Annotated in this window: 100 protein-coding genes, 1 tRNA gene and 3 pseudogenes (1 of these 104 running past the window's edge); 60 read left to right on the top strand and 44 right to left on the bottom strand. The window is 36.7% G+C overall.

Annotated features, from left to right (window positions below; translation table 11 throughout):
• The first annotated feature begins 217 nt into the window (after positions 1-217).
• Positions 218-2,038, top strand: a complete 1,821-nt coding sequence (locus H4J73_RS06670) for an acyl-CoA dehydrogenase C-terminal domain-containing protein (RefSeq protein WP_182181425.1) — start codon at positions 218-220, stop codon at positions 2,036-2,038.
• 159 nt (positions 2,039-2,197) lie between these two features.
• Here H4J73_RS06670 and H4J73_RS06665 read toward each other — a convergent pair whose 3' ends face one another.
• From H4J73_RS06665 to fadE, 3 genes are all read right to left on the bottom strand, one after another.
• A complete protein-coding gene (locus H4J73_RS06665) occupies positions 2,198-3,565 on the bottom strand; it encodes an aldehyde dehydrogenase family protein (RefSeq protein ID WP_182181424.1) in 1,368 nt (455 codons plus the stop codon).
• 125 nt (positions 3,566-3,690) lie between these two features.
• The gene (locus H4J73_RS06660) at positions 3,691-4,359 is read right to left on the bottom strand and encodes a TetR/AcrR family transcriptional regulator (RefSeq protein WP_182181423.1); all 669 of its coding nucleotides are present in this window, start codon (positions 4,357-4,359) and stop codon (positions 3,691-3,693) included.
• A gap of 247 nt (positions 4,360-4,606) precedes the next feature.
• Positions 4,607-7,036 carry an acyl-CoA dehydrogenase FadE gene (fadE, locus tag H4J73_RS06655; RefSeq protein ID WP_182223811.1) on the bottom strand — a complete coding sequence of 810 codons (2,430 nt, stop codon included), beginning with the start codon at positions 7,034-7,036 and terminating at the stop codon, positions 4,607-4,609.
• Between the two features lie 157 nt (positions 7,037-7,193).
• Between fadE and H4J73_RS06650 the strand changes: the two genes are divergently transcribed.
• Positions 7,194-8,012, top strand: a complete 819-nt coding sequence (locus H4J73_RS06650; protein WP_182181421.1) for a class II glutamine amidotransferase — start codon at positions 7,194-7,196, stop codon at positions 8,010-8,012.
• On the opposite strand, the gene H4J73_RS06645 is transcribed toward H4J73_RS06650, so the two are convergent.
• From H4J73_RS06645 to purM, 3 genes are read right to left on the bottom strand one after another with little or no spacing between them, the layout of a single operon-like run.
• A complete protein-coding gene (locus H4J73_RS06645) occupies positions 7,990-8,730 on the bottom strand; it encodes a DUF3108 domain-containing protein (protein ID WP_182181420.1) in 741 nt (246 codons plus the stop codon). The genes H4J73_RS06650 and H4J73_RS06645 overlap by 23 nt on opposite strands.
• 34 nt (positions 8,731-8,764) lie before the next feature.
• Positions 8,765-9,436 (bottom strand): phosphoribosylglycinamide formyltransferase, encoded by a 672-nt coding sequence (gene purN, locus H4J73_RS06640; protein WP_182181419.1) that lies wholly within the window; start codon positions 9,434-9,436, stop codon positions 8,765-8,767.
• 4 nt (positions 9,437-9,440) lie between these two features.
• The gene (gene purM / locus H4J73_RS06635; protein WP_182181418.1) at positions 9,441-10,487 is read right to left on the bottom strand and encodes a phosphoribosylformylglycinamidine cyclo-ligase; all 1,047 of its coding nucleotides are present in this window, start codon (positions 10,485-10,487) and stop codon (positions 9,441-9,443) included.
• A 159-nt stretch (positions 10,488-10,646) separates the two neighbouring features.
• Here purM and H4J73_RS06630 point away from each other — a divergent pair, with 159 nt between their 5' ends.
• Complete coding sequence (locus H4J73_RS06630; RefSeq protein WP_182181417.1) at positions 10,647-11,819, top strand: DUF2066 domain-containing protein; 1,173 nt, start codon at positions 10,647-10,649, stop codon at positions 11,817-11,819.
• Positions 11,819-12,535: a DnaA regulatory inactivator Hda gene (gene hda / locus H4J73_RS06625; protein ID WP_182181416.1), complete on the top strand. Its 717-nt coding sequence runs from the start codon at positions 11,819-11,821 to the stop codon at positions 12,533-12,535. Before H4J73_RS06630 ends, hda begins: the two co-directional genes overlap by 1 nt.
• Here hda and H4J73_RS06620 read toward each other — a convergent pair.
• From H4J73_RS06620 to H4J73_RS06600, 5 genes are all read right to left on the bottom strand, one after another.
• Positions 12,527-14,380, bottom strand: coding sequence for a hypothetical protein (locus H4J73_RS06620; RefSeq protein ID WP_182181415.1), 1,854 nt, complete (start codon positions 14,378-14,380; stop codon positions 12,527-12,529). The genes hda and H4J73_RS06620 overlap by 9 nt on opposite strands.
• Before the next feature lie 53 nt (positions 14,381-14,433).
• Positions 14,434-14,832, bottom strand: a complete 399-nt coding sequence (locus H4J73_RS06615) for a DUF2069 domain-containing protein (protein WP_182181414.1) — start codon at positions 14,830-14,832, stop codon at positions 14,434-14,436.
• Positions 14,833-14,886: 54 nt separating this feature from the next.
• Positions 14,887-15,225 (bottom strand): arsenate reductase (glutaredoxin), encoded by a 339-nt coding sequence (gene arsC, locus H4J73_RS06610; protein ID WP_182181413.1) that lies wholly within the window; start codon positions 15,223-15,225, stop codon positions 14,887-14,889.
• A gap of 100 nt (positions 15,226-15,325) precedes the next feature.
• The gene (locus H4J73_RS06605; protein WP_259366727.1) at positions 15,326-16,795 is read right to left on the bottom strand and encodes a M48 family metalloprotease; all 1,470 of its coding nucleotides are present in this window, start codon (positions 16,793-16,795) and stop codon (positions 15,326-15,328) included.
• A 5-nt stretch (positions 16,796-16,800) separates the two neighbouring features.
• Positions 16,801-17,436, bottom strand: coding sequence for a hypothetical protein (locus tag H4J73_RS06600; protein WP_182181412.1), 636 nt, complete (start codon positions 17,434-17,436; stop codon positions 16,801-16,803).
• Between the two features lie 152 nt (positions 17,437-17,588).
• Between H4J73_RS06600 and H4J73_RS06595 the strand changes: the two genes are divergently transcribed.
• Together H4J73_RS06595 and H4J73_RS06590 are read left to right on the top strand one after the other, a co-directional pair.
• Positions 17,589-17,834 carry a sulfurtransferase TusA family protein gene (locus H4J73_RS06595; protein ID WP_182181411.1) on the top strand — a complete coding sequence of 82 codons (246 nt, stop codon included), beginning with the start codon at positions 17,589-17,591 and terminating at the stop codon, positions 17,832-17,834.
• A 22-nt stretch (positions 17,835-17,856) separates the two neighbouring features.
• Positions 17,857-18,930: an AI-2E family transporter gene (locus H4J73_RS06590; RefSeq protein WP_182181410.1), complete on the top strand. Its 1,074-nt coding sequence runs from the start codon at positions 17,857-17,859 to the stop codon at positions 18,928-18,930.
• On the opposite strand, the gene H4J73_RS06585 is transcribed toward H4J73_RS06590, so the two are convergent.
• The 4 genes from H4J73_RS06585 to H4J73_RS06570 form a co-directional block, all read right to left on the bottom strand.
• Positions 18,927-19,532, bottom strand: coding sequence for an AAA family ATPase (locus H4J73_RS06585; protein ID WP_182181409.1), 606 nt, complete (start codon positions 19,530-19,532; stop codon positions 18,927-18,929). The genes H4J73_RS06590 and H4J73_RS06585 overlap by 4 nt on opposite strands.
• A gap of 42 nt (positions 19,533-19,574) precedes the next feature.
• Positions 19,575-20,084 carry a M48 family metallopeptidase gene (locus tag H4J73_RS06580; RefSeq protein WP_182181408.1) on the bottom strand — a complete coding sequence of 170 codons (510 nt, stop codon included), beginning with the start codon at positions 20,082-20,084 and terminating at the stop codon, positions 19,575-19,577.
• A gap of 67 nt (positions 20,085-20,151) precedes the next feature.
• The gene (bcp, locus tag H4J73_RS06575; RefSeq protein ID WP_182223810.1) at positions 20,152-20,625 is read right to left on the bottom strand and encodes a thioredoxin-dependent thiol peroxidase; all 474 of its coding nucleotides are present in this window, start codon (positions 20,623-20,625) and stop codon (positions 20,152-20,154) included.
• Between the two features lie 23 nt (positions 20,626-20,648).
• Complete coding sequence (locus H4J73_RS06570) at positions 20,649-21,176, bottom strand: glycine cleavage system protein R (protein WP_182181406.1); 528 nt, start codon at positions 21,174-21,176, stop codon at positions 20,649-20,651.
• Between the two features lie 343 nt (positions 21,177-21,519).
• Between H4J73_RS06570 and bamC the strand changes: the two genes are divergently transcribed.
• Positions 21,520-22,605 carry an outer membrane protein assembly factor BamC gene (gene bamC, locus H4J73_RS06565; protein ID WP_182181405.1) on the top strand — a complete coding sequence of 362 codons (1,086 nt, stop codon included), beginning with the start codon at positions 21,520-21,522 and terminating at the stop codon, positions 22,603-22,605.
• A gap of 146 nt (positions 22,606-22,751) precedes the next feature.
• On the opposite strand, the gene H4J73_RS06560 is transcribed toward bamC, so the two are convergent.
• The 7 genes from H4J73_RS06560 to H4J73_RS06530 form a co-directional block, all read right to left on the bottom strand.
• Entirely contained in the window at positions 22,752-23,018 is a 267-nt protein-coding gene (locus H4J73_RS06560; RefSeq protein WP_182181404.1) for a hypothetical protein, read from the bottom strand.
• Complete coding sequence (locus tag H4J73_RS06555) at positions 23,011-23,703, bottom strand: M15 family metallopeptidase (RefSeq protein ID WP_182181403.1); 693 nt, start codon at positions 23,701-23,703, stop codon at positions 23,011-23,013. Before H4J73_RS06555 ends, H4J73_RS06560 begins: the two co-directional genes overlap by 8 nt.
• A 5-nt stretch (positions 23,704-23,708) precedes the next feature.
• Entirely contained in the window at positions 23,709-24,872 is a 1,164-nt protein-coding gene (gene dapE, locus H4J73_RS06550; RefSeq protein WP_182181402.1) for a succinyl-diaminopimelate desuccinylase, read from the bottom strand.
• A complete protein-coding gene (locus H4J73_RS06545) occupies positions 24,869-25,216 on the bottom strand; it encodes a Spx/MgsR family RNA polymerase-binding regulatory protein (protein WP_182181401.1) in 348 nt (115 codons plus the stop codon). The genes dapE and H4J73_RS06545 overlap by 4 nt, the downstream gene beginning before the upstream one ends.
• Before the next feature lie 14 nt (positions 25,217-25,230).
• A complete protein-coding gene (locus tag H4J73_RS06540; protein WP_182181400.1) occupies positions 25,231-25,611 on the bottom strand; it encodes an ACT domain-containing protein in 381 nt (126 codons plus the stop codon).
• Positions 25,612-26,142: 531 nt separating this feature from the next.
• Positions 26,143-28,257, bottom strand: coding sequence for a phosphate acetyltransferase (pta, locus tag H4J73_RS06535; RefSeq protein WP_182181399.1), 2,115 nt, complete (start codon positions 28,255-28,257; stop codon positions 26,143-26,145).
• Positions 28,258-28,261: 4 nt separating this feature from the next.
• Complete coding sequence (locus tag H4J73_RS06530) at positions 28,262-29,476, bottom strand: acetate kinase (protein WP_182181398.1); 1,215 nt, start codon at positions 29,474-29,476, stop codon at positions 28,262-28,264.
• A gap of 191 nt (positions 29,477-29,667) precedes the next feature.
• Here H4J73_RS06530 and yfbV point away from each other — a divergent pair, with 191 nt between their 5' ends.
• Positions 29,668-30,099: a terminus macrodomain insulation protein YfbV gene (gene yfbV / locus H4J73_RS06525; protein WP_182181397.1), complete on the top strand. Its 432-nt coding sequence runs from the start codon at positions 29,668-29,670 to the stop codon at positions 30,097-30,099.
• Between the two features lie 22 nt (positions 30,100-30,121).
• Here yfbV and rlmA read toward each other — a convergent pair whose 3' ends face one another.
• Positions 30,122-30,937: a 23S rRNA (guanine(745)-N(1))-methyltransferase gene (rlmA, locus tag H4J73_RS06520; protein WP_182223809.1), complete on the bottom strand. Its 816-nt coding sequence runs from the start codon at positions 30,935-30,937 to the stop codon at positions 30,122-30,124.
• Positions 30,938-30,953: 16 nt separating this feature from the next.
• On the bottom strand, positions 30,954-31,760 hold the full coding sequence (xthA, locus tag H4J73_RS06515) for an exodeoxyribonuclease III (protein WP_182181395.1): 807 nt from the start codon (positions 31,758-31,760) through the stop codon (positions 30,954-30,956).
• A 205-nt stretch (positions 31,761-31,965) separates the two neighbouring features.
• On the opposite strand from xthA, the gene H4J73_RS06510 reads away from it, so the two are divergent.
• The gene (locus H4J73_RS06510; protein WP_182181394.1) at positions 31,966-32,511 is read left to right on the top strand and encodes a VC2046/SO_2500 family protein; all 546 of its coding nucleotides are present in this window, start codon (positions 31,966-31,968) and stop codon (positions 32,509-32,511) included.
• Positions 32,512-32,513: 2 nt separating this feature from the next.
• Here the strand turns inward: H4J73_RS06510 and H4J73_RS06505 are convergent, their stop codons facing one another.
• Together H4J73_RS06505 and H4J73_RS06500 are read right to left on the bottom strand one after the other, a co-directional pair.
• On the bottom strand, positions 32,514-33,023 hold the full coding sequence (locus H4J73_RS06505; protein ID WP_182181450.1) for a YchJ family protein: 510 nt from the start codon (positions 33,021-33,023) through the stop codon (positions 32,514-32,516).
• A gap of 95 nt (positions 33,024-33,118) precedes the next feature.
• Positions 33,119-33,610 carry a hypothetical protein gene (locus tag H4J73_RS06500; protein WP_182181393.1) on the bottom strand — a complete coding sequence of 164 codons (492 nt, stop codon included), beginning with the start codon at positions 33,608-33,610 and terminating at the stop codon, positions 33,119-33,121.
• Positions 33,611-34,141: 531 nt separating this feature from the next.
• On the opposite strand from H4J73_RS06500, the gene H4J73_RS06495 reads away from it, so the two are divergent.
• The 7 genes from H4J73_RS06495 to H4J73_RS06465 are packed head-to-tail and all read left to right on the top strand — an operon-like array spanning position 34,142 to position 39,289.
• Positions 34,142-34,801, top strand: coding sequence for a response regulator transcription factor (locus H4J73_RS06495; RefSeq protein ID WP_182181392.1), 660 nt, complete (start codon positions 34,142-34,144; stop codon positions 34,799-34,801).
• Positions 34,801-36,207 carry an ATP-binding protein gene (locus H4J73_RS06490; RefSeq protein ID WP_182181391.1) on the top strand — a complete coding sequence of 469 codons (1,407 nt, stop codon included), beginning with the start codon at positions 34,801-34,803 and terminating at the stop codon, positions 36,205-36,207. The genes H4J73_RS06495 and H4J73_RS06490 overlap by 1 nt, the downstream gene beginning before the upstream one ends.
• 47 nt (positions 36,208-36,254) lie before the next feature.
• Positions 36,255-36,614: a cupredoxin domain-containing protein gene (locus H4J73_RS06485; RefSeq protein WP_182181390.1), complete on the top strand. Its 360-nt coding sequence runs from the start codon at positions 36,255-36,257 to the stop codon at positions 36,612-36,614.
• Positions 36,614-37,411, top strand: a complete 798-nt coding sequence (locus tag H4J73_RS06480) for a hypothetical protein (RefSeq protein WP_182181389.1) — start codon at positions 36,614-36,616, stop codon at positions 37,409-37,411. The genes H4J73_RS06485 and H4J73_RS06480 overlap by 1 nt, the downstream gene beginning before the upstream one ends.
• Positions 37,408-38,112 carry a hypothetical protein gene (locus H4J73_RS06475; protein ID WP_182181388.1) on the top strand — a complete coding sequence of 235 codons (705 nt, stop codon included), beginning with the start codon at positions 37,408-37,410 and terminating at the stop codon, positions 38,110-38,112. Before H4J73_RS06480 ends, H4J73_RS06475 begins: the two co-directional genes overlap by 4 nt.
• Entirely contained in the window at positions 38,112-38,855 is a 744-nt protein-coding gene (locus H4J73_RS06470) for a DUF1461 domain-containing protein (RefSeq protein ID WP_182224908.1), read from the top strand. The genes H4J73_RS06475 and H4J73_RS06470 overlap by 1 nt, the downstream gene beginning before the upstream one ends.
• 41 nt (positions 38,856-38,896) lie before the next feature.
• The gene (locus H4J73_RS06465; protein ID WP_182181386.1) at positions 38,897-39,289 is read left to right on the top strand and encodes an OsmC family protein; all 393 of its coding nucleotides are present in this window, start codon (positions 38,897-38,899) and stop codon (positions 39,287-39,289) included.
• 51 nt (positions 39,290-39,340) lie between these two features.
• Here the strand turns inward: H4J73_RS06465 and H4J73_RS06460 are convergent, their stop codons facing one another.
• From H4J73_RS06460 to H4J73_RS06435, 6 genes are all read right to left on the bottom strand, one after another.
• A complete protein-coding gene (locus tag H4J73_RS06460) occupies positions 39,341-39,745 on the bottom strand; it encodes a lysozyme inhibitor LprI family protein (RefSeq protein WP_259366728.1) in 405 nt (134 codons plus the stop codon).
• Between the two features lie 72 nt (positions 39,746-39,817).
• Positions 39,818-40,120: a YciI family protein gene (locus tag H4J73_RS06455; protein ID WP_182181384.1), complete on the bottom strand. Its 303-nt coding sequence runs from the start codon at positions 40,118-40,120 to the stop codon at positions 39,818-39,820.
• Between the two features lie 28 nt (positions 40,121-40,148).
• The gene (locus H4J73_RS06450) at positions 40,149-40,739 is read right to left on the bottom strand and encodes a septation protein A (RefSeq protein WP_182181383.1); all 591 of its coding nucleotides are present in this window, start codon (positions 40,737-40,739) and stop codon (positions 40,149-40,151) included.
• A gap of 162 nt (positions 40,740-40,901) precedes the next feature.
• Positions 40,902-42,134: a Xaa-Pro peptidase family protein gene (locus tag H4J73_RS06445; protein WP_182181449.1), complete on the bottom strand. Its 1,233-nt coding sequence runs from the start codon at positions 42,132-42,134 to the stop codon at positions 40,902-40,904.
• A 133-nt stretch (positions 42,135-42,267) separates the two neighbouring features.
• Positions 42,268-42,405, bottom strand: a complete 138-nt coding sequence (locus H4J73_RS06440; protein ID WP_182181382.1) for a hypothetical protein — start codon at positions 42,403-42,405, stop codon at positions 42,268-42,270.
• Positions 42,406-42,431: 26 nt separating this feature from the next.
• The gene (locus H4J73_RS06435; protein WP_182181381.1) at positions 42,432-42,800 is read right to left on the bottom strand and encodes a hypothetical protein; all 369 of its coding nucleotides are present in this window, start codon (positions 42,798-42,800) and stop codon (positions 42,432-42,434) included.
• A gap of 495 nt (positions 42,801-43,295) precedes the next feature.
• Between H4J73_RS06435 and H4J73_RS06430 the strand changes: the two genes are divergently transcribed.
• The 16 genes from H4J73_RS06430 to H4J73_RS06355 all read left to right on the top strand — a co-directional run bounded on the left by H4J73_RS06430 (position 43,296) and on the right by H4J73_RS06355 (position 61,612).
• Positions 43,296-43,571, top strand: a complete 276-nt coding sequence (locus tag H4J73_RS06430) for a lipid asymmetry maintenance protein MlaB (protein WP_182181380.1) — start codon at positions 43,296-43,298, stop codon at positions 43,569-43,571.
• 77 nt (positions 43,572-43,648) lie between these two features.
• Positions 43,649-44,011, top strand: a complete 363-nt coding sequence (locus H4J73_RS06425) for a response regulator (RefSeq protein ID WP_182181379.1) — start codon at positions 43,649-43,651, stop codon at positions 44,009-44,011.
• A 5-nt stretch (positions 44,012-44,016) separates the two neighbouring features.
• The gene (locus tag H4J73_RS06420; RefSeq protein ID WP_182181378.1) at positions 44,017-46,134 is read left to right on the top strand and encodes a chemotaxis protein CheA; all 2,118 of its coding nucleotides are present in this window, start codon (positions 44,017-44,019) and stop codon (positions 46,132-46,134) included.
• Entirely contained in the window at positions 46,134-46,658 is a 525-nt protein-coding gene (locus H4J73_RS06415) for a chemotaxis protein CheW (RefSeq protein WP_182181377.1), read from the top strand. Before H4J73_RS06420 ends, H4J73_RS06415 begins: the two co-directional genes overlap by 1 nt.
• 15 nt (positions 46,659-46,673) lie before the next feature.
• Positions 46,674-47,150: a chemotaxis protein CheW gene (locus tag H4J73_RS06410; protein ID WP_182181376.1), complete on the top strand. Its 477-nt coding sequence runs from the start codon at positions 46,674-46,676 to the stop codon at positions 47,148-47,150.
• Positions 47,151-47,263: 113 nt separating this feature from the next.
• Positions 47,264-49,924, top strand: a complete 2,661-nt coding sequence (locus H4J73_RS06405) for a methyl-accepting chemotaxis protein (RefSeq protein WP_182223808.1) — start codon at positions 47,264-47,266, stop codon at positions 49,922-49,924.
• Positions 49,925-49,939: 15 nt separating this feature from the next.
• Complete coding sequence (locus H4J73_RS06400) at positions 49,940-50,782, top strand: protein-glutamate O-methyltransferase CheR (protein ID WP_182181374.1); 843 nt, start codon at positions 49,940-49,942, stop codon at positions 50,780-50,782.
• A 27-nt stretch (positions 50,783-50,809) separates the two neighbouring features.
• Positions 50,810-51,475, top strand: coding sequence for a chemoreceptor glutamine deamidase CheD (gene cheD, locus H4J73_RS06395; RefSeq protein ID WP_182181373.1), 666 nt, complete (start codon positions 50,810-50,812; stop codon positions 51,473-51,475).
• A gap of 31 nt (positions 51,476-51,506) precedes the next feature.
• Complete coding sequence (locus H4J73_RS06390) at positions 51,507-52,592, top strand: chemotaxis response regulator protein-glutamate methylesterase (RefSeq protein WP_182181372.1); 1,086 nt, start codon at positions 51,507-51,509, stop codon at positions 52,590-52,592.
• Positions 52,582-53,769, top strand: coding sequence for a methyl-accepting chemotaxis protein (locus H4J73_RS06385; RefSeq protein WP_182181371.1), 1,188 nt, complete (start codon positions 52,582-52,584; stop codon positions 53,767-53,769). The genes H4J73_RS06390 and H4J73_RS06385 overlap by 11 nt, the downstream gene beginning before the upstream one ends.
• Before the next feature lie 22 nt (positions 53,770-53,791).
• The gene (locus H4J73_RS06380; protein ID WP_182181370.1) at positions 53,792-54,100 is read left to right on the top strand and encodes an STAS domain-containing protein; all 309 of its coding nucleotides are present in this window, start codon (positions 53,792-53,794) and stop codon (positions 54,098-54,100) included.
• An 11-nt stretch (positions 54,101-54,111) separates the two neighbouring features.
• Positions 54,112-55,839: a fused response regulator/phosphatase gene (locus H4J73_RS06375; RefSeq protein WP_310649664.1), complete on the top strand. Its 1,728-nt coding sequence runs from the start codon at positions 54,112-54,114 to the stop codon at positions 55,837-55,839.
• A gap of 213 nt (positions 55,840-56,052) precedes the next feature.
• Entirely contained in the window at positions 56,053-56,211 is a 159-nt protein-coding gene (locus H4J73_RS06370) for a hypothetical protein (RefSeq protein WP_182181368.1), read from the top strand.
• Between the two features lie 54 nt (positions 56,212-56,265).
• Complete coding sequence (locus tag H4J73_RS06365; protein ID WP_182181367.1) at positions 56,266-57,426, top strand: response regulator; 1,161 nt, start codon at positions 56,266-56,268, stop codon at positions 57,424-57,426.
• The gene (locus H4J73_RS06360; RefSeq protein ID WP_182181366.1) at positions 57,426-60,008 is read left to right on the top strand and encodes a PAS domain S-box protein; all 2,583 of its coding nucleotides are present in this window, start codon (positions 57,426-57,428) and stop codon (positions 60,006-60,008) included. The genes H4J73_RS06365 and H4J73_RS06360 overlap by 1 nt, the downstream gene beginning before the upstream one ends.
• A 290-nt stretch (positions 60,009-60,298) precedes the next feature.
• The gene (locus tag H4J73_RS06355) at positions 60,299-61,612 is read left to right on the top strand and encodes a diguanylate cyclase (RefSeq protein WP_182181365.1); all 1,314 of its coding nucleotides are present in this window, start codon (positions 60,299-60,301) and stop codon (positions 61,610-61,612) included.
• Between the two features lie 88 nt (positions 61,613-61,700).
• On the opposite strand, the gene yfaE is transcribed toward H4J73_RS06355, so the two are convergent.
• The 4 genes from yfaE to H4J73_RS06335 all read right to left on the bottom strand — a co-directional run bounded on the left by yfaE (position 61,701) and on the right by H4J73_RS06335 (position 67,160).
• Complete coding sequence (gene yfaE, locus H4J73_RS06350) at positions 61,701-62,012, bottom strand: class I ribonucleotide reductase maintenance protein YfaE (protein WP_182181364.1); 312 nt, start codon at positions 62,010-62,012, stop codon at positions 61,701-61,703.
• 83 nt (positions 62,013-62,095) lie between these two features.
• Positions 62,096-63,226, bottom strand: coding sequence for a class Ia ribonucleoside-diphosphate reductase subunit beta (gene nrdB, locus H4J73_RS06345; RefSeq protein WP_182181363.1), 1,131 nt, complete (start codon positions 63,224-63,226; stop codon positions 62,096-62,098).
• Between the two features lie 135 nt (positions 63,227-63,361).
• On the bottom strand, positions 63,362-65,632 hold the full coding sequence (gene nrdA / locus H4J73_RS06340) for a class 1a ribonucleoside-diphosphate reductase subunit alpha (protein ID WP_182181362.1): 2,271 nt from the start codon (positions 65,630-65,632) through the stop codon (positions 63,362-63,364).
• A 616-nt stretch (positions 65,633-66,248) separates the two neighbouring features.
• Positions 66,249-67,160 (bottom strand): LysR family transcriptional regulator, encoded by a 912-nt coding sequence (locus H4J73_RS06335; RefSeq protein WP_182181361.1) that lies wholly within the window; start codon positions 67,158-67,160, stop codon positions 66,249-66,251.
• 185 nt (positions 67,161-67,345) lie between these two features.
• On the opposite strand from H4J73_RS06335, the gene H4J73_RS06330 reads away from it, so the two are divergent.
• From H4J73_RS06330 to H4J73_RS06320, 3 genes are all read left to right on the top strand, one after another.
• Positions 67,346-68,032, top strand: coding sequence for a type 1 glutamine amidotransferase domain-containing protein (locus tag H4J73_RS06330; RefSeq protein WP_182223807.1), 687 nt, complete (start codon positions 67,346-67,348; stop codon positions 68,030-68,032).
• Positions 68,033-68,108: 76 nt separating this feature from the next.
• On the top strand, positions 68,109-69,266 hold the full coding sequence (locus tag H4J73_RS06325; protein WP_182181359.1) for an iron-containing alcohol dehydrogenase: 1,158 nt from the start codon (positions 68,109-68,111) through the stop codon (positions 69,264-69,266).
• Positions 69,267-69,398: 132 nt separating this feature from the next.
• Entirely contained in the window at positions 69,399-70,442 is a 1,044-nt protein-coding gene (locus H4J73_RS06320) for an NADP-dependent oxidoreductase (protein WP_182181358.1), read from the top strand.
• 146 nt (positions 70,443-70,588) lie between these two features.
• On the opposite strand, the gene H4J73_RS06315 is transcribed toward H4J73_RS06320, so the two are convergent.
• Positions 70,589-71,248, bottom strand: coding sequence for an HAD family hydrolase (locus H4J73_RS06315; RefSeq protein ID WP_182181357.1), 660 nt, complete (start codon positions 71,246-71,248; stop codon positions 70,589-70,591).
• A 16-nt stretch (positions 71,249-71,264) separates the two neighbouring features.
• Positions 71,265-71,987, bottom strand: coding sequence for a bifunctional 2-polyprenyl-6-hydroxyphenol methylase/3-demethylubiquinol 3-O-methyltransferase UbiG (gene ubiG, locus H4J73_RS06310; RefSeq protein WP_182223806.1), 723 nt, complete (start codon positions 71,985-71,987; stop codon positions 71,265-71,267).
• A gap of 453 nt (positions 71,988-72,440) precedes the next feature.
• On the opposite strand from ubiG, the gene H4J73_RS06305 reads away from it, so the two are divergent.
• The 12 genes from H4J73_RS06305 (at position 72,441) to H4J73_RS06250 (ending at position 86,933) form a co-directional block, all read left to right on the top strand.
• Positions 72,441-74,780, top strand: a complete 2,340-nt coding sequence (locus H4J73_RS06305) for a S8 family serine peptidase (RefSeq protein ID WP_182181355.1) — start codon at positions 72,441-72,443, stop codon at positions 74,778-74,780.
• A 202-nt stretch (positions 74,781-74,982) separates the two neighbouring features.
• Positions 74,983-75,537: a DUF962 domain-containing protein gene (locus H4J73_RS06300; RefSeq protein ID WP_182181354.1), complete on the top strand. Its 555-nt coding sequence runs from the start codon at positions 74,983-74,985 to the stop codon at positions 75,535-75,537.
• A gap of 202 nt (positions 75,538-75,739) precedes the next feature.
• Positions 75,740-78,442 carry a DNA topoisomerase (ATP-hydrolyzing) subunit A gene (gene gyrA, locus H4J73_RS06295; protein ID WP_182181353.1) on the top strand — a complete coding sequence of 901 codons (2,703 nt, stop codon included), beginning with the start codon at positions 75,740-75,742 and terminating at the stop codon, positions 78,440-78,442.
• Between the two features lie 322 nt (positions 78,443-78,764).
• Positions 78,765-79,853, top strand: coding sequence for a 3-phosphoserine/phosphohydroxythreonine transaminase (gene serC, locus H4J73_RS06290; protein ID WP_182181352.1), 1,089 nt, complete (start codon positions 78,765-78,767; stop codon positions 79,851-79,853).
• 56 nt (positions 79,854-79,909) lie between these two features.
• On the top strand, positions 79,910-81,253 hold the full coding sequence (gene aroA / locus H4J73_RS06285; RefSeq protein ID WP_182223805.1) for a 3-phosphoshikimate 1-carboxyvinyltransferase: 1,344 nt from the start codon (positions 79,910-79,912) through the stop codon (positions 81,251-81,253).
• A gap of 47 nt (positions 81,254-81,300) precedes the next feature.
• Positions 81,301-81,981: a (d)CMP kinase gene (cmk, locus tag H4J73_RS06280; RefSeq protein ID WP_182181350.1), complete on the top strand. Its 681-nt coding sequence runs from the start codon at positions 81,301-81,303 to the stop codon at positions 81,979-81,981.
• Positions 81,982-82,103: 122 nt separating this feature from the next.
• A complete protein-coding gene (gene rpsA, locus H4J73_RS06275; protein WP_182181349.1) occupies positions 82,104-83,765 on the top strand; it encodes a 30S ribosomal protein S1 in 1,662 nt (553 codons plus the stop codon).
• 84 nt (positions 83,766-83,849) lie between these two features.
• Positions 83,850-84,155 carry an integration host factor subunit beta gene (gene ihfB / locus H4J73_RS06270; RefSeq protein ID WP_310649663.1) on the top strand — a complete coding sequence of 102 codons (306 nt, stop codon included), beginning with the start codon at positions 83,850-83,852 and terminating at the stop codon, positions 84,153-84,155.
• A gap of 80 nt (positions 84,156-84,235) precedes the next feature.
• Positions 84,236-84,478 (top strand): lipopolysaccharide assembly protein LapA domain-containing protein, encoded by a 243-nt coding sequence (locus H4J73_RS06265; protein WP_182181347.1) that lies wholly within the window; start codon positions 84,236-84,238, stop codon positions 84,476-84,478.
• Positions 84,479-84,484: 6 nt separating this feature from the next.
• Positions 84,485-85,654, top strand: coding sequence for a lipopolysaccharide assembly protein LapB (gene lapB / locus H4J73_RS06260; RefSeq protein ID WP_182181346.1), 1,170 nt, complete (start codon positions 84,485-84,487; stop codon positions 85,652-85,654).
• 143 nt (positions 85,655-85,797) lie between these two features.
• Positions 85,798-86,499, top strand: a complete 702-nt coding sequence (gene pyrF / locus H4J73_RS06255; protein WP_182223804.1) for an orotidine-5'-phosphate decarboxylase — start codon at positions 85,798-85,800, stop codon at positions 86,497-86,499.
• A gap of 128 nt (positions 86,500-86,627) precedes the next feature.
• Positions 86,628-86,933, top strand: coding sequence for a helix-hairpin-helix domain-containing protein (locus H4J73_RS06250; protein WP_182181344.1), 306 nt, complete (start codon positions 86,628-86,630; stop codon positions 86,931-86,933).
• Positions 86,934-87,021: 88 nt separating this feature from the next.
• On the opposite strand, the gene H4J73_RS06245 is transcribed toward H4J73_RS06250, so the two are convergent.
• Both H4J73_RS06245 and yhbY read right to left on the bottom strand, forming a co-directional pair.
• Positions 87,022-87,372, bottom strand: a complete 351-nt coding sequence (locus H4J73_RS06245; RefSeq protein WP_182181343.1) for a rhodanese-like domain-containing protein — start codon at positions 87,370-87,372, stop codon at positions 87,022-87,024.
• 183 nt (positions 87,373-87,555) lie between these two features.
• On the bottom strand, positions 87,556-87,852 hold the full coding sequence (yhbY, locus tag H4J73_RS06240; RefSeq protein WP_182181342.1) for a ribosome assembly RNA-binding protein YhbY: 297 nt from the start codon (positions 87,850-87,852) through the stop codon (positions 87,556-87,558).
• 117 nt (positions 87,853-87,969) lie between these two features.
• On the opposite strand from yhbY, the gene rlmE reads away from it, so the two are divergent.
• The 9 genes and pseudogenes from rlmE to H4J73_RS20935 all read left to right on the top strand — a co-directional run.
• The gene (gene rlmE, locus H4J73_RS06235) at positions 87,970-88,596 is read left to right on the top strand and encodes a 23S rRNA (uridine(2552)-2'-O)-methyltransferase RlmE (RefSeq protein WP_182181341.1); all 627 of its coding nucleotides are present in this window, start codon (positions 87,970-87,972) and stop codon (positions 88,594-88,596) included.
• Positions 88,597-88,728: 132 nt separating this feature from the next.
• Positions 88,729-90,669 (top strand): ATP-dependent zinc metalloprotease FtsH, encoded by a 1,941-nt coding sequence (gene ftsH, locus H4J73_RS06230; RefSeq protein WP_182181340.1) that lies wholly within the window; start codon positions 88,729-88,731, stop codon positions 90,667-90,669.
• A gap of 182 nt (positions 90,670-90,851) precedes the next feature.
• Positions 90,852-91,634, top strand: a complete 783-nt coding sequence (folP, locus tag H4J73_RS06225) for a dihydropteroate synthase (protein WP_182181448.1) — start codon at positions 90,852-90,854, stop codon at positions 91,632-91,634.
• A gap of 42 nt (positions 91,635-91,676) precedes the next feature.
• Positions 91,677-93,014 (top strand): phosphoglucosamine mutase, encoded by a 1,338-nt coding sequence (gene glmM, locus H4J73_RS06220; protein WP_182223803.1) that lies wholly within the window; start codon positions 91,677-91,679, stop codon positions 93,012-93,014.
• Between the two features lie 115 nt (positions 93,015-93,129).
• Positions 93,130-93,900, top strand: coding sequence for a triose-phosphate isomerase (gene tpiA / locus H4J73_RS06215; RefSeq protein ID WP_182181338.1), 771 nt, complete (start codon positions 93,130-93,132; stop codon positions 93,898-93,900).
• Positions 93,901-93,904: 4 nt separating this feature from the next.
• The gene (secG, locus tag H4J73_RS06210) at positions 93,905-94,300 is read left to right on the top strand and encodes a preprotein translocase subunit SecG (RefSeq protein ID WP_182181447.1); all 396 of its coding nucleotides are present in this window, start codon (positions 93,905-93,907) and stop codon (positions 94,298-94,300) included.
• 264 nt (positions 94,301-94,564) lie between these two features.
• A tRNA-Leu gene (locus H4J73_RS06205) sits at positions 94,565-94,649 on the top strand.
• 736 nt (positions 94,650-95,385) lie between these two features.
• Positions 95,386-95,598: pseudogene (locus tag H4J73_RS20940) on the top strand (transposase); the annotation flags it as partial.
• 194 nt (positions 95,599-95,792) lie between these two features.
• A pseudogene (locus tag H4J73_RS20935) lies at positions 95,793-96,315 on the top strand (integrase core domain-containing protein); the annotation flags it as partial.
• 234 nt (positions 96,316-96,549) lie between these two features.
• On the opposite strand, the gene H4J73_RS06195 reads toward H4J73_RS20935, so the two are convergent.
• Positions 96,550-97,296 (bottom strand): LuxR family transcriptional regulator, encoded by a 747-nt coding sequence (locus H4J73_RS06195; RefSeq protein WP_182223802.1) that lies wholly within the window; start codon positions 97,294-97,296, stop codon positions 96,550-96,552.
• 275 nt (positions 97,297-97,571) lie between these two features.
• Here H4J73_RS06195 and H4J73_RS06190 point away from each other — a divergent pair.
• Positions 97,572-97,981: pseudogene (locus H4J73_RS06190) on the top strand (transposase); the annotation flags it as partial.
• A gap of 131 nt (positions 97,982-98,112) precedes the next feature.
• Here the strand turns inward: H4J73_RS06190 and H4J73_RS06185 are convergent.
• Genes H4J73_RS06185 through H4J73_RS06175 form a run of 3 tightly spaced genes read right to left on the bottom strand, consistent with a single transcriptional unit; the run spans position 98,113 to position 102,546 of the window.
• Complete coding sequence (locus tag H4J73_RS06185) at positions 98,113-100,542, bottom strand: ABC transporter permease (protein ID WP_182223801.1); 2,430 nt, start codon at positions 100,540-100,542, stop codon at positions 98,113-98,115.
• Position 100,543: 1 nt separating this feature from the next.
• The gene (locus H4J73_RS06180) at positions 100,544-101,257 is read right to left on the bottom strand and encodes an ABC transporter ATP-binding protein (protein WP_182223800.1); all 714 of its coding nucleotides are present in this window, start codon (positions 101,255-101,257) and stop codon (positions 100,544-100,546) included.
• Positions 101,258-101,295: 38 nt separating this feature from the next.
• Positions 101,296-102,546, bottom strand: coding sequence for an efflux RND transporter periplasmic adaptor subunit (locus H4J73_RS06175; RefSeq protein ID WP_182223799.1), 1,251 nt, complete (start codon positions 102,544-102,546; stop codon positions 101,296-101,298).
• Positions 102,547-103,095: 549 nt separating this feature from the next.
• On the opposite strand from H4J73_RS06175, the gene H4J73_RS06170 reads away from it, so the two are divergent.
• The 3 genes in view from H4J73_RS06170 to H4J73_RS06160 are tightly spaced (at most 48 nt apart) and all read left to right on the top strand, a layout consistent with a single transcriptional unit that may run on beyond the window.
• Positions 103,096-103,836, top strand: coding sequence for a nicotianamine synthase family protein (locus tag H4J73_RS06170; protein ID WP_182223798.1), 741 nt, complete (start codon positions 103,096-103,098; stop codon positions 103,834-103,836).
• Positions 103,837-103,859: 23 nt separating this feature from the next.
• Complete coding sequence (locus H4J73_RS06165) at positions 103,860-104,441, top strand: GNAT family N-acetyltransferase (RefSeq protein ID WP_182223797.1); 582 nt, start codon at positions 103,860-103,862, stop codon at positions 104,439-104,441.
• Between the two features lie 48 nt (positions 104,442-104,489).
• Positions 104,490-104,679, top strand: partial view of a TenA family transcriptional regulator gene (locus H4J73_RS06160; RefSeq protein ID WP_220460655.1) — the start only. The gene runs 479 nt beyond the window's last position; 190 of the gene's 669 nt are visible here — the first part of the coding sequence; it begins with the start codon at positions 104,490-104,492; its stop codon lies beyond the right edge, outside the window.

The following is a 104,679-nucleotide window of genomic DNA, read 5'->3' as shown; positions in this document are numbered from 1 at the left end:
TTCAAAACTTCAAAACTTCAAAACTTCAAAACTTCAAAACTTCAAAACTAATTTTCTTACGTTATTTTGTTCAATAAATTCCGTTATCTTCTACACTTAAGCCCTATTTCTTAATATATAAGTCTTTATTAGTAAAAAAACAGTGGTATGACCAGTTGTTTTTCTGTTATATTCGAAAGAAGTTAAATAAATAGTTTAAAAAGCATTGGAGAGATACATGCTCAGTTATAAAGCACCGCTCACAGACATGAAATTTTTATTTGAAGATGTCTTTAATTATTATGACCACTATAAGCAGTATCCAGAATTTGAAGAAGCGACACCTGACTTGGTTGATGCGATATTCCAAGAGTGTGCAAAATTCTGTGAAAATGAATTGTTACCTATTAATCAAAGTGGCGACAAAGAAGGTTGTACTTTTGATAATGGTAAAGTAACGACACCTAAAGGCTTTAAAGAAGCTTATAAGAAATATGTTGAAGGTGGATGGCAGAGTTTGTCTCATCCCATTGAACATGGCGGACAAGGCCTTCCTGCTTCTTTAGGCATGGTAAAATCAGAGATGATGGGCACGGCAAACTGGTCGTGGGCTATGTATCCTGGTTTAAGCCATGGTGCAATGGATACCGTGCAACTTCATGGTACAAAACAACAGAAAGAAATATATTTAACTAAACTTACCGAAGGTACTTGGACAGGCACTATGTGTTTAACTGAACCACAATGTGGTACAGATTTAGGCCAAGTAAAAACCAAAGCTGAGCCAAACGATGATGGTACGTTTAACATCACTGGCACCAAAATATTTATTTCAGCGGGTGAACACGACTTAACTGAAAATATAGTTCATATTGTTTTAGCAAGATTACCTAATGCACCAAAAGGTACTCGTGGTATCTCATTGTTTATCGTACCTAAAATGCAGGTTGATGAGCAGGGTAATGTTGGTGAAAGTAATAATGTTGTTTGTGGGTCAATTGAAGAAAAAATGGGTATTAAAGGTTCAGCTACTGCTGTCTTAAACTTTGATAACGCCAAAGGTGTTCTCATAGGTGAAGAAAATAAAGGTTTATTATGTATGTTTACCTTTATGAATACAGCACGTGTTGGTACAGCGTTACAAGGTATTTGTGCCGCTGAACTTGCGTACCAAAATTCTTTGATTTACGCAAAAGAACGTTTGTCTATGCGTTCATTAACCGGTACTAAGAACCCTGAACTAGTTGCTGACCCTATTATTGTTCACCCTGATGTTCGTAAAATGCTGATGACGCAAAAAGCGATCACTGAAGGTGGCCGTGCAATGATTTATTATACGGCGAAATTGGTTGATGACATTCAAATGTTAAAAGATGATAAGCAACGCCGAAAAGCAGATAATCGCTTAGGTTTTATTACGCCAATTTTAAAAGCATTTTTAACAGAATTAGGTTCTGAAAGTGCTAATCATGGTTTACAAATATTTGGCGGTCATGGCTTCATTAAAGAGTGGGGCATGGAGCAAATTGTTCGTGATACACGTATTTCTACTTTATATGAAGGAACAACGGGTATTCAGGCGCTTGATTTACTTGGTCGTAAAATATTATTGAACCGTGGTAAGTATTTAAAACATTTTACTATGGAAATTCTAAGCTTTTGTAAAGACAAGAGTATGATTTCGAGTAATCCTCATAAGCGTCAAATGAATAAGTTTATTTGGCCATTGAGTAAAGCGGTGGCTAGCTGGCAGAAAAACACCGTAAGTTTAGCCATTAAGGCAAAGAAAAACCGTGATGTGATAGGCTCTGCATCGGTTGATTATTTAATGTTTTCTGGTTACGTTGTAATGGCATACTTCTGGGCTCAAATGGCGCAAGCGGCTTATGAAAAGCTCGCTACAGATGTTGAAAATAGAGACTTCTACCGTGCAAAAATTAAAACGGCAGAGTTTTACTTTGAGCGTATGTTACCAAGAACTAAATCGTTATCTGTAACAATGATGGCTGATCCTAAAACGTTAATGCAATTAGATGAAGAGTTATTATCGTTTTTGTAAAACTTAGCTTTTGATCATATAGTCAATAAAAAACCTTTTACAGTATTCTGTAAAAGGTTTTTATCTTTTGGATGAAATATAAATATCTCCTAGGCTAGCAATAAAAATTTATCAATTTTTTGGCAACATCATTCTCCGAGGAAATATTAAGATGGATCTTTATCGGATAAAACGCAAAAATTTAAGTTTCCATTGGGAATAAGGGGCAAAACGTACTGGTAAATCTTTTAGAAACGGTCTTTTTAGCACCGATTTTAAATGACTAAAGTTATCAAACCCTGCTTTACCACTGTATTGTCCTATGCCGCTAGGGCCAGTACCACCAAAGGGTAAGTCAGGTACTGCATTGAACATAATAACATCATTAATACACTGACTACCTGAACTTATTTCATTTATCCATTGCGCTATTTGAACATTGTTACGGCTGAAAATATAAGCAGAAAGTGGTTTTTCTCTTTGTTTAACAAATGATTTTGCTTCATCAAAATCTGCAATAGTGACGATAGGTAAAATAGCGCCAAATATCTCTTCTGTCATTAAAGGACTATCTAAAGAGGGGTTAATAATGATAGTTGGTGCAATATAGCAACTTTCAATGTCGCTTTCACCACCCGCAATTACTTCGCCATCAGTGAAGTAAGAAGCAATACGCTGGCAATGACGTTGATTAATAATGCGGCCATAACTTTTGCTGGTTTTAGGGTTTTCACCAAACATTGATATTATTTGTTCTTTTAAGGCAAGTGTTAACGGTTCAAGCAGACTTTCTTTTACTAATAAATAATCAGGAGCAATACAGGTTTGTCCTGCATTCATCCATTTACCCCAAGCTATGCGCTGTGCTGTTATTTTTAAATCGGCACTTTCGTCGACATAAACGGGGCTTTTTCCGCCAAGCTCTAATGTTACAGGGGTTAAGTTTTTTGCTGCTGCGGCCATCACAATACGAGCCACTTGACCATTACCGGTATACATAATGTGATCGAAAGGTAAGGTGAGTAGCTCGGTTGTTTCTGTTACCCCTCCTTCAACCACACTGACTGCTTTATTGTCCAAATATTGAGGAACGAGCTTGCTGATAAGTGCGGACATCGCAGGAGCAAGTTCTGATGGTTTGAGCACGGCACAATTACCAGCAGCAATAACGGCAATTAAAGGAGCAAGTACTAATTGAAGTGGATAATTCCATGCGCCAATAATTAATACTGTACCTTGTGGCTCTGGTTTAATAAAAGACTTGCCAGGTTGTGTAACTATAGGAGTACTAACACGTGTGGGCTTTGCCCAACTATTGAGGTGCTTGCAGACATGATCAACATCACTCGTTACATACGATATTTCAGTGATCCATGCTTCGAGTGTTGGTTTTGCCAGATCCTCTTGCAACGCTTTTAATAGTTCGTCTTCATTTTCAATAACAAGTTTTTTTATTGCTTGTAATTGTTGTTTACGCCATGAAATATCCCGAGTGATATTTGTATCAAAATACTGATGATGTTTCGTGATAATTGCATTGTAAGCCATGGGTAACCTTAATGTTGATAATGGGTCTTATAGTTTTATTGGTACGACCAGATAAAACTAATTTACATCAATATCTACCTTTGTACAAAGCTAATCAAAGAGTTTCTCGCTAAGTGAAAAATTGCTTAGCCTTTCAAGTTCATTATATTGCCAATAACCCGGGTTACCGTCGCATGAATGTTTTGAAATGCTAATGTTTCCGATGGTATGGCGACGTTGCGATATTGAAGCTGTGTGAAGACCGTTAGCATAATATCAGCATCAATTTGAGCATCGCGCACATTAAAAAATTCACATAAACGAATAAATTGTGCGAGTAATGTTTCTCGATGCATTTCAGCTAAGGCATGTAATTGTGGGCTAACTTGGACTTCAGAGAATAGTAATTGTTGTACGGTAAGTTCTACGGGAGAGTTAATAATACTTTTTACTAATTGTTGAGTGATCATCTCTGAAAGTTTTTCACGTAAATTTTCTTTTTCACTTAATTTACGTAAAGTTGTTTTATTTATACCCGATAATAAATCAATAGCGGGCTGCCAAGCTAAACTTGTTTTCGCTGTTATTTGTGAAGAACACAGTGTAAATGCTTGATGAACTAATTCTTGTATATCTTTAAAATAATAGGTTGTAAGTGAGAGTTGAATATTTGCATTGTTAGCAATAGCACGATGTGTAGTGCCTTTTATGCCATTTTTTGCTAACACTTCAGTTGCTGATTGTAATATTAGTAAACGAGTTTGCTCACCTTTACTCCGTCGTTTTACTGTGGGGCTTTCCTTAGTCAAAAACATATTATTTAAGTCGTATAATTCTAATTAACATAAATTTAACTTATTTTTAGGGAAAATTCAATCTACTAACGAAGAATATCGTAATATGGGTGTTATCAATAGGGAGAATAAAAGTAAAAAATAAATAGTAGGGGGTATTAATAAAAAAGGCCCAATAGAAAATTGGGCTCATTTATACGGTATAAAAATAATGATTACCTACATTTAGGCCATTATGGTCACATCAAGGTTAACCCCTGATCATAACTTAAAGACTCAATGTCTTTGCTCTAAGCTCTTTTGAATCAAAATCATCAACATCAATAGCTGCTTTTCTACCTAATTCAGCTTTGCATAATAACGCTGCTTCTACTTTATTAATTGCATTAGCGTCTAAGCCTTTTTGGGCAACTTCATTAAGTTTGTAAAAAGGTAGATCAACGCCTATAGCCTGACAAACCTTTTTAAAGACAGGCTCACACGCAATAATGTCTTCTAACGTTTGCTCAAGCTGCCCTAAAACATTTTCTGGTTCTCGAGTTAAATATTGACCTTGTCCTAAACGCTCACGCGCTTTACAGGGGGTTTGTAATATTTGTGCAACTTTGTGGTCGGTTATATCAGAGGGTTTATTTAACCAAGTCCCTATTGGGAAAATCATCGCTCTAAGGAAAGTAGCGACTATTTTACTGGGGAAATTACTGATTAACGCATCAATAGCTTGTTGTGTTTCATATAAGCTATCTTCAACAGCCCATTGTAGTAAAGGTAAGTCTTCTTGCTGACGGCCTTCGTCGTTATAACGCTTTAAGCTTGCTGACGACAAGTATAAATGGCTGAGAACATCACCTAAACGTGCTGAAATTCTTTCTTTTCGTTTTAAGTCTCCACCTAATGTCAGCATTGAGATGTCTGATAACATCGCTAAGTTACTACTAAAGCGAGTAAGGAGTTGATAGTAACGAGAAGTTTGATCACTAAAAGGTGTTCTCAGTAACCGTGCACCCGTGATTGAAAACCATATACTGCGGACCACATTGCTAATGGCGAAGCCGATATGGCCAAATAAGGCATGATCAAATTCTTTTAGTGCTATTTCATCATCTGTTTGATTTGCTGCTTCTAATTCAGCTAATACGTAAGGGTGACAACGGATAGCTCCTTGGCCATAAATAATTAAGCTACGTGTTAAAATATTTGCACCTTCAACGGTTATTGCAATTGGCGCACCTTGATAACCGCGAGCAAGATAATTGCCTTCACCCATGCAAATACCTTTACCCCCATGAATGTCCATTGCATCATTAACACAAACGCGCATTTTTTCTGTTAAATGGTATTTGGCGATTGCAGAGATAACAGAAGGCTTCTCACCTAAATCGATCGCCCCCGTAGACATGGTTGTTACTGCATCCATTAAATAAGCATTACCACCAATTCGAGCAAGGGGTTCTTCAATGCCCTCCATTTTACCAATCGGTAATTTAAATTGACGACGAATGCGACTGTAAGCACCTGTAGCAAGTGCTATTGACTTGATCCCGCCTGCACTATTAGACGGTAATGTAATAGCACGACCAACAGATAAGCACTCCATCAACATACGCCAGCCTTGACCTGCCATTTCAGCGCCACCGATAATAAAGTCAAGTGGGACAAAGACACCGTTACCTTGAGTAGGACCATTTTGAAAAGGGATATTTAATGGGAAATGTCGACGACCACAAATAATACCGTCAAGGTCTGTCGGGATCAATGCACAAGTAATACCTAAGTCGACCGTATCGCCAAGTAAATTACCAGGGTCTTTAAGCTTAAAAGCTAAGCCAAGTACCGTAGCAATAGGAGCTAACGTTATATAGCGTTTGTCCCAAGTTAATCTCATACCAAGTACTTCTTTACCTTCAAACTCACCGTGACAGACAATACCTTCATCTGGTATTGCACCAGCATCTGAACCTGCTTCTGGACTTGTCAGTGCAAAACAAGGAATTTCATCACCAACCGCTAAACGAGGAAGGTAGTAGTCTTGTTGTTCTTTTGTTCCGTATAGTTGCAATAATTCACCAGGGCCTAAAGAGTTAGGTACCCCAACAGTACTTGCTAAAACGGCACTGACACCTGATAGTTTTTGTAAAACTCGAGATTGTGCATAGGCACAGAATTCTAAACCACCATATTTCTTTTTGATAATCATCGCAAAGAACTTATTATCTTTTAAAAACTGCCAAACTTCAGGTGATAAATCAGCATCTACATGGGTAGTTTGCCAATCATTAGTCATTTTACAAATTTCTTCTACCGGACCATTTAAAAAACTTTGCTCTTCAACACTTAACCGTGGTGTTTCATAATTATGAAGTTTTTTCCAATCAGGATTGCCACGAAACAGTTCGGCCTCAAACCAAGTGGTACCAGCATCTATGGCTTCTTGCTCCGTTTTAGACATTTGCGGCATAATAGATCTAAACATTTTGAGCAGAGGCTGACTAATATACTGCTTTCTAAAGTCAGAGATATTGAGGGGAAGGGCAATAAGTGCAAATATTATCCAACTGAAAAATGACAGTGCGTCAAATATAGTGCCAAGCGCCATTAATGCTGCAAAACTTAAAGTAAACGTTGAGAGCGCAGCACGGGTGTATGCCATAAAACCCGTTAAGATAATGGCATAAATGAACCAAGTAAATTGTTCCATTAATTTTCCTTTTTTGAAATAAAAACCTCACGATAAAAATAAAGAGGTCTGACCATTATTTTAGCTTAAATCTATGTTCGATAAATTACAAATATATTTATCGTTGTTCCCTTATTTATAGGATAATAACCGCAATTATCTATTCGGAAATTAATTTATGTGTGAACTATTGGCCATGAGTGCGAACGTACCCACTGATATTTGTTTTAGCTTTAGCGGGTTAATGCAGCGTGGTGGTAACACAGGGCCCCATAAAGATGGCTGGGGAATTACTTTCTATGAAGGGAAAGGTTGCCGTAGTTTTAAAGATCCATTACCAAGTGCGCAATCGCCTATTGCTCAATTAGTAACAAACTACCCGATAAAAAGTGAAGCGGTTATTTGTCATATTCGTCAAGCTAACTCAGGGGGGATTTCCTTGGAGAATACGCATCCATTTACTCGTCAAATGTGGGGGAAACATTGGACTTATGCGCATAATGGCCAGTTAAAAAATGTTAAAGAGGAACTTCCTGTTAAGTTGCATATCCCTGTTGGCGCAACTGACAGCGAACACGCTTTTTGTTGGATTTTAGATCAACTTCATTTCAAATTTGCTGTTCAAGAACCACCTGCAGTGGAATTGTTTCAGTATATTGCTCAGCTAAGTGTGAGAATAAATATACTGGGTGTTTTTAATGTCAATATTACGAATGGCGAGTATCTATTTGCTTATTGTGCCAATCACTTACATTGGATAACTCGAAGAGCTCCTTTTGGTAAAGCGAGCTTAATTGATGCAGAAGTGGTCATTAATTTCACAGAAGAAACTACAGAAAGTGATGTTGTCAGTGTTATTGCTACGCAACCATTAACCAATAATGAAACATGGCACAAGATGACAAAAGGTCAATGGCATTTATTTTGTTTAGGTGAGTCTATTGCTTCAGGACAAGAGCTATTGAGTACTGAAGTTAATGCACTTCAAGGGAAGTAAGTTGTGCATCAAATTGTTCAACATCAGATTTTATTTGTTGTATTTTAACCAGCAAGTAATTTAGTTCTGGAGCGAACCATGCGTAAGTCACTTTTTTCTTTTCAATAACTTCCCTTTTCAATCGTATGGCTTTTACCATACCAAAGGGAAGCATTAATTCATCTTCGCCATCGTACTGATAAACATAATTCTTTATTTTCCCTGAATGGTTGATCACGGGATAAACAAAAAGTTTTTGTTCGGGATGTTGAATTAAGTTTAAGCGGTTTTGTAAGTGATAACTGAGTTTGTCTTGAATATTACTAGGTAAATCAACAGATAGCTTTGTATTTTCTTTTAGGTTTATAGCGAGGCTGTCAGCAATGTTGTATTGCCAAACGTAGTTTTTATCAGGCCCTGTACCTTCTCGTTGAAAGTCATATTGCACAGGAGTGACTTTATGAAGGTCTATATTTACTAAGGAGACTTCTTGACGGTTATCTGAAAATATTAACCACTCAATATCTGTTTTATAGCTGTATTTAGCTTGTTGTGGCGATATATATTCTAGTGTTCTCGAAGCGGAGCCAACAATATCAGCTGAGCGTATAAGGTTATATTTGGCAGTAAAAGGCTGAATAACATATTGTTCTGTATTTATATTAGTTGTATCGTTTGCGAAAACTAAACTGCTTCCAGCAACTAATACTAGAGCAATACCACATAATTTATTCAGCATTTATTTACCTATAACTCATCATTTAATATTTTATTTAATCACTCGCATAACCAGAAGCAGGCAGTGCATTACCTTCAAAAAGTACAGTGTCATTGTGCATAGAAATGCGCTGATTACAACACCATTTTACCACTAAAGGATAAATTCTATGTTCTTGTTCGTGAACTCTAAGTGCCAGGTCATCAGCGGTATCACCTTCAAAAATTGGTACTTTTGCTTGTAATATTACGGGACCACCATCGAGTTCTTCTGTAACATAATGCACACTAACACCATGCTCATTATCTCCGGCATCAATGGCACGTTGGTGCGTATGTAAACCTTGGTATTTAGGTAATAAAGATGGGTGGATGTTGATTAACTTACCCTGGTAATGCTGTACAAACTGTGGTGTTAATATTCTCATAAAACCAGCTAAAACAACAATGTCAGCCTGATATAAATCAATTTTCTTGATTAATGATTGGTCGTAAATTTCTCTACTGTCAAAGTCTTTATGAGAAAGCACACAATGGTCTATGCCTGAATTTTCAGCGCGAGTTAAGCCATAAGCATCTGCTTTATTTGAAATAACCCCAACAACTTTTCCTGGGTAATCAGCAGATTTACAGGCGTCTATAATCGCCTGTAAATTTGTGCCGCCACCAGAAATTAGCACAACAATATTACTTGATAAATTGCTGGCTTGTATGTTCTTTGATGGCATAAAATTAACCTTTATTGATCACTACTTGTTCAGCGCCAGTTTGCATATCAGCAATTTCGCCAATGTGCCATGCGTTTTCACCATGAGCGGATAAAATTTCAATACTTTTTGCAAGATCATCTGCAGGAACTACGATAATCATACCAACACCACAGTTGAAGGTACGGTACATTTCGTGCGTCGTAATATTACCTTTCTCTTGTAGCCAATTGAAAATTTCAGGCCACTGCCAGCTGTTACCGTCAATAATAGCTTGTGCACTTTCTGGAAGTACACGCGGAATATTCTCCCAAAAGCCACCACCTGTAATATGTGATAAAGCATGTATATCAACTTCTTTATGCAATTCTAAAACAGATTTCACATAAATCTTGGTTGGTTCAATCAAATGGTCACCAATTGATTTACCATTTAGTAACTCATTTGTATCTGTTTTGTTTACTTCTAATACTTTACGAATTAATGAGAAACCATTTGAATGTGCACCAGAAGAGGCTAAAGCAATTAATTGGTCGCCTGAAGCTACTTTTGTGCCATCAATTAAACGTGACTTTTCAGCGATACCCACACAAAAACCGGCAATGTCGTAATCACCTTTGTGATACATACCTGGCATTTCAGCTGTTTCACCACCAACCAAAGCACAGTTTGATAAAACACAGCCATCAGCAATGCCAGCAACAACTGCTGACGCAACATCAACATCAAGCTTGTCTGTTGCATAATAATCTAAGAAGAATAAAGGCTCAGCACCTTGAACAATGAGATCATTTACACACATAGCCACTAAATCGATACCAACCGTGTCATGTTTCTTTAAATCAATAGCCAAGCGTAATTTTGTACCTACACCATCTGTTCCCGCAACCATTACAGGTTCTTTATAACCAGTTGGTATTCGGCATACAGATCCAAAACCACCTAAACCACTCATCACTTCAGGACGAGTTGTACGTTTTACCGCACCTTTAATGTTTTCTACTAGGGCGTTACCTGCATCTATATCAACGCCAGCATCTTTATAGCTTAGAGACTGTTTTTGTTCGCTCACGGGGGAAACCTCAATTAATTAGCATAAGAACTTTAATGGCGCATTCTACCAGCGCAATGGCGTGGTGAAAATCTTTATAATAAATTATTTTTTATTAGTATTTAAATTGATTAACACTATGATAAGATCTTACATATAAAAATGGTCAACTTAAATAATATGTTTAGATATTTCATTGTATTAGTTGTTGCTTTAAGTCTTTTCTTTGCTTCAGTGCAGGCTCCGGCTGTCGAAGTTAAAAACTTATACAACGCAAAGGTTATAGTAAGCTCACAAACCAACTCAGAGCAGAAGCGTGCATTGAAACTAGCAATGGGTGCTGTTGTGCTAAAAGTTGGTGGTCAACAAGCATTATTATCAAACTCAGCCATAAAAGAAGGCCTGAGAAATTACAATCGATATGTTGTTAAATATCGTTATCAACGTAACGCCGATAAGACTGAACTTTTAGTTACCTTTGATGAAAGTAAAATTAATCAGCTGTTTGAACAAGCAAGTGCACCAATATGGGGAAGTTTACGGCCTCAAATCTTATTATGGCTCGTGGAAGAGAATGGTTTGCAGCGAACGACCATATCTAATGCAACGCATTCATCTTTTTCTGAGAATACCGCTTCACCAATAACTTACAATTTACCTATAACAGTCGAACAATTTTCTACACTTAGAGGCCTACCTATTTTAATGCCGTTAATGGATTTAACGGATGTCAATAATATTTCAACTTTTGATGTGTGGGGGCGCTTTGCCGCACAAGTCCAAGCAGGCTCACAACGTTATAATCCAGAATCTATTATTATTATTCGTTTATCAAACAGTAGTTTATTGCCAAAAAAAGACAATTTTGGGCAAGTTGACGATTGTCTACTGTGCCCCAAAGAGACACAGCAATATGCATTAGATTGGAGTTTTATTGCCGATGCCCAGGGTTACAATCGTGATCAAATTGGTGCACAAATCTTTGGTGATATTAGCTATGGCAATTCCCCTGATGAATTATTACAAAAAGCACTTTCGCTTATTAGTGATAAAATTTATCAAAAATACGCTCTAAATAGTGATGTTGATCATAATTATATTATTGATGTTGCCAATATTTCATCATTGCAAACTTTCATTGAAGTTGAACGATTCCTTGAACAATTATCATCTGTTAAGTCAGTTAAGTTACTCAATGCTTCAGGTGAAAATCGTCGTTTTGAATTAGCATTAAAGAGTTCAGGGCAAGCATTTATTGCTTCATTAAAACTGAATAAGCAATTAGATCGTTTTGTTGACCCACTTGCAGAAAAAGTGATTGATGCGATACCTGTTTTTTATTGGAAACCATAGTGAAAGTCACTTCTCAATTAACCTTGTCCGTTCAACTGCCCGATGATGAAACCTTTTCAAGTTTTCAAAGTATTGCTAATTACTCTGCAACTGAACAGTTAAAGTCATTTATCAAAGCTGGCAACCACGTTGTTGAATCAGCGCATGTTAATAGTTTTTATTTATTTGGCATGTCTGGAGTAGGTAAATCACACTTGTTACATGCCAGTTGTACTTTTGCTGAAAAATTGGGGTTGTCATCGTTTTGTTTATCGTTTTCTGAATTAAAACAGTTGTCAGTTGAAGTGTTAGACGGGTTAGAAAATATCGATCTAATTTGCCTCGACGATGTGCAATTAATTGCAGGTGATAAACTTTGGCAACGGGCAGTTTTTGATTTGTTTAATCGCGTTATCGAGCAGAACAAGCGTTTAATCATTACGGGTGACCAGAGTGTGTCACAATTGAAGCTAGGTTTAGCGGACCTCGTTTCGCGATTGTCATGGGGAATGACAGAGCAAATAAAGCCCCTCGATGACGAAGAAAAATTAATCGCGTTAAAGTTTAGGGCGCAGCAACGCGGTTTATTATTAACAGATGAAGTTGCTAAGTATTTACTTAGTCACTTATCACGTGAAATGAGTCACTTGATCTTAGCCCTAGGGGAGCTTGACGAAGCTTCAATAAGAGAACAGCGTAAAATCACTATTCCATTCATTAAAGCTATCTTATTTTAAAGGGCTGGGTTTTTCATAAAACTCATGTTGAATAAAGCGTCTTTCTGTTTTCTGAGCTGAAACTTTTTTCAGTGCTGACAGCTCTTTTGTAAATGGGCTAATGGTTAGATTATCATCCCAACTTTCTCCCATATTCATCATGATAGGGTCAGGTAAATTACCCACTAGGCTTTGTACATCAGCTACTTCAGGTAAAATATGACTTACGGCAAATAATACGCGAGGTTTAATGTTTTCTTCACCAATGCGTCCACGTTGTCCCCAGTTTACGATATAACGTTCAGTTGTGTTTTTTGGGGCGTTTGTTATGGCTACATCTCGGCTAATACCAAAACGAGTTTGCATCATAAAACCGTCAAAAAGCATGGCGTAATCTTCACGAATACTTGAGTAGTTATAAAATTGCGGGGCACTTTCGCGACTAAAGAATGTGCTGACATCATTAGGCTGATAAGATTTTTGGGTATCCGTGGCGTCCACACCATGAAAGCGTACTTGCGCTAAAGCTAACATTTCATCACCGAACAATGGTAGTGTACTTTTAAGTTGATCTGATTTAAATCCAGTATTGTCAGATATGCGTTGTGCCACAGATAAAATCGGTTCATTTCTGTTTAAACTTGACCAAACACTACTGGGGAAAAAGTCATTTGCATGAGCAAGTTCATGGTACATTAAAGCGGTTAAACTATATAAAACATCCTCTGGTTCTCGAGTCGTTCGGACATTCTCAGAAAAATAATTTGTAGTGTAATTGTTGTTTTTTACATAACGCCATGGCATTGCAAAATTGAGATCACGACCAAATGATGCTCTATAATCTGGTGCCTGATTTATTGTGTCTCGTTCGTCGGGTGTTAACCAAAAATAGTTAGCATCTAAGTGAATAGCGCCACTCACCACCCAGTAATATGAAGGTCTGATATCATAAGAAATAACAATGGCGGTATTGGCTCTGAGTAAGTTTTTGAAATCATTGTTTGGATCAAAACTTTCAAGAAATGCCTTAAATCTTTCTCCCATCCAATAATGAGAAACGACTACTCGATCCATTATGTCGTCAATTGTCGGTGTGGTTGTATCGTGGGCAATTAAAGGTAGGGTATCAAACGAGCAGGTTTTATTAAAATTTATTTTGTTGCTATAAACACAGTCAACAAGTACATCGGCATAAGAAGAGTTTTTAACGAACGGGAATACATGGGCTAAACGCTCGGTATAAGCGGTATCTTTTGATTCGGTATCTATTAGGTCTGCTTTTTCAACAAGAATAGCTACTTTGTCGCTATAAGCTCCAGAAGTCACGGTAAATTCTAATAAGGTATCTTTAGTGACCTCTGGCGCATTAAAGAATACAGCATAATCACCATTGGTTTTTTTGGCCGTAAAATTAACCTCTGGTCCAGAGGTTTGCTGCCAAACTAAAGTGTTTACTGAAAGTTCGCTTGTTATTGAAGCCCTTAATGAAACTTTACTGCCTTCTAGAGTGGCATGTCCTAAACGAGCAGAAATTTGGCTTTGTTCACTGAATACCGTAATAGAATGAGTCAGATTTTCTTTGCTACCATCAGCAAGTTCAAATGAAACATTAAAGCTATATGCTCCTGCAACGATAGGAGTAAAAGCGATAACCTTGCTTGTGAAGGCTAAAAAAGTAACGGGCTCGCCAGCTGTTTGCGTCCAAATAATATTCGTAATATCACTTGTCGGCGCAAAAACAACCAATTCTACTGCTTGATCTATTTTCACCTCATTATCCGTTGTAACAATTTTAGTTGATTCACTATTATTGTTACAAGCAAATAAAAGAGAGAGTAATATTGCAATAGAGAGAATTTTTTTCACTGTTAATCCTTAAATAGAAACGCTATTTTTTCAATAGCGTTTCCTCAGATGAGTTACGTTTTTTCTTTTTCTTTTCTGATGCTCAAACCTAGTTCCTGACCTCTATATTTAGCGTAATAACTCCCACCAATAAACATAGTCGTTGCAAATATCAGCTCTAATGACGCCCATACTACGTCTTCTGGAGACACCCATAACGTTGTCAAGCTGTGTAAAAAATAAATCATAACAACAAAACTTGACCAAGCATAAGTATATGGGTTGCCAGCAAGTAGCCCCTTTAATGGAAATAAAAGTGGCACGGTAAATAGGCATAAACTTAATATGGGTGACAAGCCTTGTGAAGGGTTTAAATAAAGCAGCCAAAGCGGCATAAAAAATAATAAAGAAAAATATCCACTTAAGGTGATTTTTTTTAGGGTTGGTGTTGAGAATCGCTGTGTTTTATTCATGAAAGTTATCCTATTGACGAGACATTTATCGCCAAAATATTAAAGAGAGTAAAATTAAAAGAGTGTGATTACGTTTTCAGGAGGACGACCAATGATTGCTTTCGTCTGCGTAGTCACAATTGGACGTTCAATAAGTTTAGGCGAATTCATCATTGCTGTTATTAGCTGTTCATCCGAAGCACCCGCTAGGTTCTGTTCTTTAAACGCATTATCTTTAGTGCGCATCATCTCGATAGGTGAAACATTTAAACGTGATAAAAGTAATCTGATGGTAGATTCATCTAGGGGGTTTTTTAAATATTCTACAATACAAACTTCTTGATTATTTTCTTCAATCAACGTCAATGTTTGACGGCTTTTTGAACAACGAGGGTTGTGATAAATCGTTAACATGTTTTAATCTCAATAGCGTGTAAAAGTAAATAATTATATTTGCTTTATCTTTTGAATGAGAGGTTCTTCATCCTATTCGGATAATGCAAGTAATGCCGGATTATAGCCTTTTTAGTTTTTGTTCTTGATCTTGAAGTTGTAAAATTCGTGCTTTAATACGTTTTTCGACAATGGGTTGATTTTCTGTAAAATTATAGCCAGTCTGTAATTCATCAACAGCGCGCGAATATGCGCCTAAAAGAGCGAAAACTTCTCCTTTGGTGGCATGCATCAGCGCTTTTTTATCCTGTTTCTGATAGACAGTCGTCAAAATGTCATAAGCGATAAAGTTACCGGGCTTAACTAATAGGAAGTCTTGTAAAAGAACCTCCGCAGCTGAAAATTTTTCATTTTCAAGCAAAGCGTTGGCATAGTTTAAAGTAACAACTTGGTTGTTAGGCATCAGTAAGTTTAGCTCATTGAGCATAACTAGCGCTTTATCTATTTCTTTTGTCTTAATGTAAACATCGGTTAGCGCGTCAGCATAAAATAGGTTGTTCTTATCATCACTTATTAATTTTTCAAGGATTTTTTTAGCGTCTTGATAATCTTTATTTTCAAAAAGTGAAAGGGCTAAACCATAATTAACAGCTACTTTATAAGTATAGCTTTGTTTTTTTATATCATCTTCAAAAGTCGCAATATTTTCTTGGGGTGTTGACTCGTATCGAGCTTGAATACGTGCTTTTGCTAGTGCGAAGTCTAAGCTAGGCGCCGAAGGACGTGATTCTAAACCATGAGCACGGATACGTGCGTCTGCTATACGAGACTCAGGCACTGGATGCGTTAAAAGCATGGCAGGTGGCTTTGATGTATAGCGATACTTGGTGGCCATTTTACCAAAAAAATCTGGCGCACCTTGGGGGTCGAATCCACTTTGTGCTAAGAGCGTTATGCCTACGCGGTCTGCTTCTTGTTCGTTGCCACGAGTAAAGTTAATGCTTGATTGTTGTGATGCAGCCATTGTCGTTGTTAATGCGGCCATGCCCACAGAAGGATTGACGAGTGCAAGTAACACACCTGAAATCATTGCGGCGGTTGTTAGGGGTTGATTTCTCCTTTGAGCCTCAAGTCTTCGGGCTAAGTGCCGTTGGGTAACGTGAGATATCTCATGGCCAATAACTGAAGCTAATTCGCTTTCAGTATCGGCGAGCGTCATTAAACCACTATGAATACCGACATGCCCACCAAAAAAAGCAAAGGCATTAATTTCTTTATTTCTAATAATAAAAAATTCAAAGCTGTAATTTACATCTTGAGCATTTTTGACTAAACGGTTACCTAAATCGTTAATATATTCATTTAAAACGGGGTCATTAATTAGCGGTTGTGAAGCACGAATATGACGCATCATAGCACCGCCAATTTGGCGCTCTTTATCTATTGATAAAACACTAAAGCCAGACGTGCCAATTTCGGGCAGTTTGTTTTTATTATTATCTTGAGAAAAACTGTAAGGGCTCGCCAGTAATGTGGTTAATGCGCAAGCAAATAATAATGACTTTAATTTAAATATAGGTTGATAAGGCAAATTAACTATTCCGTATTTGGGTCAAGGTTATCAAGTAAATCAGCTATGGTGAAGTTAGGTCTTCTTCGATAGAGCTCTTTACAAAAATCTGCAATGGAATATCCGATTACATCGACTATTTCAAATGATTTACTGAGTTCATGTATTAATTCTTGAACACGTTTATGTGAGTACTTTATTAATGCTAAATCTGCTAGGTCTCCGTTTTTAAAAGTAAAAACTATAAAGGAAATTAAGCTACTAATCCTAAACAGCATTTGCATTTTTTCAGGTGACCATTGTGTAAAGGGACATAATGGATGTTGTGATAATGTTCCATAGACCCGTTCACCTTCGACTATCGGAAAACAGTGAAGTTCATAATTTTGCTCATCATAATAATGTTGTAAGGTTATTTGTGGTTTTTTTGTGACCGTAACGTTGCCATTTCCATCACTCGTACTTTCCAAAAGTGTATAGTTCCAATTGTTTTTGTTAAATAGTTCTTTGTATGCACTATCAAAACCATGAGTCAAAATGCCGTCCATATCACTAATCGAAGATGCCGCCATATGATAAATAGCTGGAACATCACCCCAATTAAGTTTCTTTTTATAAGCGGTAATCTCTTTCAAATTAGATGTTATCGGTAATTCTTTCATTTTACCTCTGCATTTATTTTCATCAAATTAAAATAAATAATATAATAAGATTGTAATCAATTGTCGCAAATTAGATAATCAAACAAAAGGTTTGTTTATCGTTATTTAGTGGCAATGTTGTTAACTGATGACTTTTTAAGTAATAGGTACTTATGATCTATGAATATGATGCCAGATCTGAAAAATGTCCGGTGCCTTTAGTACAATTAAGATTACTGTTAAAAAAAATGTCGAATGATGACTTTTGTTTATTAAAAATATCTGATCAAGGTTCGATTAAAGATATTCCAAAATTATTAACTAAACAAGGCTTTACCTATGATGAGTCTTGGCTTGAAAAAAACACACTTGAGCTTTTTATTCGAAAAGCGAATGACACTTCCTTTAACCGCACGTAAATCAAATAGGTAAGTAATATAAATGGTTTCATTATTTTCTCAATGGTATAAACGTAAATTTTCTGACCCTAATGCTGTAACTTTACTGGTTATACTGTTATGTGCATTTTTATTTGTTTTTTTCTTTAATAATTTACTTATGCCAGTATTTGTTGCGATTGCCATTGCATTTTTATTAGACCTACCTGTACATCGCTTAATGTATATAGGCTTATCAAGAACATTTGCTGTGAGTTTAGTTGTTGTAGTATTTATTGGTATTTCTTTAGTGGGAATTTTAGGATTAATGCCCGTTATATGGCAGCAAAGTAGTAACTTGTTAAAAGAAGTGCCTTATATGGTGTCGCAAGGCCAAATTTATTTACTGACTCTTCCTGAACAATATCCAGATTTAATCAATGCAGGGCAAATTGAAACCTTAATATCAGCGGTGAATGATAAATTAATTGAATGGGGACAAGTTGCCTTAAGAGCTTCACTTAATTCTATTTCTGATATTGTCGCGTTAATGATTTATTTAATCTTAGTACCGTTAATGGTGTTCTTCTTTTTAAAAGATAAGAAAGAATTAATCTCGAGTTTTACCTCGTTCTTACCTAAAGAGCGCTTAATGGCTACGCAAGTTGGCGATGAAATGTATCGACAAATCATGAATTATATTCGTGGTAAGATTATTGAAATCATCATTGTGGGTGCTGCTTCTACTATTGCTTTTGTTGCTTTGGGCTTGAATTATGGTGTTTTACTGGGCGTCTTAGTGGGCTTGTCTGTTCTTGTCCCCTATGTTGGAGCAACTATTGTTACTTTTCCTGTCTTATTAGTTGCGCTATTTCAATTTGGTACGGGCAGTGAGTTTGGTTATGTCATGATCGCTTATGGTATTATTCAAGCCATTGACGGTAATATTATTGTCCCTTTATTGTTTTCAGAAGCCGTAAATTTACATCCTGTCACTATTATTGTGGCCGTTATTCTCTTTGGTGGTATGTGGGGTTTTTGGGGGATTTTTTTCGCGATTCCACTGGCAACACTCGTCAAGGCTGTTTTAAATGCTTGGCCTTCAAATAATGACTTTCCCGAGCAGGATAAGTGCTAAACACGATAAGGTTTTTGATACTGTTCGATGATTTTCTCAATGGTCGTTATACCAAACATAACTTTATTAATAAATGATTCGTCACTGTTAATTAAGTTAAAGTTGGGATGCTGCGACCAAATTGCTTGCAGTTTATCATCAAGAATAATCGCTGCATTTTCTGATTCATTGCGAATAGGGTTGTTACTTTTTATACTTTCACCAGATTTTGCAGCACTTTCAAAGAATATAACCGCATCGTAACGGGCGAGTTCATCTTCAAGGTTGGTATTCATAGCCTTAAAAAATTCATCAGGACCATCTGGCCAATAAGCGAGGCCGTCTAATGAACCTCGGTCACATAATATGATACTGTGCTCGAATGTCGCTCGCTGAATATTTTCTAAATGTTTTTGTAAATAAAAAATTGCGGTTTGCTGGGCTTTTAATACCTGATTATTGTTTGAACGCTCAATACCACCACTAAAAATCATGGTTGCTGCCTCAGGTACTGTTGCAATTTTTCCTGAAAATTCGCGACGAATAAGATCAAGCGCAGTGGTTTTTCCGCCTCCGGGTCCACCAGTAAGAACGATACGTTTTTTTATATTGGTTATTTTCATCAGTTTTCTCTTACGGTAGTTGGCATAAAAAAGGCTTAAAGGTTATTGGTAAATATCGCCAAATAAGTCTATTTGAGTTAAATAAATACGCAAATCAAGCTCTACTTGATGGTAATCGCTTTGCATATGCTCGCATAGCTTGTAAAAGTTTTTATTGTGATCTTTCTCTTTTAAATGGGCAAGTTCGTGTACAACGATCATGTTTAAAAATGTTTCAGGACTTTTTTTAAATAAAGCGCCAATACGAATTTCATTTTTACTTTTCAGTTTACTGCCCTGAACTCTCGATATATAAGTGTGTAAACCAAGCGCATTATTAATGACATGAATTTTATCGTCATATTTTATTTGGCTCAAAGGTTCTGATTTTTTTAGATACTGATTTTTAATCTCAAGTACGTAACTACGAAGAGCTTTATCATTGTATATTTGGTGAGCCGTTGGGTATTTTGCTAACAAATACACTGATAACGTTTTACCGTATATCATTTCTTGCACTTTGGTTTGAATATCTAAGGAGTAGGCGGAAAGGTATTTTAAAGGTACGGTCATTATTTCATTCTAGTTAAATGGCTAGTTTATATCAATGGTTATTACATTGAATAAACTAGCCGTTTTATTAATTTTCAGTCTTTAAAAAGTCTAAAACTACTTGATGATGATCTTTGGTTTTAAATTTATTAAACACATGACTAATTTTACCATCAAGACCAATGAGGAATGTCAAACGATGTATTCCGTCATATTCTTTACCCATAAACTTCTTTAAACCCCATACACCAAAAGCATCAGCAACACTGTGATCAACGTCAGAGAGTAAGGTAAAGTTTATTTCATCGCGCTGACAAAATTTAATTAAGCGTTTAGGCTCGTCAGGGCTAATACCAAATACAACCGTATTTAATTGCTCAAGTTTGGCTTTATTGTCTCTTAGCCCTTGCGCTTGAACAGTACAGCCGGGTGTCATTGCTTTAGGGTAAAAATACACTAACACTTGCTTTTTACCTATATAATCAGCTAAAGCAACTTCATTGCTATTTTCATCAAGTAAAGTAAATAGTGGGGCGGTTTCGCCAACAGTTATTGTTTTCATGGTTATCCTACTAAGTATTATGTTTATATAAGGTTTGAATTCACTTTTTTAATGCAGCCTTGTACCCCAACTTGTTCACAGAGTTCAAAATAGTCGCTTTCAAGCTGTTCTATACTCGTTTCTTCCGTTAAGGCAATCAGTATTGTGGCGCTCATTTGATTATTTACTGGGTCAATTTCTGATTTCAAAGAAGATAAGTCAATATTGCGGGTAGCAAAGAATGCAGTCATTGCTTTTAATACGCCAGGTTGATCAATGCCAGCATAATCAACCTGATAATGATGGGTGAAATCTCTCTTTTTATATCCAGAGGTTCTTTTCATCATCGTGATTAATTCAAGTTTAACTGCCATAGCGGGTAATTTGTTTTCAATTTGATTAATCGCTTTTGCACTGCCATTTAAAAGCATAATCAAAGAAAACTCTAGACCAAAAATTGCCATTCTACTGTCTATAATATTACAGCCACATTTACTGGCGAGCTTAGTGAGTTCGCTCACACTTCCTGTTCTGTCGGCGCCCATCGCTGTGAGCACTAAATATTGAGACATAGTTAACCTCAGTGTTTTAAAAAGTCGCTATTGTAACGTATTTAAACTAGATAAAAACCCGTATTAAAGAGAGATAATATTTATTTATGATTTTTCGAGTTGAATTCTTGTGTTTGTAAAAACAGCCAAGTACCATGTAGCCCATTAATTTGTTTGATAACTCGCTCGTAAATACTGAACAATAAAATCTAAAGATAATATTGGAACTTAATACAGATAATTTACTCAAAGAGCAGGTTAAAGTTTTCGTTGTGTTAATTTAATGACGTAAGGTTAACTTTTATTATCAACTTTATATAAGAACAAACTTTAAAAGATTCAGATTGTATCCTCAGGAGTGTTAATGAATCGTCGTATATTTTATTTTTCCTTGTTAAGTCTTGCAGTAACAGGTTGTGGCAGTATTAATAACAAAAGCGCTATGGGCGATTTTGAATACGCCAAAGAGAAAGAAGCTCAAGAATTAAGTATTCCAACAGGTTTAAACAAACCTAAAAAAAATACAAAGTTTTTTATCTCTGATGATATTAATCACAAAGGGCCAGTGGGTCAAAGTGTTGATGTGAGAGCACCTTCACTTGTACTACCAGTGGCGTCATCTTCACGTGTTGTTCCTGGCACAACAGACTCTAAAATTTGGTTTGACCAAGTATTAGAAGACACTGATTTAAAAACATTTTTAACGGATGCATTGCGAGAGCAACTCGTTAATGATGGTGTTGAGTTAACGGCCATCAACACAGAAGATACAGTGTTTGAATCAGACTGGCACCATAACGAAGAAACTTCTGGGTATTGGTTATTTAAAACGGTAGATAGCAGTGAAAGTGTTCGTTATAGTTATTCGTTTGAAAGCAAACCTCATGGTCGTAGTGTCGCCTTAACGGTGAAATTGATTGATTACATGCGTACAGATATAAATGGTGCGAGTAAAACGATGGATTTAATTGACAAGCAACGTTCTGAAATGGCGATGCTCAATCAAATTATTGCCCAAGTTGACTTTAAATATCGGTTAAAACAACGTGAAAACCGATTAATGCGAGCGAATCAAAAGTTTGTCACTATTGGTGAAAATGCTCAAGCAGAACCTGCTTATATTGCAGAAATTGATATTGAAATGCTATGGTCTAACATGCCATTGTTTTTTGCAGATTATGGCTTTGAAATAACAGATTTAAATGAAAGTAAGAAAATTTACTTTGTAGATTTTGTTAAACCCGAAAATAGCTTATGGTCAGTTATTTGGGGAGATGATGTACCTGTCATTGATGTTGATGAAGCCAAATATCAATTTGTGCTTAGCGACGAAAAAGGTAAAACATCAGTAACTATTTACGATGTTGACGGTAATGTATTACCGATAGAAACATTAGAGCGTATTTTCCCAGTAATGGAGGCAGGTTTATCTTTTAGAGATGCTTTGTAATATTCTTTAAACGTAACTAATAAAAACGCCGCTAAATTGATTTAGCGGCGTTTTTGTTTGTAATCGATAATTTAAAATAACTAACAACATTATTGTTAGTGAAGTGAGTTAATATAAAAGGTTCTAAAGTAACGAAAGCGATAACTTTAAGACTCTTTTTTTAAAGTAGACTGCTCTGATATTTCATTGACTTGTGTTGCTAAACCACTTTTTTCTTTTAGTTCAATAGGATCTTTTGCAGTAATTGTTGGCATTTTATGTGTCTGCTTATGTGAACGCGGCAGGGTTTCTTGTAAATCATTTAAACCCTGCTTTCGCAAGGGGGTTTGCGCATTTTTTTGAACTACACTAAAGTTGCCGAGAACTAGAGCGAAAGCAGCAATAATAATGACGATGACTAGCCAGTTATCCATAGTTGATACTCCCAATATTTTGTATATAGTTTTGATAAATTTCTGACAATTGCCGCATTATTTCATTTTTACCTGATATTTGTGCGTTTAAAATAACGGCTTCAATACAATTAAGGGTTAATCGCTTTTCTCCATATTGTGCTATCGGCCAATATGATAAATGCCAAGGCTCTATAGCAACACCACCGCGAAACTTGTCGTATGGAAGGTAGAAATCAAAGCGACAGGAATTTTTAGCTAACCACTGGCTCAGTAAGTAAAAAGGCCCGTTTTCGGCAAACTCCCAAGGCTCTAACTGTAACTTCTGGTTTTCAGGCAATAAATTGGCTGCATAGATATCAATATCGCATCCCCAATGATGGCGACTTGCTCCAGGTAATGCTGAAAAATATAAAATAGCATGAATAATTTCTTGCTCAGTCATTACTTCAATATTGAGGATTTCATTTTGTTGATTTTTAATCGGCAATTTCCCTGAAAACTTTCTATTCCAAATGGTTAATTGACGGTTGAAGCCTCTATATCCACTGGCTATTTTTAGTTCAAAGCCCGCTGACTTTGCTTCTTTAGACATTGCTATCCATGCAGACAATGCTTGTTGATGAATTCCTGTCCTCTCATCTAACCAAGTAATATGGCTATCGTCATGCCCTGTTAGTTGCTTTTCAGTTAAGATTCTTGTCATTACGATTATGCTACTGGTGTTTGATCAGTTAAGGCATTAACGAGCGTATGATAATAAATATCACTGAGAGTGATTAAGTCATTGCAGCTAACACTTTCATTCACTTGGTGAATAGTCGCATTACAAGGACCCAGTTCAATCACTTGGGCCCCCGTCGGTGCGATAAATCGACCGTCTGATGTACCGCCAGATGTTGATAGCTCGGCATCAATATTGGTTACTTTTTTTATTGCCTTCACTGTTGAATCAAGCAAAGTTCCAGGTTCTGTAATGAAGGGTTTACCGTTAAATGTCCATTTTATTTCGTAAGTTAATTGATGCTCTGTAAGTACCGCATCAATCTTATCCATAATATTCTGAAAGTTTAACTCTGTACTAAAGCGTAAATTAAACCAAGCAGTTAAATGGCCAGGCACAACATTAGTTGCGCCAGTGCCTGATTCTATATTTGATAATTGAAAACTCGTCATAGGAAAATAGGCATTACCGTTGTCCCAATGCATTGTACTTAATTCAGCTAATGCAGGCATTGCTAGGTGAATGGGGTTTTTGACATGTTCAGGGTAAGCCACATGGCCTTGTTTACCCTGTATGATTAACTCTCCGGAGATAGAGCCCCGACGACCATTTTTAACAATATCCCCAACCTGATGAGAACTTGTTGGCTCACCAACAATACAATAATCTATTTTTTCGTTACGGGCTTCGAGTGTATCTATAACACGTGTAGTACCATTGATAAAAGGGCCTTCTTCATCACTGGTGACTAAATAAGCGATTGAACCATTATGGTCAGGGTGATCTTTGACAAAACGTTCCGTAGCGATGATCATAGCCGCCAAACTGCCTTTCATATCGGCTGCGCCACGACCATATAACATGCCATCTATAATGGTGGGTTCAAAGGGGGGGGTATGCCAACGTTCTAAATTCCCTGCAGGAACAACATCAGTATGACCGGCAAAACAAAATACTGGCGCGGTTGTTCCACGTCTAGACCAAAGGTTGGTGGTATCTTCAAAGATCAGTGTTTCATTATTAAAACCGAAATTCTCTAGACGTTCAGCCATCATTTTTTGACAACCAAAATCTTCAGGCGTTACCGAAGGGCGCGCGATTAAATCAATGGCGAGTGAAATCACTTTATGGGTAAGGTTAATATCACTCATGATAAAAATAGCGCTTGATATAATGGTTCTTTAAAGCCCACTTCAAAGCAGGTATTGTGATCAACTAAAGGCCTTTTCAGTAATGTGGGTTGAGCTAACACCGCTTGAAAAATAACCTCATCGGTTAAGTTGTTTTTAATTTCATCAGGCAGAGTTCTAAAGGTAGTACTGCGTTTATTAAGTAAAACATCCCATGAGCTTTTACTTACGAATTCATTGAGTAAATCGGGCGTTAGCGGTTGTTTTTTAAAGTCGAAAAATTTGTACTCAATCGCTTGATTATCAAGCCATTTAGTTGCTTTTTTAACAGTGTCGCAATTTTTTATGCCGTAAATAGTCGTCATGAAAGTTCCTAAAACTAAATTATTTGATAATCATTGGCTAGTAAGGCGGTTGTTGCCAATGATACATTTTGTGATTTTACTAAAATATAATCAGTATCAAAAGTTGATATTGCAAAAATACTAATTTTTTCATTCGCTAATATTGTTGATATTTTAGAGAGAATACCGGTCAGCGTAAAATCGAGTGGACCGACGACTTCAAGCGCTTGCCAATCTCTTTCGACTTCATCACTAATAATAGTGACGTTTTGAGGGAGGACAATGGACGTTTCCTCATTGGTTTTGGCAATAAAAAATATTGGCGCGTCAAACACCGCTTTGGGTATGTCGACATCGCGCGCTAGGCTATGAATAGCAAAAGTTTCTTCGAGTAATTTGAGGGTAAACGTACTCATGGCAAGCCACCTTTAGATAAAAAGTTACTATAGCGTTTACTGGCTAATGTTTAAAGTAGTGATAACCGGGGTAAAGCGATTAATATGATGTATTCCTAATTACTGTAGTCACGGCGCTATAGAATAAAATGAGGAAAAATAAATATTATTGTTTCGTCATGGACCTAATATAGCTTATGCAGAGATGGGCGTTTATTATGTTTGTTTTGCATGGTAAATTGTGCTAAAGATGGTTTGTTTATAAAAATCGCATCAAACATTAAAAAGTTATTGAATTCTCAGTGGTTAACCTCTTAAATCACTCCTAAAAGTTATTAATGATATCCACAAAAGCTGTGGGCATTGTTGTGGATAACTATTGCTTTATCGCTTATCCTTATGTTTTAAAAGGTAAATTTTTACTGGTTACTTTTTGTCTAGTCGCTAATAAGTGATATAGTTATCAAAATAGTCAACTTTATATTAAATCAGTCTCAACTCAATGAAAATAGAAGCTAAAAGGTTAATAGGGTGACCTTTTAGCTTAGTAAATTATGTTTTTACTTGGATAGCTGTTAATGCAATTGTATAAACTATGTCATCGACTAAGGCGCCACGGGAAAGATCATTTACTGGTTTTCTCATTCCTTGTAACATTGGACCGATACTGACTAAGTTAGCTGAACGTTGTACCGCTTTGTAGGTGGTATTACCGGTATTTAAATCAGGAAAAATAAAGACATTAGCCTTACCTGCAACAGGGCTGTTAGGGGCTTTTTTCTTTGCTACATTTTCCATAATTGCGGCATCATACTGTAGAGGGCCATCAATAATTAAATCGGGTCGTTTGGCTTGTGCAAGTTTAGTTGCTTTTGCGACTTTTTCTACGTCTGCTCCATAACCAGAGCTACCTGTACTGTAACTTATCATGGCGACTTTAGGCTCTATACCAAATTTTATTGCTGAATCTGCTGACTGTATCGCTATTTCAGATAACTGCTCTGCATTAGGTTCGGGATTAATAGCGCAGTCGCCATAAACAAGGACTTGTTCTGGTAACAACATAAAGAAAATAGATGATACGAGTGAACTTTCTTCATCAGTTTTAATTAGCTGTAGGGCAGGTCTAATGGTATTCGCTGTTGTATTTACCGCGCCAGAAACTAGGCCGTCTACTTCACCTAATTGCAACATCATTGTCGCTAATACAACGTTATCTTTTAATTCTTGTTGAGCAACAACGTCCGTTAATCCTTTATGTTTTCTTAATGCAACTAAGGGAACTATGTAATTGTCACGAATCAAGGAAGGATCGGTGATTAGTAGTCCATCAGGTAAATGAATGCCTTGTTGTTCTGCAATCAGTAAAATATTTTCTTTATCGCCCAGCAACTGACAACGAGCAATACCACGCTCAACACATATTGCCGCTGCTTTTATTGTTCTGATATCGCTACCTTCAGGTAAAACAATTAGTTTATTGGCATTACGGGCAAGTTCAGTCAACTTATGTCTAAATGCAGGTGGAGACATTTGGCTACTTTGTGCCACATTCTCTGACAATTGTTGTAACCAGGCCGAAGACAAATTATCAGCAATATATTCTTTTATTTTTTCATGCCGTTGAATATCATCTATTGGTGTTTCTGGATTGAAGTTCATTAAATGACGAGACGTTTGCCAAGTATCCCAAGGCACTGAAAGTACAGGAAGTCCAGCATCTAAAGCTTGTTGGCATAAGGTCATTACTTGTTCATTTGGCTTATAGCCATTGGTTAATAATAACGCACCAACCTTGGTACCATTTAATGTAGATAAACAGGTAGCGATAATAATATCTGTTCTGTCGCCGGGGGTGACAATTAATCGGCTAGGTTGTAAATGGCTCATTAAGTTGCCAACGCTACGTGCGCAAAAACTAATACTGCGAATGCGGCGATGAGACATATCGCCAGCATTTAACACTTCTGCGTTAAGATAATGGCAAATATCAATGACGCGGGGGGCAATTAAGTCCATTTCCCACGTGATAGTACCTAATAAGTCAAAATGACGGTTATTAAAAATAGATAAATTAATCAGAGGTGTAATATCAAGTTCACTGTTAAATTCATTTTCTCGGGGCAGTAGTCCATATTCGTCTTTGTCAGGGCTATTAATTTTGTTGATGATACAACCAATTACGCGTTTGTTTTTTATGCCACCAAAGGTTTCTGCACTAACTTCTATACGGTCTTCAAACTCTTCTGGGCTATCGTTGTCTGGAGCTGCTACGAGAACGATATCTGCGGAAAGCGCTTGTGCAACATCGCGGTTAATTCTACCTGCGTAAGGTTGACGAGTCGTTGGAATAAGGCCTTCAATAATAACAACATCATATTCTTTTTCAAAATCAATAAAATCACCGACAATTTTTTCTAAAACAATATTATGCTTACCGTCACCCATTTGCTGTTCAACATACGCTAATGATATTGAGGTACCCACATTAGTCATACTTTCAATAGGTTTATTTTTTTGGGTTAATAAATTTCGCGAGGGCTGGCTTATAGGTTTAAAATGCCCGACCTTAATGCCTTTTTGTTGGCAAGCATGAAGTAAACCTTGCGCAACACTGGTCAGCCCGACGCCAAAACCAACAGGAATCAACATTATTCTATGGGACATCGTTTTATTCCTTATCGGGTAATTTATTTAATAAAAGTTGTGAGGTTTGCTCGGCAATAACCCATTCTTCATTGGTTGGGATAACTAAGATTTGACGAGAATTTTCAGTATTTATATGACCTGCTTGACCAAAGCGGCATGTTATATTTTTTTCATTCGAGACAAAAAAATTAAGTAAGCTAAGTTGATCAATAATATTTTCACGAATAAGCGCTGAATTTTCCCCTATGCCACCAGTGAAAATTAAGGCATCGAGTGAGGTCAAGCTGGCGGTAAATGAAGCAATTGATTTTGCGATTCTGTAGCAAAATATGTCTAATGCTAACTTTGCTCGTGGATTTTTTTCTTTCAACCACGCATCTTCAATTTCACGGCAATCGTTGCTTAAACCTGAAACCCCTAGTAGACCACTTTCTTTATGCAGTAAATGACTCACTTGCTCTGTGGTATAACCTAATTGATTGATGAGGTAAAAAATAATACCAGGGTCAACATCGCCACTGCGTGTTCCCATCATAACGCCTTCGAGGGGTGTAAAGCCTAAACTTGTATCGACACTTTGCCCATTCTTAATCGCTGAAATACTGCAACCATTACCTAAATGAGCACTAATGAAATTACCTTTACTGAGCGGTTTATTCAGTCTTTTTGCCGCTTCTTGTGCAACAAAATAATGGCTAGTACCATGAAAACCATACCGACGAATGCCATTTTCTTGGTAAAGGGCGTAGGGAATACCATAAATATAAGCTTTTTCTGGCATAGTTTGATGAAATGCGGTGTCAAAAACAACTACTTGAGGTAAATTTGAAAAAACAGCTTCTGCCGCGTTAATACCGATTAAGTTTGCAAAGTTGTGTAAGGGTGCAAGTCGAGATAAATTGTCGATTAATGTTTTTACCTCATTGGTAACTAATGTAGGCGTACAATAGCTTTCCCCGCCATGAACAACTCGGTGGCCTATCGCAAAAATTTGCAAATTCAGTTTATACAAGGCTAACGCTTCAACTAAAGTGAGTATCGCTGTTTGATGATCAAATGGGCTAGGTAATGTACTTTTTGTTGTTTGCCCCTGATATTTGATTTTTATACTTGCTTGGTCAGATAATAAGCGTTCGGCTAGCCCTAAAAGCACTGTTTCACCGTTTTCAGGCTCTATTAAAGAAAACTTTAAGGAAGAGCTCCCGCAATTTAACACTAAAATTAGATTTTTTTTCATAGTTTTATTTAATGCTCATTTAAAAAGAGGTTAAGTGTTTTATTACAATACGTTAATGGAAATGATTATAGACCATTTATACCGACGAAATATTGATATAAACGAAGGAAAGTCACTTTACGGTTATTTCATTAAAACTAGTTACAACTTTGTGCTATCTTTTAAATAACAGTTGTTATAATGTGTCGCCTATGAATATGAGTGTAGTCGAACTGATCAAGCTAGGTCGAAAGTATATGCAACTTTGGCCTCAGCGAGCTGAATTAGGTAATTATTTTGCCGAATATCAAGCCGTACAAATTAGCCGTTTGGTTTTCCGTTATTTACCGGGAATTGCGCTATTTTCTTTTATTATGCAACTTTATCTTGGTTCAGTAACTTTATTGCCACAAGCTTTAGTTTATAGCTTATTTATTTTAAGTATTCCGGTACAGGCATTATTGATGCTAGGACTTAAAGCTGATAAGTTTTTACCCGTAGCTCTGGCTTCTTGGTATAAAGAAAGTGTTGCTAAAGTCAATGAAGCGGGTGGTTCAATAAAGTTATCAGTGCATAAACCACGTTTTATTGATTTAGCAAAGCTACTTAATATTAGCCACCAATCTCAAAACTCTACATTTTGATTACTTCATTACCCTGTTAAGTTTAGTAAAGCGTATTTTGATAAAGACGTATTAAAAAGTCTGCTTGGCAAGTAAAGTTATCTCTCGCTTTTAAGTCGTCAAGTAAGCTTTCACTTGTTTTAAAGGCAAAAGGGGTCATAGCCAACAAGTTAATGATGTCTTCACTTTGGGTAAACTCCATCACATAATTTACTTCTTTTTGCTCAACTAATGTTAAATTTTCAATAGGACTTTTACTGATATCATGCTGCTTCGCATCTCGGTATATTAATGCCTTCAACTCAATTAAATGATTTTTTGCTGGCGTTACTGTGACTAAATACCCCTTGTATGCTAATACTCTCGTAAACTCTTCCTCAAGAATTGGCGCATAAATAGAGTTAATCCAAGAAAAGTAATTTTCACTAAAAGGTAATAGTGACAACGTGCCAACGCTAAATTGACAATCTTGGTATTTTTTAGCCGCATTTTTAACAGCATTTTTAGCAATATCAATACCATAAACATTATTTGTTGGCTTTACATACTGCTGAGTGTAAAACCCTTCACCGCAGCCAGCATCAAAGACAGGCTTGGTTAAATCACCATATTGTTGATAAAGCGACTGTAATACGTTAGCAAGAGGTTGATAAAAGCCCTTATCTAAAAATGCACGGCGAGCATTAACCATCGCTTTATTGTCACCGGGATCTTTTGAATGTTTATATTGAACAGGCAATAAATTTACATAACCTTCTTTAGCCTCATCAAAGCTATGATTGTTTTCACAACGATAAATTTTGCTTTTCAACGTTAATGACTCTTTGCAAATTGGACAAATATATTGTGCAGGGAACATAATATTTACTTAACGGTTACTTAAAAGTTGACCAAATAGGGGCATGATCTGAAGGCTTTTCAATACCACGTAATTCGTAGTCAACATCAGCTTCGATACATGTTGCGGCCATTTTATGAGTCGCTAATACAACATCAATACGTAAACCACGGTTATCAACAAAACCTTTAGAGCGATAATCAAACCACGAGTAACGTTCTGTCTTCGTCGGGTGTAAATCTCTGAAGGTATCTTTAAAGCCCCAACTCATTAAGGTGGCAAGCCATTCTCGTTCTTCTGGTTGAAAGCTACACTTTCCTGTTTTTAACCAACGTTTTTGGTTGGGTTCACCAATGCCAATATCTAAATCAATTGGGGAAATATTAATATCTCCCATAATAACCACATGCTCTTCAGGTGTGTGATTTTCATTTAAATAAGTCATTAAATCTTTATAAAACTGACGCTTGTAAGGGTACTTAGTTTCATGGGCAATATTATCTCCTTGCGGAAAATAACCGTTAAGTATCGTCACTTTTTCACCTTGCTCATTGGTAGTTTCAACCATGATCATACGTTTTTGAGCATCGTCTGTATCGCTTGGGAAACCCATTTTTATAATACTAGGTTCTTTTTTACATAACATAGCAACACCATAATGTGCTTTTTGACCATGAAAATAAACGTGATAGCCCATCGCTTCGACAGCTTCTATAGGAAAAGCATCATTATGAACTTTGATTTCTTGTAAGCCAATAATATCAGGTTGATGTTTATCTATTATGGCTTGAAGTTGATGTAAACGCGCGCGGAGGCCATTAATGTTAAAGCTAATGATTTTCATAAAAACACTCAGTATTAATTTTTTTATATGCTACCAGAAGTTATCATCGAAGGTTATTATTAATTGCGAGTGAAGAGAATTAGACACTTATTTACCCTAACAATACTAATCGAGAGCAAAATTTGTAAATAAATGAAAATTAAGCTCATTAAAATTAAGGTTCTGTCGATATAAATTTTATATAAAACAATAAAGTTGAAGATCATTGCTTACAGAGTCAGTTGACAGTCAAATTCTGGTACACGAATTACAATTAGGTGAACAACTTAATGAAAGTGTCCACAGTGCCCGACGTGCAGACTTTTCTCTGTTATTGGCGATGTTAACTGAGGATGTTCGAAGCCATAGTCAGTTTTCTTTACCAAAAACTGTCGCTGATATCAAAACGACTAATGATTTAAGTTTACGTAGAGACTTTGAACTTCCAGAAAAAGCGCCTTTATCTTTAGATGAAAAACACACGATAGCCATGTTTGATCAAGCCGAGCTTATTCAACAAAATAACTTAGCAGAATTACGTTTATCGAATGCATTATCACCTAGACCACTCGCCTTTCGTGATGATAAAAAGCATGTAACACAGCTAGTCTTAAGTAATACATCACTTTATTGTCAGAAAAAATTTGGTCAGCAAAAAAATAATACCTTGTTGAACTCAGATACTTCAAGATTATCATTTGACGCGACAGGTTGGCTTAACGCTGTTCATAACACGATAGTAAAGGCTCCTTTACTTGATGTTATTGCCTGACTTTATGAACCACAGCATTGTTTAAATTTTTTATTGCTATGACAAAAACATAATTCATTTCTTTTTGGGGTTGGTAACTCTTCGTTGATACTGACCTCACCATCTAGATAACGCCATTGATTGTCTTCAACAATAAAACGTGAAGTTTCTTTCATTATAAAATATGCATCTTGGTGTTGGTAATAAGCAGAAAAACACACTGTGTTCGACTTATCTTCATTAATATCAGCGTTTGCCGATCTTTTAATCTTAATCTCAGTATATTCACTTGCTGAATTTATGGTGAGTTTTAACCATTTAGTGTCTTTTGCCCATGCAAAAATATCAGTCAATGACTGATATGCTCTGCTAGATTCGGCATACGTATTGTAAATATAATCAGCAGATTTTGTTGCATAAGCACTATAACGTGAACGCATCAATTGCTCAGGTGATAGCGCTTGCGCTTCTTGATTTATGAATAAAAAACAACATTTTTTGAAACTAATATTCGAACCACATGGGCATTGCATAAAACGAGCATAATCCTAAAAAAGCATATTATCTATTTTATCAGAGCAAAATTTTATTTTCTCTTTTATTAACGAAAAAATATTTTCAAACGACATTAATGCAATAACAAAGAAGAGTCCGAAATAGTTACGTAACGTCCTAGTCGGTTTTGATTTAAACGTTTTTGTGCTTGCTTCGTTAAAATAATGCATTTGGTTTGTCCTTTCTCAGCGAATTGAGTTAATTGAGTTAATTGAGATTTATCTAATGTGGCATTACATAAAATAACCGCCGAGCAATGACCTTTCTCTAAGGCATTTTTGATGGTTTTTAGTGAGATGTTCCGTTGATGAATATTCACTTTAAGAATTTTTTTAGGATCTATTTTTCCTTGGGTAGATAATTGTTGAAGTGGTTTTTCTTCAGGGTTTATCATTAAGATCCATTTGTTATCTAAATCATGTTTTTGGAATATTTCAGTATACTGCTGAGAAACTTCAACGGTATTTGCAATAACTCTTACATCACACCAATTGGGGTTTTCAATTGTTAAACTTTTATTTTTTATAGTTAACGCATTGGTATTAAAGTGATTTAATAAATTCATTTCTGGAATCTCGATATACTGTATGGATGTACAGTATATCGTTTGTGGTGTTTATTCAAGCACTTTTTTGATCATTTATATGCTCGCTATATTGATAGACTTATCCTGTTGCGGTCTACAAAGCTATAAATGAGGCGGTATGGACGCTTTGCACTGTGTTATCAATGAATGAAGTTGTAAGGACAGACAATTAACACTATTTTTATCTAGTGAGGGTAATAATTTTTTTCTTAAGCTTTACCTAAGAAAAGTTTGTTATTTTTTTTCAGCACCTGTAATCAAATAAAATATACGATGGCATATATCACCTAATGATTAACGAAGTTTGGTATTATTTATTTTTATAGAGAAACTTTGTCTGATGAGCGAGAATATAAGCAGGCCACTGTATTTGTTTTTTGTGCAATAAACTTATCTTAAAGATAGATAGCGAGTGGAAAATAATTCTTCCCACAAAATATCGAAAGTCGGTATATGTTGTCTTTAATTAATAAAAATAATAGTTGTCGGTTTAATCATTCAAGGAAACATATGCGTATATTGTTAGTTGAAGACGACATGCCATTAGCTTTAGGGCTGCAGCAGTCACTTCGCCATGAAGGTTTTGTTGTTAATCATGTTGATAATGGCAATGCGGCAATTTCAGCGCTGGCTGTCATAGATCAAGACTTAGTGATTCTTGATCTAGGCTTACCTGATATTGACGGTTTAGAAATACTTAAGCGTACTCGTGATCGCAAGCTTGATATTCCTGTGATCATCCTTACGGCAAGAGATTCACTTGAAGATAAAATCAAAGGCTTAGATTTTGGCGCAGACGATTATTTGGTTAAACCTTTTGAGATTAGTGAGCTCTTAGCACGCCTTAGAGTGATTGAACGTCGGTTAGGTACCGCTGAATCAGCATTAATTATTTGTTCACAAGTGGTGATTGACACTACTGCACATAAAATTTTTATTGAAGAGGATGAACTCAAAGCGTCGAAAAAAGAATACATGGTGCTAAAAGCATTGATGGAAAATGCAGGTAGAATTCAATCAAGGGAACAAATTGAATCGCGTTTATATGAATGGGGTGAAGAAGTGGCAAGCAATGCTGTAGAGGTTCATATTCATAACTTACGCAAAAAACTGCCGGATCACTTTATAAAAACAGTAAGAGGCGTAGGTTATACGGTGAATAAAACTTAATGTCTATTCGCCGTTATTTAGTCCTTATACTATTGTCAATTATCACGTTGGTAACATTTCTTGCTGCTATACAAGGTTATAAGGCGAGTATGAGTCAGGCAAATGATTTGTTTGATGAACAATTACAAATTATAGGGAAAACGTTACTCGCGACATCGGCAACTTATAATAAAAGTGCCTTGGAAAGTTCAGCCAGTAATGCAACCGTTATACCTTCTGACCACATAGCTTACCAATTATTCAATAATGAAACCTTATTATTACGGACTAATAATGCGCCTCAGATGCTATTAACTGACTTACCTTCGGGGTTCACTGACCTGAATTTTCTAGGGCAGCGTTGGCGAGTATTTATTGAAACAACCAAAGAACAATTACCTCAAAAAAGGGTACTTGTTGCTCAACCGCTTGAACAAAGATTTTCGTTAGCACAAGACGTCATTTTGTCTGCGGTGACACCTATTATTTTGGTTATTCCCGTTATTGCGTTATTTATTTTTATGGCAATTCGCCAAGCTTTAAAGCCTTTGACTGTTTTACGAAGAGAGCTCTCAGGAAAAAAAATAAATGACTTGTCAAAGCTTTCAAGTGTAACATCAACAAAAGAATTACAACCTGTGATTCACACACTTAATTTATTATTTGAGCGTTTATCATCTGCTTTTACCCGTGAACGTCATTTTGCCTCAGATGCAGCGCATGAGCTAAGAACTCCATTAAGTGTGCTTAAAATTAATGTGCACAATTTACAAATGACCCAAAGTAAAAAACTCGACAATGACGGGCAAGTTTCTCTCATGCAATTAGGCCAAAGTGTTGACCGAATGGCACATGTTGTTGATCAAATATTAACGCTTAATCGTACCAATCCCGATCAACTTATCATGGCAGTTACTCAACTTGAGCTACAGGCTTTATTACAACAGGTGATCAGCGATTTATACCCTGAAATAATGAAACATCAGCACGAAATTTCACTTGAAAGCCAAGTTTCTACAATTTACGCAAATGAATTTGCTCTACTTACCTTAGTTAAAAACTTAATTGGTAATGCCTGCAAATATACGCCCAATGGTGGGAAAATATTGGTGAAAACACAGGTTAATGAACAAAGCTTTACGCTAATCGTCGAAGACTCTGGTCCTGGTATTAAACAAAGTGAATACGACAGGGTTTTTGACCGTTTTTATCGTGTTGGTGGTGATAGCCATCAATCAACTGTTGTAGGGTGTGGTTTAGGTTTAGCCATTGTTCAGCATATTGTTAAATTACATCAAGGGAAAATAACCTTAGCAAAATCAACGCAATTAAATGGGCTTAAAGTGTTAGTAACCTTTCCTCAAAAGGCTCAGTACAGTAATATGAAATTAAATCAGCGTGAACAAAAACAAGAGGATAATACGTGAAATTGTGCTCTGTTTTTATAAAGAAAATCAGTATTATTAGCCTTTTTATGTCTTTAATTTTGAGTCTTAATGTATGGGCTAAGCGTGTTGAATACATTGTAGAGTTAAAAGATCACTTATTTTCCCCATCCGTGATAAAAATTCCCGCTAATGAAAAAATTAAACTCATTATTTATAATCGTGATACAACACCTGAAGAGTTTGACAGTTTTGATTTAAATCGAGAAAAGGTTATTTTTCCAAACAAGAAAGCGGTTATTTTTATTGGTCCATTACCTGAAGGAAAGTATCAGTTCTTTGGTGAATTTAACCCTAATAGTGCGAAAGGGACTATTGTGGTTACATCTACTCCAGAGCGTAATAAAAGAGTAAAACCTCTGCAAGAAAATAAACCAGGAGGAGCTTAATGTTGATTAATACTGTTCTCTTGTTTTTGAGTAATAGCCTCGTTGTTTTTATAGTACTCGCATTGTTGTTGTCGATTAAAAGTAAGTTTCACTTATCTGGCTTTACGCTCTTTAGTGGCGCAGTAATTGGTGTTTTTTTAATGTTACTACTTTGGCTCTGCATCGATGTAATCAGCCAATTATTTGATGATACGGGGCTTGAATGGTTTTATGCCAGTACGCATGTACTTGTGTATATATTGATTTTGGGTTTTATTAATACCTCAAATAAAATTGAAAATACCCTAAGCGAATGTAAAAATTCTTTATATGCTACTGCTATTTTGGCATGTCTTATTATGCTTCAAGGCACTACCTTTCTTATTTACTTTCTCGGGTATTGGTCGCAAGCCAATGTCGTTAATACTCTTTTTATTGGTGTTGTGCTAGGTGTCGGTATTTGTATTAGCATTAGTATTTTATTGTATTTTTTCTGCTTGTTTCTCAATGAACGTTTCTATGCTCGAAGTACTGAACTTATTTTCATCCTTTTTGCTTGCGGATTATTCAATAAGACGAGTGATTTATTATTACAAATTGATTTTTTACCGAGTAGCCGGATGATTTTTGATCTCAACTTTATTGTCAGAGAAAAGTCTGAATTAGGACATTTTTTGAAAGCTTTATTGGGTTACGATGCAAGTCCCACATTACTGCAAATTGGCCTTTATTTTACTGCTTTGCTAACGGCACTTTTTTGGTGTCAACTCCCCAGCAAACCTTGGCGACTATTTCGCTTTAAGGACGTTATATCATGAAAAAAGCACTTTATGCTTTAGCATTACTGTTTAATTGTTTCTATAGCAGTTTCACCTTCGCTGATGGTGTTGTCGTCGACAAAGTTTATCATCCTTATGTTTTACCTAATGAAAAGGAAGTTGAGTGGCGGCTATTATCTCACCAAACGGATAACACCAATGATTTAGCTCAGCGCTTTGCGTATGGACAGTCGGTATTTGATAATATGATGGTAGAACTCTATATCGTGGGTGAACGTGATGTCGATGGCAATTTTGGTGTGTCTGCTTACGAAATTGAAACGCGTTGGATGTTAACGGAACAAGGTGAATATTGGGCTGATTGGGGCATGCTTTTTGAAGTTGAAAAAGAGCATAATAAAGACAGTTGGGAAGTCACTTCAGGTTTACTGTTTGAAAAAGAAATAGGCCGTACCAGTTTAAGTATCAATGCATTTTTGATTTATGAATGGGGTAATGACATTCAAAATGAAATAGAAATGGAATTTCGTGCTCAATATCGTTATCGTTGGTTACCACAGTTCCAACCAGCAATTGAATTATATTCAGGTGAAGACTATGTTGGTATCGGTCCAGCTTTCATGGGAATACAACGCTTTGCTGGACAAAAACAGTTAAAGTGGGAATTAGGCTTTATCACGGGCCTTAATGGTAAAAGCAAAGATCATATTTTACGTGTGGCTATTGAATATGAATTTTAATGAATAATCGTTCACTGACAAGTAAGAGGAGGGGGGCTGTTCTTTTATGGCTGAGCTGCTGCTTGTTCTTATTAATCTTTTCACTAGGGTTAAGTTGGCAAGTGAATAAAAGTGTTAACTTCTTTTATGGGTTTTGGTATGAACAACTTAATATTGAACAAACAATAAAAACCTATACGCCACAAAATACCAAAGGTAAACAAGATTTTGCCAGCACGAGCACTCAACAACATATACAAATTTTTAACGAAATAGTTGATGAAATTAACAGTAACGGTAAGCATCTAGCAACGCTAAATTATTTAAATAAAGATAACCACTATAAGACTTTATTAACAATGTCAGAAGTGGTGCATTTACAAGATGTTAGTCATTTGGTTAGCCAATTACGTTTGGTATCCTTTATTAATATTTTCTTACTACTTATTACAATTGGGGTCATTTACTACGTAAAATCTCCCGAACCCAGTAAAAAGCAAAAATACACCGCGGTAATTATACCAACCGTTGTGATATTCGCTATCTTTGGGCTCTTTGGCTTAACAGATATCTTTTATTATTTGCATACCTTGGTCTTTCCTGATGATCACCAATGGTTTTTTTATTACCAAGAGTCGTTAATGAGTAGCTTAATGAAAGCACCTGACTTATTTGCTGCGATTGCGCTTTCTCTTAGTCTTATAGCAGGTATTATTTATTGGGTTATTTATCAATTATTAAAAATAAAAATTTTCAAACGTTAATTCTTAACCATTAACTTACATTATTCAAAGGAATATTAAATATGAGAATTGAAGTCAACATGCTTGAGGGACAAGCACTTAAAGCAATTTTTGGCGAGCATGAAATTATAAGTGATCAAAGTATTACCGCCGGAGGTCGAGCTAATCATCCAGAGCCTTTAGATTATTTTCTTGCTAGTATGCCTTTGTGTGCCGCTTTTTATATTCGTAAGTTTTGTCAACAGCGTGATATCAGTACTGACGGTATTAAAGTTTTTCAAGATGATACCCCTATTGGTGAAAATAAATATCAAAAGAAATTTTCTATACGTGTTCAGTTACCCGATAACTTTCCAGAGAAATATAAAAAAGCATTAATGGTTTCAGCAAATACTTGTACAGTAAAAAAAGTTATACAGGCAATGCCAGAATTCGATATTTTGATTGCTCAATAATTTCAACCCAGTAATGGTTATATAGCCGTTTACTAGACTGAAAAAATAGCGTTAGGGGTTAATGACCTCTAGCTCTTTAATACGACTTTTACTGGCTAATATATAACATTTTTTGTAGGCCGAAGCTGCACCTGTGCCAGGTGAAATAGCAAGGTACTGCCATCGGCAGTCATTTTCTCTAAACGTGATAAAATTACGTTGAGAACGCTTAAACATATCTAATGCAGCTCGTCGCCCTGTTGCCAATGCAAATTCTTCAAGAATAAAAACTTGGTTGTTTATCCAAGTTTGTAATTCTCTGTCTACTGCTTCTTTGACTACATCTAAACAGCTTGATAATCCTGATGTGGTATCTTGTGTTGTTTCACAGTGCTCAATCGACTTTTTGGCGTAGCTAACTGTCGATAAAAAGCAAAAAACTAACATTAAGCTGTAAGTGAAAATTTTGGTCATCATACTCTTCATTAAATTTCTAAATACTTTCTTAAATGATGGAATTATATATAACGTTATAATAAATAACGTAGTTTATGCAGGCAGTACTTTTTTGTAAGGTTTTACAGTTACCTTTTTATATACACCTGCTGTAATATAAGGGTCTTTATCAGCCCATGCTTGTGCTGCTATTAAACTCTTAAATTCAGCAACAATGAGAGAGCCAGTAAAGCCTGCCTCTCCTGGGTTTTCATTATCTATAGCTGGACAAGGGCCGGCAATTAATAAGCGCCCTTGGTCTTGTAATTCTCTTAAACGTGTTAAGTGCTGCTCACGTACCGACATTCTTAATGATAAGCTATTTTCTACATCTTCTGAATATATAAGATAAAACATTTTATTTTCCACAATTTAGGGGTGATAGTTACTTTAAGCGATTATTTTTTTCTTCAATTGTTTTATCACATTTACTGTTGGGGTTGTCTTCATCATCAGGTAAATGTTTTGATAATAATAAAACTGAACCAATAGAGAAAACAAACATTAAAGCGGTTAAACCAAACACTTTAAAGTTTACCCAAGTATCTTGGTCAAAATTAAAGGCAACGTATAAATTTAATACAGCGCACAATGCAAAGAATAAAGCCCAAGCTAAGTTCAGTTTTCCCCAAATATTGTCAGGTAAAGATAATGCCTCGTTAAGGAAGTCTTTGATGATATTTTTTTTGAAGATTTTATCACTAACGAGGAGAGCAATAGCAAAAAATAAATTGATGATGGTAACTTTCCATTTAAGAAAAGTATCGTCGTGCAAAAATATAGTTAAACCACCAAATACGGCAATAAGCACAAAAAATATTAAAGTACGCTTTGGAATGGTTTCTTTTTTAATAAGATAGTAAATTATTTGCGCACCAGCAAGAATGATTAAAGAGCCTGTCGCCCAATAGATATCAACAAACTTATAAACAATAAAAAAAACAACCAGAGGAAGATATTCAAACAAAGCATGCATAGTAATAAATTTTCAACCTAGGTTTAAAAGTAATCTAATTCTACGCAATGCTTACCCATTAGCCAAACAATTATTTGGCTAATGCGACAATATTACTCTAAAGATAAGGCAAAAACGAATGAGTCAATAACGAATATGATGGTTCATTCTGTTTAATGATAACTAACCTTTGACTAATCCAAACGGATCATCAATTGAATATGAAGGCTCTGTAAACCACTTGGCGCCGTGCTCACTCATATAAAAATGATCTTCAAGGCGAATGCCAAATTCGTTCGGTAATACCAACATGGGTTCATTCGAGAAACACATTCCAATAGTAAGTGGCGTTTTATCACTACGCACTAAGTAAGGCCATTCATGAATGTCTAAACCTACACCATGGCCGGTTCTGTGTGGACAACCTGGTGTTTGATAATCGGGGCCCATTTCTTGGCTTGCTAAATAGTCACGGGCTGCAATATCAACATCGCCACAAGGAACGCCAAGCTTTGCTGCATCAAAAGCACTTTTTTGTGCATTCTTTTCAAGTAGCCACATTTCACGTTGACGGGGGCTCGCTTCACCAAAAACATAGGTTCTGGTGATATCTGAGTTATACCCTTCTACATGGCAACCGGTATCAATTAACACGATGTCATTGAGTTCTAAGGTTTTAGGGGTTTTTACGCCGTGTGGATAGGATGAATCTTCACCAAATAAAACGATACAAAAGTATGAACCAGCAGGGGATCCCACCTTTATGTGTGCTTGATTAATAAAGTCAGTGACTTCTTGAGTACTTATCCCAGAAGTTAATATTCTTGCCACCGCTTTATGAACTTCCATCGTCATATTTTTAGCCTTTTGCAATAAGGCTATTTCAAATGAAGACTTTTCACTACGACATCCTGCAGTAACTGCTTTTGCATCAATAAGTTGATAATTATTATTACTATTGTCGGCGCATTGTTTTATGCCGTCAGCAATAAAAAATGCCGTTGATTCGTCAAGCGCAATGGTTCCTGAGTTAATGCCCATATTTTTTAAGGTTTCAATAAATAATTGGTAAGGGCTTTCATGTTCTTGCCAACCATTAATTTTACCTTTTATGGTCATATACTGATTTAAGGTATTTACTTCAAAGTAGGGGGTAATGTACTGGATTTCGCCTTGTTGTGGAATGATTGCTCCCACCATGCGCTCACTGGCATACCATTTAGTACCCGTAAAATAATAGAGGTTAGTGCCCGCGTCTAAGTAAGTCGCCTCAATATTATTAGCTTTCATTAATTGTTGGGCTTTAGCAATACGTGCTTTAAACTCGTTTGAGGAGATAGGCTGAACATCAGCTGTCATATTGTTAAGTTTAGCTAGTTCAGTTCCTGCATCAGAGCCACCTACACCTATCGTCATTTTTTGCGTCATTTAATGTTCCAAAAGTCGTGTATGTATGTGTGTATTATGACACGGTTACTTTATACAATATACACATTGGGTTTAGGTTAGTTAAAAAATTTATCGCTTAAAAATCACATAAATTACAATGTTAGGAAATAGCTAATTGCTTCGATACAGTGCAAGCCTGTTGATAAAGTTCATGATTATTTTCTTGAAAATACTTCACGCGAGCAACTGCCTGCGATAGTGCTTGATTGGCTGCATGAATAAGCCATGCTAAACCCATTGTTTGATCTTCTTCTATCCCTTCACCTAAAAAAATGATCGACCCATTGCTCCCATTGATTTTGCATAACCGAGTTTTGCGGCTTGTTCAAATAATTGAAACGCCTGTTTAACATCACCAGATTGTCTTTTAAAAATGGCTTGGTCAAACAAGTTGTCATCACATTGCTCCAATGCTGAAGGGCTTTCTTTTTGAATGCTTCCTTCCCTCTCATTGATATGAGTCTTTACAGCCTTTTGGTTGGTCTGTTTACATTGACTATTAAGTTCGCTGTTATTTGATGGGAGATGTAAACCTTCAATAAATTCACTTTTTCCATCGCTTTGGATGTCTTCATCAGAAAAAATATCTTTAATATCAATGTCTCTTCTTTTTTCTGTTAGCAAATAGCTCATTACCGCATCATATCGACTATAAAGCTGCCCTATTATTTGGTGTTGCTTCGCTATTTACGCTTTGTAATAACTTACGTCATCAGTTAATTGCTTAATTTGTGTATTTTGTTGGTCGAGATGTTTTTGATGAGACAACTTAAGGTTATCAATCGTCGATTGATTGGCTTGGTCAATTCTTAATTGCTGGCTGTGGCTATATTCTTCGAATCGTTGTAAGACGCTTTGAACGTTCTGCTCATAGTTGCTTTTTATTTTTTCAAATCAGCGAAATCAAAATATATCCTTTTTTTAACCATAATAATTGTAAACAGGGAAAGCAATATATTCATTAAAAAACCTTACTTTATTGATATGAATTTTAAACTCCATTCTAAAAATAGGTTGTAAATACCTAAAAAATAGTGAATTTATTATCAAAATAAACTTGCAGTTAATTTTTTTTGTCTTATCTTTATTAATAGGTTATCTATTTTGTTCAACATTATAAGGGATTAAATGTTCAAATTACCCGTTCAGTTAACCATTGCTCAAGTTGATGAATGTAAAACCAAGCTATTGTTAGAAATTGATCAAAATGATGTGATCAATTTTGACGACAGTGAGGTTACTCATATCGATACAGTAGGTGTTCAGTTACTGTTAGCTGCAGTAACTTATATTGCTTCACAAAACAAAGCGCTTAACTGGCGTTCCACCTCCTGTGTTATCCAAGAAAGCGTTAAGCAGTTAGGGCTTAACGAAGCTATTTTAAATCAATATCTTAATGCTTAATCTTAACGTTTTAGTGACTAACCTAAGATGTTGATTAAGCCTTTGCCGTTTATATTTACCCTCAAAAGGAAAGACCTATGATCCAAGTGTTGGTTGTTGACGACTCTAACTCTATTCGCGATATGGTTAGTTTCACATTGAAAAGTGCAGGCTATGAAACTGTTGAAGCAAAAGATGGCCAAGATGGCCTGAATAAAGCGCAAAATGGAACGTTTGACCTTGTTATTTCAGATGTAAATATGCCCATCATGGACGGTATTACACTCTGCCAAGAATTGCGCAAGTTACCTACCTTTAAATTCACTCCGATTTTAATGTTAACCACAGAAAGTTCGGGTGATATGAAAATGCGCGGCAAAGCTGCCGGCGCTACTGGTTGGTTAGTCAAACCTTTTAACCCTGAAAAATTATTAGCAACCATTAAACGGGTTGTTAGGTAGCTATTATGAGCGTAGACCTCTCGCAATTTATTCCTAGCTTTTTAGAAGAAAGCTTTGAAGGCCTCGAATTAATGGAATCGAGTTTGCTCAATTTAGAGCAAGGTGATGATGAAACAATTAATTCAATCTTTCGTGCAGCCCATTCAATTAAAGGCGGTGCGGGGACGTTTGGTTTTAATCATGTGACAGAATTCACGCATTTAGTTGAAACTTTACTTGATGAAATGCGTGATGGTCGTCGCAATATAGACCCCGATGATGTTGAATTACTTTTAGAGTCAGTTGATTGCATGCGCTTGTTAATTGAAGCCATAAGAGATGAAAGCGAGTGCAACAGTGAAAAAATAGCTGAAAATTCTCGGTTATTAAGGCAAACATTAGCTTCAAGCGGAAGTGTCATTAGTGAGGTGGTGACCATAAATGTTGATGAACTGGCAACTGAAAATAATAATGATATGACAACGTGGCAAATAAAGTTCATTCCAGAGCATCACTTAGTGCAAACCGGTAATGACCCGTTATTACTTTTCAATGCTTTAGCTGATTTAGGCGAAATTACTGTCGTAGCGAATGCTAAAGAACTACCCGCACTTAATGACATTGATGCAGAAGAACTTTATTTAAGTTGGTGTTTAACACTGCGTTCAAACGCGAGTGAAGATGATATTAAAGAAGTCTTTGAGTGGGTTGAAGACGAATGTGAACTTATTCTGATTAAAGAAGAGAACGTTAAACTCAGTAAAATAAGTGTTGATGTATCAAGTGCTGAAGGTGTGAGTGACGAATCAACCCTAAGTGAGCTTTGTGTCTCTTCATCAAAAATAGCAACAAATACTCCCGAACCTTCACAAAAAAATAATGTAGATAAGCCTGCAGGTAAGTCTAAAAATGACTTAGGTTCTATTCGAGTAGGCGTTGATAAAGTTGACAGTTTAATCAACTTAGTAGGTGAACTGGTCATTACTCAATCGATGTTGTCTGAGTTAGGTAATGATTTTGACTTATCAAAAGTTGAACGCCTTAACGCAGGTTTAGAGCAACTCCTGCAAAATACAAAAGAATTACAAGAAAGTGTCATGCGTATTCGTATGTTGCCTATTAGCTTTGCATTTAATCGTTTTCCAAGGCTCGTTCATGACTTATCTAAAAAAACAGGAAAAGAAATTGAGCTTATTCTTAAAGGTGAGCAAACAGAACTCGATAAAACTGTGATGGAACAAATTGGCGACCCCCTTGTGCATTTAGTACGTAATGCTGTTGACCATGGTATTGAGTCTGCACAAGTTCGATTAGCGAACGGTAAGCCTGAAAAGGGCACAATTATACTGGATGCCTATCATCAAGGTGGGAGTATTGTTATTGAAATCAGTGACGATGGTGGTGGCATTGATCGCCAAGCTGTTTTTAATAAAGCGCTTGAAAAAGGTTTAGTTGATGAAAGTACAACGTTAACCGATAGTCAAGTTTTTGATTTGATCTTCGAACCCGGTTTCTCTACGGCAAAAGAACTCAGTGATATCTCGGGTCGTGGCGTCGGTATGGATGTCGTTAAACAGAATATTCAATCGCTAGGCGGGCGAATACAAGTTGAATCTGAGCAAGGAAAAGGCAGTACTTTTCGTGTGAATTTACCACTGACTTTGGCTATTCTTGATGGTCAGCTAGTCCGGGTTGGCAGGGAAGTTTATATTATTCCATTAATCACGATTGTTGAATCTTTGCAGCCACAAAAAACGCTCATTAATCGTGTTTCAGGTGACATGTTACTTTACCGACTTAGGGAAGACAACGTTCCTGTTATCCCTATTTATCAGCTATTTAACATCCCTTGTGAATTTGAACACATTGAACGTTGTTTACTGGTTGTTGTTGAAGCTGACGGACAAAAAATTGGTTTGATGGTTGATGATTTACTCGCCCAGCAGCAAGTGGTTATTAAAAGTTTAAATGATAATTATCAGCAGGTTGAAGGTGTTTCGGGGGCAACAATTCTTGGTGATGGTTCTGTTGCGATGATCCTTGACGTGCCAGGTATTATTACTATGGCGCTATCAAAAGCTCAAAGTAATCAACAAAACCAGTCTCACGTTACTCCGTCAATATCTGCAGGAGTTATCTCTTAATGGATATTCAAATGTTAGCAGATGAAGTACCTGTAGAAGGGGAGTATTCCCTTGAAGGTATTGACTTTATAACCAGTGGTGAACAATACCTCACTTTTTTATTGGCTGATGAGCAGTACGCAGTTGATATCTTATGTGTTGAAGAAATTCGTAGTTGGGAAAATCCAACGCGTATCCCTAATTCACCTGGTTACATAAAAGGTGTGATCAACATGCGCGGTATTATTGTGCCTATTGTTGATTTACGGATGAAATTTAATATTGGTGAAGCGAATTATTGTGAAACAACGGTGGTGATAGTTTTAACCGTAGAGACTGAAAATAAAACCAGAACGATAGGTTTTGTTGTTGATGCCGTCTCTGATGTGCTTAATGTTGAAGTCAATGAAATAAAACCTGCACCCGCTTTTGGTGGTTGTGTACCCCAAAATTATCTTGACGGTTTAGTCAATGTTGGCGAAAACGTGGTCACTTTACTTAATGTAAATACCCTGCAAGAAATTGAAAAACATCAGTTAATTTAAATAAAGGAAGATAACATGGAACAAGAAAAAGAGTATCTCACCTTTATTTTAAATGGCGAAGAGTATGGTGTCGACATCTTGTGTGTACAAGAAATACGCGTTTGGAGTTCTGTTACCGAACTGCCAAATAAGCCAGATTATATAAAAGGTGTGATCAACTTGCGTGGCATTATTGTGCCAATAATTGATTTACGCCAGCGTTTCGGGCAAGAGCCACTCGCCTATAACGAGCAAACTGTCACTATTATTTTGCGTAATCAAAATAGTCAAAAAACAATGGTGGTGGGTATTGTGGTCGACGCTGTCTCAGAAGTGTATAAATTCGATAAACAATCTATACGAACGCCTCCTACCTTTGGTAATAAAATTGACCGCTGTTTTTTACAAGGTTTAGCCTCAATTGAGGAGAGGCTTATTATTTTATTAGATAGCCATAGTTTATTAGATCAAAACGAGTTGTATCACGTAGAAAGTAAAGCTGAAGAGGTCTGATTATTTATGACTTTATTCAATGAAATAAAGGTAAGCATTGAATAAAGTTATTAAGAGACAACTAAAATATTTCTAGCACAGACCATAGTCAGATAACTAAGAGAGTAATAACGATGACGGCGAAACAGATCAGTTTAGTTCAACAAAGTTGGCCAAACGTAGTGACGCTTTCTCCTAATGTAGGCTCTTTTTTTTATCAGCAGTTATTTACATTAAGACCTGATATAGCCAGGTTATTTAAAGAGACAAAGAAAGAAAAAGAAAACGACAATCAAAACTTTATCTGTTTAGTAGACCGTGAAATCAGTTTATTAAAACCAATGAGTGCAACAAAAGAAAAAGCACAACGACAACTACTCATAAGGACAAGTGCAGCAAAAGATTATCGAGAAGATGTTGAAACTGTACTGTTGCAAATATTAGCACGCGTACTCGATAAAGCATTAAAAATAACGCTTAAAAGAGCTTGGATATCAGTAATTAAACGTTTAGCAGAGAGCATTATTATTGAGTTAGTGCTTAATCGTATAACAACAAAAGATAAAATTAAATTGATAGGGAATGATACGACCATGGATAAAGATACCGAAATTTCAGTTGAGCAAGCTAAAGAATTGCAATTCTCAGATATGCTGGCTCAGATAGAAGCGATTAATAGAGTTCAAGCACTGATTGAATTTAACATGGACGGTACAATTATTACCGCTAATGAAAACTTTTTATCGACCTTAGGTTACAGTTTAGAAGAAGTACAGGGTCAGCACCATAGTATGTTTGTCGATCATGAGTTTAAAATAAGCGCAGAATATCGCGCTTTTTGGGAAAATTTAAATCGTGGGGAGTTTGAATCTAAAGAATATAAACGCTTCGGAAAAGGTGGTAAAGAAGTTTGGATACAAGCGTCTTATAATCCTATTCTTAATGCTGAGGGTAGACCCTATAAAGTCATTAAGTTTGCAACGGATATAACTGCCCAAAAACTAAAGAACGCAGGTTTTTCAGGACAAATTGAAGCGATTAATAAAGCACAAGCCGTTATCGAATTTAATATGGATGGTACTATTATTACCGCCAATGAAAACTTTTTATCAACGTTAGGTTATAGTTTAGAAGAAGTGCAAGGTCAGCACCACAGCATGTTTGTCGAACCTGACTTTAAAGCAAGTGTGGAATATCGACTTTTTTGGGAAAGTTTAAATCGTGGTGAGTATGAATCAAAAGAATATAAGCGTTTAGGAAAAGGGGGTAAAGAGGTGTGGATACAGGCGTCTTATAATCCTATTTTAGATTTAAACGGTAAACCCTTTAAAGTTGTAAAATTTGCCACTGACGTAACCGCTCAAAAATTAATAAATGCCGATTTTTCTGGACAAATATCTGCCATTAGTAAGTCACAAGCGGTGATTGAATTTAATATGGACGGCACCATTATTACCGCCAATGACAATTTTTTGTCAGCGTTAGGTTACAGGCTGAGTGAAATACAAGGGCAACACCATAGCTTATTTGTTGAAGCTGCTCATAAATCAAGTATTGAATACCAGCAATTTTGGCAAAAGCTTAATCGTGGTGAATTCGACAGCGGCGAATATCTGCGTATAGGTAAAGGGGGGAAAGAAGTTTGGATCCAAGCGTCTTATAATCCGATTTTAGATTTAAATGGTAATACCATGAAAGTGGTTAAGTATGCATCAGACATTACCGGGCGAAAGCAAGCTATTGCTAAAATTAAAGAAACCTTGATGACCCTCTCTGAAGGTGATTTAACACAATATATTGAAACAGAATTAGTCGGTGAGTTTAGTATTATTGGCACATCTATCAATGAGTTTATTGATGTATTGAGTAATATGGTTGGGGATATACGTAGCGCATCAACCCATGTTTTTGATTCAGCGCGTGAGCTTGCTGAAGGAAATAATGAACTGAGTCATAGAACAGAATCACAAGCTTCTAGCCTTGAAGAAACCGCCTCAGCGATGGAAGAATTAACCAGTACCGTACAACAAAATGCAGAAAATGCGTCAGAAGCAAGTAAATTGTCAGCCTCTGTTATGGACAAAGCGAGTAATGGTGGCGCTGTTGTGAAAAATGCTATCACCGCAATGAGTGATATTAATAAGTCGAGCAAAAAAATTGCTGATATTATTAGTGTTATTGATGAAATTGCCTTTCAAACCAATTTATTAGCACTTAATGCGGCGGTAGAAGCTGCGAGAGCGGGCGAGCAAGGTCGTGGTTTTGCAGTGGTTGCTGCAGAGGTTCGTAACTTAGCACAACGTTCAGCAGGCGCAGCTAAAGAAATTAAAGGCTTGATAAACGACAGCGTAGAAGCCGTAGGACAAGGTACTAAGCTCGTTGATGAAACAGGACAAACCTTTACTGAGCTTGTTAATGCTATAGAAGAAGTCAGTAAAATGATTAGTGATATTGACAGTGCCGGCAAAGAACAATCAGCGGGTATTGGCGAAGTCAGCGCAGCGGTTAGCCAGATGGATGAAATGACTCAACAAAATGCAGCATTAGTGGAAGAAGCCGCCGCTTCTAGTAAGTCAATGGAAGAACAGTCTCAAGCGCTTCTTGAACAAGTTGCTTTCTTTAATACGGGCGAAGATGATGAACCAGAAATTAAAACGCCTGTGCGTCGTTCACCGCCAGCAAGTAGAAGGCCAACAAGCAGACAACCGTCGAGTAGACAATCAACAAGACTAGCACCTAGGGCAAGAACTACCCGAACAAAAACAGCAACTGATCAAGAATGGGAAGAGTTCTAGAGTATATTCTAAGTGATGCAACGTGATAGAGCGTTTCAATTAAGTAATGATAACTTTAATTTTCTTTGTCAATTTGTTTATGACACCGCTGGCATTGTGATCAATGCCAGCAAAAAAGAAATGGTTTATCGGCGGCTTACTCGTATTATTCGCGAACGTAAAATTTCATCCTTTACAGCTTACTGTGAATTGTTAAAGGTAAATGTTGAACAAGAGAAAGACTACTTTATCAATGCTATCACCACAAATTTAACCAGTTTTTTTCGAGAACAACATCATTTTGACTATATGTCTCAATATGAAATACCAATGTTGATGCGAAATAATTCACCGGGCCCTAAACGACTCCGTATTTGGTCGTCAGCAAGCTCTACGGGTGAAGAACCCTACAGTATTGCTATTACTCTACTTGAAGCAATGAAAAGTCATCTAAGTCAATGGGACGTAAAAATACTTGCGACAGACATTGATAGTAATGTTTTAGAAACGGGTATAGAAGGAACTTATGATGAGCGACGTATTGAAGATGTACCAAGAAAATTTAAAGAAAAGTATTTTAATAAAGGTATTGGAATTAATGAAAATAAAGTAAAAGTAGTAAAACAGTTACAATCACTTATTACCTTTAAAAAATTGAATTTATTACACCATTGGCCAATGAAAGGCCCATTCGATATTATTTTTTGCCGAAACGTTATTATCTATTTTGATAACAAAACGCAACAAGAATTATTTACCCGTTATTATGAAATGTTAGCGCCAGGTGGTTTACTTATTTTAGGACACAGTGAAAATTTAGGTAAACACCAAGTATATTTTGAAAGTGTTGGGCGTACCATTTTTAGAAAAGCATTTTAGTCGCTCTATACAAGTGAATAAAAAACTATGGTGTTAAATCGACAGAACAGCAGCCATGTTGAACAATGTTTACAACATTGTTTACCAGAATTTGTTCATGTAAATCATTACTGGGATAAAAAAAGAAAACAAGTGATTGCTAAAATTTTTCCTGGTGAGTTTTACATAACCCGAGATAATGTCGCTATTGCAACAACTTTAGGCTCTTGTATTTCAGCCTGCATATGGGACGAAAAAAGCGGGATCGGTGGAATGAATCATTTTATGCTACCACTTACCGATAAAGAAGCACATGAAGTCGATTGGGGGCAACGAGGAATGGCATCGGATGCTAATCGTTATGGTAACTTTGCAATGGAACATCTTATCAATATGATTTTAAAAAATGGAGGGCTAAAAATAAATTTACGAGCAAAAGTGTTTGGTGGAGGTAAAGTATTAAAGAAAATGTCTGATGTTGGGGAGAGAAATATTAGCTTTGTTTTAAAATATTTAGCTGATGAAAGTATCCCCATAGAAAGCTCAGACGTAGGTTCTTTTTATCCACGAAAAGTTTTATTTGAACCCATCAGTGGCCGAGCTTTTGTTAAAACGATTGATAATTTACACAACGATACGATTGTACGTAGAGAGATTGCTTATCGTAGTCTTATTGACCAATCACCGGTTGAAGGAGATATAGAGTTATTTTGATCATAACGATGAAGTTTTGGAGGTTAGTTAAATGAAAGCAATTAAAGTACTCATTATTGATGATTCTTCCGTTATTCGTGCGGTTATTAATGAGGTATTAAAAGATGATCCTGAAATTGAAGTTGTTGGAGAAGCTAAAGATCCTATTATTGCCCGAGAGCAAATTAAGAAGTTAAAACCTGACGTACTAACTTTAGATATTGAAATGCCAAAGATGGATGGTCTTACTTTTTTAAAAAACTTAATGCGACTGCATCCCATGCCAGTAGTAATGTTATCAACACTAACCACCAAAGGTGCAGATATAACACTAGAAGCTCTAGAACTAGGAGCGATTGATTTTATTGCAAAACCGAGTTTTGAAGAACTTATTACAAGTAAATATAACTTTAAAGAAACGTTATTAAGAAAAATAAAATTTGCCGCAACGGTTAATAACAAGACTTATCAACTCAACAGTGCTATGTCAAAATCTACACATCCTAGCGTTGTACCTTTTAAAGGTAGTCAACGTGCAAACCATTTAGTGGCAATTGGCGCTTCAACGGGTGGTACTGAAGCAATAAAAGCGATTATAACGGCTTTGCCCAGCAATTCGCCCCCCATCGTTATAACTTTACATATCCCTGAAACATTCAGTGCGAGATATGCTGAACGTATGAATGGTTGTTGTGCTGTTAATGTTCAAGAAGCAAGGCATGGACAAAAAATTAAAGAGGGGCATGTTTATATTTCACCTGGAAATATGCACCTTAAAGTAGAAAGTAAAGGTGGGGCATTATTTTGTATCCTAGAAGATTCTCCTCATGTTAATAGACATAAACCTGCCGTTGACGTTTTGTTTAATACGTTAGTGCCTATAGCTAACAATGTACAAGCCATTTTATTAACGGGAATGGGGCAAGATGGAGCAAAAGGGTTATTAAATTTAAAAAATGCTGGTGCAATGACTATAATTCAAGATAAAGCGAGTAGTTTAATTTGGGGGATGCCAGGAAGTGCTCATGCGTTAAATGCGCAGGTAAAAGAGTGTTCACTCTTAAATATCCCCAAGGCAATATTAGATCACGCCGCACTTGATAGAAACAGTATGAAAGAGGTGTTGTATGAAAAGTAAGCAAATACAATTATTAAGATTTGGGCTGCTTATTGTTGGCTTAATACTTACAGACCTTATGTTTTTTCAGATAAGTTATTTATCAATAACCCTGACATTATTACTGTCAATTATTTTAATTTTATTATATCGCTACTCTACGCTTTCAGAAATGACCTCTAGCGATAGTTGTCTTGATGATAGTCAACAAACGCATGGCATAGAAATTAAACTCACCTTAACAAAAATAGCGAATTTACTCTCCCAACAAATGGAAATTGTTGATACCGAAGTTGATAGAGCAACTATCTTAATAGAAGAGGCCACTACGGGAATTTCAGATAGCTTTAAATATTTAAAAAGTTTAAGTGATGAACAGCAAGTCATGCTTAATGCAGCGATTGGTAATCGTCAGGGAACTGTGGATGAGGAAGGAACCACCGTCGAGTCTTTTGTTCAGGATTCAAGTGAGACGTTAGATACTTTTGTGCAGGTCATTATCACCACGAGTGAACAAAGTGCAGAGGCAATGTCATTTACTGAGAACATGAGTAAGCAGCTTGAAGGTATTTTTAGCTTATTAGGACAAGTTGAAAGTTTAGCAAGCCAAACAAATTTATTGGCCCTTAATGCCGCTATAGAAGCAGCGAGAGCAGGGGATGCAGGACGAGGCTTTGCTGTTGTAGCAAGTGAAGTAAGAGCATTGTCATTTAATTCTACAGAGCTTAATAATGATATTCGTGAAAAAATATCGTCTGCGCAAACTATTATTGAAAAGCTAAAAAATTCGGTTCAGGTGATGGCTTCAGCAGATATGACTGCAACACTTGAAGCTAAAAGTAGAGTGAGTATGATGGTTGAACACATGGGTGAATCTAACATTAAAACCAATGCTATTATTGAAGAACTCGCCGGACTATCACCTAAAATCGCAGAAACAGTCGCTATAGGTATACGTTCATTGCAGTTTGAAGATTTAACTCGTCAAGCCCTTTCATCACTAAAAAGTAATACTCGAACTATTTCAGCACTTAATAAAATTATTGTAGGATTTGAAATCAGTAAAGGTAATACTTACCAAGAGTTACAAGCCTTACAGCATCAATGCCAAGTGCTCATTGAACAATCTCAATACGACAACGAGCGAAGGAGTGTATCCCAGTCATCTATGAATGAAGGTGATGTTGAGTTATTTTGATTTTTAAATACTAGGAACAAATATGAATGTTAAAAAGAAAGTATCCGAAGATAAAAAAAATATAGAAATTAGTATCGATGGCAGGTTTGATTTTTCATTACACCAACATTTTCGCGATGCCTATATAAATTGTAAAGAAAAAAATACGGTATTCACAATATATCTATTAAATACGACTTACATGGACAGCTCAGCTTTAGGCATGATTTTATTACTTAAAGATCATGCAGAAAACTATTCAGGAAAAGTAGTTATTAGTAAACCCAGTGAAGCCGTTAATAAGATTTTAGAGATAGCTCAATTCCACCGTTTATTGTCAATAGAACTCTAGGGTATATGGCAGTGTTAGCTGAAAAAAGTGATACTAAATTAGCGTTAGTCGTTGATGACTCTGCAATGCAATGCAAGGTATTAAGTGTTTTATTAAAAGAAGAAGGTTATCGCGTTTTTACAGCTAATGATGGTGCTCGTGGTGTTGAAATGTATGTTAAATACAAGCCTGATTTAGTATTAATGGACATTAATATGCCTGTTATGGATGGTTATGAAGCAGCAAGGAAGATTAAAGGCTTATCGCAAGATCATAGCCTCTGCCCGCTTATTTTTATTACGAGCATGGATACTGATCAAGCCTTTATTGAGTGCATAGACGCAGGGGGAGACGGTATTTTGGTGCGGCCATTTTCACCTGATGTTTTTAAAGCAAAAATAAAATCAATTCAACGTATTAGTGATTTATACGCCCAAGTTAAAACTTTGCAACAAGAGCAACAAAAAGACGCTGAACTTGCTGAGCAATTAATGTCTGGTGTGATTGAAGCAAGAAATTTCTCGCTTGACCGAATTGGCATTATTAAACAACCCGCGGCATTATTTAGTGGGGATATACAACTTACCGCTTTATCTCCTAATGGCGATGTTAATGTCATGCTAGGGGATTTTACTGGGCACGGTTTACGTTCATCTATTGGCGCTATTCCTTTAGCTGAAACATTCAGGGCAATGACGAAGAAAGGTTTTTTGTTATTTGAAATTATTAATCAAATTAATCATCAACTCTATGATTTACTCCCCGCAGATTTATTTTTAGCGGCAGGCTTTGCAAGTATTTCTAGTCACGATGCATCAGTTTATGCTTTTAATGCAGGTTTACCTGATGCCTATTTATTTTCTGAACAAGGAATGATAAAACATAAAATATCATCAAGTCATCCACCATTAGGTGTTCTTCCGAAGCTTTTACCGGATAGCCAATTAACTATTTATAGTATTGAAGAAACCGATCGAATTATTTTGATCAGTGACGGTATTGTTGAAGTGAGGAATGAGCAGGGTGAAATGTTTGATTTTGAGCGATTTGAGCAGGCGGCAATACAGGGAATCATAACTCATAACGTTAGTGAATGTGTACTCAAAGCCGTTAATGATTTTTGCCAAACTATGCCACAAGAAGATGACATCTCATTGATTGATATCCCTTGTGGAGGCTGGGAACACGTACTCGTTGCCAGCCAAGGTATTAGCAACATTTCAGCCCAACAGCTTGACGATATTTATTTAGCAACAGATTTCGCGTGGCACTGGCAGTTAACATTGAGTGGTAAGCGCTTAGCCTCTATAAATCCCATTCCAATGGCAATGAATCAAATAAATGAAATCGAAGGGCACGCTGAGCATTGGCAAAGTTTATATAGCATACTCTCTGAATTATTTGTTAATGCACTTGACCATGGTGTCTTAGGTTTAAACTCTAAATTAAAAGCCAGTGCAGAAGGTTTTTCTCAATATTATAAAGAACGAGAACTGCGTTTAACAAACTTAGAACATGGCTTTATTGATCTACAAATAAGTCATTATCCTTTTCCAAATGGGGGGAGGATCATGATTAAAATACATGATAGTGGTCAAGGGTTTGATATCAAAAAATACTATGATAACAGAGTAAAGAAGCGAGAAAATAAACTACAGCTTAGTGGCCGGGGGATTGAACTTGTAGAGCAACTTTGTGACAGTTTAGACTTTCAAGAAAAGGGTAAAATTGTTGAAGCATCTTATGTGTGGGCATCCTAATCGCATTAATACTTTGATTAAGTCTTAGGGAATAAGGTATTAATTTGAATATTTTAGTTGTAGATGATAATAAATTTATTAGATAAGTCGTTAGTGCCATGTTCATTGACAGTGGTCATGTTGCGGCTACTGCGAATAGACATGATCAAGCCAGTAAATAATTAGAAATTTGACCCATTAACACAGTCCTTAATAGAAGCGGTTTAGTGCAGATTGCCGACACGTGCTAATGAAACACTTAACCGGTCAACTGATTCATTAGCAGGTTTTGAAGAAGAGGGGTTTATGGTTGTTTTTCCTTTTACGCCTATTTATGGTGCAAGATTTAAAGCAAAAGAGCAAGGGCGCAACTGTTGTCAAGTCTTTCAATAAGATGCCTTACATTTATTTTTTAAAAGTTAAAATCTCATAAAAAAAGGAATTATTATGCAAAAACCACGTTTACTCATCATTGATGATGACAAAGATTACCTTGAATTACTTTATGAAGCATTAGCCGAAAATTTTGACGTAACGTGTGTGAGTAACATCAAAGAAGCTGATAAATTTGTCAGCAACAATGAAGTTTTTGATATTGCTTTAGTTGATGAGAACATTGGTGATGATAAAGGTTCCAAGTGGATAAAAAGCAAAATAGAGCAACATACGGTAGCAGCTTCATTTGTACTGTATTCTGGATTAGTAAACGAAGACGCCGTACTTAAAGGCCTAGAGTGTGGCGCGGATGATTTTCTTGCGAAACCTATTTCTTTAAACGCATTGAATAACAAACTTAAAAAGCTTATTTCTTATCAAGATAAAATTCACAGTTTTGAAACAGAAATTTGTTCAAAAGATAGAGTGATTAATATTTCAATGGCACAAGCGTCTAAATATGGAAGCTGTATGCAGCTAACCTCTCGTCTTAATCATTGCTTTACCCTAGAAAAAATTAGAGATGAATTGTTTTTGTTTCTATATTCGATGAATTTACAAGGTTGCATCGCTTTTTATCCTATTAAGAAAAAACCACTTTTCTTTAGTGCTAAAAACGGCTTTTGTTCTCCTGTTGAAATCGATGTAATGAAGTTATTAAAAGTGAAACCCAGGTTATATCGCTTTAGCTCTAGAACTATTTTTAATCATCCTCTTTGCTCAATACTCATCCTCAATTTAGAGGAAGGGGCTATTGATACCGATATATATATAGACGCTTTAGCATCTGTCATTGAATGTGTTGGTGCTCGCATTGCCTTTATTACTTATAAAAATTCATTAGTACATGTACAAAGTAAAATACAACAAGCCGTTTCTGCGACCAAGCAAATGATTGCTATCTCCAAGCATCATCAACAAGAAGTTATGAATGAGATTGTCACAAATATAGGGATGAGCTTTCACGTACTAGAAATGTCTGATGAGCAAGAAGAGTACTTAACAAACTTGGTTCATACGGCCTTGAAAAAACACTCACAAGACGATATAAATTTTCTTGAAGTGACACAATTACTTGATGGCGCCTTGGCCAGTGTTGATGAACTTGAAGTCCTTAATCTGCAACAAGAAGAGGAAACTGTTGATATTAATGAAGAGGATGAATTGTTTTGATGCCTGTCTCTGATGATTTAACGGTAGCGCTAAATAGTATTCCTTTCCCTGTTATTCAAATAGATCATCAAGGTACGATCACTGGCTGTAATATCTGGACAGAAAGACTTTTTGGCTATTCATTGCTAGAGGTAAAAGGACAAAAATTAGACACGCTCTTGCCCGGTAAAACGGTTGATTCCCTTGTCGAATTAATTGATAACAATCAGCAACCTTCTGGGGGAATGTTAAAGAGTAGCGCTGTATTTTTGTTAAGTAAATCGAAAAAAATGCTTAATTGTACAATAAAAGTCAGTAAAGTGGTTGATGGCTATATGGCCTACCTTACCGTTTCACTTTTAAGTGAAACGAGCAAGAATAAACTTAATTATCAGCAAACTAACTCGCCTCGTAAAATCACGTCGTTAACGTTGTCAACGGATACTCATAAAATATTAAATGGTATAGAAGAAGCCTTTTGGGAATGGAATATTGTCCAAGGAACTATACTTTATTCCGCCCAAGTAATGGCTATGCTGGGTTATGATAAAAAATCATTTTTAGGTCCGCTGTCTTTCTATGAAAAACACTTAAAACCAGAAGACTTAGCCAGCCTTAATCGACAAGCTAAAGCACACCTTATGGGTGAAACACCTTACATTAATCTAACACTGTCAATTACGACTGAGCTTGGAGTGACTAAATGGATCACTATTTTTGGTAAGATTATCGAATATAGTGACGATCGAGCATATAAAATGTTTGGTTCAGTTAAAGACATTTCAGATCAGCACCAATTAGTTGAAAAGCTAAAAGAGAGAAATAATTACTTATTACTTGTGGAACGTTTAAATAAATCAGGACATTGGCACCTAGATTTCCTTAATAAAACGTTATATTGGTCGACAGAACTCTATAAAATACATGGTGTAGATCCCACAAGTTATGTTCCAAATGTAGATACTGTGTTAGATTTTTATCTGGAAGATGAACAAAATAAGGTACGAAATCATTTAGATAAAGCGATGATTGACAAACAAGGGTTTCACTTTAAAAGCGCCATAAAACATAAAAGTGGCAGAAAAGTTAAAGTGGAATGTTTTGGCGAAGTAGAATTGAATATGATGGGGGAGGTGGTCGGTGTCTTTGGGGTGTTTAAAGATATTACTAAATCTGAAGATATTTTTGAAAAGTTAAAATTGTTAGCAATGGTGAACTACACAATAAAAGTGCCTGTTTTCTTTATTGACGACAAAGACAATGTTGTTTATCAAGATCTTACACCAAAAACTGCTCATAGTAGTTCAGTGCTTTTTAATTACATTAATTTCAGCATCACGGATTATATTACTTTTAAGCGTAAAGCGAAAAAGTGTGGTCAATTCAAAGAAACGAATATTAGCTTTGATCAGTACAATACTGTTTTTGACTTATCGGTAACTTATGAGGCTGATGAAGGAATTTTTATTTGGATTGTTGAAAATGTGACAGATCAATTTCGTAAGGACCAGCAACAACTTATTAGTAATCGACTTGCTTTATTGGGTAATACTTTTGGTAATGTTTCCCATGACATTAATAATGTGCTCAGCGTAGCCTTAGGCGCGACCGAAATGTTAGAAATTAAGTTTGCCCAGGGTGAACAAGATATTTCAACGTATATTGAGCGGGTAAAAAATGCAATTGACAAAGGTAAAAGCGTAACAGAGCGCTTATTAGCTTTTACCCGAAAACCAACCATTAAAGTGGTCAAGTTTGACCCCATGCAAGATATTATTGATAACCAGTATCTTTTTAAGCAATTATTACTGTCAACCATTGATTTCAGCATCAATACTCATGAAGTATGCTGTGAAATAAATTTTCCTCAGGGTGAATTTATTAATATCTTACTCAATCTCGTGTTGAACTCTCAAGATGCGATCCGCGAAAAAGGCCTCATTGGGGAAATTAAAATATCTGCGAACATTAATAAGGAGAAACATTTAGAAATTCACGTAGAAGACAGCGGTATAGGTATTGAGCAAAGTAATTTGACAAAGGTATTTGATCCCTTCTACAGCAGTAAATCAGTTAATAAAGGCAACGGTATTGGTTTAGCTAATGTCTACAGTACGATATATAAACATAATGGTCATATTCAAGTTGAAGGGCATGGCCACTTAGGTGGTGCGCACTTCACGTTAATATTTAAGTGCCAAGTATTATCAAACCCACCAATAAAAGCTCCGCTAGCGATTAAAAGCCCATTAGATATGAAGGAAAAAAAAGTTCTAATTTTAGATGATGAAGTTAGTATTGCTGAATTTGTAGCTTTGTACTTAGAAAATGAGGGCGTTAAAACTCAACATACCAGTAATAAAGTGGGTTTAATGAAAATATTATCCAGTGAGCACGTTTTTGATTTTTTTATTACAGATATGATTTTACCCGACATTTCGGGTCGAGAAGCGGTTGATCTTGTGAAAGCTAAGTTCCCCAATATTCGTGTTTTTTCAATCAGTGGTTATATTGCAGAGGAAGATAAACAGTGGCATTATCCGGTACTCAGAAAGCCTTTTAATTCTAAAGAGTTGGTAAGTTTTTTAATTGATAATAGTTAAATTTTATTCTAGCTTATTACTTCTACTCTGCTTTTATTGATGATGCTCACCCCATCGTTTTTAATTATACGCCATGGCGGGGTTTAAAAATGAGTTAATTAAAGCAATGTAAATTTTTTTTTATAATGATATTATTGATTTATTTCATAAATTTATGAGTGTTTAAAGTCGTTGTTAAATGACTATCACCACAATAATACGGTATGTTGAGCCATCGGCTCAAATATAAACGTTACAAAAGCTTTAAGCGCTAAAAGTTAACTAATGAACCTTCACTCTGAGGATAAACAATGAATTTGAAGAAAAAATATAACATTCTCGCTGTGGATGATGCTAAAGATACCCTCATGCTTTTAGAATTTGATTTAGCTGAAGTCGGTTATGAAGTGTTTACCGCAGAATCGGGTGAACTCGCCTTGGCTGTTTTAGAAGAACAAGCCATTGATCTTATTTTATTAGATATGTATATGCCTGGTCTTTCAGGATTAGCCGTGCTGAAGAAAGTAAAGGCTCACCCTTTATTTATGAAAACACCCGTGATCATGCTATCGGCTTCAGATGATGAAGATAAAATTGTTGATGCACTAGAATCTGGCGCTGACGACTACGTAACTAAACCTTATATTCCAAAAGTTTTGTTAGCTAGAATCAAAACGTCTATTCGGCTTTTAGAAAAGACCTTAGAACTAGAGTCTCTTGCTAAAACAGACTTCTTAACGGGGATTAATAATAGATGTGCTTTTGAAAATTTAGCCAGTAAAGCGATTAGCCAAGCAAAGCGTACCAACCTGCCGTATGTTATGGCGATGCTTGATATTGATTTTTTTAAGGCCGTTAATGACAATTATGGTCATGATGCTGGCGATAAAGTATTAATTCAATTTACCCATATTCTTTGTGAATGCTTTCGAGAATACGATATTATTGGCCGAGTTGGTGGTGAAGAATTTGCTGTGTTCATGCCAAATATTACTGTAAAAAATGCTTTTGCTGCCTGTGAACGCTTTAGACTCTCGATACAAAATAATAAAATATCTACTGATGATAACAATGATGAAAAAATATCAGTAACTGTAAGTATTGGTTTATCATTGAGAAAAAACGCTGAAATGAGCTTAGAAGAGTTGTTCAAACAGTCTGATCTTAGCTTATATCAAGCGAAGAAAAATGGGCGTAATCAAACTAAGATTAATGAAGAGATAAAGACTGTAATGCTTGACGATTCTTGTGAAATATTACAAAGTACATCAGAAGATAAATACCCAGGTATAGATTTTCAGGTGGGTGTTGGTAATGTATTGGGTGATGAAGCACTTTTTTCTGAAATATTAGTGATGTTTTATGAAGACCATTTCAATGATGGTGATAAAATTCAACAGGCGATCACCAGTGAAGATCAACCTGCCTGTAAACATTTAGTGCATACTTTAAAAGGGGTTTCATGCTCTTTAGGAGCTATGCGGTTGTTTGAGTTGACCAAAGCATTAGATGGTGCAATAAGTGTGGAAGACAAAGCAAGCTATCAGCAACTTTATCAACCTGTTGCTTTGGAACTAGTTAAAATAGTCGCGGGCATTAAGGTTAAATTAGCGGATAAACTTTAATCTTTGAAACGATAAAAGTACCTGAATTCTCAATTAAATGTTTCTTGATGAAGGTACCATTGAACATTATTATTCGTCGCTCTTTCAATCACTCAACAATAAGTTTAATATCACTCTTGGGTACGCAGCAACAAGAGAGTACTTCACCTTCACCAATAAAAGCTAATGGCTCACCCTGAGGGTATGAAATATCGCCTTCAACTAACGTAACTCGACAAGCACCACAAAACCCATCACGACAATGATAATGCACTTCTACATTGGCATTCTCTAAGCATTCAAGCAAACTTTTGTCATTTGCTTGAAATTTAATAGTTTTATTATCGACACTGATATTATAAAGTGTTGTATCTACCGGTTTTTTTTTGTGTGAAGCTAAACAATCATTAGCACTTTTCATTTTTAAAAGACTTAAGCACTCAATGTGCTAATGATGTTATAAGAAAGCATGATAGTAGGTTCTTTATTTAAAGGTTAAAGTCATTAAAGATCGAATCCGTCAAAATCATCACTTGAAACAGAAGAGTCAACCTGACCAACTAAGTAACTTGATATCTCAGTTTCTTGTGGGGCGACCTGAACATTGTCTGATACCAAATATGCATTCATCCATGGCAGTGGGTTGCTCTTAATGTCAAATGGTGCGTCAAAACCAATAGCGGTTAGACGTTGATTACTGATGTATTCAATATATTGATTTAAGATCGCTGCATTTAAGCCAATCATCGAACCATCTTTGAATAGATACTGTGCCCATTCTTTCTCTTGCTCAACCACATCAAGAAATATCTGTAACCCTTGCTCTTTCATTTCTTGTGCAATGACCTGCATTTCAGGGTCATCTCTACCAGATAGCCAGTTGTTTAAAATATGCTGGGTACCAGTTAAATGCAAAGCCTCATCACGGGCAATAAGCTTGATGATTTTAGCATTACCTTCTAATAATTCACGCTCGGCAAAAGCAAATGAACAGGCAAAGCTAACATAAAAGCGAATAGCTTCTAAGGCATTAACCGAACAAACAGCAAGATATAAGCGCTCTTTAAGCTTGCGCGTTGATACTTCAATTATTTCACCATCGACTTCATACGAACCTTCTCCTTGTGACTGAAGTAGCTGTGTGGTGATGATCACGGCATCAAAGTATTTAGAAATACTTGACGCACGCTTTAATATGGCAGGATTAACAACGATGTCATCAAATATTTCACTCGGGTCTGAAAACAGATTCCGTAAAATATGTGTATACGAGCGCGAATGAATCGTCTCACTGAACGCCCATGTTTCTACCCAAGTTTCTACTTCGGGTAAAGAAACAAGAGGTAAAAACATCGCATTCACCGAGCGTGCTGCCATAGAATCAAGTAATGTTTGATATTTTAGGTTTGAAATAAAGATATGTTTTTCTGAAGGCGTTAAACTCTGCCAATCAGAGCGGTCTTTTGAGACATCTATTTCTTCAGGACGCCAAAAAAATGATAACTGTTTTTCAATAAGCTTTTCAAAAGCAATAAAACGTTGCTGATCATATCGTGACACATTGACACTGTTCCCTAAAAACATTGGCTCGAGTAGCGCATTATTAGGAACTTGGTTAAACGTAGTGTAGGACATCTATTTCTCCTTGATAACACGCATGATGGTCGAGGCTTGTTATCGAAATTTACTTTTTAAAATGATTTTTATTACTGAACATGCCAGCAGCTTCATTGCTAAATAAGCAATGAAGCTTGCTTTTTGTGCACGTAACTATATTTTACACGCGCCGCCTTCACAGTCTTCTTCTAATCCAAGCATATCTTCAGAGGCACCATCGCGTGTATTATGGTAATACATGGTTTTAACGCCTAATTTATAAGCGGTCAGTATATCTTTAAGGATTTGCTTAACAGGCACTTTTCCACCTTCAAATCGGGCAGGGTCGTAATTAGTATTTGCAGAAATTGTTTGATCAATAAATTTCTGCATGATGCCTACTAATTGTAAATAGCCTTCATTGCTTGGAATATTCCAAAGTAATTCATAGTTATGCTTTAATCTTTGGTACTCAGGTACCACTTGTTTTAAAACACCATCTTTACTTGCTTTGATGCTGATCAAACCACGTGGTGGTTCAATACCGTTTGTTGCATTTGAAATTTGTGAAGAGGTTTCTGATGGCATTAACGCTGAAACAGTTGAGTTTCTCACGCCATGTTTTTTAATGCTCTCACGTAAACCTTCCCAGTCAAGGTGAAGAGGTTCGCCGGTAATATCGTCGATGGTCTTTTTATAAGTATCAATCGGTAAAATACCTTGCGATAAGCGTGTCTCATTAAACTTAGGACAAGCCCCTTTTTCTTTCGCTAATTCATTTGAAGCTTTCAACAAATTAAATTGTATCGCTTCAAAAGTACGGTGAGTCAAATTGTTTGCACTACCGTTTGAGTAAAAGACGCCATTTTTAGCTAAGTAGTAAGCATAGTTTATTACGCCTATACCTAATGTTCTGCGACCTATAGTGGCATTGTATGCAGCTGGCATTGGATAGTTTTGATAATCAAGTAAACTATCGAGTGCTCGAACCGCTAAATCTGATAATCCTTCTAATTCATCTAAACTTTCTATTGCACCTAAGTTAAAGGCTGACAAGGTACAAAGTGCTATTTCGCCGTTTGGATCATTGATGTCATTCATTGGCTGTGTTGGCAGCGCGATTTCTAAACACAAGTTACTTTGACGAATAGGCGCTTGTTTAGGGTCAAAGGGACTATGCGTATTACAGTGGTCAACATTTTGTAAATAAATTCGACCTGTGCTGGCGCGCTCTTGAGCAAACAAAGTAAATAACTCAATGGCTTTAATACATTTTTTACGAATTGAGTCATCAGCTTCATATTTTACATACAAGGCTTCAAATTTATCTTGGTCTTCAAAAAATGCATCGTAAAGACCAGGAACATCGCTCGGGCTAAAGAGAGTAATAGACTCACCTTTAATTAAACGAGTGTACATAAGCTTATTGAATTGCACACCATAATCTAAATGACGAACACGATTCTCTTCTACACCACGATTATTTTTAAGGACCAGTAAGCTTTCAACTTCTAAGTGCCAAAGTGGGTAGAATAATGTTGCTGCACCACCTCGAACTCCGCCTTGTGAACAACTTTTAACAGCCGTTTGAAAATGTTTGAAAAACGGTATACAACCGGTATGAAATGCTTCACCGTTACGTATTGAACTACCTAAAGCACGAATACGGCCCGCATTAATACCAATACCTGCTCGTTGTGAAACATATTTGACAATAGAGCTAGAAGCCGCGTTTATTGAGTCTAAACTGTCACCACATTCAATTAATACACACGATGAAAATTGACGCGTAGGCGTACGTACCCCAGCCATAATAGGTGTAGGTAGCGATATTTTGAAGGTTGAAATAGCGTTATAAAAACCTTTAACATATTTTAAACGCGTTTCAACAGGGTATTTAGCAAATAAACAAGCGGCCACTAAGATATATAAAAACTGAGCACTTTCGTAAATTTCACCCGTTACCCGGTTTTGAACAAGGTATTTACCTTCTAACTGTTTGACTGCGGCGTAACTAAAGTCTAAATCACGAGGATGAACAAGAAATCTCTCCATTTGTTCAAATTCTGCTTCGTTGTAATCAGTTAGAAGATGTTCATCATATTTACCCTTTTCTACCATATTGACAACATGGGTAAATAATTTAGGCGGTTCAAATTGGCCGTAGGCTTTCTTGCGTAAGTGAAAAATAGCTAAGCGTGCTGATAAATACTGATAATCAGGTGTTTCTTCTGAGATAAGGTCAGCGGCAGCTTTAATAATCGTTTCATGAATATCAGCAGTTTTAATGCCGTCATAGAATTGAATATGAGACTTTAATTCAACCTGTGACACTGACACGTTATCAAGGCCTTCAGCAGCCCAAGTGATAACTTTATGAATTTTTTCTAAATCGATGAGTTCTTTTTTGCCATTACGCTTACTTACAAAAAGATTATTAGTCATGAAAAACCTGTAATTTATTAATTATGCTGGTCGCTTTATTTACCTAACGTTGTTAATTAGAAGCACGTTAAGTGAACACTTATCAGTATTATATTTCCCCTAAAATATAGAACAGCACAAAAATTCGTCTGAACAACAAATACACTATATGTAGGGGTTTTCTAAAAACTGATCACAAGATAATGAGGTTTGGTTGTTTTTGCAAGTGATAAAAAGCAGAGTTTTTAATAACTTTCCTTAGAGTGAAATTTCAGTTAGTAACGACTAACTTAGTAGTGCTTTTTATTTTTGATATTACAAAAACGCAACGTTTATTTTAATTAATTTTTATTGATAAATTTTTTTTAAAATAAATTTCATCTCTGCTCACTACATTTGTAAGATAAAAGTTAATTGTCAACAAAAACAGTGAGTTGCTTTTTTTTGAACAAGAAGGACACTAAATGAACGATATCGCTGCTGTTATGGTTTTTCATCATATTCCCATAACAGGTTGTATAATCTTTACACGTTAATGAATACACCAATAAAAACGTTGAGGTAAAGTTGTTCACCTTTTAGCTACTTTATAATAAAGACAAGTAGGTAAGGTGATATTCTCATTTAGTCAGTGTATTTATTGTTTCTTGGTTTTGTTTTGGCTGGTGAAATATTCTTTTAAAAAATTAAGGAGTAGTCTGAGTTTTTTAGAGTTGGCTGTACCAGGTGGGAATACGCCATAAACATTGATATCGCTGAGCGCATAGTCATCCATTACCGTTTCTAAGGTACCTGCTTTTATTTTTGGCCATGCATCGTAAGTTGGGATACGGCCTAAACCATGTCCTGCCTCAACAAAGGCAGTACGTGCTGCTGCATTATTGGTACTTATACTACCTTTCATGGTAACACTGAACGAACGGCTGCCCTTCGTTAGGGTTAATACCCCAGATGTTAATTTGTAAATTACCCATTGATGGTCACTTAAATCTGCAGGTTTAGTGGGCCGGCCAAATTGAAGGAAGTATTCAGGAGCGCCACAAAGGCAAGTTTCTAATGTTGCAAGCTTACTGGCTTGCAAACCAGAATCAGGTAAGGGTGCACCCCGAATGGCCAAATCGATCCCTTCTTTCATAATATTAACAACTTCATCTGTTAGCATGACATCAAGTGCAATTTTAGGGTAAATTTTCTTAAACTCGTTGAGTGCAGGAACAACTGTTTGTAAACCAACGTTTACTGGGCACGTTATTTTAAGGAGTCCAATGGGTTCATTTTTGAAGTTTTCAATTTGTTGGTTGGCTGCGCTGGCTTGCTCGGCAATAACGCGGCAGCGTTCATAATATGCTTGGCCTGCTTCAGTAAGGTTAATAGAACGTGTAGAGCGATTAAGTAGCTTTACCTCGAGTTGTGCTTCAAGCTTTTTTAGATGATAACTCACTACTGCTCGAGATAACCCTAAATGTTTAGCTGCAGCACTTAGGCTACCTTGCTCTATGACTTGCGCAAAAACAACCATACTTTTAAGCTGTTCAAATGAAATATCCATAATATGACCTAGTAATTAAAAACACATGGCTAATTGCTTACTTAATCATCATTGTATCAATAATTGATACAATGATGTCAATTTTATCTGCATTGTTCATTTTTGTTCTTAGGCATATACTACGGGCATAGAAAATAGAAACACACTCAACTTATACTCACTTACTTATAAATGGATGAATGATAATGACTAAAAAAATATTGATGGTACTTACTTCACACGATGAACTTGGTAACACAGGCCAAAAAACAGGTTTTTGGGTTGAAGAATTTGCAGCCCCGTATTACGCTTTTATCGATGCGGGTGTTGAAGTAACACTGGCGACCCCTAAAGGTGGTCAAGCACCTATTGACCCAACAAGTACACTCGAAGATTTTCAAACCTCGGCTACAGACCGTTATGACGCAGACAATGAAGCGCAAGCTAAAATTGCTGCAACAGTAAAATTGTCTTCAATTAACGAAGCTGACTTTGATGCTGTTTTTTATCCAGGTGGTCATGGTCCATTATGGGATCTTACTGATAATACTGACTCAATCAATTTGATTGAGAGTTTTCTCAAAGCAGATAAAGCCGTTGCTACTGTTTGTCACGCCAGTGCAGCTTTATTGAATGTTAAAGAAGCCTCAGGTGATTTTGCCATAAAAGGTAAAGCAGTGACTGGTTTTACTAACAGCGAAGAAGAAGCTGTTCAATTAACAGAAGTTGTACCTTTCTTACTCGAAGATGAACTCATTAAGCGTGGCGGTGAATACCAAAAGGCGCAAGACTGGCATGCCTTTGCTGTACAAGATGGCCTTATTATTACCGGTCAAAATCCAGCAAGCTCTGCATTAGCGGCTGAGAAATTACTGGCTCATCTTACTGCATAAATTCGTCGAACAGACAACTCGGTTAGCTAACCTGTTTAGCTAATCGACTTAATTCTTTACGCTTAAGGACATATAAATGTTAAATTTTAATTTTCAAAACCCAACTAAAATTAATTTTGGCCCAGAAGAAATTAAAACAATTTCAAAAGAAATACCATTAGACGCAAGAGTATTGATTGTTTACGGTGGTGGTTCAATCAAAGGCAATGGTGTTTATCAACAAGTCATTGATGCGCTTAAAGAACATACTTACTTTGAATTTTCAGGTATTGAACCTAACCCCACCTACGATACTTTAATGAAAGCGCAAACTATTATTAAAGCTGAAAAAATTGATTATTTACTTGCCGTTGGTGGTGGCTCTGTAGTTGATGGCGCTAAATTTATTGCTGCAGCTGCATTATTTGAGGGTGATGACCCTTGGGACATTCTCGCTAAACAGCAAACGTTCACTAAAGCACTACCTATTGGCGCGGTATTAACCTTACCTGCAACAGGCTCTGAGAGTAATGGCAATTCTGTAGTAACACGTAATGGCAACAAGCTGCCTTTCTCTAGTCCTTTAGTCCGCCCTTTGTTCGCTGTACTCGATCCCGGTGTGACATTGTCATTATCTGATCGTCAAATTGGTAATGGTGTTGTTGACGCTTTTGTTCATACCATTGAGCAATACTTAACTTATAATGTTAATGGCAAAGTGCAAGACCGTTTTAGTGAAGGTTTATTACAAACCTTGATTGAAGAGGGACCCAAAGCACTAGCTCCAGAAACTAAAGATGACCTAGATGTTAGAGCTAATATCATGTGGTCGGCTACTATGGCGTTAAATGGGCTGATCGGCGCGGGTGTTCCACAAGATTGGTCGACACATATGATAGGCCATGAATTAACGGGAGCCTTTGGTATTGACCACGCACGTACCTTGTCTATCGTGTTACCTGCCGTAATGAAAGTCCGTCGTGAGCAAAAACGTGAAAAATTACTTCAATATGCATCACGCGTTTGGCAGATAAATGAAGGCGATGATAATACGCGTATTGATCAAGCTATTCGTTTAACTGAACAGTTTTTTGAGAAAATGCAAGTACCAACGCGTTTATCCGACGTAAACCTTGGTAGCAGTGATCTTGATTTACTGGTTGAACGATTAGCACAACATGGTATGACAGCACTGGGTGAAAAAGGCGATATTACCTTAGACATAAGCCGCGAAATTTTAACTCAAGCACTGTAAGTATAACGGTGCGTTGTTTAATTAAAAATATCCACGCACCGCTTTATCTATCACACAGGCTAACTTCAGATTTAGCCTGTTTTAACCACACTTTCTTTATCGCTTCTTTGCCCCTTTATAATAGGAATTAATATGACTCAAACAACGGATATCAATCGCCAAATGACTTTGGCATCGCGTCCTTTTGGCGCACCTACAGCTGAAAATTTTAGCCTTGTGCGCAGCGAAAAACCTACACCTAACGCAGGTGAAGTATTGCTTCGTACTGTGTTTCTTTCACTTGACCCTTATATGCGCGGGCGAATGAGTGATGCTAAGTCTTATGCAGACCCTGTTGGATTAAATGACGTAATGGTTGGTGGTAGTGTTTGTCGAGTAGAGGAATCAAACCATAACGATTACAAAAAAGGTGATTGGGTTGTCGCTTTTGGTGGTTGGCAAGATTATAGCGTTATAAATGGCAGTGAATTACTTAAACTTGATAACAATATGGCTGAACCTTCACATGCCTTAGGTGTGCTAGGCATGCCAGGGTTAACTGCTTATATGGGCTTACTTGATATTGGTCAGCCAAAAGCAGGTGATACAGTCGTTGTTGCTGCGGCAACAGGTGCTGTTGGCAGTCTAGTGGGCCAAATTTCCAAATTAAAAGGCTGTAAAGTTATAGGCATTGCGGGTGGCGAGACTAAGTGTAAATATGCGGTTGAAACATTAGGCTTTGATGATTGTTTAGATCATAAAAGCGATAACCTAGCCGAGCAATTAGCAACCGCTTGCTCATCAGGCATTGATGTTTACTTTGAAAACGTTGGTGGAAAAGTCTTCGACGCAGTTATGCCACTATTAAATAGTTGTGCACGCGTGCCTGTGTGTGGTTTGATTTCTCAGTACAATGCAACTGAATTACCCAGTGGACCCGACAGACTTTCGTTATTAATGGGCACACTTCTTGTTAAGCGTATTAAGATGCAAGGTTTTATCGTTTTTGATGATTATGGCCATCGTTACAACGAGTTTAGTGAGCAAATGGTGAAATGGTTAATAGCTGGCGAGATAAAGCATAAAGAACACCGAGTTGAAGGCCTTGAAAACACGGTAAGTGCTTTTATTGGCTTATTGAAAGGCGAGAACTTTGGCAAGTTGGTGGTACGTGTTGGTCCAGATCATCTTGATTAACAAACGTTACGCTGCCAAGCTCATTACGTTATCAATACGTTAATGTAGCTGAACCGAATAAAAGCCACTTTAACAGTGGCTTTTTATTAATGTATCGGTAACTCACTTGATAATTTACTGGTTAAACGGTTAATTCCATCGATATGTTATTTAATAAACGATAATACGGCTAATGGCGTTTCAGCATGATAGTCTGCTTGCCAGTTTTTACAATCCTCACCCGCTAAGATATAACCCCACTTTGCGATAACCGTGGTTGTGTTTGCGCTATTTCCTGCTTCAATATCACGTAAAGCGTCACCTACATATAAACACTGTTCGCTGGGGACGCATATTTCTTCACAGGCTTTAAGGATTGGCTCTGGGTGTGGTTTTCTATTGACAAAAGTGTCGCCGCCAATAAGTGATAAGCATTTTTCGAACTCAGGGTAGTGGGGTAATAACTTTCGTGTTAAACCTTCTGGCTTGTTTGTTACAACCCCCCAAGGGATCTTCTGTTCGTTTAGCGTTGAAAGCAATTCAGTAACCCCAGGGTAAAGGCAAGTATGAACAGCAATGTTGTCTTCGTAAAAAGCTAAAAACTCTGCTCGCAACTGCTCGTAATCATAGGCATCTAAATCATCAGCAAAACCCAGTGTTAATAATCCCAAAGCACCATCAGAAGCGATTGGGCGATAAGCTTCACGAGCTACTTCCGCTAAGTTATACTTTCGAAGAACATAGTTAAGTGCTGCGCCTAAATCATTAGCGGTGTCTAGTAATGTTCCATCTAAATCAAATAATACGCCTGAAATTTTATTGTGCATCAACGAATACCTTTACTTAAATTTTTTGACAACAAAGAATGTAATTTACATCAAGAGATGAAATAAGCTTATGGTTTTCTGTAAGCGGGTTGTAATGAATACCCGCGGCATCAATACAATTAAGGTCAAATGATTCAGCCCATCCTATTAATGTAGCAGGGCGAATAAAACTGTTATGGTCGTGTGTACCCTTAGGCACTATCTTAAGTATTTTTTCTGCGGCAACGATAGCAAGCAAATAAGACTTTATTGACTTATTGAGTGTAGAAAAGAAGACATAACCACCTGGTTTTACCATTTGTGCACAAGCGCCAATGATTGAAGCAGGGTCAGGCACATGCTCAAGCATTTCCATACAGGTAACAATATCGTATGTTTGAGGTTGTTGATTCGCTTTTTCTTCAGCAGGAATTTTTTGATAATCAACGTTTAAACCACTTTCCAATGCGTGTAGTCTCGCTATATTTAATGGCTCTTCACCGAGGTCAATCCCAGTAACATCGCCACCAAGTTTGGCTAAACTCTCAACTAAAATACCCCCACCACAACCAACGTCAATGATTTTTTTGCCAAAAATGTCACCAACATGCTGACAAATAAATTGTCGGCGAAGCGGGTTTATTTGATGTAATGGCTTGAAGTCACCCTCAAGCTCCCACCACTGACTGGCGACCTTTTCAAATTTGGCGATTTCTTCTTCATTTACGTTAACAGTTTTATCGTTGATGGTTGTCGACATTACATTTTCATCATTTTAATCAATTATTACATGCAATTCTAAACTAAAGGCTAGGCTACGCCTAGTGCTGAAAGCCTAGTTTTTTGCCCTAGTTAAAAGCGCTTAAGTTATAGGCTTGTGCAGATAACTCAATGCTGAACAAAACAGGACGTACCAATGTTTTATCTATAGGTATTAGCTTAACCATTACGGACTTTTATCAGCTGCAACCACCCTCAATTTAACTGTTTTATACTGAAGCTAAGCTAAAAAAATTATTATCATATATTTTTGTTTTATAATTCATTAATGCTTTTTTTTTGTCTTTTATATTTAACATTTTAATAACCTGCTTGTAATTTATAAAAGCTTGATGTTATGGTCAGACCTGTTGTGATAATGACAATTTATTCTCATTTGAAATTCCCCCCAACAAAATAATAATTAAAATTAACCTAATAGGTAGGAATATAGATGTCGAATAAGATAACAAAGAAATCATTAATATTGACCACTGCTAGCATATTGTCGGTATCAATATCGACAGCACTTTATGCTGCTCAACCGCTTAGCATGCAAAACGCAGATAATGTATTATCTGAAGTAACCAGTTCACCTTTACCTAAACGCTTTATTATCAAATATAAGCAAGCAGCAAATAATCAAGCAGCCAGCAATCAAACAACTAGTTTCATCGGTAGCCAAAGCGCGTTTGTTCGTCTTGCTGGCGTTAAGGAAAAATTAAAGAAATTGCGGGTCAAGGTTAAAGCCGAATTTCCAGATGTTAATATGATCAGTGCTGAGCTATCTACATCACAAGCGATGAATTTAGCGATGGACGATAATGTCGAATACGTAGAAGAAGATTTACCACGTCGCTTTATGGCACAAACAGTGCCTTATGGTATTGGCATGGTTCAAGCCGATCAAGTTGACGATATGATTGCTTCTGCCAACGCTGGCGGTAAGAAAATATGTATTATTGATTCAGGTTTAGACCTACCTCATGAAGACATGGGTGCACAAGGAGGCACAATAACGGGCACAAACAATAGTGGTACAGGTAACTGGTATAATCAAGGTGGTCCACACGGTACTCACGTAGCAGGAACAATTGCCGCGCTTAACAATGGTATTGGCGTTCGCGGTGTTATTGGCACGGATCCTAATTTGCACATAATAAAAGTCTTTAATGCCGCGGGCTGGGGATACTCTTCAACACTTGTTAATGCTATTAACGATTGTGTCAGTAACGGTGCAGACGTTATTAATATGAGCTTAGGTGGTTCTGGTTCAAGTACCAGCGAGCAAAATGGTATTCAAGCAGCCTATGATGCAGGTGTTTTACTTATAGCTGCAGCCGGTAATGATGGTGTTGCTTCAGCAACTACTGATTTAGAAAGCTTTCCGGCTTCTTACGATGCAGTGATGTCAGTTGCTGCTGTTGACAGTGATAAAGCCTTAGCTGACTTTTCACAAAAAAATAGTCAAGTAGAGATATCTGGACCAGGCGTTGATGTTTATTCTATTTACCCTGAAGGTACAGGTTCAGTCGTTGAAGTATCTGTCGCTAATATGGGTTATACCGCTAATGCGATGGAAAACCAGGGTCAAGCAACGGGTTCTCTCTATGACTTTGCCATGGGTGAAACTATAGATACAGGTGCTGCAGGTAATGTTTGTTTAATTCAACGTGGCAATATTTCGTTTTACGATAAAGTTAAAGCTTGTCAAGATAGCGGAGGTGTAGGCGCAATTCTTTATAACAATGCCCCAGGAAGTTTTGGTGGTACATTAGGTGACGCAAACGCAACTTCTATCCCAAGTGTGACCGTATCTGATACGGACGGCGCAGCAATGAAAAATAATATTGGCTTAAGCGCCAGTATAAATATTGGCGCGGGTAATTATGGCAAAATGAGTGGCACTTCAATGGCATCTCCTCATGTTGCTGGTGTTGCTGCTTTGGTGTGGAGTCATCACCCAAGCTGTACTAACGTTGAGATTCGTAACGTATTAAATAGTAGTGCACAAGATTTAGGTGCTGCGGGTCGCGATGTTAAATTTGGTTATGGTTTAGCCCAAACTAAAGATGCGATCGATTACATTACCGCGAATGGATGTGATGGCTCTGGTGGTGACACTGGCGGTGGTGGTGGAACAACACCAGATACTGTCCTTGAAAATGGTCAGGTTAAAACTGAGCTAACGGCTGCAACGGGTAATGATTTAGTTTTCACCATGGAAGTACCTGCTGGCGCAACAGATATTAATTTTGCTATGACAGGTGGTAATGGTGATGCTGATTTATATGTGAAGTTTGGCGCTGAGCCAACCGACAGTGTTTACGATTGTCGCCCTTATAAATCAGGTAATGTTGAATCATGTGCAAGTACGCAAGCAGGTGGCACTTACTACGTAAGACTTAAAGCCTATAGTGATTTTACCGGTGTTAGTTTAACGGGTAGTTACACTGAACCTACGACGGGTGGTGGTAATACGATTAATCCGATTGATACCACAATTAATAATGTTACTGTTGCAAGAAGAACATGGAAACGTTACACCCTTGACTTAGCAGATGGTTATGCCGATCTAACGGTTACACTTTCAGGTGGTTCAGGTGATGCAGATTTATATGTAACACAAGGTAAACAGTCAACAACGTCTGTTTATGATTGTCGTCCTTATAAAAATGGTAACAATGAAGCTTGTAACTTTACCGACCCAGCTAAAGGTGTATGGTATGTCGATGTCTACGGCTATTCAGCAGCTTCAGGTATGACATTAAATCTACAAGCTACACCCAAATAATCTAAAGAAAGGGGCAACCCGTTCACTTTATGTTAATAAATAAAACCCTGCTTCGGCAGGGTTTTTTATTATGAGCAATTGAATCAATAGAACAATATGCGACTTAGCGTAAAATGCGTTGCAATTGTATCTTGATGTTGAGTAGCTATAGAGATAAATTATTGTTTAACAAATACGATGAGATAAATCCTAAGAGGTAATAATGAAATCAGTAATAGAACAACTGTCTAGCTATAAAAGCGTTCACTTAAACAGAAAAAATATTCATACGCACTTTATTGGCGTGCCAATGATCATTTGGTCAATTGCCTTATTACTTGCCAGTGTATCCTTTGAAGTTGAATCGTTATTTATCAATAACTACTTAGGCGTTGCACAAGTTAACTTTACTTTGGCCGCCATACTTTCAATTGCGGTGTTTATTTATTATTTAATATTGTCGTTACCTCTTGCGTTATTGGCGTTCATTTTGTTTGGCCCGTTAATGTGGAGTGTTCATGAAGTTGTAAAAGTAGAACATCACCTTATTATTGCAATAAGTATCTTTATTATTGGCTGGGTGATTCAATTTATTGGTCATCATTACGAAAAAGCAAAACCGGCATTTTTTGATGATCTTAACCAATTATTTATTGGACCATTATTTGTAATTGCGGAAATTTATTTTTTATTAGGACAAGGGAGAATATTAGATAAAACAATCACTGAAAAAGCCATTGAGAAACGCCGTATATTTGAACAAAAAAAAGCACAATAATATCTGTTGAGTTAAAATGGTGAACAATAAATAACCATTTGGAAATTAATGACTTTTCAGTGCTACCATGTTAAGTACTTTTAAGATAATAAAGCGGTATGGCATCTCATTAAAAATATGATAGTATGCTGTGTTAATTAATAATTATAATTTCGAAGAAAACTTTCAAAATTCTTGCTAAGTTAAGGGATACCATCGACTTATGACCGATTTGTCAAACAATGTTGTACCCGTCAATATTGAAGATGAGCTAAAAAATTCTTATCTAGATTACGCCATGAGCGTAATTGTAGGCCGTGCATTACCAGATGTACGAGACGGCTTAAAACCTGTTCATCGCCGCGTATTATTCGCAATGAATGTACTCGGTAATGACTTTAATAAACCTTACAAAAAATCAGCACGTGTTGTTGGTGATGTAATAGGTAAATACCACCCACATGGTGACACTGCTGTTTACGATACTATCGTACGTATGGCACAGCCATTTTCATTACGTTATATGCTCGTTGATGGTCAGGGTAACTTTGGTTCGGTTGACGGTGATTCTGCAGCAGCAATGCGTTATACCGAAATCAGAATGTCTAAAATTGCACACGCTATTTTAGCCGATCTCGATAAAGAAACGGTAGATTTTGTACCTAACTATGATGGTACAGAACATATACCGGTTGTTATGCCAACGCGTATTCCTAATTTATTAGTGAATGGTACTTCGGGTATCGCGGTAGGTATGGCAACAAATATTCCTCCTCACAATTTAACAGAAGTGATAAACGGTTGTTTAGCGCTAATTGAAAATAGTGATTTGACCTTTGAAGAAATCTTAGAATACATACCTGGTCCTGATTTTCCTACCGCAGGTATTATCAGTGGTCGTGCGGGTATTGAAGAAGCTTACCGCACTGGCCGTGGCAAAATTAAAATTCGCGCCCGTGCCGATATTGAAGTTCATGAAACTACCGGTAAAGAAACCATTGTTGTTCATGAATTACCTTATCAAGTGAACAAAGCTCGTTTAATTGAAAAAATGGCCGAGCTAGTAAAAGAGAAGCGCCTTGAAGGTATTTCAGCCCTTCGCGACGAGTCTGATAAAGACGGTATGCGTATGGTTATTGAAATCAAACGTGGTGAAGTGGGCGAAGTTGTTTTAAATAACTTGTACAAACTTACCCAAATGCAAGTTTCTTTTGGTTTGAATATGGTGGCGTTAACGAATGGCCAACCAAAACTGTTCAATATTAAAGAGATGCTTGAAGAGTTTATACTTCACCGTCGTGAAGTTGTTACTCGTCGTACTATCTTTGAATTACGTAAAGCACGAGAGCGTGCACATTTACTTGAAGGTTTATCGATTGCTTTAGCCAACATTGACCCGATTATCGAGCTTATTAAAAACTCGCCTACACCTAGCGAAGCAAAAGAAAAATTGCTTGCTCGTGGTTGGGATTTGGGTAATGTTGCTGAGATGCTCAGTGCTGCCGGTGATGACGCTGCACGTCCTGAATGGGTTGAAGAAGGTTTTGGTATACAAGACGGTCAATACTTCTTAACCATGCAACAAGCGCAAGCAATATTAGATCTTCGTTTGCATAAGTTAACGGGCTTAGAACACGAAAAAATCTTATCAGAATACAAAGCATTACTCGATATTATTGCTGAGTTATTACATATTCTAGGTTCTCCTGAACGTTTAATGGAAATTATTCGTGAAGAATTAGAAGCTATTCGTGATGAGTTTGGTGATGCACGTCGCACTGAAATTACTAACGCTTCGCATGATTTATCGATGGAAGACTTGATCACAGAAGAAGATGTAGTCGTAACATTATCACATGAAGGTTACGTTAAATATCAAGTGCTAACTGACTATCAAGCACAACGCCGTGGTGGCAAGGGTAAAGCAGCAACTAAGATGAAAGAAGAAGATTTCATTGAACGTTTATTAATTGCTAATACCCACGATACTATTTTGTGTTTCTCAGATCGCGGTAAACTTTATTGGTTGAAGGTTTTTCAATTACCACTCGCAAGTCGAACTGCGCGTGGCCGACCTATTGTTAATATTTTACCACTTGATACGGGTGAACGTATTACGGCAATTTTACCAGTACGTGAATACGAAGAAGACAAGTTTATTATTATGGCAACGGCATCAGGTACTGTGAAGAAAACAGCACTAACGGCCTACAAAAATCAACGTGCTAACGGTATAATAGCCCTTAACTTACGTGATGACGATACCTTAATTGGTGTTGCTATTACCGACGGTTATAATGATATTATGTTGTTTTCAGATGCGGGTAAAGTTGTTCGTTTTAATGAAAAACTTCGTGATAGCGAAACGGGTGAAATCAAGTTAGATCCTGAAACAGGTGAAGAACGCTGGGCATTAAAACCTATCGGGCGAACTGGTACCGGTGTTCGTGGTATTAAGTTAGAAGGCGATCAAAAAGTTGTTTCGCTTATTGTGCCAGTAAACGATGGGCCAATATTAACGATTACTGAAAATGGCTTTGGTAAACGTACTGCGTTAACCGAATACCCAGCGAAAAGTCGCGCCACTAAAGGTGTTGTTTCTATTAAGGTCAGCGACCGAAATGGCCCTGTTGTTGGTGCTGTTCAAGTTGAAGACTTAGATGAAATTATGCTTATTACTGATAACGGTACATTAGTACGTACCCGTGTTAATGAAGTGAGTGTTATTGGTCGTAATACCCAGGGCGTTCGTATTATTCGAACCGTTGAAGATGAGCATGTCGTTGCATTGCAACGTATTGATGAAATTGAAGACGTTCCAGAAGATTTAGATGAAAATGCACAAGAGCTTATAGAGTCAACAGAAACGTTAAGTACTTCGACAGAAGCTGATGATGAAGAGCTCAATGAGGGCGATAACGAATAGTTACTGCTAAAGACTTAGTTTAAAGGGCGGTTAATTACCGCCCTTTTTATGTTCAGGATGAACGGTATTAAGCAAATGCAGGAGCATATTTGCTGTTATGTTCAGGATGAACGGTATTAAGCAAATGCAGGAGCATATTTGCTGTTATGTTCAGGACGAACGGTATTAAGCAAATGCAGGAGCATATTTCCATTTGATGAGCGTTCTTATTTTACCCAAGAGAATGCTGACCGAATTGATGTTACCAATGAAAATAATTAAAACAGTTTGACCAAGTGCATCGACAAGCGTTTTTAAAATTTTGATAGAAGGTGTTGTGTATATGTCCCAAATATTTAACTTTTGTGCTGGTCCTGCCATGTTACCTGTAGAGGTTATGAAAAAGGCACAAGCGGAATTTGTCAACTGGCAAGGTACGGGTAGTTCTGTCATGGAGCTCAGTCATCGTAGTAAAGAGTTTATGGCGGTGGCAATAAAAGCCGAAGCTGACTTACGCGATCTAATGGCAATACCGGAAAATTATAGTGTACTGTTTTGTCACGGTGGCGGTAGAGGTCAATTTTCTGCGGTCCCTTTTAATTTATTACCTGAAGGTAAGTCAGCTGATTATATTATTTCTGGTTCTTGGTCGAAGTCTGCGGCTACAGAAGCTGAACACTATGGTGACATAAAGCGTATTGATGTTGTGAGTCAAGTTAATGGCGAAACGCATGTTTTATCTAGTGATAAATGGGGTTTAAATCCCAACGCTGCCTTTGTACATTATTGTCCAAATGAAACCGTTGACGGTATCGAAATGTTTGATATACCTGAAACTCATGGGGTGCCACTGATTGCTGATATGTCATCAACCATTTTATCTCATGACGTTGATGTTAAAAAATTCGGTCTTATCTATGCAGGCGCGCAAAAAAACATTGGTCCATCAGGTCTAACTATCGTTATTGTTCGTAATGATTTATTAGGCAATGCTCGATTAACAACCCCGTCGATCATGAATTATCAGGTGTTAGCAAAGAACGATTCAATGTATAATACGCCGCCAACCTATGCATGGTATTTAGCCGGTTTAGTGTTTGAATGGTTAAAAGAGCGTGGCGGTGTTAAAGAAATTTCAAAGATAAACAAACAAAAAGCTGATCTTCTCTATAGTTACATCGATAATAGTGATTTTTATCAAAATCATATTGAAACAGAATTTCGCAGTTTGATGAATGTGCCGTTTTGGTTAACGGATGAAACGTTAAATAGTGAGTTTCTTAAGCAAGCTGAAGCACAAGGATTAATGGCATTAAAAGGCCATCGTATAGTAGGTGGTATGCGTGCGAGTATTTACAACGCTATGCCGCTAGCGGGTATAATAGCCTTGGTTGCTTTTATGAAAGATTTTTCTGCTAAAAATAGCAAGTAATAATAAGTAAGGTTATGTCCTTACCCATAAAACAAAATTAATTTAATGGAAAAAAAATGTTACAAGCAAAAAAAACATTAACTATCACCACAGGCCTTGCCGGAAAAGTATCTGGAGATATCATTGTACCGGGTGACAAGTCATGTTCGCATCGCTCTATTATGTTCGGCTCTTTAGCTGAAGGTATCACGCATGTTTCAGGTTTTTTACCTGGAGATGATTGTTTAGCGACGATGAATGCATTTAAAGCAATGGGCATAAAAATTGAAGGTCCTGACGAAAATCAAAATGTTGTCATTCATGGTAAAGGTTTACATGGTTTAACTGCGCCAAATGAAGCGTTAAATATTGGTAATTCAGGTACCACAATACGACTAATGTCTGGGTTGCTTGCCGGGCAAAGCTTTGCTTGGCAAATGTCGGGTGACAGCTCCTTAAATAAACGTCCAATGGGGCGTGTGGTCGATCCATTAAAATTAATGGGGGCTAATATTTCAGCGGCTGAAAATGGTACACCACCAGTTATTTCTCAAGGTATTGGTGAAGAACAAACCTTAGAGGCAATTCATTACGACTTACCCATGGCTAGTGCACAAGTCAAGTCATGCGTACTTCTTGCTGGTATTTATGCTGACGGTATCACATCTGTAACAGAGCCAGGTATTACGCGTGATCATACTGAACGTATGTTGAACGCCTTTGGTTATCCAGTGACGGTTGAAGATACGGCTATAGGTAAAAAAGTCTCTATTGAAGGCGGCCATAAATTAACGGCTTGTGATATTCAAGTGCCTGGTGACATCTCATCGGCAACCTTTTTTATGGTTGCGGGCTTAATCGCTAAAGAAGGGCAGTTAACTATTCGCAATGTCGGTATGAATCCAACTCGCATAGGTGCTATTAATATTTTGCAACAAATGAATGGTGATTTGAGTATCATCAATCAACGTATGGCTGGCGGAGAGCCTGTCGCCGATGTTGTGGTTAAATCATCACAATTAAAAGGCATTGATATTAATGAACGCGATGTTCCTCTTGCTATCGATGAGTTTCCTGCAATATTTATTGCTGCAGCCTGTGCCAAAGGTACTACACGTTTACGTGGCGCAGAAGAGTTAAGAGTAAAAGAAAGCGATCGTATCCAAGCAATGGCTGATGGTTTAAAAGAATTAGATATTGACTGTACCGTTTTTGATGATGGTATAGATATTGTTGGTGGGCAATTAACATCAGGGACTATACATAGCCATGATGACCACCGTATTGCCATGTCTTTCGCTATTAGCTCATTACGAGCTACTGGCGAAATTAAAATTCTAGAGTGTGACAACGTAGCGACTTCGTTCCCTAATTTTGTCACCTTAGCAAACCAAGTGGGACTAACACTCAATCAAGCGTAAATTAAGTTACTCACTTAATTTTAACTTGCTTTAATGTAGATAAAAATATGATAGAACAAATACCGGTAATAACTATAGATGGACCTAGTGGTGCAGGTAAGGGAACAGTTGCACGATTGGTTGCAGAGCAACTTGGCTGGCACTTACTTGACAGCGGAGCTATTTATCGCGTGCTTGCAGTAGCAACTTTGCATCATCATTTAACGCTTGATGACGAAGAGTCATTGATCCCTATTGCTGCTCATTTAGATGTGCAATTTGAAATAACCAGTAAAGGTGATGGAAAAGTAATTTTAGAAGGCGAAAATGTCAGTAACAGCATACGCACAGAAGAAGTTGGCGCTATTGCTTCAAAAATAGCCGCTTTTCCACGCGTTCGTGAAGCGCTTTTACGTCGTCAACGTGCTTTTAAAGTCTCTCCTGGGCTTGTCGCTGACGGGCGAGACATGGGCACGGTTGTATTTAGCAATGCGCCAGTCAAAGTGTTTTTAACTGCTTCTGCAGAAGAACGCGCACAACGACGATTTAATCAGTTGAAAGACAAAGGCTTTGATGTTAAAATCGGGCGCCTTCTGGATGACATACGTCAGCGTGATGAGCGTGATGAGACCCGTACGGTCGCTCCACTTATCGCAGCAGAAGGTGCGTTAATTGTTGATTCTACTGACCTTTCTATTGATGAAGTGGTTACTAAAATTTTAACATTTGCCAATGGTAAGTTAACGTAAACGAAGCTTGTTAGCTTCAAAATTAACCTATAGCCTACTGTAAGGATGCACTGGGCAACTATTTAATAACCCCATGAAACAATGATGTTGACTGGATTAATAACTGAGTTTATATGCAAGTTATGACTGAAAATTTCGCACAACTATTTGAAGAAAGTTTAAAAGAAATCGAAACACGCCCTGGTTCAATCATCAAGGGTACTATCGTAGCCATAAACAAAGACAATGTAATTGTTGATGCTGGCCTTAAATCTGAAAGTGTTATTGACATTAACCAGTTTAAAAACAACGCTGGCGAAGTTGATGTTAACGTTGGCGATGAAGTTGACGTTTCTCTTAAAGCTACAGATGACGGTTTCGGTGAAACGATTCTTTCTCGTGATGACGCAAAACGTCACGAAGCATGGCAAGTGCTTGAAAAAGCATACGAAGAAAAAGAAACTGTTATCGGTGTTATCAACGGTAAAGTTAAAGGTGGTTTCACGGTTGAAGTTAGCGATATTCGTGCTTTCTTACCGGGTTCATTAGTAGATGTTCGCCCAATTCGCGATACAACTCACCTTGAAGGCAAAGAATTAGAATTTAAAGTTATTAAGCTTGATCAAAAGCGTAATAACGTAGTTGTTTCTCGTCGTGCCGTTATCGAATCTGAAAGCAGCGTAGAACGCGATGCATTGTTAGAGTCATTAGCTGAAGGCCTAGAAGTTAAAGGTATCGTTAAGAACCTTACTGACTACGGCGCATTCGTAGACTTAGGCGGCATTGATGGTTTGCTACACATTACAGATATGGCTTGGAAGCGTGTTAAGCACCCAAGTGAAATCGTAAATGTTGGTGATGAAATACAAGTTAAAGTATTGAAATTTGACCGTGAGCGTACTCGTGTATCTCTAGGCATGAAGCAGTTAGGTGAAGATCCATGGGTAGCAATCGCTAAGCGTTACCCTGAAGGCGCTAAACTTACTGGTCGTGTAACTAACTTAACTGACTACGGTTGTTTTGTTGAAATTCAAGAAGGCGTTGAAGGTTTAGTTCACGTTTCTGAAATGGATTGGACTAACAAAAATATCCACCCATCTAAAGTTGTTAATTTAGGTGATACGGTTGAAGTGATGGTATTAGAAATTGACGAAGAACGTCGTCGTATTTCTTTAGGCCTTAAACAGTGTATCGCTAACCCTTGGGAAGAGTTTGCTAAGAACTTCAACAAAGGCGACAAAGTATCAGGTAAGATCAAGTCAATTACAGACTTTGGTATCTTCATTGGTCTTGACGGCGGTATTGATGGTCTTGTTCACTTATCTGATATCTCATGGGCTGGCGGCGAAGAAGCTGTTCGTGAATATAAGAAAGGCGATGAAATCTCAGCTGTTGTATTACAAGTTGACCCAGAGCGTGAACGTATTTCTTTAGGTGTTAAACAAACTGAAGATGATCCGTTTAATCAGTACCTTGCAGATACTAAGAAAGGTGCTATTGTTACAGGTAAGGTTATCGAAGTAGATGCTAAAGGCGCTAAAATTGAATTAGCTGAAGGCGTTGAAGGATACTTACGTGTATCTGATATTTCTAGTGAGCGTATCGAAGATGCGTCAACTGAACTATCAGTTGGTGATAGTGTTGAAACTAAGTTTATGGGTGTGGATCGTAAGAACCGTGCTATTAGCTTATCAATCAAAGCTAAAGACCAAGCAGAAGAACGTGAAGCTATGGATAACCTAAATCAAGTTGAAGAAACTGGTTTAAGTGCAATGGCTGCAGCGTTTAAAAACGCTAAGAACTAATTTAGTCACTTGAAGGTGAGAAGTTTTTGAAATATATCACTTCTCTTCGTTTAAAATCCATTGGTAAGAAAGTATTTCAAACCAGTGAACACAGGAGGTCAAATGACCAAGTCTGAACTTATTGAAAGATTAGCCGATAAATTAAGTCATTTATCAGCGAAAGATGTTGAACAATCTATTAAAGAAATCTTAGAAATGATGGCGCAAACCTTGTCAAAAGGTGAACGTATTGAAATTCGTGGTTTTGGTAGTTTTTCATTGCATTTTCGTGCTCCTCGTGTTGGACGTAACCCTAAAACTGGCGAATCTGTCGAGTTGGAAGGTAAATACGTTCCTCATTTTAAACCCGGTAAAGAGTTACGTGAAAGAGTAAACCTTTCAATCGCGTAATTGATAAATTATCAATAAAACGGCATGCTGTAATGGTATGCCGTTTTTTTTAATTTAATTTTCATCATAGGTAACTTATTGTGCGTATTTATATTACAGCGTTTTTACTTTTCATCTTATTAGTCATCACTTTTATTTTTGGCAGTCAAAATGAGCAGACGTTAACGTTGAATTATCTTATCGCCCGAACTGAATTATCAGTTGCTACAGCTGTAAGTTTATTTACCACTTTAGGCTTTTTACTTGGATTACTCTTTGCTTTATTATGGAAGTTTGTTCGAATGATAAAACCTAAAAAGTCATCTTCTAAAGAATCAGTGTAAAATTATATGTTAGAACTATTGTTCTTATTACTTCCTGTTGCAATGGGCTATGGCTGGTTCATGGGCCGTAATAGTGTTAAGCAAAATGATCATTCAGCTAAGCAAGCTTTATCGATAAAATACTCTACAGGTTTAAATTACTTATTATCAAATCAACAAGATAAAGCTATCGATTATTTACTCGAAGCGCTTAACGTTGAGGATGATACCGTTGAAGCACATTTTGCTATGGCCAATTTATTTCGCCGTCGTGGTGAGCTCGACCGTGCTTTAAAAGTGCATGAGCACTTAGTCAGACAAAAACATTTACCCGCTAAAGATAAACAACAGGCAGCTTATGAGTTAGGTAAAGATTTTTTTAGTGCCGGTTTATACGATCGCGCTGAAACCATGTTTGAAAAACTCCTTAAATCGAAACATTATGGCTTAAAATCCCTTGATTATTTAATGCGAATTTATCAATCAACGAAAGATTGGACAAAAGGTATTAGTCATAAAAAAGCGATAGTAAAAACAAAAGATAAAAAACTTCTCCATAATTTGGCTAATTTTTATTGTGAATTGGCGACAATAGCTTTAGAAGAAGATAACTTTATTGAGGTGATTGAGCTATTAGAACTGGCTTTAGCTTATGATGCTAATTCTTGTCGTGCAAATTGGTTATTAGCTCGAATTTACGAAAAGCATCAACAATATAATGAAGCCTGTCGATGCTATCAAGACATCTACCTTCAAGACAAGGAATTCTTTCCTGATGTTATTAATGAAATGCAACACTGTTATCATCAGTTAGATGCAGACGATGAATATTTTAAATTTATTAGAAAAGTTTATGATGAAACAGGTAGTTCTAGTGCATTAATTAAATACTTGAGTCATATTGAAGCTAAGTACGGTAATGAAAAAGCAAAAGAATTTATTTTATTAGCGCTAAAAAAACGTCCAACCATTAAAGGTTTTAAGCACTTTATCAAAATGCAAATGGTTAACTCTACCGAAAAAGATAATACTGAAAATTTAGATATGATTAAAGAATTAATCGCCGCCTATTTGAATTTAAAACCTCGATATAGTTGCAGAACCTGTGGCTTTAATAGCAGTAAACATTACTGGGCTTGTCCCTCATGTCATGACTGGGAACAATTAAAACCAGTGCGGGGCCTTGAAGGAGAATAATTACCGATTTCTTCGCCCAAGACTCAATAGCGTCTTCAAAAGTACTCACTGACTTTCGTCAGCTCTGTGCTTTTTCTTTGCTCTTGAACCTTAGGATTTTGAACTCAAAAATTATTAAAGAATTAAGAATTAAGAATTAAGGAATGAGTATGAATGACGCAAAAGTAGTTGTTGCCCTAGATTTTGATAATAAAGAAGATGCATTAGCATTTGTTGATAAAATTAATCCAAGCGACTGTCGGTTGAAAGTAGGCAAAGAGATGTTTACTCATTTTGGACCTGCGTTTGTTAAAGAATTAGCGGGTCGTGGCTTTGATGTCTTTTTAGATTTAAAGTTTCATGATATTCCTAACACCGTAGCAAAAGCGGTAACCGCTGCTGCAGAGATGGGGGTGTGGATGGTTAATGTTCATGCTAGCGGTGGTCTTGAAATGATGAGTAAAGCTAAACAAGCATTAGAAAAATATGGTGAAAAAGCCCCATTACTTATTGCTGTCACTGTTTTAACCAGTATGAGTAAAGAAGACTTACTCGGCTTAGGTATTACGCGAACGCCAGCCGAGCAAGTGATGCTTCTAGCAAAGTTGACAAAAGAAGCTGGCCTTGATGGTGTTGTCTGCTCAGCACAAGAAGCAAAAATTCTTAAATCAGCATTAGGTCAGGATTTTAAACTTGTCACACCAGGAATAAGACCTGTAGGTGCTGCCTCTGATGATCAAAAACGTATTATGACACCAGAGCAAGCGGTTGCTGTTGGCGTTGATTATTTAGTGATTGGTAGACCGATTACTCAAGCTGAGAATCCGCAGCAGGTTTTACAGTCTATAAACGCATCACTGGGTTAGCATAAAGTTTTTACTGTGATTAATTGACAAAACCAAGATTCGATCCTAAAACTATTAACGTCTCATTAATTAAATATTAACTTTTATTTTTCGAGGCGTAATGGAAACGACAACAAAAGGAAAGGATCATGATAAAAATTTCAAAAGTTTTGCTGACCTGCTTAATATTTATTTTTTCTTCATTAAGTGTTGCTGAAAATACGCGTAGTAACGATCTCAGTCTAAATATGAAACAAGTTGATGAGCGTATTGATATCAACCATGCAGATATTGAAACCTTATCTTTATTGAAGGGTATAGGTGTCAAAAAAGCTGAAGCAATCATCAAGTACCGAGATGAAAATGGAAAATTTATGTCAGTAGAAGACTTGTTAAATGTCAGTGGTATTGGCGAACAAATCTTAGTGTTAAATAAAGCAAAACTGACAATATAATTACCTTTAATAAAGGGCAAAAGGCGAGATAATTAATTTTATCTCGCCTTTTTATTTTGGGTAATGCAATATCGTTAGTTTTGCTGAGTTAACTTTTTTTTTGTGCTGTACACACATCATTATGCGGGCAAATAATAGCCCAAACATTTTTATAACCTAAACGTGTTAATTGCTCTGCAGCAAGGCTTGCACGACCACCGGTGGCACAGTGGAGATAAATGTGCTGATTTTCGTCAGTGGTGTGGTTTGTAATACTCATCTCTAGAATACCACGTGGTACATTGATTGAATTTAGAACAGGGCTATCGGTAACTTCTTGGGGTTCACGCACATCAATGAATAAGCTGCTTTTTTGTGGTAATAAATAAGCATCTTTTGCAGTAGTCGTTTGAATACTGCGTCGGACTTCCGATATGAGTTCCGGTATCGTTTTTAACATGTAATCAACCTTAATGATTAAAATAGCCATAATTATGTATTTTTAACATCTGGCCTTGATAATCACCATATTAGGCTTCGCTAATTTAGATGTCAATAATGTAGTACCTGTAGCCAAAATTGATTAAGATAAATTTTAGACATAAAAAAAGAGCCGAAGCTCTTTGATATAAGAATGTAGCGATTAAATTTTCGGTACTCTTATTTTCTTTTCAGGTGATTGGCGATAAATAATTAACGTTTTACCAATAACTTGAACTTTAATCGATGCAGTTTCACGACAAATAGCTTCAACAATTAATGCTTTACTATCGCGATCATCAGTCGGAATTTTAATTTTGATTAATTCATGATGATTTAAAGAATAATCAATTTCGGCAACTACTGCCTCTGTTAAGCCGTTGTTACCCAATAAAACCACTGGTTTCAATGGGTGCGCAAGACCTTTTAAGTACTGTATTTGTTTTTTATTTAGGCTCATTAACAATTTTCGTTACAAGTTAGCTTGAATTAATACTATTTTACCTCCATCTACTCTGTAATACTAATAAAACGTTAAATGGTTTTGCACTATTAACAAATTAATTAAGTTATATTAATGAGTAAAAAGAAATTAAGTAATAGTAGTACCCGTTGGATGCAAGAGCATTTTGATGATGAGTACGTAAAAAAGGCTCAGAAACTTGGAGTGCGCTCTAGGGCATACTTTAAAATTGAAGAAATAAATAATAAAGATAAGTTGATCAAAAAAGGGATGAAAGTTGTCGACTTAGGTGCAGCACCCGGTGGTTGGTCTGAATATGCTGTTAAAGCAGTCGGTGACATTGGACAAATCATCGCTTGTGATATTCTTTCAATGGACCCCATTGCAGGTGTTGATTTTTTGCAAGGTGATTTTAGAGAGGAGCCAGTACTTGATGCATTATTAACACGTATTGGTGGTAAAGATATCGATGTTGTGATGTCTGATATGGCTGCAAACTTTACAGGCAATGACAGTGCTGATGCAGCAAGAAGTATGTATCTTGTTGAATTGGCATTAGATATGTGTAACCAGGTATTAAAGAAAAATGGCGTTTTTGTTGTTAAAGTCTTCCAAGGCGCAGGATTTGAGCAGTTTATACAAGATTTACGAAGTGCATTTAAGACAGTAAAAACTCGCAAGCCAGATTCATCGCGGGCACGTTCGCGAGAAGTTTATTTAGTTGCTACCGGATTTAAATAGCTCCTAGCGATAAATTATAGTAAATTACATCACATCAGCTTAAATTTTTAGGTTGGTTTCAGAACTAACCGTTTATCTGTGCTAGTTAATGGTTAAGTAAAAGTTCATTCAAAGTTACAAGAGGTCATTAAGTTGAGCGATATGGCAAAAAATCTTATTTTATGGTTGGTAATAGCGGTTGTGTTAATGTCGGTATTCCAAGGATTCACTCCAAGTACCAATACAGATCAAAAAGTTGATTATACACGTTTCATTACTGATGTTCGGCAAGGACAGATTCGTGACGCTAAAGTTGATCGTAACGGTGTTATCAAAGGTACAAAACGAAGTGGCGAAGCCTTTGTTACTGTTATTCCTGGCGGCTTCGATCGTGATTTAATTAACGACCTAGTTAAACAAGGTGTTAATGCTTCTGGTGAATTACCTGAAGAAACTAGTTTTCTGACTACTATATTTGTCTCTTGGTTTCCAATGATTTTGTTAATTGGAGTGTGGATATTCTTCATGCGTCAAATGCAAGGTGGTGGCGGCAAAGGTGCGATGTCTTTTGGAAAATCTAAAGCTAAACTATTAAGCGAAGACCAAATTAAAACTACTTTTGCTGATGTCGCAGGTTGTGACGAAGCGAAAGAAGAAGTCTCAGAGCTTGTTGATTATTTGAAAGAACCGACTAAATTTCAGAAACTCGGCGGCCGTATCCCTTCAGGTGTATTACTTGTTGGACAACCGGGTACAGGTAAAACTTTATTAGCTAAAGCTATTGCTGGTGAAGCTAAAGTACCATTTTTTACTATTTCAGGTTCTGATTTTGTTGAAATGTTTGTTGGTGTTGGCGCATCTCGTGTACGTGACATGTTTGAGCAAGCTAAAAAATCAGCACCTTGTATTATCTTTATTGATGAAATTGATGCAGTGGGTCGCCAACGTGGGGCAGGTATGGGTGGCGGTCACGATGAACGTGAACAAACACTTAACCAAATGCTGGTAGAAATGGATGGTTTTGAAGGTAATGAAGGCGTGATTGTGATTGCCGCTACTAACCGTCCTGATGTATTAGATCCTGCATTATTACGTCCTGGGCGTTTTGACCGTCAAGTTACGGTTGGTTTGCCAGATATTCGTGGTCGTGAACAAATACTTAAAGTTCATATGCGTAAAGTTCCATTAGGTGACGATGTTAAAGCATCAGTTATTGCTAGAGGCACACCGGGTATGTCAGGTGCAGATTTAGCTAATTTAGTTAATGAAGCTGCTCTATTTGCTGCACGTTCTGCTCGTCGTACGGTATCAATGGATGAGTTTGAAAAAGCGAAAGACAAAATATTAATGGGTGCTGAACGTCGTTCGATGGTTATGAGCGAAGAAGAAAAAGCCATGACAGCTTACCATGAGGCAGGGCATGCTATTGTTGGTCGTTTAGTACCAGATCATGACCCCGTTTACAAGGTCAGCATTATACCTCGTGGTCGTGCTTTAGGTGTAACGATGTATTTACCAGAGCAAGACAGGTTTAGCCACAGTAAACAGCATTTAGAAAGTAATATTTCATCACTTTACGGTGGTCGTATTGCAGAAGAAATGATTTATGGTTTTGAAAAAGTGTCTACCGGTGCATCGAACGATATCGAACGTGCTACGCAACTTGCTCGTAAAATGGTAACTCAATGGGGTTTCTCACAAAAAATGGGCCCAATGTTATTTGCTGAAGAGGAAGGTGAAGTATTCTTAGGTCGTTCATCATCTAAATCGTTAAATATGTCTGATGAAACGGCACAATCTATTGATATTGAAATTAAAGCATTTGTTGACCGTAATTATCAACGTGCAGAAAAAATATTAAATGAAAACCGTGACATTTTAGAATCAATGAAAGATGCGTTAATGCATTATGAAACAATTGATGCAAAACAAATTGATGACTTGATGGAACGCAGAGAAGTTCGTCCACCGATGGCTGAGTGGGATAATCATTCTAGCTCAAAAAAACCACCAAAAGCCGATAGTAATGCGTCTTCTGATAAAAAAGAAACCACGCCGGATCTAGACAAACCTAGTGACGCCTCTGCTGAATAACACCTACTAAATAAAGCCTCGATTAACGAGGCTTTATTTTATAAAAACTAATTTTCTTTTATTTCAGTCAGTTGTTTTTTATAAAATAAAATTTTGTACAATAAGAATAATAAAGAGCAAAAATTTTGTTGAAAAATCTACGTTGCGGTCAACACCTCCTTGATATAGAAACTCCGCAAGTTATGGGCATTCTAAATGTTACCCCAGACTCGTTTTCTGACGGTGGAAAATTCTCTCGTATCGATCTGGCATTAAATCAAGTTGAACAAATGATAGCTGATGGTGCCGCCATCATCGATATAGGTGGTGAGTCAACTCGCCCAGGGGCTAGAGATGTTACTGAAAAAGACGAGTTAAGTCGCGTTATCCCTGTATTAAAAGCCATTAATAAACGTTTCAATGTTGTTGTTTCTATCGATACGAGTAAATCATCGGTAATGGCAGAAGCAATTGCCCATGGTGCCAGTATTATCAATGATGTTCGAGCATTACAAAACGACGGTTGTCTAGATGTGTTAGCGCAAGATCAAAGTGTGGCTATTTGTTTGATGCATATGCAAGGTTTACCACGAACAATGCAGCATAACCCTCAATATGAGCATTTAATTACAGATATATCAACATTCTTTGAACAACGTATTCTAGCCTGTACACAAGCCGGCATTAGCGCTTCTAGGCTTATTTTAGACCCAGGTTTTGGATTTGGAAAGTCATTAGAACAAAATTATAGTTTATTGGCTAATATGGCTAAATTTCACGCTTTAAGTCTACCGTTATTAGCAGGTTTATCAAGAAAGTCGATGATAGGTTCCTTGCTTAATAGAGACGTTAGTGAACGCTTAGCCGGTAGCTTAGCTACAGCGATTATTGCTGCTCAGCAAGGGGCGAAAATCATTCGTGTTCACGATGTGAAAGAAACAGTAGATGCACTAAAAGTTTTGCATGCGACCCATATAAATAAATAATCATTAAACATACTAATAAAGTAAATATAAAGGACAAATAAAATGTCAGAAAGAAGATATTTTGGAACTGATGGCGTAAGAGGCCTAGTAGGGCAATATCCCATCACCGCAGAATTTGTGATGAAGTTAGGTTATGCCGCTGGTCGTGTACTTGCCGCACAGGGCACTAAAAAAGTATTAATCGGTAAAGACACCCGTATTTCTGGTTATATGCTTGAGTCTGCTTTAGAGGCTGGTTTCTCTGCTGCGGGTATTGATATTGGCTTATTGGGGCCAATGCCAACGCCTGGCATTGCTTATCTTACCAAAACCTTTCGTGCTGAAGCAGGTATTGTTATAAGTGCTTCACACAATCCATTTTACGACAACGGCATTAAATTCTTCTCACAAAATGGTGAGAAGTTACCTGATGATGTAGAACTGGCTATCGAGGCAGAGTTAGATAAAGAAATGGGCTGTGTAGAATCTGCAAAATTAGGTAAAGCAACGCGTATTGAAGATGCAGCGGGTCGTTATATTGAATTTTGTAAAAGTAACTTCCCCAGCCAATATTCATTAAAAAATTACAAGATTGTCGTCGATTGTGCTCACGGGGCAACTTATCATATTGCACCTAATGTTTTTCGTGAACTAGGTGCCCAAGTGATTGAAATTGGCACTTCTCCTAATGGTACTAATATCAATGATCACTGTGGCGCAACGTCAATGGACGCTATCAGTAAGGCTGTTGTTGAGCATCAAGCTGATTTAGGTATTGCTTTAGATGGTGATGGTGATCGTTTGATGATGGTTGACCACACAGGCTATGTACTTGATGGTGATGAGTGTGTCTACGTTATCGCTTCAAACGATTTACAAAGTGGCGTTATTAGTGGTGGTGTTGTAGGTACGCTAATGAGTAATATGGGGCTAGAAATAGCACTAGCCGATATGGGGATACCTTTTGCTCGTAGTAAAGTAGGCGACCGTTATGTTACCGAAATGCTGAACAAAAAAGGCTGGCAATTGGGCGCAGAAAACTCAGGTCACGTTATAAATTTAAAAAACACCTCGACGGGTGATGGCATTATTGCGGCGTTAAACGTATTAACGGCTGTTTGTAGTGGCGATAAAACATTGCATGAACTTCGTCAAGGTATGACAAAACTACCGCAAGTTTTAGTTAATATTAAGTTTACCGGTGATAATGACCCGCTAACTGCACAGAATGTCGTGTCTGCTGTTCATAATGTTAATGAAAAACTTTCTGGTCGTGGGCGCGTTTTATTGCGTAAATCTGGAACAGAGCCCTTGATCCGTGTGATGGTTGAAGGACCTGAATTAACTGAAGTTACCGATCTAGCGAATATCATTGCTGATGCTGTAAAAACTGCTTGTTAGCGAAAATACTACCAAGACGGTTGAATAATAAGCAAATGAACAAGATATTACGTTAAACACTTGTATCTTGTTCCTAGGTTAGTTAATATCTCGCCGCTTTAATTAGGAAAGATAAATGAAAAGACAAGCAATAGTCGCAGCAAACTGGAAAATGAACGGAAGTTTACCGCTCATAAAAGAAATGATTTCAGGATTAAATAGTGTCAAACTAGCTGAAAATGTTAATGTTGTTGTTTGTCCGTCTACGCCTTTTTTATCAGCGTTCGCATTGAATGCTAAAAATGAAAATTTACAAGCTAACATCCACTTGGGTGCACAAAATGTAAGCGAACACAAAAGCGGTGCATATACTGGTGAAGTATCAACAGATATGCTCAATGAAGTTTTTGTAAACTATGTTATTGTAGGTCACTCTGAACGTAGAAGTATCTACAAAGAGACAAGTACGCAAGTCGCTCATAAAGTTAAAGCGGTTCTTAACGCTGGTTTAACACCTATTTTATGTATCGGTGAAAGCGAGAACGAAAGAACATCTGAACAAACTGATACGGTACTGGCTTCACAATTACAGCCAGTTATTGATGTAATAGGTATCGAAAAATTTATTGATGTTGTTATTGCTTACGAGCCTGTCTGGGCTATCGGTACTGGCAAAACAGCATCACCTGAAATGGCACAAGCTACACACTTATTTATCCGCCAATTTTTAGCAAATGCTAATGAATTAATCGCGAATAAAGTGCCATTATTATACGGTGGCAGCGTAAATGCTGCTAACTGTGAAGAATTATTTGCACAAACTGATATTGACGGTGGTCTTATTGGTGGTGCTAGTTTAAAAGTCGACGAATTCAAAATAATTTGCTCGTCAGCCAAAGGATCTTAAAATGTTGTATCAATCGTTAATTATTGCTTATTTAATTGTTTCAATTTGTTTAATTGGTTTAGTGTTAATCCAACAAGGTAAAGGCGCCGATATGGGCGCATCTTTTGGTGCCGGCTCTTCAGCAACAATATTCGGTTCAAGTGGTTCAGGTAACTTCCTCACTAAAGCGACAACATGGCTAGCAATCGCATTCTTTGTTATCAGCTTAGTGTTAGGTAACTTAACAGCAAACAGAATTAAATCTACCGATGAGTGGAACAACTTAAATTCTCCTGTTGAGCAAACTATCCCAGGTGATGATTCAATACCTAGTGAAAGTATAGAGCCAAGTAGATCTGTAGAAAATACAGATGTACCTACAGCATCAAAAAAATCGAGTGACAGCGACATACCACAATAAAACTTTAAAATTAGAAATGGCCTAATTGGTAGGCACGCTAGGTTGAGATTTTTTATTCTCAAAAAGTTAATAAAGCTAATTATCCTCAATATTAGTAAGTTAACTGATAAGAAAAGATAGTATAAATTTAGTATTGCGCGGTTGTGGCGGAATTGGTAGACGCGCCAGCTTGAGGGGATTGTGCCTCTACAAGTTAAGTTAGCTAATTATCCTTAATATTAGCAAGATAACTTAGTAAAACAGGTAGTATAAATTTAGTATTGCGCGGTTGTGGCGGAATTGGTAGACGCGTTAGCTTGAGGGGCTAATGACTTAGGTCGTGGGGGTTCAAGTCCCCCCAACCGCACCACTAAAATTATACAAATAGATATTTAAAGGCTGATTCATGATGAATCAGCCTTTTTTCGTTTGCTTGCTAATTATTCCTGGGATTGTTAGTGAACTCGATTATTGTTTTCCTGACATTGACCTCATATTTGTATTGAAGTCCGGTACAATATATATCTTTAATCTGATATGCCATTCAATCCCGCGACTTCCAACCAAATAACCACCAAACCATTAAATAAATGTACTTAAGCATAAATAATGCACGGTTAGATATCAATGTTCGGGGAAGTAGCTAAGAATCGTTGTTAAGAGTGTTCTGATGGGAAGGACTTAGTTATCTTTTTGTATTATTTAAAATGCCACTTTTGAGCGCATCGTGACGTTACTGGTTGAAAAGATTAAGGTCTTCTTTAGGAACAGCAAACGGCTTTTAAGTTTATTGTACTTTCCATGACCGTGTTAATAAAGGTTATATAGTACTTAAGTGGCTTTCCTACCATCTATAATGCTCCAAAGGAATTTTTTTGTTAGGGTATTTGTCGATTAACTTATTAATCACGCAAAAAAACAACTACGAGATGGATTTTAAATGTATATTCGAAACGTCCAAATAGAAAATTACCGAGCCTTCAAAAAATTCGAAATTAAGTGAAATAGCATAGTCAATTTGGCCACCTATTTAGAGGTGTTATAATGCATCTTATCAAACGTTAAGTAATACAAATTACAAAGAAAAAAGTCCCAATTTTAGTCCTGAATTTCGGTTAGAAACAGTTCAATTAGTTGTTGATAATGGTTATACCCATGAAGATTCAGCGAAAGCGAAGGGTGCTGGTTTTTCCACCGTTAGCAAATGGGTTAAACAGTTAAAAGAAAAGCGAAAAGGTAAACAACCTAAAGCGACTCCTATTACCCCTGATCAATTGAAAATACGTGAACTTGAAAAAAGATTGAACGTATTGAATTAGAAAAGGATATTTTAAAAAGGCTATCGCTCTGTTGATGTCAGATTCCCCAAACAATTATTACTAATTGAGAAACTCAATCAGAGCAATAAAAACCATACTCTATTAGTAAGTTATACGATGTATTTGAAGTACATCACAGCAGTTATTGATATTGGGTAAGCTGGGATAATAATTTAAGCTCCTCAGAAATTAAATTAAGGGCTGATGTTAAAGGCTTTCATAGACTTAGTGGTGGCTCTGCGGGTGCTAGAAGTATTGTTGACATGGTGACTAATGAAGATTATCCATTAAGTCGTTATCGGGCAGGAAGCTTAATGAATGAGTTAGATTTAGTGAGTTAACGATGCAAGCATTAATAATGGAATATGAAAGCATAGGCAAACCCAAAGGTGTCATATTTCACTCAGGCCAAGGAGCGCATTACACCAGCCGAAAGTTTATGCACGACTGTGGCGTTATCAAATCACATAAAGCATGAGTCGCCGTGGAAATTGTTGGGATAATGCACCAATGGAGCGATATTTCAGAAGTTTGAAAACGGAATGGATACCTTTGATAGGATATAAGAATTTTAATGAGGCTAAGCAAGCGATCATTATATACATCATGGATTATTATAACCAGATGAGACCACATAGGTACAACGGCGGGTTAAGCCCAAATGACTCAGAAAGAAGATATGAGTCAAGCTACAAAACTGTGGTCAATATTACTTGACCACTTCAGACCAAAAAATCTTGAACCACTGTTACCATGGAATATTGAGCGCAGCTAGGTTCCATTCCCTATACGCTTAAGGTATACGTAAATATTTTAAGTGTTAATTTCGTTTGTTACTTGGACATATTGCACAATGATGGAATTATAAAGCTCAATAGAAAAATGACTAGATACAAAGGTAAACTCTAATAAAAGGAATAGTTCAGTAGAACACAGTAGTGATTAAATAAATTATATCTCTGGTTGAATTAAGCCGTTCTTTATGATTTTAGCAACCGCATGTTGACGATTTGAAGCGCCAAGTTTTTTAACCGAGTTATTTAAATGGAATATAATGGTTCTTTCCGTAATATTAATAATCTGAGATATTTCCCAAGACGTTTTTCCTTCACAAGCCCAAAGCATACATTGAGTTTCACGCTTAGTCAGTTTTTTTCTATTTTTAATGTGTTCTATTTTGGCTTGAATTGCTACGTATTGCTCAAATAAGTGTGTGGAAAAGGTATGGGAAAAGAGTAGAGCGTCATCTAAAATTTTTCTTCCTTCTTCATGCGAAATATCAGTTACAATGCTAAATACTGCAATTTCACCGGATACTGAACGTAAAGGAACACTTAACCCATTGATTAAACCATGCTCTCTCGCTTGTTGCATAAATACTTGAATTTCAGCGGTGTTAAATTGATCTAATGATAAAAGTTCCTCCCAAAGAATAGGTCTGTTTTTTGTCAACATGTAGGAGACAACAGGATCTATTCTTTGCTTATTAAGTTCTAAATAATAATCCAGCCAGCTTTGCGGATAATTGCTCATAATACTTATTTTGGGTGCATAAAGTGAATGTTTAGAGATAACACCTAATAAATAGAAACTTGTTTTAGTTAATTCACAAAATTTCAAACAGATAGCTTTCAACTCATCATTATTCTCAGCTTGCCCTATTTCGCTTATTAATTCATAAAAATTAGATATATTCATTGTTATTTCATGGTTATTTTATTGTTATTTTATTGTTATTTTTATAAGTTATCATAAATAAAATATATGATCTATATATATTATTATCAGAGAATAAAAGTGATGAACGCTATTTTTTGATAAGCAAATACTCATAGGTTGGATCTTAAGGAATAAAACAATACTGAGTTAAACAAAATAACGAAAGTGCTCACGATTTTAATATTAACGAAATAGGTAAGCACCGTGACAGGTGCATATTATTATGCATCGCGATCACTATAATGGTTTAATGAAACTGGAAAGATTACAAAGCGGTGACCGCTGATTTAAAGCGCATATATCAATCAGTGACAGAAGAGCACTACTTGAACTCGATAATTTCTGCTCACGTTGGGATGATAAATACCCACAAATCAGCCGTTCTTGGCGAGCACATTGGACGAACTTAAATACACTATTCAAATACCCTCAAGAAATTCGCAAAGCCATCTACACGACGAATGCAATAGAATCACTAAACAGTGTTATTCGAAAAGCGATTAAGAAACGTAAGTTATTTCCGTCTGATGATTCAGCGAGGAAAGTAGTTTATCTTGCGATAGATGCAGCATCCAAGAAATGGACGATGCCGATAAGAAACTGGAAAACGGCCTTGAATCGATTTATGATTGAATTCGAAGACCGTTTAAAGGACTTTATCTAAAACTGACAGTTACAAAAATCTGTTACAGGGTCCTAAAGTTTTCTCTCGGATATTAATTCTGCTAACTTTAAGTTAGCTTACTTACATCAATTCCACTATTTATGGAATTGATGTGATTCAGCCAAAAATGATCATTTTCGAAGCAATGCTGACGGCGTTAAGTAAGATATTTTAAACGCAGGAACAATACTGGCAATTAACGCGATTGCAAACAATACGAATATAGTGAGAACAAAACCCCCAATACTAATAACATCAACCCCGAATACAATACCTTCCATAAGTCTAGAAACATAAATGGTACAAATAATGCCTAATACGATTCCAATACTACTCATAATTAAACCTTGTTTGATGACGAGCCAAATAAGGTTTTTTGGTTCAGCACCAATGGAAGATCGAATTCCTAGCTCTACTTGTCTTTGCTGTGCAGAGTAAGCAATAATTCCGGCAATGCCTGATATTGTTAAAATAATGGCGAAGCCACCAAATATAGACAGTAAAAAGGTAATCAGACGAGGAGATGCACTATTAGATTCTAAAATAGCCTGCATAGACTTTATGCTTGTAACAGGTTGCTTTGAATCTATTTTATAGACTATTTCACGCAGTGTTTTTGCTATCGCTTTCGGTTTTCCCTGCTTTTTAATCAATAATTGAATAGTATTATTAGGCACTTGTGCATAAGGTAAGTAGACAGCATGCGGAGTAACTTTATCTAAACCATGCTGCTTTACATTGTCGACAATGCCAACAATAGTATGCCACGACTCACCATCATCTAATGATAATTTTATTTGCATTGGTTCACTATCAGCCCAGAGAGACTCAGCCATTGATCTATTGATAACCGCTACGGGAGAAGATAATGCATCATCATTTTTTGAAAACATTCTACCTTTTAATAAAGTAATGTCTAACAAATTGAAATAGTGCTGATCTACAGCTCGATAATCAACAACAGGAAGGTTGTCCTGTTCAAGCGTAGCTCTATCGTTCAGTAATAACTTAGCTTTTTTGATCCCGTTTGCACTCATTGGATAGGTGCTTGAAATAGACGAATAACTCACAAAAGGTAAATTATTTGCGTTTATTAATAATTGATTTGCAAAGCTATTGATTTGATCACCTTTAGAATATTTGGCCCAGTTTAGTTCTATTTGCATAATAGAAACATTTTTAGAGTTGAAACCTGGATCAACATTTTTAATATTATTTAAGCTTTTAAGCATTAAAATTGCTGAATACAATAAAATAAAAGAAATTATAAATTGGGTAACAATAAGACAGGCACGAATTAAATTGCTTTTGCCACTTCCACTTGCGTGATGGCCGCTTTCTTTCATGACTATTGCCAGCTTCTTTTTTGAAAGCGCAGGGAGTAACCCACTGATAATGCCGCCAATAACAGATATAGCAAAAGTAAATAACAGTACCGTTGAATCAAGCGATATGTCTGAGGCTCTTGTGGTTAATGTCGCTGAGTAGCTTATTAGTGCATCAAAACTAATTATCGCTATAAATAGACCTAAAACTCCGCCGATGAGAAATAGCAGAATACTTTCTGTTAGTAGTTGACGAATAAGACGTTCTTTTGTTGCGCCAACGGCTTCACGTACTGCGAGTTCTTTTTGTCTGACACTTTGCTGGGCCAATATAAGATTTGTGACATTAGAGCAGGAAATTAACAGAACCAGAAAGGTAATTGACATCATTATATAAAGTGAAGGTTTAATATCTTTTGTCAATACTTCTATAAGTTTGTCGGCTAGAATGATAAATCCATAATTTTCAGGATAATATGCAGGGTTAGCTTTGTGTATACGGTTTGCTATTGTTTTTAATTCTGTGCGTGCTTGATTAATTGATACATTATCCTTTACTTTACCAAAGACATGCATCATACGTTTGTTCCTATTATGGATAACATTTTCGCTTGATCGGGTCGGGCAAACAGACACTGGAATGTAAATATCATTTACTCTGGGATATTCTGGAAAAGCAGGCATAACACCTATGATGCGGTGAATTTTATCGTTCATCTCAACCGTTCGATTAATAACATTAATGTCGCTATTAAATTTTCGTTGCCAAAATTGATATGATAATATGATGATAGGCTCTGAGCCTAATTCGTCATCAGCAAGTTGGAGAGAACGACCTAATATAGGATTAATCCCCAAAAGGTTAAAGTAGTTAGCTGAAACAACACCAGCATTAATCTGCGTAGGCTCACCATTTTCGTGCATTGTGAATTTCATCGAATGATATTCAGATAGTTGCGCTAACGTCTCTGATTGATCTCGATAGTCATTTATTTCAGGTACCGAAAAAAAAATATTTTCTTTGTCAGGCGCTGCCATAATTGATTGCTTTATTACAATGAGGTCTTCACCTTTTTCAAAAGGTAAATCTTTAAGCAGTACGCCATTAACGATAGAAAATATTGCAGTGTTAGAACCTATCCCTATGGCAATAGTGAGAATGATCGTTAATGTTGACCATTTTTGAGCTAGCATGCGTCTATAAGCATAACCAATATCAATGAGTAGCTTTTCCATATTATGCGACCTCAGCCGACAATAAATTGCTCGTGTCTAAATCAACAATTTTACCATCTAGCAAGGTGAGCATTGTTTTGGTGGCATTAGCATGCTCTTTATCGTGCGTTACCATACAAATTGTAACACCTTCATCATTGAGATCTTTCAATAACTGCATTACAATCACGCCATTTTTCGAGTCTAAATTTCCTGTTGGTTCATCGGCTAATAAAACTGAAGGCTCACCCACTAATGCTCTTGCAATAGCTGCCCGTTGTTGTTGTCCGCCCGATAATTGAGATGGATTATGCTGAAGTTTTGAAGACATACCAACACGCTCAGCCCATTTTTCTACCATTTCCTTTCGAATAGATTTTTTGATCCCACGATAGGTTAAAGGTAGTTCTATATTTTCGAATACGGTTAAATCTCCAATCAGATTAAAGTCCTGGAATATAAATCCTATTTCTTGATTTCGAATTTTCGCCAATGACGATAATCCAAATTGACTAACATCAATACCATTTAACCAAAATTCTCCGTTTGAAGGGGTATCTAATAAACCAAGCATTGAAAGCAGGGTAGACTTCCCGCAACCAGATGGACCGGTAATCGAAATATAGTCACCTTTATTTATCTCAAGGTTGATATTGGATAATGCATGTGTTTCTATTCGATCAATATGAAATATTTTATCTATATTAACCAACTTCATAAGTACTGTATTTTTCATAATATCGCTTCCTGTTCAAATTTTAATGACTATTTAAGCTAGTTAATTCTCAGTTTATCAATAGCTTCCCACTCAGATATGTCAGATAAAATGATTTGATCATCGGTAGACAATCCACTGATGACTTCGATATAAGAAGCAGAAGCCCGGCCGAATTTAACTGATATTTTTTCAGCAAAATCATCTTCAGATATTTTAAAAATAGACACAGTGTTATTCGGTGATACGTTTGTGGGTTTGCTGATATAGTGAATATTTTGAATGTTACCTATTTCTATCGTGCCATCAATTCTTAAGTCAGTTCGTACCCCTTCGGGTAGAAGACCAATTAAAGTTACATCTATGTTTACGGTGCTATTTTGAACAGAGGGGTCAATGCGTGCAACCTTGCCCTGAATGATGCCATTGCGTGTATCAATCTTAACATTTTGACCAATTTTAATGTCTTTAACCTGTGATTCTTGAACTCTCAATTGTGCTTTTAAATCATTATGTTTTGCTGTTCTAGCTATTAGTGTTCCTTCAGTAACTAATTGTCCTACTTGAACCACAATATCCTGTAGTACGCCGGCCGAAGAGGTTCTTATGTTCAAGGCATTAACTAGTTCTTGAAAATGAAGTTTGATTCGTTTCAACTGTTGTAATTTTATATCTTCTACATTAATTTTTGACACGTTCAGCGCGGGTAAGCCGCTGTAAATAGCCTTCTGCAGTTTTAGTTTTATTTCTGTTTGTTCAAGTTTAATGCGGGTTTGTGCAACTAGTATTTTTGAAACAATATTTTTATTTTCGAGACTACGTTGAGCCTGATATAAAATTTGAGTTTGTTTGAAATCAGACTCAGCATCAGCTATTGCTAAATCAGTTTTTAAACGTTCAAGTTTAAGGTTTTCCTTAAGGATATTGTAATTTAAAACTCCCATCTGAAGTTTTAGCTCGGCATCTTCTAACTGTTGTTCTAGTTTTGGATTACTCAATACCATTATTACGGTGTCTTTTTCCAAAATATCACCGGGTTGCTGCAATCTTTGATCTACATGACCGGATACCAATGAGGAAATCCAATGGTTTTCAATCGGAATGAGTGTACCTGGAGCATTGACGTCAATAACGATATTGCCGTATTTAACAATACCTAAGTATATATCATCTTTTGCAATAGTCGGTAACGAAGGACCGCTAAAGAAAGTAAAATATAGGGATATGAAAAATAATAAGCCCCCTGCTACGATCCACTGATTTCGATTACTATTTGTTTTTTTTTGATTGAGCTTGTTAACAATATCCAAGTTTCAATTCCTATTTTCCATCAATAATTTATATGTGAAGGATATTACAAATGAAGGTGGAACTTGTAAATGCTGGGAGAAAAACATAAGTAAAAAATAATATTTTTGTTATTAGACAGTTAAAAGTCTCAGAAGAAAAATGTTAGTTAAAATATTAAGTCGAGTGTTCCTGCATATCCACATCTATAAATTGTGCTGAACACCAAACCAGCGCGTCTTTTTGGTATTGTTAATTTTTTTGATGAATAACCATATCCCTTTATAAGTCCTCCCTTTTTTAATGACAAAACAAAATAATAAGCTAGAAATAATAATTTAAAAACTACTTTATGTTTAGGGAGATATAAATTGTGATCAGATTCCACATTTGATCCACGTTAAAAAATGGATCACTCCGGAAGTTTTTGTCTACTGATTCAACGAACGTAAGTTATTAAATAAAAAAAGGTAAATCTTTTAATGAATGGATTAAATAATATTCTACAGTGTACTGAGGGTTTTCATGTTGGCATTAATAAAGCGACGCAGTTTCTCAGGTCGAACACTAACTTGACTGAAGATCCTGAACTTAACTTTGATGTTTTAAATCGATTAGTAAATCACTTAGAACATAAAATATTTCAAGCAACAGAAGTAGATGAATCAAACTATTATAAAAATATTGATTTAGTCGAAAAAAAACTAATACATAATGCTTATTGTGCTTGGGAAACAGCTTTAGAGAATCAGTTTGTTACTGATTTAAATAGCGGAAAAGCTTTTTGTTATCAGCAATATATATTGAATAAACGTTTTGAACGTTTGCTGTGTCGTGAAACTTCTATGCTTAAAGGCAAGAATATTAAAAAGGCACTTTTCATTGGTTCAGGGCCTGTACCAATTAGCGCCATCTGGTTAAATCACTATTTACAAGTACCAGTTGATGGCATCGATATTTGCAGTAAATCAATTGATTTCTCAACTAAATTGATAAACCAACTTGATTTGTCAGACCAAATAAATCTGATGCATCAGCCGAATGGAAATTACGATGTATCAGAATATGACGTCATTATCATTGCATTATTAGCAAAACCAAAATCTCTCATCTTAGATAATATCTATAAAACCATGAATGAAAACTGCGAAATTATTTGCCGTACATCCTTTGGTTTACGTCATATTTTATATGAAGCCACTTCAGTTAGCCTTGATTTACACGATAAATTTTCAATTGATGATACGCGTGTAGTTATCGGTAAAGGTGAAGATACTATTTCTTCACTTTTGCTTGGTAAAACAGATGATTAATAATATTTTAAGATAGGGTTTCTATGTCAAAAATAAAAAAGCTTCAGACCTTAAATTGGCCTGACATGCTATCGGAAGAAGTAAAAATAGAAATATTGAATTTAATGAACTCAGTATTAGAGGACGACACAATCATTGGATTTCCGGAGGTGCTCGATGATGAGACCGGATTAAAAATTATTGACGAACTTGACGAAGATATTCGTCTTAAGAAAAAGCATGTGTTGCTAGCAACAAGTGAAAACAAAAGGGTTATAGGAATGGTGATCCTCAATGAAAAGCAATTGCCGAACTGTAAGCATATTGTTGAGTTGACAAGGGGGATTATTCACCCGTCATCACGAGGAACCGAACTCCTTAATCACTCGTTGTATCGAATAGCTGAACGATGTATTAAGTTGGGCAAGGACATAATAATTCTTGACGTTCGGGAAAACACACGATCTGAGAAAGTATGGTTGCATTGCGGTTTTCGCCAATATGGTCGATTACCCGATTACGCTCGTGTAGACGAAGAGGTATTTTCAGGTATTTACATGTATCAAACCGCGGTAGATCTAAAAGAAAAGTTTGCAACATTTGCCCCAAAAACAGTTAAGGAATAAGTAAAAATGTTATCAAAAGAAGAGTTTAAAATTAAATTACGTGAAGCGTTGAATAGTCACCTGACAGTAGATCATCCTATATTGGCAGAGCTGATGAAAGAGCAAGAAAATTGGCCATTATTGACCGATATCACATTGCAAGGATATCAGTTAACCAAGAACTTTCTTGAGTATATTGAAAATATCTTCTTCCATTGTCCTATGCCTAAGCACAAGCGTCGTCTTCTTCACAATATGT

Origin of the sequence: Colwellia sp. MB3u-41 (genome assembly GCF_014076845.1) — a bacterium.
In the GTDB taxonomy this organism is placed as follows: Bacteria; Pseudomonadota; Gammaproteobacteria; order Enterobacterales; family Alteromonadaceae; genus Colwellia_A.
Note: the sequence above shows the minus strand (reverse complement) of the source record. Positions and strands in the feature narration are given on the sequence as shown.

Bases quoted from the DNA above. Each gene is read 5' to 3' on its own strand.
- H4J73_RS06570 (WP_182181406.1), bottom strand. From the start codon at position 21,176: ATGTCTCAATATTTAGTGCTCACAGCGATGGGCGCCGACAGAACAGGA.
- H4J73_RS06250 (WP_182181344.1), top strand. From the start codon at position 86,628: ATGATAAAAATTTCAAAAGTTTTGCTGACCTGCTTAATATTTATTTTT.
- H4J73_RS06195 (WP_182223802.1), bottom strand. From the start codon at position 97,296: ATGAATATATCTAATTTTTATGAATTAATAAGCGAAATAGGGCAAGCT.
- H4J73_RS06590 (WP_182181410.1), top strand. From the start codon at position 17,857: ATGGTTTCATTATTTTCTCAATGGTATAAACGTAAATTTTCTGACCCT.
- gyrA (WP_182181353.1), top strand. From the start codon at position 75,740: ATGACCGATTTGTCAAACAATGTTGTACCCGTCAATATTGAAGATGAG.
- H4J73_RS06555 (WP_182181403.1), bottom strand. From the start codon at position 23,703: ATGACAAGAATCTTAACTGAAAAGCAACTAACAGGGCATGACGATAGC.
- H4J73_RS06470 (WP_182224908.1), top strand. From the start codon at position 38,112: ATGAATAATCGTTCACTGACAAGTAAGAGGAGGGGGGCTGTTCTTTTA.
- arsC (WP_182181413.1), bottom strand. From the start codon at position 15,225: ATGTTAACGATTTATCACAACCCTCGTTGTTCAAAAAGCCGTCAAACA.
- tpiA (WP_182181338.1), top strand. From the start codon at position 93,130: ATGAAAAGACAAGCAATAGTCGCAGCAAACTGGAAAATGAACGGAAGT.
- H4J73_RS06335 (WP_182181361.1), bottom strand. From the start codon at position 67,160: ATGGATATTTCATTTGAACAGCTTAAAAGTATGGTTGTTTTTGCGCAA.
- H4J73_RS06475 (WP_182181388.1), top strand. From the start codon at position 37,408: ATGAAAAAAGCACTTTATGCTTTAGCATTACTGTTTAATTGTTTCTAT.
- H4J73_RS06595 (WP_182181411.1), top strand. From the start codon at position 17,589: ATGATCTATGAATATGATGCCAGATCTGAAAAATGTCCGGTGCCTTTA.
- H4J73_RS06315 (WP_182181357.1), bottom strand. From the start codon at position 71,248: ATGCACAATAAAATTTCAGGCGTATTATTTGATTTAGATGGAACATTA.
- xthA (WP_182181395.1), bottom strand. From the start codon at position 31,760: ATGAAAATCATTAGCTTTAACATTAATGGCCTCCGCGCGCGTTTACAT.
- H4J73_RS06560 (WP_182181404.1), bottom strand. From the start codon at position 23,018: ATGGATAACTGGCTAGTCATCGTCATTATTATTGCTGCTTTCGCTCTA.
- pyrF (WP_182223804.1), top strand. From the start codon at position 85,798: ATGAGTATGAATGACGCAAAAGTAGTTGTTGCCCTAGATTTTGATAAT.
- yfbV (WP_182181397.1), top strand. From the start codon at position 29,668: ATGAATATGAGTGTAGTCGAACTGATCAAGCTAGGTCGAAAGTATATG.
- H4J73_RS06300 (WP_182181354.1), top strand. From the start codon at position 74,983: ATGAAATCAGTAATAGAACAACTGTCTAGCTATAAAAGCGTTCACTTA.
- dapE (WP_182181402.1), bottom strand. From the start codon at position 24,872: ATGAGTGATATTAACCTTACCCATAAAGTGATTTCACTCGCCATTGAT.
- cheD (WP_182181373.1), top strand. From the start codon at position 50,810: ATGGTGTTAAATCGACAGAACAGCAGCCATGTTGAACAATGTTTACAA.
- H4J73_RS06495 (WP_182181392.1), top strand. From the start codon at position 34,142: ATGCGTATATTGTTAGTTGAAGACGACATGCCATTAGCTTTAGGGCTG.
- H4J73_RS06500 (WP_182181393.1), bottom strand. From the start codon at position 33,610: ATGAATTTATTAAATCACTTTAATACCAATGCGTTAACTATAAAAAAT.
- H4J73_RS06540 (WP_182181400.1), bottom strand. From the start codon at position 25,611: ATGAGTACGTTTACCCTCAAATTACTCGAAGAAACTTTTGCTATTCAT.
- H4J73_RS06465 (WP_182181386.1), top strand. From the start codon at position 38,897: ATGAGAATTGAAGTCAACATGCTTGAGGGACAAGCACTTAAAGCAATT.
- H4J73_RS06400 (WP_182181374.1), top strand. From the start codon at position 49,940: ATGCAACGTGATAGAGCGTTTCAATTAAGTAATGATAACTTTAATTTT.
- H4J73_RS06435 (WP_182181381.1), bottom strand. From the start codon at position 42,800: ATGAGCTATTTGCTAACAGAAAAAAGAAGAGACATTGATATTAAAGAT.
- H4J73_RS06165 (WP_182223797.1), top strand. From the start codon at position 103,860: ATGTCAAAAATAAAAAAGCTTCAGACCTTAAATTGGCCTGACATGCTA.
- H4J73_RS06645 (WP_182181420.1), bottom strand. From the start codon at position 8,730: ATGCTGAATAAATTATGTGGTATTGCTCTAGTATTAGTTGCTGGAAGC.
- H4J73_RS06450 (WP_182181383.1), bottom strand. From the start codon at position 40,739: ATGCATGCTTTGTTTGAATATCTTCCTCTGGTTGTTTTTTTTATTGTT.
- H4J73_RS06660 (WP_182181423.1), bottom strand. From the start codon at position 4,359: ATGTTTTTGACTAAGGAAAGCCCCACAGTAAAACGACGGAGTAAAGGT.
- bcp (WP_182223810.1), bottom strand. From the start codon at position 20,625: ATGAAAACAATAACTGTTGGCGAAACCGCCCCACTATTTACTTTACTT.
- cmk (WP_182181350.1), top strand. From the start codon at position 81,301: ATGATAGAACAAATACCGGTAATAACTATAGATGGACCTAGTGGTGCA.
- H4J73_RS06180 (WP_182223800.1), bottom strand. From the start codon at position 101,257: ATGAAAAATACAGTACTTATGAAGTTGGTTAATATAGATAAAATATTT.
- purN (WP_182181419.1), bottom strand. From the start codon at position 9,436: ATGCCATCAAAGAACATACAAGCCAGCAATTTATCAAGTAATATTGTT.
- H4J73_RS06460 (WP_259366728.1), bottom strand. From the start codon at position 39,745: ATGATGACCAAAATTTTCACTTACAGCTTAATGTTAGTTTTTTGCTTT.
- H4J73_RS06390 (WP_182181372.1), top strand. From the start codon at position 51,507: ATGAAAGCAATTAAAGTACTCATTATTGATGATTCTTCCGTTATTCGT.
- H4J73_RS06410 (WP_182181376.1), top strand. From the start codon at position 46,674: ATGGAACAAGAAAAAGAGTATCTCACCTTTATTTTAAATGGCGAAGAG.
- lapB (WP_182181346.1), top strand. From the start codon at position 84,485: ATGTTAGAACTATTGTTCTTATTACTTCCTGTTGCAATGGGCTATGGC.
- H4J73_RS06505 (WP_182181450.1), bottom strand. From the start codon at position 33,023: ATGCAATGCCCATGTGGTTCGAATATTAGTTTCAAAAAATGTTGTTTT.
- ubiG (WP_182223806.1), bottom strand. From the start codon at position 71,987: ATGTCGACAACCATCAACGATAAAACTGTTAACGTAAATGAAGAAGAA.
- H4J73_RS06585 (WP_182181409.1), bottom strand. From the start codon at position 19,532: ATGAAAATAACCAATATAAAAAAACGTATCGTTCTTACTGGTGGACCC.
- H4J73_RS06530 (WP_182181398.1), bottom strand. From the start codon at position 29,476: ATGAAAAAAAATCTAATTTTAGTGTTAAATTGCGGGAGCTCTTCCTTA.
- H4J73_RS06650 (WP_182181421.1), top strand. From the start codon at position 7,194: ATGTGTGAACTATTGGCCATGAGTGCGAACGTACCCACTGATATTTGT.
- H4J73_RS06425 (WP_182181379.1), top strand. From the start codon at position 43,649: ATGATCCAAGTGTTGGTTGTTGACGACTCTAACTCTATTCGCGATATG.
- aroA (WP_182223805.1), top strand. From the start codon at position 79,910: ATGTTACAAGCAAAAAAAACATTAACTATCACCACAGGCCTTGCCGGA.
- H4J73_RS06385 (WP_182181371.1), top strand. From the start codon at position 52,582: ATGAAAAGTAAGCAAATACAATTATTAAGATTTGGGCTGCTTATTGTT.
- nrdA (WP_182181362.1), bottom strand. From the start codon at position 65,632: ATGACTAATAATCTTTTTGTAAGTAAGCGTAATGGCAAAAAAGAACTC.
- H4J73_RS06445 (WP_182181449.1), bottom strand. From the start codon at position 42,134: ATGACGATAGGTGTAGGTGGCTCTGATGCAGGAACTGAACTAGCTAAA.
- H4J73_RS06185 (WP_182223801.1), bottom strand. From the start codon at position 100,542: ATGGAAAAGCTACTCATTGATATTGGTTATGCTTATAGACGCATGCTA.
- rlmA (WP_182223809.1), bottom strand. From the start codon at position 30,937: ATGTTCCCTGCACAATATATTTGTCCAATTTGCAAAGAGTCATTAACG.
- folP (WP_182181448.1), top strand. From the start codon at position 90,852: ATGGGCATTCTAAATGTTACCCCAGACTCGTTTTCTGACGGTGGAAAA.
- pta (WP_182181399.1), bottom strand. From the start codon at position 28,257: ATGTCCCATAGAATAATGTTGATTCCTGTTGGTTTTGGCGTCGGGCTG.
- yhbY (WP_182181342.1), bottom strand. From the start codon at position 87,852: ATGAGCCTAAATAAAAAACAAATACAGTACTTAAAAGGTCTTGCGCAC.
- H4J73_RS06305 (WP_182181355.1), top strand. From the start codon at position 72,441: ATGTCGAATAAGATAACAAAGAAATCATTAATATTGACCACTGCTAGC.
- bamC (WP_182181405.1), top strand. From the start codon at position 21,520: ATGAATCGTCGTATATTTTATTTTTCCTTGTTAAGTCTTGCAGTAACA.
- H4J73_RS06380 (WP_182181370.1), top strand. From the start codon at position 53,792: ATGAATGTTAAAAAGAAAGTATCCGAAGATAAAAAAAATATAGAAATT.
- H4J73_RS06665 (WP_182181424.1), bottom strand. From the start codon at position 3,565: ATGGCTTACAATGCAATTATCACGAAACATCATCAGTATTTTGATACA.
- H4J73_RS06245 (WP_182181343.1), bottom strand. From the start codon at position 87,372: ATGTTAAAAACGATACCGGAACTCATATCGGAAGTCCGACGCAGTATT.
- H4J73_RS06415 (WP_182181377.1), top strand. From the start codon at position 46,134: ATGGATATTCAAATGTTAGCAGATGAAGTACCTGTAGAAGGGGAGTAT.
- H4J73_RS06480 (WP_182181389.1), top strand. From the start codon at position 36,614: ATGTTGATTAATACTGTTCTCTTGTTTTTGAGTAATAGCCTCGTTGTT.
- H4J73_RS06455 (WP_182181384.1), bottom strand. From the start codon at position 40,120: ATGTTTTATCTTATATATTCAGAAGATGTAGAAAATAGCTTATCATTA.
- rpsA (WP_182181349.1), top strand. From the start codon at position 82,104: ATGACTGAAAATTTCGCACAACTATTTGAAGAAAGTTTAAAAGAAATC.
- H4J73_RS06320 (WP_182181358.1), top strand. From the start codon at position 69,399: ATGACTCAAACAACGGATATCAATCGCCAAATGACTTTGGCATCGCGT.
- H4J73_RS06485 (WP_182181390.1), top strand. From the start codon at position 36,255: ATGTCTTTAATTTTGAGTCTTAATGTATGGGCTAAGCGTGTTGAATAC.
- H4J73_RS06430 (WP_182181380.1), top strand. From the start codon at position 43,296: ATGTTCAAATTACCCGTTCAGTTAACCATTGCTCAAGTTGATGAATGT.
- H4J73_RS06360 (WP_182181366.1), top strand. From the start codon at position 57,426: ATGCCTGTCTCTGATGATTTAACGGTAGCGCTAAATAGTATTCCTTTC.
- H4J73_RS06325 (WP_182181359.1), top strand. From the start codon at position 68,109: ATGTTAAATTTTAATTTTCAAAACCCAACTAAAATTAATTTTGGCCCA.
- H4J73_RS06600 (WP_182181412.1), bottom strand. From the start codon at position 17,436: ATGAAAGAATTACCGATAACATCTAATTTGAAAGAGATTACCGCTTAT.
- rlmE (WP_182181341.1), top strand. From the start codon at position 87,970: ATGAGTAAAAAGAAATTAAGTAATAGTAGTACCCGTTGGATGCAAGAG.
- nrdB (WP_182181363.1), bottom strand. From the start codon at position 63,226: ATGTCCTACACTACGTTTAACCAAGTTCCTAATAATGCGCTACTCGAG.
- H4J73_RS06355 (WP_182181365.1), top strand. From the start codon at position 60,299: ATGAATTTGAAGAAAAAATATAACATTCTCGCTGTGGATGATGCTAAA.
- H4J73_RS06490 (WP_182181391.1), top strand. From the start codon at position 34,801: ATGTCTATTCGCCGTTATTTAGTCCTTATACTATTGTCAATTATCACG.
- H4J73_RS06630 (WP_182181417.1), top strand. From the start codon at position 10,647: ATGTTTAGATATTTCATTGTATTAGTTGTTGCTTTAAGTCTTTTCTTT.
- serC (WP_182181352.1), top strand. From the start codon at position 78,765: ATGTCCCAAATATTTAACTTTTGTGCTGGTCCTGCCATGTTACCTGTA.
- fadE (WP_182223811.1), bottom strand. From the start codon at position 7,036: ATGGAACAATTTACTTGGTTCATTTATGCCATTATCTTAACGGGTTTT.
- yfaE (WP_182181364.1), bottom strand. From the start codon at position 62,012: ATGAAAAGTGCTAATGATTGTTTAGCTTCACACAAAAAAAAACCGGTA.
- glmM (WP_182223803.1), top strand. From the start codon at position 91,677: ATGTCAGAAAGAAGATATTTTGGAACTGATGGCGTAAGAGGCCTAGTA.
- H4J73_RS06405 (WP_182223808.1), top strand. From the start codon at position 47,264: ATGACGGCGAAACAGATCAGTTTAGTTCAACAAAGTTGGCCAAACGTA.
- H4J73_RS06420 (WP_182181378.1), top strand. From the start codon at position 44,017: ATGAGCGTAGACCTCTCGCAATTTATTCCTAGCTTTTTAGAAGAAAGC.
- H4J73_RS06330 (WP_182223807.1), top strand. From the start codon at position 67,346: ATGACTAAAAAAATATTGATGGTACTTACTTCACACGATGAACTTGGT.
- H4J73_RS06580 (WP_182181408.1), bottom strand. From the start codon at position 20,084: ATGACCGTACCTTTAAAATACCTTTCCGCCTACTCCTTAGATATTCAA.
- H4J73_RS06365 (WP_182181367.1), top strand. From the start codon at position 56,266: ATGCAAAAACCACGTTTACTCATCATTGATGATGACAAAGATTACCTT.
- H4J73_RS06545 (WP_182181401.1), bottom strand. From the start codon at position 25,216: ATGACGACTATTTACGGCATAAAAAATTGCGACACTGTTAAAAAAGCA.
- H4J73_RS06670 (WP_182181425.1), top strand. From the start codon at position 218: ATGCTCAGTTATAAAGCACCGCTCACAGACATGAAATTTTTATTTGAA.
- H4J73_RS06615 (WP_182181414.1), bottom strand. From the start codon at position 14,832: ATGAATAAAACACAGCGATTCTCAACACCAACCCTAAAAAAAATCACC.
- H4J73_RS06440 (WP_182181382.1), bottom strand. From the start codon at position 42,405: ATGGGTTTAGCATGGCTTATTCATGCAGCCAATCAAGCACTATCGCAG.